Annotated in this window: 121 protein-coding genes, 2 tRNA genes and 4 pseudogenes (2 of these 127 only partly in view); 48 read left to right on the forward strand and 79 right to left on the reverse strand. The window is 27.9% G+C overall.

From position 1 onward, the window contains the following. A protein-coding gene (locus CMOL_RS04625; protein WP_239819905.1) for a YhdP family protein crosses the window boundary here: on the reverse strand, window positions 1-1,055 show its 5' end (the start). 1,492 nt of this gene lie to the left of the window's left edge; only the first 1,055 of its 2,547 coding nucleotides appear in the window; its start codon is at window positions 1,053-1,055; its stop codon lies off the left edge, out of view. Here CMOL_RS04625 and mltG point away from each other — a divergent pair. From mltG to CMOL_RS04650, 5 genes are read left to right on the forward strand one after another with little or no spacing between them, the layout of a single operon-like run. Further along, window positions 970-1,971 (forward strand): endolytic transglycosylase MltG, encoded by a 1,002-nt coding sequence (gene mltG / locus CMOL_RS04630; RefSeq protein WP_239819906.1) that lies wholly within the window; start codon window positions 970-972, stop codon window positions 1,969-1,971. The genes CMOL_RS04625 and mltG overlap by 86 nt on opposite strands. A gap of 60 nt (window positions 1,972-2,031) precedes the next feature. Beyond that, complete coding sequence (gene flgB / locus CMOL_RS04635) at window positions 2,032-2,463, forward strand: flagellar basal body rod protein FlgB (protein WP_200281873.1); 432 nt, start codon at window positions 2,032-2,034, stop codon at window positions 2,461-2,463. A 9-nt stretch (window positions 2,464-2,472) separates the two neighbouring features. Next, complete coding sequence (gene flgC, locus CMOL_RS04640) at window positions 2,473-2,967, forward strand: flagellar basal body rod protein FlgC (protein WP_137623555.1); 495 nt, start codon at window positions 2,473-2,475, stop codon at window positions 2,965-2,967. Between the two features lie 6 nt (window positions 2,968-2,973). Further along, complete coding sequence (fliE, locus tag CMOL_RS04645; RefSeq protein ID WP_200281870.1) at window positions 2,974-3,273, forward strand: flagellar hook-basal body complex protein FliE; 300 nt, start codon at window positions 2,974-2,976, stop codon at window positions 3,271-3,273. A 6-nt stretch (window positions 3,274-3,279) separates the two neighbouring features. Next, complete coding sequence (locus CMOL_RS04650; RefSeq protein ID WP_200281867.1) at window positions 3,280-5,085, forward strand: peptidoglycan D,D-transpeptidase FtsI family protein; 1,806 nt, start codon at window positions 3,280-3,282, stop codon at window positions 5,083-5,085. Here the strand turns inward: CMOL_RS04650 and CMOL_RS04655 are convergent. From CMOL_RS04655 to CMOL_RS04700, 10 genes are all read right to left on the reverse strand, one after another. Next, window positions 5,082-5,510: a hypothetical protein gene (locus CMOL_RS04655; protein WP_200281865.1), complete on the reverse strand. Its 429-nt coding sequence runs from the start codon at window positions 5,508-5,510 to the stop codon at window positions 5,082-5,084. The genes CMOL_RS04650 and CMOL_RS04655 overlap by 4 nt on opposite strands. 8 nt (window positions 5,511-5,518) lie before the next feature. Further along, a complete protein-coding gene (locus tag CMOL_RS04660; protein WP_200281862.1) occupies window positions 5,519-5,827 on the reverse strand; it encodes a rhodanese-like domain-containing protein in 309 nt (102 codons plus the stop codon). Next, on the reverse strand, window positions 5,824-7,653 hold the full coding sequence (gene htpG / locus CMOL_RS04665) for a molecular chaperone HtpG (protein WP_239819907.1): 1,830 nt from the start codon (window positions 7,651-7,653) through the stop codon (window positions 5,824-5,826). Before htpG ends, CMOL_RS04660 begins: the two co-directional genes overlap by 4 nt. Window positions 7,654-7,715: 62 nt before the next feature. Beyond that, window positions 7,716-8,084: a fluoride efflux transporter CrcB gene (gene crcB / locus CMOL_RS04670; RefSeq protein ID WP_239819908.1), complete on the reverse strand. Its 369-nt coding sequence runs from the start codon at window positions 8,082-8,084 to the stop codon at window positions 7,716-7,718. Then, the gene (locus CMOL_RS04675) at window positions 8,072-8,773 is read right to left on the reverse strand and encodes a lysophospholipid acyltransferase family protein (RefSeq protein WP_239819909.1); all 702 of its coding nucleotides are present in this window, start codon (window positions 8,771-8,773) and stop codon (window positions 8,072-8,074) included. The genes crcB and CMOL_RS04675 overlap by 13 nt, the downstream gene beginning before the upstream one ends. Further along, a complete protein-coding gene (locus tag CMOL_RS04680; protein ID WP_239819910.1) occupies window positions 8,751-9,947 on the reverse strand; it encodes an SH3 domain-containing protein in 1,197 nt (398 codons plus the stop codon). Before CMOL_RS04680 ends, CMOL_RS04675 begins: the two co-directional genes overlap by 23 nt. Further along, a complete protein-coding gene (purQ, locus tag CMOL_RS04685; RefSeq protein ID WP_239819911.1) occupies window positions 9,944-10,588 on the reverse strand; it encodes a phosphoribosylformylglycinamidine synthase I in 645 nt (214 codons plus the stop codon). The genes CMOL_RS04680 and purQ overlap by 4 nt, the downstream gene beginning before the upstream one ends. Next, window positions 10,585-10,833, reverse strand: coding sequence for a phosphoribosylformylglycinamidine synthase subunit PurS (purS, locus tag CMOL_RS04690; protein WP_239819912.1), 249 nt, complete (start codon window positions 10,831-10,833; stop codon window positions 10,585-10,587). Before purS ends, purQ begins: the two co-directional genes overlap by 4 nt. 9 nt (window positions 10,834-10,842) lie before the next feature. Next, the gene (purC, locus tag CMOL_RS04695; protein ID WP_200281850.1) at window positions 10,843-11,553 is read right to left on the reverse strand and encodes a phosphoribosylaminoimidazolesuccinocarboxamide synthase; all 711 of its coding nucleotides are present in this window, start codon (window positions 11,551-11,553) and stop codon (window positions 10,843-10,845) included. Then, window positions 11,550-12,866, reverse strand: coding sequence for a S41 family peptidase (locus tag CMOL_RS04700; RefSeq protein ID WP_425599707.1), 1,317 nt, complete (start codon window positions 12,864-12,866; stop codon window positions 11,550-11,552). Before CMOL_RS04700 ends, purC begins: the two co-directional genes overlap by 4 nt. A 160-nt stretch (window positions 12,867-13,026) precedes the next feature. On the opposite strand from CMOL_RS04700, the gene CMOL_RS04705 reads away from it, so the two are divergent. From CMOL_RS04705 to CMOL_RS04720, 4 genes and pseudogenes are all read left to right on the forward strand, one after another. Beyond that, window positions 13,027-13,314 carry a metal-sensing transcriptional repressor gene (locus CMOL_RS04705; protein ID WP_200281844.1) on the forward strand — a complete coding sequence of 96 codons (288 nt, stop codon included), beginning with the start codon at window positions 13,027-13,029 and terminating at the stop codon, window positions 13,312-13,314. A gap of 125 nt (window positions 13,315-13,439) precedes the next feature. Continuing rightward, window positions 13,440-16,019: an ATP-dependent Clp protease ATP-binding subunit gene (locus tag CMOL_RS04710; RefSeq protein ID WP_239819914.1), complete on the forward strand. Its 2,580-nt coding sequence runs from the start codon at window positions 13,440-13,442 to the stop codon at window positions 16,017-16,019. Window positions 16,020-16,136: 117 nt separating this feature from the next. Further along, window positions 16,137-17,870, forward strand: a complete 1,734-nt coding sequence (locus tag CMOL_RS04715; RefSeq protein ID WP_239819915.1) for a site-specific DNA-methyltransferase — start codon at window positions 16,137-16,139, stop codon at window positions 17,868-17,870. Then, a pseudogene (locus CMOL_RS04720) lies at window positions 17,863-20,413 on the forward strand (DEAD/DEAH box helicase family protein). Before CMOL_RS04715 ends, CMOL_RS04720 begins: the two are co-directional and overlap by 8 nt. Before the next feature lie 18 nt (window positions 20,414-20,431). Here the strand turns inward: CMOL_RS04720 and CMOL_RS04725 are convergent. Genes CMOL_RS04725 through alaS form a run of 3 tightly spaced genes read right to left on the reverse strand, consistent with a single transcriptional unit; the run spans window position 20,432 to window position 25,430 of the window. Next, the gene (locus tag CMOL_RS04725; protein ID WP_239819916.1) at window positions 20,432-22,354 is read right to left on the reverse strand and encodes a penicillin-binding protein 1A; all 1,923 of its coding nucleotides are present in this window, start codon (window positions 22,352-22,354) and stop codon (window positions 20,432-20,434) included. After that, window positions 22,351-22,902 carry a septum formation inhibitor Maf gene (gene maf, locus CMOL_RS04730; RefSeq protein WP_239819917.1) on the reverse strand — a complete coding sequence of 184 codons (552 nt, stop codon included), beginning with the start codon at window positions 22,900-22,902 and terminating at the stop codon, window positions 22,351-22,353. The genes CMOL_RS04725 and maf overlap by 4 nt, the downstream gene beginning before the upstream one ends. Continuing rightward, window positions 22,896-25,430, reverse strand: coding sequence for an alanine--tRNA ligase (gene alaS / locus CMOL_RS04735; RefSeq protein ID WP_239819918.1), 2,535 nt, complete (start codon window positions 25,428-25,430; stop codon window positions 22,896-22,898). Before alaS ends, maf begins: the two co-directional genes overlap by 7 nt. A gap of 114 nt (window positions 25,431-25,544) precedes the next feature. Here alaS and CMOL_RS04740 point away from each other — a divergent pair, with 114 nt between their 5' ends. Genes CMOL_RS04740 through hemH form a run of 3 tightly spaced genes read left to right on the forward strand, consistent with a single transcriptional unit; the run spans window position 25,545 to window position 28,385 of the window. Further along, window positions 25,545-26,618 carry a DegT/DnrJ/EryC1/StrS family aminotransferase gene (locus CMOL_RS04740; protein ID WP_200281816.1) on the forward strand — a complete coding sequence of 358 codons (1,074 nt, stop codon included), beginning with the start codon at window positions 25,545-25,547 and terminating at the stop codon, window positions 26,616-26,618. Between the two features lie 4 nt (window positions 26,619-26,622). Further along, entirely contained in the window at window positions 26,623-27,483 is an 861-nt protein-coding gene (locus tag CMOL_RS04745; protein ID WP_239819919.1) for a Gfo/Idh/MocA family protein, read from the forward strand. After that, window positions 27,480-28,385 (forward strand): ferrochelatase, encoded by a 906-nt coding sequence (hemH, locus tag CMOL_RS04750; RefSeq protein WP_239819920.1) that lies wholly within the window; start codon window positions 27,480-27,482, stop codon window positions 28,383-28,385. The genes CMOL_RS04745 and hemH overlap by 4 nt, the downstream gene beginning before the upstream one ends. Here the strand turns inward: hemH and mnmH are convergent. From mnmH to CMOL_RS04790, 8 genes are all read right to left on the reverse strand, one after another. After that, window positions 28,375-29,379, reverse strand: a complete 1,005-nt coding sequence (gene mnmH / locus CMOL_RS04755) for a tRNA 2-selenouridine(34) synthase MnmH (protein ID WP_239820756.1) — start codon at window positions 29,377-29,379, stop codon at window positions 28,375-28,377. The genes hemH and mnmH overlap by 11 nt on opposite strands. Then, complete coding sequence (locus CMOL_RS04760) at window positions 29,369-29,854, reverse strand: HIT family protein (protein WP_239819921.1); 486 nt, start codon at window positions 29,852-29,854, stop codon at window positions 29,369-29,371. Before CMOL_RS04760 ends, mnmH begins: the two co-directional genes overlap by 11 nt. Window positions 29,855-29,864: 10 nt before the next feature. Next, on the reverse strand, window positions 29,865-30,575 hold the full coding sequence (locus CMOL_RS04765; RefSeq protein WP_239819922.1) for an indole-3-glycerol phosphate synthase TrpC: 711 nt from the start codon (window positions 30,573-30,575) through the stop codon (window positions 29,865-29,867). Next, a complete protein-coding gene (locus tag CMOL_RS04770; protein WP_239819923.1) occupies window positions 30,560-31,837 on the reverse strand; it encodes a tetratricopeptide repeat protein in 1,278 nt (425 codons plus the stop codon). Before CMOL_RS04770 ends, CMOL_RS04765 begins: the two co-directional genes overlap by 16 nt. After that, window positions 31,810-32,184, reverse strand: a complete 375-nt coding sequence (locus CMOL_RS04775) for a YkgJ family cysteine cluster protein (protein ID WP_200281801.1) — start codon at window positions 32,182-32,184, stop codon at window positions 31,810-31,812. The genes CMOL_RS04770 and CMOL_RS04775 overlap by 28 nt, the downstream gene beginning before the upstream one ends. Then, window positions 32,174-32,878 carry a tRNA1(Val) (adenine(37)-N6)-methyltransferase gene (locus tag CMOL_RS04780; protein WP_239819924.1) on the reverse strand — a complete coding sequence of 235 codons (705 nt, stop codon included), beginning with the start codon at window positions 32,876-32,878 and terminating at the stop codon, window positions 32,174-32,176. The genes CMOL_RS04775 and CMOL_RS04780 overlap by 11 nt, the downstream gene beginning before the upstream one ends. Before the next feature lie 2 nt (window positions 32,879-32,880). Further along, window positions 32,881-33,024 (reverse strand): hypothetical protein, encoded by a 144-nt coding sequence (locus CMOL_RS04785; protein ID WP_200281797.1) that lies wholly within the window; start codon window positions 33,022-33,024, stop codon window positions 32,881-32,883. A gap of 91 nt (window positions 33,025-33,115) precedes the next feature. Then, window positions 33,116-33,191: transfer RNA gene (locus tag CMOL_RS04790), tRNA-Phe, on the reverse strand. Between the two features lie 160 nt (window positions 33,192-33,351). Between CMOL_RS04790 and CMOL_RS04795 the strand changes: the two genes are divergently transcribed. Together CMOL_RS04795 and CMOL_RS04800 are read left to right on the forward strand one after the other, a co-directional pair. Then, window positions 33,352-34,695 carry a TrkH family potassium uptake protein gene (locus tag CMOL_RS04795; RefSeq protein WP_239820757.1) on the forward strand — a complete coding sequence of 448 codons (1,344 nt, stop codon included), beginning with the start codon at window positions 33,352-33,354 and terminating at the stop codon, window positions 34,693-34,695. Between the two features lie 11 nt (window positions 34,696-34,706). Beyond that, the gene (locus CMOL_RS04800; protein ID WP_200281792.1) at window positions 34,707-35,357 is read left to right on the forward strand and encodes a potassium channel family protein; all 651 of its coding nucleotides are present in this window, start codon (window positions 34,707-34,709) and stop codon (window positions 35,355-35,357) included. Here CMOL_RS04800 and CMOL_RS04805 read toward each other — a convergent pair. The 4 genes from CMOL_RS04805 to gltX are packed head-to-tail and all read right to left on the reverse strand — an operon-like array spanning window position 35,354 to window position 39,277. Then, a complete protein-coding gene (locus tag CMOL_RS04805) occupies window positions 35,354-36,025 on the reverse strand; it encodes an MqnA/MqnD/SBP family protein (protein WP_239819925.1) in 672 nt (223 codons plus the stop codon). The genes CMOL_RS04800 and CMOL_RS04805 overlap by 4 nt on opposite strands. 2 nt (window positions 36,026-36,027) lie before the next feature. Then, on the reverse strand, window positions 36,028-36,657 hold the full coding sequence (upp, locus tag CMOL_RS04810; RefSeq protein ID WP_239819926.1) for a uracil phosphoribosyltransferase: 630 nt from the start codon (window positions 36,655-36,657) through the stop codon (window positions 36,028-36,030). Next, window positions 36,654-37,889, reverse strand: coding sequence for a malic enzyme-like NAD(P)-binding protein (locus CMOL_RS04815; protein ID WP_239819927.1), 1,236 nt, complete (start codon window positions 37,887-37,889; stop codon window positions 36,654-36,656). Before CMOL_RS04815 ends, upp begins: the two co-directional genes overlap by 4 nt. Then, window positions 37,886-39,277, reverse strand: coding sequence for a glutamate--tRNA ligase (gene gltX / locus CMOL_RS04820; RefSeq protein WP_200281787.1), 1,392 nt, complete (start codon window positions 39,275-39,277; stop codon window positions 37,886-37,888). The genes CMOL_RS04815 and gltX overlap by 4 nt, the downstream gene beginning before the upstream one ends. A gap of 64 nt (window positions 39,278-39,341) precedes the next feature. On the opposite strand from gltX, the gene CMOL_RS04825 reads away from it, so the two are divergent. Next, window positions 39,342-40,157, forward strand: a complete 816-nt coding sequence (locus CMOL_RS04825) for a peptidylprolyl isomerase (RefSeq protein WP_239819928.1) — start codon at window positions 39,342-39,344, stop codon at window positions 40,155-40,157. A 28-nt stretch (window positions 40,158-40,185) separates the two neighbouring features. Here the strand turns inward: CMOL_RS04825 and CMOL_RS04830 are convergent, their stop codons facing one another. After that, window positions 40,186-41,517, reverse strand: a complete 1,332-nt coding sequence (locus tag CMOL_RS04830) for an acetyl-CoA carboxylase biotin carboxylase subunit (protein ID WP_239819929.1) — start codon at window positions 41,515-41,517, stop codon at window positions 40,186-40,188. Between the two features lie 2 nt (window positions 41,518-41,519). Then, entirely contained in the window at window positions 41,520-41,972 is a 453-nt protein-coding gene (gene accB / locus CMOL_RS04835; RefSeq protein WP_200281782.1) for an acetyl-CoA carboxylase biotin carboxyl carrier protein, read from the reverse strand. A gap of 142 nt (window positions 41,973-42,114) precedes the next feature. Between accB and dcd the strand changes: the two genes are divergently transcribed. From dcd to CMOL_RS04870, 7 genes are all read left to right on the forward strand, one after another. After that, window positions 42,115-42,675: a dCTP deaminase gene (dcd, locus tag CMOL_RS04840; protein WP_200281780.1), complete on the forward strand. Its 561-nt coding sequence runs from the start codon at window positions 42,115-42,117 to the stop codon at window positions 42,673-42,675. A gap of 77 nt (window positions 42,676-42,752) precedes the next feature. Further along, window positions 42,753-43,757 carry a UDP-N-acetylglucosamine 4,6-dehydratase (inverting) gene (gene pseB / locus CMOL_RS04845; protein WP_239819930.1) on the forward strand — a complete coding sequence of 335 codons (1,005 nt, stop codon included), beginning with the start codon at window positions 42,753-42,755 and terminating at the stop codon, window positions 43,755-43,757. Next, on the forward strand, window positions 43,757-44,887 hold the full coding sequence (pseC, locus tag CMOL_RS04850; protein WP_239819931.1) for a UDP-4-amino-4,6-dideoxy-N-acetyl-beta-L-altrosamine transaminase: 1,131 nt from the start codon (window positions 43,757-43,759) through the stop codon (window positions 44,885-44,887). The genes pseB and pseC overlap by 1 nt, the downstream gene beginning before the upstream one ends. Further along, the gene (locus tag CMOL_RS04855) at window positions 44,880-46,190 is read left to right on the forward strand and encodes a DUF4910 domain-containing protein (protein ID WP_239819932.1); all 1,311 of its coding nucleotides are present in this window, start codon (window positions 44,880-44,882) and stop codon (window positions 46,188-46,190) included. The genes pseC and CMOL_RS04855 overlap by 8 nt, the downstream gene beginning before the upstream one ends. Continuing rightward, entirely contained in the window at window positions 46,187-46,966 is a 780-nt protein-coding gene (locus CMOL_RS04860) for an AAC(3) family N-acetyltransferase (RefSeq protein WP_239819933.1), read from the forward strand. The genes CMOL_RS04855 and CMOL_RS04860 overlap by 4 nt, the downstream gene beginning before the upstream one ends. Before the next feature lie 125 nt (window positions 46,967-47,091). Next, window positions 47,092-48,600, forward strand: coding sequence for an AMP-binding protein (locus CMOL_RS04865; RefSeq protein ID WP_239819934.1), 1,509 nt, complete (start codon window positions 47,092-47,094; stop codon window positions 48,598-48,600). 87 nt (window positions 48,601-48,687) lie between these two features. Further along, window positions 48,688-48,915: an acyl carrier protein gene (locus tag CMOL_RS04870; protein ID WP_239819935.1), complete on the forward strand. Its 228-nt coding sequence runs from the start codon at window positions 48,688-48,690 to the stop codon at window positions 48,913-48,915. Between the two features lie 19 nt (window positions 48,916-48,934). Here CMOL_RS04870 and CMOL_RS04875 read toward each other — a convergent pair whose 3' ends face one another. Together CMOL_RS04875 and CMOL_RS04880 are read right to left on the reverse strand one after the other, a co-directional pair. Continuing rightward, on the reverse strand, window positions 48,935-49,978 hold the full coding sequence (locus tag CMOL_RS04875) for an acyl carrier protein (protein ID WP_239819936.1): 1,044 nt from the start codon (window positions 49,976-49,978) through the stop codon (window positions 48,935-48,937). Window positions 49,979-50,028: 50 nt separating this feature from the next. Further along, window positions 50,029-51,243, reverse strand: a complete 1,215-nt coding sequence (locus CMOL_RS04880) for a DUF2920 family protein (RefSeq protein WP_239819937.1) — start codon at window positions 51,241-51,243, stop codon at window positions 50,029-50,031. Between the two features lie 79 nt (window positions 51,244-51,322). Between CMOL_RS04880 and pseF the strand changes: the two genes are divergently transcribed. From pseF to pseH (CMOL_RS04900), 4 genes are read left to right on the forward strand one after another with little or no spacing between them, the layout of a single operon-like run. After that, a complete protein-coding gene (gene pseF / locus CMOL_RS04885) occupies window positions 51,323-52,021 on the forward strand; it encodes a pseudaminic acid cytidylyltransferase (protein WP_239819938.1) in 699 nt (232 codons plus the stop codon). Beyond that, window positions 52,005-52,829, forward strand: a complete 825-nt coding sequence (gene pseG, locus CMOL_RS04890) for a UDP-2,4-diacetamido-2,4,6-trideoxy-beta-L-altropyranose hydrolase (RefSeq protein WP_200283149.1) — start codon at window positions 52,005-52,007, stop codon at window positions 52,827-52,829. Before pseF ends, pseG begins: the two co-directional genes overlap by 17 nt. Continuing rightward, entirely contained in the window at window positions 52,826-53,371 is a 546-nt protein-coding gene (pseH, locus tag CMOL_RS04895; protein WP_239819939.1) for a UDP-4-amino-4,6-dideoxy-N-acetyl-beta-L-altrosamine N-acetyltransferase, read from the forward strand. Before pseG ends, pseH (CMOL_RS04895) begins: the two co-directional genes overlap by 4 nt. After that, the gene (gene pseH, locus CMOL_RS04900) at window positions 53,368-53,970 is read left to right on the forward strand and encodes a UDP-4-amino-4,6-dideoxy-N-acetyl-beta-L-altrosamine N-acetyltransferase (RefSeq protein ID WP_239819940.1); all 603 of its coding nucleotides are present in this window, start codon (window positions 53,368-53,370) and stop codon (window positions 53,968-53,970) included. Before pseH (CMOL_RS04895) ends, pseH (CMOL_RS04900) begins: the two co-directional genes overlap by 4 nt. Here the strand turns inward: pseH (CMOL_RS04900) and CMOL_RS04905 are convergent. Genes CMOL_RS04905 through pseA form a run of 3 tightly spaced genes read right to left on the reverse strand, consistent with a single transcriptional unit; the run spans window position 53,939 to window position 56,422 of the window. Beyond that, a complete protein-coding gene (locus CMOL_RS04905; RefSeq protein WP_239819941.1) occupies window positions 53,939-54,685 on the reverse strand; it encodes a HisA/HisF-related TIM barrel protein in 747 nt (248 codons plus the stop codon). The two genes, pseH (CMOL_RS04900) and CMOL_RS04905, sit on opposite strands and share 32 nt — an antisense overlap. 1 nt (window position 54,686) lies before the next feature. Beyond that, complete coding sequence (gene hisH / locus CMOL_RS04910) at window positions 54,687-55,289, reverse strand: imidazole glycerol phosphate synthase subunit HisH (RefSeq protein ID WP_239819942.1); 603 nt, start codon at window positions 55,287-55,289, stop codon at window positions 54,687-54,689. Next, window positions 55,286-56,422 (reverse strand): pseudaminic acid biosynthesis protein PseA, encoded by a 1,137-nt coding sequence (gene pseA, locus CMOL_RS04915; protein ID WP_239819943.1) that lies wholly within the window; start codon window positions 56,420-56,422, stop codon window positions 55,286-55,288. Before pseA ends, hisH begins: the two co-directional genes overlap by 4 nt. Before the next feature lie 148 nt (window positions 56,423-56,570). Here pseA and pseI point away from each other — a divergent pair, with 148 nt between their 5' ends. Genes pseI through CMOL_RS04935 form a run of 4 tightly spaced genes read left to right on the forward strand, consistent with a single transcriptional unit; the run spans window position 56,571 to window position 63,345 of the window. Further along, a complete protein-coding gene (gene pseI, locus CMOL_RS04920) occupies window positions 56,571-57,602 on the forward strand; it encodes a pseudaminic acid synthase (protein ID WP_239819944.1) in 1,032 nt (343 codons plus the stop codon). 15 nt (window positions 57,603-57,617) lie between these two features. Further along, entirely contained in the window at window positions 57,618-59,483 is a 1,866-nt protein-coding gene (locus CMOL_RS04925) for a motility associated factor glycosyltransferase family protein (protein ID WP_239819945.1), read from the forward strand. A gap of 9 nt (window positions 59,484-59,492) precedes the next feature. Further along, window positions 59,493-61,454, forward strand: a complete 1,962-nt coding sequence (locus CMOL_RS04930; protein WP_239819946.1) for a motility associated factor glycosyltransferase family protein — start codon at window positions 59,493-59,495, stop codon at window positions 61,452-61,454. After that, window positions 61,444-63,345, forward strand: a complete 1,902-nt coding sequence (locus tag CMOL_RS04935; protein WP_239819947.1) for a motility associated factor glycosyltransferase family protein — start codon at window positions 61,444-61,446, stop codon at window positions 63,343-63,345. The genes CMOL_RS04930 and CMOL_RS04935 overlap by 11 nt, the downstream gene beginning before the upstream one ends. Window positions 63,346-63,365: 20 nt before the next feature. Here the strand turns inward: CMOL_RS04935 and CMOL_RS04940 are convergent, their stop codons facing one another. From CMOL_RS04940 to CMOL_RS04990, 11 genes and pseudogenes are all read right to left on the reverse strand, one after another. Further along, on the reverse strand, window positions 63,366-65,099 hold the full coding sequence (locus CMOL_RS04940; protein ID WP_239819948.1) for a flagellin A: 1,734 nt from the start codon (window positions 65,097-65,099) through the stop codon (window positions 63,366-63,368). 128 nt (window positions 65,100-65,227) lie between these two features. Beyond that, window positions 65,228-66,961, reverse strand: coding sequence for a flagellin A (locus tag CMOL_RS04945; protein WP_239819949.1), 1,734 nt, complete (start codon window positions 66,959-66,961; stop codon window positions 65,228-65,230). A 106-nt stretch (window positions 66,962-67,067) separates the two neighbouring features. Beyond that, entirely contained in the window at window positions 67,068-68,888 is a 1,821-nt protein-coding gene (locus tag CMOL_RS04950) for a motility associated factor glycosyltransferase family protein (protein WP_239819950.1), read from the reverse strand. Next, window positions 68,885-70,137 (reverse strand): annotated as a pseudogene (locus tag CMOL_RS04955) (DUF2920 family protein). The gene CMOL_RS04950 and the pseudogene CMOL_RS04955 overlap by 4 nt, the downstream one beginning before the upstream one ends. Continuing rightward, entirely contained in the window at window positions 70,127-70,642 is a 516-nt protein-coding gene (locus CMOL_RS04960; protein ID WP_239819951.1) for a prepilin-type N-terminal cleavage/methylation domain-containing protein, read from the reverse strand. The pseudogene CMOL_RS04955 and the gene CMOL_RS04960 overlap by 11 nt, the downstream one beginning before the upstream one ends. 3 nt (window positions 70,643-70,645) lie before the next feature. Continuing rightward, the gene (gene tsaD / locus CMOL_RS04965; protein WP_239819952.1) at window positions 70,646-71,653 is read right to left on the reverse strand and encodes a tRNA (adenosine(37)-N6)-threonylcarbamoyltransferase complex transferase subunit TsaD; all 1,008 of its coding nucleotides are present in this window, start codon (window positions 71,651-71,653) and stop codon (window positions 70,646-70,648) included. Continuing rightward, entirely contained in the window at window positions 71,650-73,038 is a 1,389-nt protein-coding gene (gene pgp1 / locus CMOL_RS04970; RefSeq protein WP_239819953.1) for a peptidoglycan D,L-carboxypeptidase Pgp1, read from the reverse strand. The genes tsaD and pgp1 overlap by 4 nt, the downstream gene beginning before the upstream one ends. Continuing rightward, complete coding sequence (dxr, locus tag CMOL_RS04975) at window positions 73,038-74,111, reverse strand: 1-deoxy-D-xylulose-5-phosphate reductoisomerase (RefSeq protein ID WP_239819954.1); 1,074 nt, start codon at window positions 74,109-74,111, stop codon at window positions 73,038-73,040. Before dxr ends, pgp1 begins: the two co-directional genes overlap by 1 nt. Continuing rightward, window positions 74,108-74,833: a phosphatidate cytidylyltransferase gene (locus CMOL_RS04980; protein WP_239819955.1), complete on the reverse strand. Its 726-nt coding sequence runs from the start codon at window positions 74,831-74,833 to the stop codon at window positions 74,108-74,110. The genes dxr and CMOL_RS04980 overlap by 4 nt, the downstream gene beginning before the upstream one ends. A 10-nt stretch (window positions 74,834-74,843) precedes the next feature. Further along, entirely contained in the window at window positions 74,844-75,182 is a 339-nt protein-coding gene (locus tag CMOL_RS04985) for a hypothetical protein (RefSeq protein WP_200280646.1), read from the reverse strand. A 2-nt stretch (window positions 75,183-75,184) separates the two neighbouring features. Then, window positions 75,185-76,492 (reverse strand): NFACT RNA binding domain-containing protein, encoded by a 1,308-nt coding sequence (locus CMOL_RS04990; protein WP_239819956.1) that lies wholly within the window; start codon window positions 76,490-76,492, stop codon window positions 75,185-75,187. A gap of 62 nt (window positions 76,493-76,554) precedes the next feature. On the opposite strand from CMOL_RS04990, the gene CMOL_RS04995 reads away from it, so the two are divergent. Continuing rightward, window positions 76,555-77,130: a molybdenum cofactor guanylyltransferase gene (locus tag CMOL_RS04995; RefSeq protein WP_239819957.1), complete on the forward strand. Its 576-nt coding sequence runs from the start codon at window positions 76,555-76,557 to the stop codon at window positions 77,128-77,130. After that, window positions 77,127-78,125 carry a phospholipase A gene (locus CMOL_RS05000; protein WP_239819958.1) on the forward strand — a complete coding sequence of 333 codons (999 nt, stop codon included), beginning with the start codon at window positions 77,127-77,129 and terminating at the stop codon, window positions 78,123-78,125. The genes CMOL_RS04995 and CMOL_RS05000 overlap by 4 nt, the downstream gene beginning before the upstream one ends. 1 nt (window position 78,126) lies before the next feature. Here CMOL_RS05000 and CMOL_RS05005 read toward each other — a convergent pair. The 4 genes from CMOL_RS05005 to nrfH all read right to left on the reverse strand — a co-directional run bounded on the left by CMOL_RS05005 (window position 78,127) and on the right by nrfH (window position 81,264). Continuing rightward, window positions 78,127-78,216 (reverse strand) — tRNA-Ser (locus CMOL_RS05005). 59 nt (window positions 78,217-78,275) lie between these two features. Next, the gene (locus CMOL_RS05010; protein ID WP_239819959.1) at window positions 78,276-78,830 is read right to left on the reverse strand and encodes a hypothetical protein; all 555 of its coding nucleotides are present in this window, start codon (window positions 78,828-78,830) and stop codon (window positions 78,276-78,278) included. A 94-nt stretch (window positions 78,831-78,924) separates the two neighbouring features. Continuing rightward, window positions 78,925-80,757, reverse strand: a complete 1,833-nt coding sequence (locus tag CMOL_RS05015) for an ammonia-forming cytochrome c nitrite reductase subunit c552 (RefSeq protein WP_239819960.1) — start codon at window positions 80,755-80,757, stop codon at window positions 78,925-78,927. 15 nt (window positions 80,758-80,772) lie between these two features. After that, window positions 80,773-81,264, reverse strand: a complete 492-nt coding sequence (gene nrfH, locus CMOL_RS05020) for a cytochrome c nitrite reductase small subunit (protein ID WP_239819961.1) — start codon at window positions 81,262-81,264, stop codon at window positions 80,773-80,775. A 270-nt stretch (window positions 81,265-81,534) separates the two neighbouring features. Here nrfH and CMOL_RS05025 point away from each other — a divergent pair, with 270 nt between their 5' ends. After that, the gene (locus tag CMOL_RS05025) at window positions 81,535-83,619 is read left to right on the forward strand and encodes an RNA degradosome polyphosphate kinase (RefSeq protein WP_239819962.1); all 2,085 of its coding nucleotides are present in this window, start codon (window positions 81,535-81,537) and stop codon (window positions 83,617-83,619) included. A gap of 100 nt (window positions 83,620-83,719) precedes the next feature. On the opposite strand, the gene CMOL_RS05030 is transcribed toward CMOL_RS05025, so the two are convergent. The 14 genes and pseudogenes from CMOL_RS05030 to CMOL_RS05095 all read right to left on the reverse strand — a co-directional run. Further along, window positions 83,720-85,429, reverse strand: coding sequence for a hypothetical protein (locus CMOL_RS05030; protein ID WP_239819963.1), 1,710 nt, complete (start codon window positions 85,427-85,429; stop codon window positions 83,720-83,722). Continuing rightward, the gene (locus CMOL_RS05035; protein ID WP_337200238.1) at window positions 85,419-85,913 is read right to left on the reverse strand and encodes a hypothetical protein; all 495 of its coding nucleotides are present in this window, start codon (window positions 85,911-85,913) and stop codon (window positions 85,419-85,421) included. The genes CMOL_RS05030 and CMOL_RS05035 overlap by 11 nt, the downstream gene beginning before the upstream one ends. After that, window positions 85,906-86,124: an Rz1-like lysis system protein LysC gene (locus CMOL_RS05040; protein ID WP_239819965.1), complete on the reverse strand. Its 219-nt coding sequence runs from the start codon at window positions 86,122-86,124 to the stop codon at window positions 85,906-85,908. The genes CMOL_RS05035 and CMOL_RS05040 overlap by 8 nt, the downstream gene beginning before the upstream one ends. Then, the gene (locus tag CMOL_RS05045; RefSeq protein WP_239819966.1) at window positions 86,021-86,440 is read right to left on the reverse strand and encodes a hypothetical protein; all 420 of its coding nucleotides are present in this window, start codon (window positions 86,438-86,440) and stop codon (window positions 86,021-86,023) included. The genes CMOL_RS05040 and CMOL_RS05045 overlap by 104 nt, the downstream gene beginning before the upstream one ends. Window positions 86,441-86,481: 41 nt before the next feature. After that, window positions 86,482-86,871 (reverse strand): D-Ala-D-Ala carboxypeptidase family metallohydrolase, encoded by a 390-nt coding sequence (locus CMOL_RS05050; protein WP_239819967.1) that lies wholly within the window; start codon window positions 86,869-86,871, stop codon window positions 86,482-86,484. A 3-nt stretch (window positions 86,872-86,874) separates the two neighbouring features. After that, complete coding sequence (locus tag CMOL_RS05055) at window positions 86,875-87,252, reverse strand: DUF1353 domain-containing protein (protein WP_239819968.1); 378 nt, start codon at window positions 87,250-87,252, stop codon at window positions 86,875-86,877. Further along, on the reverse strand, window positions 87,249-87,638 hold the full coding sequence (locus CMOL_RS05060; RefSeq protein WP_133401921.1) for a hypothetical protein: 390 nt from the start codon (window positions 87,636-87,638) through the stop codon (window positions 87,249-87,251). Before CMOL_RS05060 ends, CMOL_RS05055 begins: the two co-directional genes overlap by 4 nt. Further along, window positions 87,635-87,865, reverse strand: a complete 231-nt coding sequence (locus CMOL_RS05065; protein WP_239819969.1) for a hypothetical protein — start codon at window positions 87,863-87,865, stop codon at window positions 87,635-87,637. Before CMOL_RS05065 ends, CMOL_RS05060 begins: the two co-directional genes overlap by 4 nt. Before the next feature lie 2 nt (window positions 87,866-87,867). Then, window positions 87,868-88,503, reverse strand: a complete 636-nt coding sequence (locus tag CMOL_RS05070; protein WP_239819970.1) for a hypothetical protein — start codon at window positions 88,501-88,503, stop codon at window positions 87,868-87,870. A 22-nt stretch (window positions 88,504-88,525) separates the two neighbouring features. Further along, window positions 88,526-89,647 carry an ATP synthase subunit B family protein gene (locus CMOL_RS05075; protein WP_239819971.1) on the reverse strand — a complete coding sequence of 374 codons (1,122 nt, stop codon included), beginning with the start codon at window positions 89,645-89,647 and terminating at the stop codon, window positions 88,526-88,528. A 2-nt stretch (window positions 89,648-89,649) separates the two neighbouring features. Continuing rightward, entirely contained in the window at window positions 89,650-91,428 is a 1,779-nt protein-coding gene (locus tag CMOL_RS05080; RefSeq protein WP_239819972.1) for a hypothetical protein, read from the reverse strand. Then, a complete protein-coding gene (locus CMOL_RS05085; protein WP_239820758.1) occupies window positions 91,425-91,619 on the reverse strand; it encodes a hypothetical protein in 195 nt (64 codons plus the stop codon). Before CMOL_RS05085 ends, CMOL_RS05080 begins: the two co-directional genes overlap by 4 nt. Continuing rightward, window positions 91,600-92,004: a hypothetical protein gene (locus tag CMOL_RS05090; protein WP_239819973.1), complete on the reverse strand. Its 405-nt coding sequence runs from the start codon at window positions 92,002-92,004 to the stop codon at window positions 91,600-91,602. The genes CMOL_RS05085 and CMOL_RS05090 overlap by 20 nt, the downstream gene beginning before the upstream one ends. A gap of 140 nt (window positions 92,005-92,144) precedes the next feature. After that, window positions 92,145-93,128, reverse strand: a pseudogene (locus CMOL_RS05095) (SU10 major capsid protein); the annotation flags it as partial. A gap of 193 nt (window positions 93,129-93,321) precedes the next feature. Between CMOL_RS05095 and CMOL_RS05100 the strand changes: the two are divergent. Both CMOL_RS05100 and CMOL_RS05105 read left to right on the forward strand, forming a co-directional pair. After that, window positions 93,322-93,525 carry a hypothetical protein gene (locus CMOL_RS05100; protein WP_239819975.1) on the forward strand — a complete coding sequence of 68 codons (204 nt, stop codon included), beginning with the start codon at window positions 93,322-93,324 and terminating at the stop codon, window positions 93,523-93,525. Between the two features lie 134 nt (window positions 93,526-93,659). After that, window positions 93,660-94,370 carry a hypothetical protein gene (locus CMOL_RS05105; protein ID WP_239819976.1) on the forward strand — a complete coding sequence of 237 codons (711 nt, stop codon included), beginning with the start codon at window positions 93,660-93,662 and terminating at the stop codon, window positions 94,368-94,370. A gap of 89 nt (window positions 94,371-94,459) precedes the next feature. Here CMOL_RS05105 and CMOL_RS07885 read toward each other — a convergent pair whose 3' ends face one another. The 13 genes and pseudogenes from CMOL_RS07885 to CMOL_RS05170 all read right to left on the reverse strand — a co-directional run bounded on the left by CMOL_RS07885 (window position 94,460) and on the right by CMOL_RS05170 (window position 106,599). After that, on the reverse strand, window positions 94,460-95,854 hold the full coding sequence (locus CMOL_RS07885; protein ID WP_425599708.1) for a putative barnase/colicin E5 family endoribonuclease: 1,395 nt from the start codon (window positions 95,852-95,854) through the stop codon (window positions 94,460-94,462). Between the two features lie 98 nt (window positions 95,855-95,952). Further along, a pseudogene (locus tag CMOL_RS05115) lies at window positions 95,953-98,557 on the reverse strand (hypothetical protein); the annotation flags it as partial. Window positions 98,558-98,569: 12 nt separating this feature from the next. Further along, window positions 98,570-99,592 carry a hypothetical protein gene (locus tag CMOL_RS05120; protein ID WP_239819977.1) on the reverse strand — a complete coding sequence of 341 codons (1,023 nt, stop codon included), beginning with the start codon at window positions 99,590-99,592 and terminating at the stop codon, window positions 98,570-98,572. Between the two features lie 267 nt (window positions 99,593-99,859). Next, window positions 99,860-100,240, reverse strand: a complete 381-nt coding sequence (locus tag CMOL_RS05125; RefSeq protein ID WP_239819978.1) for a hypothetical protein — start codon at window positions 100,238-100,240, stop codon at window positions 99,860-99,862. A gap of 8 nt (window positions 100,241-100,248) precedes the next feature. Then, window positions 100,249-100,878: a hypothetical protein gene (locus tag CMOL_RS05130; RefSeq protein WP_345772470.1), complete on the reverse strand. Its 630-nt coding sequence runs from the start codon at window positions 100,876-100,878 to the stop codon at window positions 100,249-100,251. Beyond that, a complete protein-coding gene (locus CMOL_RS05135) occupies window positions 100,868-101,071 on the reverse strand; it encodes a hypothetical protein (protein ID WP_239819980.1) in 204 nt (67 codons plus the stop codon). Before CMOL_RS05135 ends, CMOL_RS05130 begins: the two co-directional genes overlap by 11 nt. A 3-nt stretch (window positions 101,072-101,074) precedes the next feature. Continuing rightward, entirely contained in the window at window positions 101,075-102,616 is a 1,542-nt protein-coding gene (locus CMOL_RS05140; protein ID WP_239819981.1) for a portal protein, read from the reverse strand. After that, the gene (locus CMOL_RS05145; protein WP_239820760.1) at window positions 102,591-102,866 is read right to left on the reverse strand and encodes a hypothetical protein; all 276 of its coding nucleotides are present in this window, start codon (window positions 102,864-102,866) and stop codon (window positions 102,591-102,593) included. Before CMOL_RS05145 ends, CMOL_RS05140 begins: the two co-directional genes overlap by 26 nt. Further along, entirely contained in the window at window positions 102,856-104,148 is a 1,293-nt protein-coding gene (locus tag CMOL_RS05150; protein WP_239819982.1) for a hypothetical protein, read from the reverse strand. The genes CMOL_RS05145 and CMOL_RS05150 overlap by 11 nt, the downstream gene beginning before the upstream one ends. Further along, on the reverse strand, window positions 104,145-104,531 hold the full coding sequence (locus CMOL_RS05155; protein ID WP_239819983.1) for a DNA-packaging protein: 387 nt from the start codon (window positions 104,529-104,531) through the stop codon (window positions 104,145-104,147). The genes CMOL_RS05150 and CMOL_RS05155 overlap by 4 nt, the downstream gene beginning before the upstream one ends. Beyond that, window positions 104,531-104,911 carry a RusA family crossover junction endodeoxyribonuclease gene (locus CMOL_RS05160; RefSeq protein ID WP_239819984.1) on the reverse strand — a complete coding sequence of 127 codons (381 nt, stop codon included), beginning with the start codon at window positions 104,909-104,911 and terminating at the stop codon, window positions 104,531-104,533. The genes CMOL_RS05155 and CMOL_RS05160 overlap by 1 nt, the downstream gene beginning before the upstream one ends. A gap of 17 nt (window positions 104,912-104,928) precedes the next feature. Then, a complete protein-coding gene (locus tag CMOL_RS05165) occupies window positions 104,929-105,582 on the reverse strand; it encodes a hypothetical protein (RefSeq protein WP_239819985.1) in 654 nt (217 codons plus the stop codon). A gap of 9 nt (window positions 105,583-105,591) precedes the next feature. Continuing rightward, window positions 105,592-106,599, reverse strand: coding sequence for a hypothetical protein (locus CMOL_RS05170; RefSeq protein ID WP_239819986.1), 1,008 nt, complete (start codon window positions 106,597-106,599; stop codon window positions 105,592-105,594). A gap of 162 nt (window positions 106,600-106,761) precedes the next feature. Here CMOL_RS05170 and CMOL_RS05175 point away from each other — a divergent pair, with 162 nt between their 5' ends. After that, entirely contained in the window at window positions 106,762-106,911 is a 150-nt protein-coding gene (locus CMOL_RS05175) for a hypothetical protein (protein WP_239819987.1), read from the forward strand. Here the strand turns inward: CMOL_RS05175 and CMOL_RS05180 are convergent. Both CMOL_RS05180 and CMOL_RS05185 read right to left on the reverse strand, forming a co-directional pair. After that, the gene (locus tag CMOL_RS05180) at window positions 106,908-107,096 is read right to left on the reverse strand and encodes a hypothetical protein (RefSeq protein WP_239819988.1); all 189 of its coding nucleotides are present in this window, start codon (window positions 107,094-107,096) and stop codon (window positions 106,908-106,910) included. The two genes, CMOL_RS05175 and CMOL_RS05180, sit on opposite strands and share 4 nt — an antisense overlap. After that, complete coding sequence (locus CMOL_RS05185; protein ID WP_239819989.1) at window positions 107,083-107,298, reverse strand: hypothetical protein; 216 nt, start codon at window positions 107,296-107,298, stop codon at window positions 107,083-107,085. The genes CMOL_RS05180 and CMOL_RS05185 overlap by 14 nt, the downstream gene beginning before the upstream one ends. Window positions 107,299-107,436: 138 nt before the next feature. On the opposite strand from CMOL_RS05185, the gene CMOL_RS05190 reads away from it, so the two are divergent. From CMOL_RS05190 to CMOL_RS05220, 7 genes are all read left to right on the forward strand, one after another. Then, entirely contained in the window at window positions 107,437-108,174 is a 738-nt protein-coding gene (locus CMOL_RS05190) for a S24 family peptidase (RefSeq protein ID WP_239819990.1), read from the forward strand. Window positions 108,175-108,188: 14 nt separating this feature from the next. Next, on the forward strand, window positions 108,189-108,941 hold the full coding sequence (locus tag CMOL_RS05195) for a hypothetical protein (RefSeq protein WP_239819991.1): 753 nt from the start codon (window positions 108,189-108,191) through the stop codon (window positions 108,939-108,941). 302 nt (window positions 108,942-109,243) lie between these two features. After that, complete coding sequence (locus tag CMOL_RS05200; protein ID WP_239819992.1) at window positions 109,244-109,624, forward strand: hypothetical protein; 381 nt, start codon at window positions 109,244-109,246, stop codon at window positions 109,622-109,624. After that, on the forward strand, window positions 109,621-110,244 hold the full coding sequence (locus tag CMOL_RS05205; protein WP_239819993.1) for a hypothetical protein: 624 nt from the start codon (window positions 109,621-109,623) through the stop codon (window positions 110,242-110,244). The genes CMOL_RS05200 and CMOL_RS05205 overlap by 4 nt, the downstream gene beginning before the upstream one ends. A 15-nt stretch (window positions 110,245-110,259) precedes the next feature. Then, a complete protein-coding gene (locus CMOL_RS05210; RefSeq protein ID WP_239819994.1) occupies window positions 110,260-110,694 on the forward strand; it encodes a protein-export chaperone SecB in 435 nt (144 codons plus the stop codon). Beyond that, a complete protein-coding gene (locus CMOL_RS05215; protein ID WP_239819995.1) occupies window positions 110,694-111,344 on the forward strand; it encodes a DNA/RNA non-specific endonuclease in 651 nt (216 codons plus the stop codon). Before CMOL_RS05210 ends, CMOL_RS05215 begins: the two co-directional genes overlap by 1 nt. Then, window positions 111,334-112,167, forward strand: a complete 834-nt coding sequence (locus tag CMOL_RS05220) for a hypothetical protein (protein WP_239819996.1) — start codon at window positions 111,334-111,336, stop codon at window positions 112,165-112,167. Before CMOL_RS05215 ends, CMOL_RS05220 begins: the two co-directional genes overlap by 11 nt. Here the strand turns inward: CMOL_RS05220 and CMOL_RS05225 are convergent, their stop codons facing one another. Next, window positions 112,168-112,959: an SEL1-like repeat protein gene (locus CMOL_RS05225; protein WP_239819997.1), complete on the reverse strand. Its 792-nt coding sequence runs from the start codon at window positions 112,957-112,959 to the stop codon at window positions 112,168-112,170. It abuts the gene before it with no gap. 18 nt (window positions 112,960-112,977) lie between these two features. Next, window positions 112,978-113,115, reverse strand: a complete 138-nt coding sequence (locus CMOL_RS05230) for a hypothetical protein (protein ID WP_239819998.1) — start codon at window positions 113,113-113,115, stop codon at window positions 112,978-112,980. A gap of 477 nt (window positions 113,116-113,592) precedes the next feature. On the opposite strand from CMOL_RS05230, the gene CMOL_RS05235 reads away from it, so the two are divergent. The 5 genes from CMOL_RS05235 to CMOL_RS05255 form a co-directional block, all read left to right on the forward strand. Beyond that, complete coding sequence (locus tag CMOL_RS05235) at window positions 113,593-113,877, forward strand: hypothetical protein (protein ID WP_239819999.1); 285 nt, start codon at window positions 113,593-113,595, stop codon at window positions 113,875-113,877. A gap of 368 nt (window positions 113,878-114,245) precedes the next feature. Beyond that, complete coding sequence (locus tag CMOL_RS05240; RefSeq protein ID WP_239820000.1) at window positions 114,246-114,485, forward strand: hypothetical protein; 240 nt, start codon at window positions 114,246-114,248, stop codon at window positions 114,483-114,485. Beyond that, complete coding sequence (locus tag CMOL_RS05245) at window positions 114,476-114,730, forward strand: hypothetical protein (RefSeq protein WP_239820001.1); 255 nt, start codon at window positions 114,476-114,478, stop codon at window positions 114,728-114,730. The genes CMOL_RS05240 and CMOL_RS05245 overlap by 10 nt, the downstream gene beginning before the upstream one ends. Next, window positions 114,727-114,951, forward strand: coding sequence for a helix-turn-helix domain-containing protein (locus CMOL_RS05250; RefSeq protein WP_239820002.1), 225 nt, complete (start codon window positions 114,727-114,729; stop codon window positions 114,949-114,951). Before CMOL_RS05245 ends, CMOL_RS05250 begins: the two co-directional genes overlap by 4 nt. A gap of 2 nt (window positions 114,952-114,953) precedes the next feature. Beyond that, window positions 114,954-115,343: the beginning of a lambda exonuclease family protein gene (locus CMOL_RS05255; RefSeq protein WP_239820003.1), read on the forward strand. Its footprint extends 465 nt past the window's final position; 390 of the gene's 855 nt are visible here — the first part of the coding sequence; the start codon lies at window positions 114,954-114,956; the stop codon falls past the right edge of the window.

Below are 115,343 nucleotides of genomic sequence, written 5' to 3' on the forward strand. Positions count from 1 at the left end.
TTAATGGTTCCGCTTTTTTGATAAAAAGGCAAGTTAAGATGATAATTTTGCAAAGCTTTTTCAAGCTTTTCATCTAATTTCAAATTATCTGATTTTATTCGCAAATAAATTCCAGCTTTTTCTTCGTTGAAAATATCATATAAATAAACTTTACTTTGACTTAAATCTGCTCCATCATAAGAAGCCTTATTAAATTGCAAATCCAACTTTTGCTGACTTAAATTTAAATCAACTCTTGGAATTTCAATAGCATCCATATTATTTTCTAAACGAACTTTGACTTTATCAATATATCCTGAAGCACTTATATTATCAAAATAATAATTATTTTGTTTAAAATCTATAAAACCTTGTAAAAAATCTAAATGATAAAATTCTCCAACAACATTTTTAAATATCCACTGATCTAAGGTTTCATTTAAAACAAAATCTCTTCTGATTATAGTTGCTATATTTTGTATATTTATTGCATTAAGATCACTAATTTGATAAAGTAATTTATTATCTTTATAACTTATTGTACTTTTAAAAGTTAAATTATCACTATTTGCATTTAAATTTAAATTATAAAAATTACTTTTTATTTTTATTTCAAAAAAACCGTTTAAATTTAAATTGTATTTTTTTAGCTTTAAAGAATTAATTGTTCCTGATAAATTGCCATTATTTACAGTAAAGGAAGCTTTTAAAAAAAGATCATTACTGTCTATAAAATAATCACCATCTTTAAATAAAATTTTTAATTTTTGATTTTTAAAATATAAATTTCCAATATTTACTTCTTCAACAAAATTATATAAATATTTTAAATTTTTCATCATTTTTAATAAAGTTTTAGAATCAAAATTAGAATTATTTTCTGAAGTATCATTAAAATTTAAAGCAATATTTTTTGCTCGAAAAATAAGTTTTTTATCTAATTTAATATATAATTGCTGAATTTTTAAAAAATCAAATTGGATGCTAGAAATGAATATTCCATTTTTTAATACTAAAAACATAACCGAAAACAACACAAATAATATTACTAATATATATAATATTTTCTTTTTCATACGTAACTTCTTATTGATATTTATCATGGGAATTTGTTATTATTTAATTCAACCCTTAAAAAGCGATTCTGTCATTTTTATACCAAAAGGCTCTATTGCTCAGATTATATCATATCTTAAAGAAAAAAAATATGAAATGAACACTATTGATAAATATATTTTATTTTTTTTAGGGCATCCGCAATCTGGATGGATTGATCTGGGAATGCAAAAATTAAATAGAATAGATTTTTTATACAAATTAACCGTAGCTAAAGCTGCACTTGAAACAATTACATTAATTCCTGGGGAAACAAGTATTGTTTTTTTAGATCAAGTCTCCAAAAAATTAGACCTTAATAAAGAAACACTTTTATCCGAGTTTCAAAAACAATCTCCCTATCCTGAAGGAGTTTTTTTACCAGAAACCTATGAAATTCCAAAAGGAATTTCAGAAAGCTTATTAATACAAAATTTACTTGCTATTTCTGAGAAATCAAATCAAATCACTTCTAAAAAAATTTTTGGAGAATATAATCGTAAAAAATGGCATCAATATATTATAGTAGCCTCAGTGATTCAAAAAGAAGCTGCCAATGAATCAGAAATGCCTATAGTTGCAAGCGTGATTTACAATCGCCTTAAAAAAGGTATGAAGTTACAAATGGATGGAACTTTAAACTATGGTATTTATTCTCATGAAAAAATTACACCTCAAAGAATCCGACAAGATAAAACATTTTATAATACATATAAATTTGAAGGTTTACCAAAAGAAGCAGTTTGTAATGTTTCTTTGGCTGCAATTCGTGCAGCTATTTTTCCAGCAAAAACGGATTATTTATATTTTGTACGCGATAAAAAAACTGGAGTTCATATTTTTACAAACAATTTAAATGATCATAACAAAGCTATTAACTCGCAAAAAAATAGATAAAAATTTAAAGTTGGAACAATATTTGCTTATAAAGTTTTAAAATAATAAAAAGGATAAAAAATGATCGACCCATTCAAATCAAAAGAACTTGTTACCAGTGCTTTAGCAGGTAGAAATCTTAGAAATCAATTGATTAATGCTAATCTTGCAAATGTCGATACTCCTTTTTATAAATCAAGAGATATAGAATTTGAAACTGCTTTAGTGCATCGTGCTAATGAAATTTTTAAAAAAAATGATGATAAAGAATTAAAATTAGCTGTAACAGAAAAAGGTCATCAAGAACCTTGGAAATTTCCAGATCCTAATAAATCAACCATTTATTTAAGAGATGGTCATTTAGCAAGAAATGATGGCAATACAGTAGATTTAGATGTTGAAACTACAGAAATGAGCAAAAATACAGTTATGATTACAGCTCTTGATGGGGTTTTAAGAAAACAAAGTAGTATATTTAGCTCCATACTTGATGCAAGTTCTAAATTAAGTTAAAGGTAAATTATGGCATACTTAAGTGATTTTGATATTAGCGGATATGGTTTAAGCGCTCAACGTTTTAGAATGAATGTTATTAGCTCCAATATAGCTAATGCAAATACAACTAGAACAGCAGAAGGCGGACCTTATAGAAGACGCGAAGTGATCTTTAAGGCAACAGATTTTGATAAACTTTTGAATGAACAAATCAGCAAGGATAATAATTTTTTAAAATATGAAAATCCTTTAAACGATCCAGATTCTCCAGAAGAAGCTAAACCGGCTATTCAAAGTGTAGTTGTGGATAAAGTTGTAAGAGATGATAAAGATTTTAGAATGAAATATGATCCAAGTAATCCTGATGCAAATGCTGAAGGTTATGTGGCTTATCCTAATATTAATCCTGTAATTGAAATGGCTGATTTGATTGAAGCAACAAGAGCTTATCAAGCTAACGTCAGTGCTTTTACAAGTGCAAAAACTATTGCACAAAGTGCAATTGATTTATTAAGAGGATAATAGAGAATGAATAACATTAATGATTTAAGATTAAATAATATTTCAAAAACAAATTCAAACCAAAATATACAGCAAAATAATATTGGTGACGAATTTGCTAAAATGCTCAAAAATGAAATTGATGATTTAAATAAAGCCCAAAAAACTGGTGAAGCTGCTATGACAGATATTGCCACAGGGCAAGTTAAAGATTTACATCAAGCTGCCATTGCTATTACCAAAGCTGAAAGCAGTATGAAATTTATGCTAGAGGTTAGAAATAAAGCTATCAGTGCTTACAAAGAAATTACAAGAACTCAAATTTAAATTTCTATGCAAGAAAATAAAAAAAATCGTGTTTCAAAAGTAGCTTTTGCTTATTGCATGGCGCTTTTGTTTATGATTATTTTTTTAAGCTCAACCTTTATACTTACTTCCAAACGTCATATTCCAAATACTGAAAAAGATCAATATTCTTTAGCTTTGCGTGGTAATATTATTACAAAAGATAATTTTACAATTACAACTTCAAAACAAATTTATCGTGCTGAGATTGATTTAAGAAGTATTGATAAGGATAAGTTTGATCTTTTTTTAAAACTTTTTCAAATTTATAGTGGATTTAGTGATAAAGAAATCTCAGATATTAAAAAAAGAATACAAAATCAAAAAAGACGCTCTTATAATTTCATTCTTTCTCAAAATTTAGATTCCAAACAAGCTAATTATCTTAAAGATCTTGCAAAAAAATTATATATACAAGGATTTTTCAAAGCATTTACCAATAATTCTGGCAAAGTTGAAACCAGAGGTTTAAATATTATTGAACATGAAGAAGACAGAATTTATATGTCGCATGATGCACTTACTCCTGCTATAGGTTATACAAAAGTTGTACTAGATCCAGAAAGTGGAATTTTAAAAAATATTGGTGTTAAAGGTTTGGAAAAATATTATGATCAATGCTTAAGTCCTTTACAAAATGAAAAAATTCAAGGATTAAAAGATATCGGTGGAAATATTATTTTAAATTTAAAATCATTACAACAAAAAAAAATTAATGGTTGCGATCTATATCTCAATGTTTCTTTAAAGCTTCAAAAAAGTATTGAAAAAGCCATTGATGAACGCAATGAAGATTTAAAAGCTAACGAAATTATTGTAGGTGTTATGGATAGTAAAACTGGGAAAATTTTAGCTCTAGCAAGCTCAAGACGCTATGATCCTGAAAATCGTAGCAAGGATTTATCAGTATTAAATGCTAGTGCGATTGAATACGGCTATGAAGCAGGTTCTGTAATTAAACCCTTTATTTTTATAACTGCGCTAAGACTTGGTAAAATAACCCTTGATGAAATTATTGATACTTATGGTGGATCTTATAAATTAGGACGATTTACTATTAGAGACGATCACAGAATGGATAAAATGACCGCTGAAGAAGTTATAAGATATTCTTCAAATATAGGAATGATTCAAATTGCACAAAGACTCAGCAATTTGGAAATTATCACAGGTTTAAGAACTTTTAATTTTGGAGATAAAAGCGGCATTGATCTTCCTTATGAACAAAAAGGAGAAATTCCTAACCCTAAGCATCTAAGAGAAATAGAAAAATCTGTATTAAGTTATGGATATGGACTTAAAACTACTTTTATGCAATTATTAGCCGCCTATAATGTTTTTAATAATAATGGAATTTATGTTACTCCACGTTTAGCTGAAAAATATTATCAAGATGGGCATTTTGTTAGCCTAGATAATGATATAAAAAAAGAAGCCATTTTAAATCCACAATCGGCTCAACTCATGCAAAGAATATTAATTGATGTTATTGAAAAAGGAACTGGAAGAAAGGCTTTTACAAAAGGAGTTACCTTAGGAGGTAAAACAGGAACAGCTAGAATTGCTGAAAGACAAGGATATACCTCAAACCGCTATAATGCTTCTTTTTTTGGATTTGCTAATGATGCCACACACGCTTATACTGTGGGAGTTTTGGTAAGAAATCCTACCAAACCTTATAGCTATTATGCTGCCCAAAGTGCTTTGCCAATGTTTAAAGATGTAGTTAATATTTTAATCAATGAAGATTTTTTAAAACCCGTGTCTGATAATAATCAAACAAGTAAAAACTAATCATTTTGCTCAGATTTTAGTCTCTGAAATTCCTGCATTAAAGATTCTCTTAAATTTTCTGCTTCTTCTTCTCCATTTTCCAAAAAATGAATCAAAATATTTTCTAATTTCTTTAAAAATTCAAAAAGCTCATTTTCCCAAATATTATTATTCTTATTACTCAAATTCATTGTTTGAATAAAAGTAAGTTCTCTACTTAGATCGCTAAGTTTTTCTAAAAATTGTTCCCTATTATTTTGATTTTTTAAATTGTGTTCTTTAAAGGCTCTAATTTTATCATTAATCACTTCGCAAAATTCTGGATAAATATCCATTTTTATCGGTTCTAATAATATCTTATTATCAACATTTAAAACTATTTTTTTTACAGCAAAATAAAGAAACAAAAATGATAAAGCAGCTATTAATAAATATATTTCTAACATTAATTTCCTTAAAGCGCTAACATTCCACCATCTAAATTCACACTATCTAAGCCAAGTTTATCTTTTACATACTGCGCAGCTAACATACTTCTATGACCACTACGACAAATAAAAGCTATTTTTTTATCGGATTTTTTTTTAGCTTGAAATTCTTGCAAGAAATTTTCATTTAAAAATCCCTTATGGTCATAAAATGAAATACATTCAGCATTAGGCAATACACCTTCTTCCCATTCCAAAGGAGTGCGAACATCAAAAATTTGATATTCGCTTAAGTCTTGTTTTGTCCAAACATTAGCTGAAATATTTTCTATCATGAAAAAGCCTTTGTAATGATTTTGGCCAAACTTGTATTAAATTCAGAAGCATTTTCAATTCCCATACCTTCACTAAGTTTAGCCATATTTAATACCAAAATTGCAATATCACTATAGAATATTTCATTATTTTTAAGTCCAGAAAAAATTGCATGTTTTGGATTGATTTCTAAGATAGGTTTTATATTTTGCTCCTGTCCCATTTGCTTTAAAAGCTGCTGCATAGCAAAATCAGGTTTATTTTTATCAAAAACGATACAACTTGGACTATCTTTTAAACGACTAGTTAGTCTTACATCTTCAACCTCATCTTTTAAAAGTTCTTTAAATTTAGCTACAAGTGGAGCATATTCTTTTTTTTCTTCATCGCTTAATTCATTTTTATCTTCAACTTGATTAATAGCTACGAATTTCAATCCCTCATATTCTCCAAACATAGGGGTAACCAAAGAATCAATCTCATCATCCATTAGAAGTACTTCTATATTTTTTTGCTTATATTCTTCCAATAAAGGTGAATTTCTAAGTAAGCTTTCATTATTTCCTGTGATATAAAAAATTTCTTTTTGATCTTTTTGTAAATCATTTTTATATTCTTCCAAAGAACGTAAATTTTCGCCTTTGGTGCTTTTATAAAACATGAGTTTTAATAAATTTTCCTTTTCTGTTCCAAAACCATAAAGTCCTTCTTTTAAAACTTTTCCAAAAGTTTTAAAAAAATCTAAATATTTGTCTTTGTCCTTATTTTTTAATTTTTCAAGCTCACTAAGTATTTTTTTAACACTTGCTTCTTTTACTGCTTTTAAGATTTGATTTTCTTGTAAAATTTCACGACTTACATTTAATGGTAAATCTTCAACATCAATAATCCCTCTAACAAAACGTAAATAAGTTGGCAAAAGCTCTTTGTCATCATCGCTGATAAAAACACGTTTTACATAAAGTTTAAGTCCGCTTTGATAATCCACTCTAAAAAGATCAAAAGGAGCATTTTTTGGAATAAAAAATAAAGAATTATATTCTAATTTTCCTTCACTTTTAGTATGAAGATACAATATAGGCTTATTAGAATCATGAAAATTTTGTTCATAAAATTTTTCATAATCTTCGGTTTTAAGGCTTGTTTTTTGCATTCTCCAAAGAGCATTAGCTTTATTAATTTGAGAAATTTTTACTTCAGTTTTTCCTTCTGCTTCGCCTTCTTTAGCAGGAATATATTCTTCTTTTTCCATAAAGATTGGAAATTGTATATGATTTGAATATTTTTCTATAATACTTTCAATTTTATAAGAATTAGCAAATTCATCATCTTTTAAATAAAGTGTGATTTTAGTTCCTTGCTCTTCTTTTTGAGCATCTTCAATTTCATAACCATTTGCATCAGAAGTCCAAAGATAAGCTTTATCATCTAAAGCTTTTTTGCTTAAAACTTCGATTTTATTTGCGACCATAAAAGCAGAATAAAATCCAACACCAAATTGTCCTATAAGCTGAGAATCTTTTTTAGCATCACCACTTAAATTCTCTAAAAAACTTTTTGTACCACTTTTTGCAATGGTGCCTAGATTATTAATCAAATCTTCTTTATTCATACCTATACCATTATCACTGATGGTTAAAGTTTTTTTATCCTTATCTATTGTAATTTCTATTTTAGGATCAAATTTTAAGCTTTTATAAGAATCATCGCTGACACTTAAAAAATTCAATTTATCTAAAGCATCGCTAGCATTAGAGATAAGTTCTCTTAAAAAAATTTCCTTATTTGAATATAAAGAATGAATCATCAATTGTAAAAGTTGATTAACTTCAGTTTGAAATTGCATTTTTTCTCCTTTGTATTTTTCAAATACGTTATTTTAGCAAAAAATACATAATTCTAAAAAATTTATTTAAAAATTACAAAACCAAGCCAAACAGCTAATAAACATAAAATCACATTAAAAATAATATTAAGAAAGAGATGAAAATAACTTCCACTTTGCAAAAATGTTAAATTTTCGTAAGAAAAAGTAGAAAAAGTTGTAAAAGCTCCTAGAAATCCCGTATTGATAAAATTTTTAAGCAATGGTGATAAACCTTTATTTTGAGCATAAGAAAAACAAATTCCTATAGCAAACGAACCTAAAATATTTACAAAAAGAGTGCCAAAACCAATAGAATATGGAAAAAATTTATTAATAAAATTAATACTTAACATTCTAAATATAGAACCTAAAAAGCCACCTAATCCTACAATTAAAATTATATTGAACATTGTTTCATTCTTTCTTGTTCTAGCACTTCTTGCATTTTTTTTCTAGTATTCTCAAGCCATCTTTCATCACTCGTATCTACCAAATCCATACAAATAATCTTTAAAATTCCACCATTTACATTAAAACTTTTCGTATCTAAAATTTTAGCAGAATCCACAATTAAAATAGGTTGAACTTTTAAATTTAATTTTTCAGTTAAAACTTTAGCTCCACTTTGAAACTTAAGCATTTTTTCTGTTTTTGAACGTGTTCCTTCAGGAAAAATTGCTAAAACTCTATTTTCATTTAATCTTTCTTTAGCCTCTTTTAATACACGTACCAAATCTCTTGGATTTTTTCTATCAATACAAAGTAATTTTGGTTTTTTTATAGTAATTTTAAAAAGTGGAATTTCGCCTAATTCTTTTTTTGCAACCCAACATAAATTTTTAGGATACAATCCTTCTAAAGCAATAATATCTAAAGCGCTTTGATGATTCATTAAAATCATATTTGCATTAGGATTAAACTTACCAACAAGATCTGTTTTATAAAAAATAGTAAATTTTTGAAATTTAGCCCAAATTCTACGAATTTTCCATAAGATATTTTGAGATTTTACAAAACAAAAACAACACACCACAATTAAAATACTAAAAATAAAAAAAAACCAAAAATATAAAGCTTTAATTTTTTTGCAAATCTTCACGAAGTACCCATCCTATTTTTCCATTTTCAAGAACTACTTTAATATAGTTTAATCTTTTTCCCAAAATTTTAACTTTTTCTTTAGAATGAGCTGTATAGAAAAAAGTTGAAGGCTCTGTTGGCAAAATTCTTACCCTTGAACCTGATTTTAAAATACCATTTTTTATACTTGTATCTATAAAAAAACTCAGTATAAAACATGCTATTGCTAAAGTCAAAATAATGTAATTTTTTCTCCATACAAATACAAGTGCAAAAACAAATGTAAAAAACCAAAGCACATATTGCTTATAAATATTAAAATCTTTATTAGTGGGATTTAAATCACTTTGAGTGCTGATTTCATCATCGCTGATAACAAGTCTAAAACTCATATTTTCAAGACTCTTAGTATTTTTATTAAAATAAGAAAAATCAAAATGAGTTTTAGATGATGGAAACAAAGCATAATAAAAACCAGTAGAAGCATTAAAATCACCTTTTAAGTTTTCTACTCCTTGTTTTTTAACACCATTGATATAAAAGCTCTTAAGATTTGTATTTGTAGCATTTAATTCAAGCATAACAATAATATTACTATTATCAAAATTTTTAGTTTTTATCTTTTTAACTTCTAAAGAACTTGCTACCAAGTGTGAAAAATGATTATCACTTGGCGTAATTTCATATCTAATTGGATTTAAATTTAAAGTAGATTGCTGAAAAACTTCTCCATTTCTGAGTAATTGAATCGAAATTTGTTCTAAAGAAGCATTAGAGGTTTTAGCCTCAAACCATAAAGTTGTTATATATTCACCCTGTATATTTTCCCATTTCGCACTAGGATTTAAAAAAAGCAAATCATCATTTTTTTTAAAATTAATTTTAAAATCAAAATTGGTATTTTCAGTTGTTTTTGCATGAATAGTAATTGGAAAAACCTCTCCAACATAAACCTTATGTGGATACTCATCATTAGTAAGTACCAAAGAACTTTGAGGGATAAAAGGATCTTCAATATTGCTCGTATCTATATCATTATTTTCATCGCTTGGAGCAATATTTTGGTAAATTTTTTGATCTTCTTTAGGTAACTTTTCTAGCTCTTTTTGTACTTTTTGGACATCAAAAACAGAAATTTCTTTTTGAGCAAAAAGGCTACAAGAAATTAAAAATATAAAAAATAATATTTTCACATAAAACCTTCAAGCATTTTTAAGCCCACTTCATTACCCAAAACACTATCACAAGCTCTTTCAGGATGTGGCATAAGACCAAAAATCTTTTTATTTTCATCGCAAATTCCAGCAATATCACAAAGAGAACCATTAGGATTTTGTTGATATTTTAACGTGATTAAATCTTTATCTTCTAATTCTTTTAAAATATTCTCTTTTGCATAGTAATTTCCTTCCCCATGTGCAATAGGTAAATTTACAATATCACCTTTTTGAAAATTTCTTAAAAAGACATTTTGATTTGAAACTACTTTTAAATCTTGATTTTTTGAAATAAAGCTTAATTTTTCATTATGTTTCATTGCACCTTTTAAAAGACCACTTTCTAAAAGAATTTGAAATCCATTGCAAATTCCTAAAATATAGCCCCCTTTTTTAGCATGCTCAAAAACACCTTGCATTGCAGGAGCAAGCTTAGCAATTGCGGCACATCTTAGATAATCTCCATAAGAAAATCCTCCAGGCAAAACAACTAAATCAGCTTTAAATTCTTTTTGCTCATGCCAAATAATTTCAGTTTTAGCGCCAAGTTTATTAAATGCATATTCTGTATCAAATTCGCAATTTGTTCCAGGAAATCGAATAATTGCTACTTTCATAATTTCTCGCTTGTGCTCAGTTCATAATCTTCAATCACATTATTAACCAATAGCTCTTCGCACATTTTAGCAATACGCTCTTTAGCCCTTATTTCATCTTTTTCATCTAAATCAAGTATGAGTTGTTTAGCCATTCTTACTTCTTTAACTTCATTAAAATTTAAAGAATGTAAAGCTTTTTCAATAGCTTTACCTTGAGGATCTAAAACTCCATTTTTTAAAAAAATATTTATTACTATTTTCATCAATATGCCTTAATTTAAAATTCTTTTTAAAACTTCTTCATAAGCTACTTTTACATTGCCCAAATCTTGACGAAATCTATCTTTATCTAGTTTTTCATTACTAAATTTATCCCAAAATCTACAACTATCTGGACTTATTTCATCAGCTAAAACAAGTTCATTATCTTTAGTTAAGCCTAATTCTATTTTAAAATCAATAAGTCTTAAATTTTTAGAATCAAAAAATGGAGTTAAAATAGAATTGATCTTTTTGGCAATATTCTTAATCTCTTGAATTTGGGTTTCATCTTGAACCAAATTTAAAATTAAACAATGATCATCATTGATAAAAGGATCTCCTAAAGCATCATCTTTTAAGCAAAATTCAACCAAAGCAAAAGGTAAAACTTTGCCATCTTCTAAACCTAATCTTTTTACAATAGAGCCTGTGGCAACATTACGTACTATTACTTCTATAGGAATAATTTTACATTTTTTTACTAGTTGTTCAGTATCACTAATACGATCAACTAAATGGGTTTTAATACCATTTTTTTCAAGCAAATGAAAAATTTCTGTACTAATTTTACAATTTAAAGCCCCTTTGCCGCTTTCATTTCCCTTTTTTTCAGCATTAAAAGCTGTTAAATCATCCTTAAATTCACTGATCAATAAATTTTCATCATCTGTTTTAAAAAGTTTTTTTCCTTTTCCTTCATACATTAAATCTTTTTTTGTCATAATGCACCCTCCTTAATATTTAAAATTTTCACCGCATCAATGGCAGATTTTAATTGCGCATCTTCATAAATTTGTTTTAATGTAATGATATTTTTATCATTTTTCTCTTCTTTTTTCTCTTCTTTTTTATCATTAGTTTTTTGAAGTTCATTCTCTAAATGCTGTTTTAATTCGCTTTCTTTTAAATTAAACCCTTCCTCTTGAGCACTCACCTTTCCAGGAAAAACTTCAATATCTGGTTTTACCCCTATGGCTTGAATGGTACGACCACTTGGTAAATAATATCTTGCTATAGTCAATCTTAATGCTTCAGTTTTATTAATAGGAATTATTTGCTGAACGCTACCTTTTCCAAAAGTATTTTCACCAACAATTACGGCTCTTTTTAAATCTTGCAAAGCCCCACTAACAATCTCACTTGCACTTGCGCTACCACCATTAACAAGCACTACCAAAGGAGCATTGGAAATTTTATTTTTTGCCTCTGCTTTATATTCTTGATTTTCGCTGGCTATACGTCCTTTTTGAGAAACAATCACACCCTTATCGACAAATAAATTAACAAGCCCTATAGCTTGACTTAAAAGTCCGCCTGGATTATTTCTAAGATCTAAAATAACTCCTTTAGCATTAGGATATTTTTTAAGTTCCTTACTTGCCAAATCAACTACATTTTTATCAAAATTAGTTACTCTTAAATACAAAATATTTTCTTTTTGTATCAATTTTGCATAAACACTTTCAACTTTTATAATATCTCTCATAAGAGTCACATCAAAAGGTTTAGTAGAACCTTTTCTAAAAATAGTTAAAGTAATTTCAGTTTTTGGCTTGCCACGCATTTTTTCTACGGCATCATTTAAATTCATACCCAAGGTTGCTTCATTATTTATTTTTAAGATTATATCTCCTGATTTTATTCCCGCCTTGTCTGCAGGAGTTCCTTCCATAGGAGAAACAACAGTTAAAGCACCATCTTTCATGCCTACTGTAATTCCAAGTCCACCAAATTCACCATTAGTTTGGATTTTCATATCATTAAAATCTTTCTCATTCATGAAAGAAGAATGTGCATCAAGATTGCTCAATAATCCAGATAAAGACTTGTCTACTAAATCGCTTATATTTTCATCATCAACATAATATTGTTCAACTATAGCTAAAGTTTTTGTAAGCTTATCTAAAGCTTGTAAACGTTGTTCTATTTTTTTATTATCATCATTTTTAGCGTGTAAATTTCCAACAAAAAAAATACAAAAAGCCAAAGAGCTTATAAAACCTACCAAAGCGGCTAAAGATCGTTTTATTTTCAAGTGTAACTCCATTAAGATTTTTTTCTAAATTTTAATAAAAAATGCTTAAGAAATTGTAAATTAAGCATAATAAAATTTATATTGCATTTTCTTTTATTTTTTATGTTAGAATGATTCTAAATTTTTACTTTAAAAAATCAAAGGATTTTTAGGAAAATAAATGCAAAATACAAAAAAACATCAACATTCTCAAAAACATATTAAAGCAATCAGCAATAGACTTAGTCGCACAATTGGACATTTAGAAGCAGTTAAAAACATGGTAAAAAGAGATGAGGATTGTAGTAAAATTTTAATACAACTTGCCGCTATTAAAGCAGCTGTTAACAATACCGCAAAAGCTGTTTTAAAAGAACATCTAGCTCATTGTATCCATCATACATGTTCTAAAGAAAATAAACAAAGCATAGAAGATCTTAATAAAGCTATTGATATGTTTGTAAAATAAACTTTTGATCATATATTTACAAAAATAAACTTAGATATATTTATAAAATAATATAAAATAACTTGACATTATATGACTAAAGTTATATAATATAATCCATATAAATTAATAAAAAAGGAATGAATATGGCAAATATACAAGATTACTTAACAGACTCTATGCTTTCAAATGTTGAAAGTGCAGCATCTTTGGCAATATATTCTAAAAATAATGAAATTGTTCCTTTGCATCTTTTTTGGGCTTTGTGTGTTGATAGCTCAAGTTTACTTAATCAAATACTTAATAAGTTAAATATTTCCAAAGAAGCCTTAGAACTTGAAATTAAAAGTAAAATATCCAAATTACCAACAAGTTCAAATGTAAGCAAAGAAACCATCAGATTTTCAAACGAATTTATTAATTCTTTAGAAATGGCCAAAGGCTTAATGAGTGCGAATGGGGATAGCTATTTATCTGTAGATACTTGGCTGATTAGTGAAAGCGAAAAAGATCCAATTAAAGAAATTTTATCCAAATTTCTCGATCGTAAAGAATTTCAAAAAGAATTACAAAAATTAAGAGCAGGAAGAAAGGTTGATAGCAAAACAAGTGATGAAACTTTAGATAGTTTAAATAAATTTGGTATTGATCTTACTCAAAAAGCAATCCAAGGAGAATTAGATCCAGTTATCGGAAGAGAAGAAGAAATAGAAAGACTAATGCAAATTCTAATTCGTAAAACTAAAAATAATCCTATTTTACTAGGAGAACCTGGAGTTGGAAAAACTGCAATTGTTGAAGCTTTAGCACAAAGAATAATTAAAAAAGATGTGCCAACTTCTTTGCAAAATAAAAAAGTTATTGCACTTGATATGAGTGCTTTAATAGCAGGAGCAAAATACCGTGGTGAATTTGAAGATCGTTTAAAAGCAGTAGTCAATGAAGTGATTAAAAATAAAAATATCATTTTATTTATAGATGAAATTCACACTATAGTAGGAGCTGGAGCAAGTGAAGGAAGTATGGATGCTGCTAATATCTTAAAACCTGCTTTAGCTAGAGGTGAACTTCATACCATAGGTGCGACCACTTTAAAAGAATATCGTAAATATTTTGAAAAAGACGCTGCCCTACAACGTCGTTTTCAACCTGTCAATGTTCCTGAACCTAGCATCAATGAAGCTCTAGCCATGTTAAGAGGCATTAAAGAAAAATTAGAAATTCATCATAATGTAACGATAAATGATAGTGCCTTAGTAGCAGCTGCTAAGCTTTCAAAACGTTATATAGCGGATCGTTTTTTACCTGATAAAGCTATTGATTTAATCGATGAGGCTGCTGCTGAACTTAAAATGCAAATTGAAAGTGAACCTAGTTCTTTAAGAAAAGTAAGAAAAGATATTGAAACCTTAGAAGTTGAAAATGAAGCTTTAAAAATGGAAGATGACAAAAAAAATGAAAAAAGAATAGAAGAAATTATTAAAGAATTAGCAAATTTAAAAGAAAAACAAAATGCTTTAAATTCACAATTTGAAAATGAAAAAGGCGTTTTTAATGAAATCAGTGCCAAGAAAAAAGAAATTGATCTTTTAAAAAATGAAGCTAATTTAGCTAAAAATAAAGGAGAATTTCAAAAAGCTGCTGAATTGGAATATGGAAAAATTCCAAGCCTTGAAAAAGAGGTGCAAAATTTAGAAGAAAAATGGAAAAAGATGAGCGAAAATGGTGTTTTGCTTAAAAATCAAGTAGATGAAGATTTAGTCGCTGGAATTTTAAGCAAATGGACGGGTATTAGTGTGCAAAAAATGCTTACTTCTGAAAAACAAAAATTCTTAGAAGTGGAAAAGCACTTAAAAGAAAGTGTTATAGGGCAAGATAAAGCTTTAAATGCTCTAGCAAGAGCCATTAAACGCAATAAAGCAGGACTTAATGCAGATAATAAACCTATAGGAAGTTTTTTATTTTTAGGTCCAACTGGAGTAGGAAAAACTCAATCAGCTAAAGCCTTGGCAAAATTTTTATTTGATGATGAAAAAGCTATGATACGCTTTGACATGAGCGAATTCATGGAAAAACATAGCGTTTCAAGACTTTTAGGAGCACCTCCAGGGTACATAGGACATGAAGAAGGTGGGGAGCTAACCGAAGCGGTACGCAGAAAACCTTATAGCGTTCTTTTATTTGACGAAGTTGAAAAAGCTCATAAAGATGTTTTCAATATACTTTTAGGAATTTTAGACGATGGAAGAGCAACAGATAGTAAGGGAGTGACAGTAGATTTTAAAAATACTATTATTATTTTAACTTCTAATATTGCTTCAAATGCAATAATGTCACTAAATGGTGAAGAAAAAGAAAATGCAATTAAAAGCGAATTAAAAAATTTCTTTAAACCTGAATTTTTAAATCGTTTAGATGATATCATCACCTTTAATCCTTTAGGACAAGATGAGGCTTATGAAATAGTTAAACTTTTATTTAAAGATTTGCAAAATAGTTTGTCAAGTAAAGGAATAAAAGCAAATTTAAGCGAAAATGGAGCGCTTTTGATCGCAAAAAATGGCTTTGATCCTGATTTTGGAGCTAGACCATTAAAAAGAGCTATTTATGATATGATAGAGGATAAATTAAGCGATATGATCTTAGCTGATGAACTTAACGAAAATGATAATATTTTAATCGATGCTGAAAATGATGAAATCGTAATCAAAAAAATACAAAATTGAAAGTAGAAATTTCTACTTTCAAAATTTATTTATAATATTCATTATCTCAATATTTTTATATAATTTCTAAGCACCATTGATATATAATTAATTATAAAAAATTACTTAGGAATAAAAATGCCAAAAAATAAATTATTGCAAGATTTAGAAGAGTATTTTGAAACTTTAGGACAAGTTAGAAATTTAGCACAAAATTATGATGAAAAATTATTTAATTATCTTTTAGAAGAGAGTAAATATAAAGAAGAATTTAAAAATAGATTTTTTATTTTTAATAAAAAAGCCTTGATTTTTAAAATAAATGAATTTTTAATATTTTTAGATCTTAAAAATTTAAGTGGTAGTTTTACAAGTTATGCTAACAAAATAGGACTTGCAAATAAAACAAAATCTTTTTTAAAAACAAATAATGAAGTAGTATTAAATTTTGCTTTTAAAGATGGTGTTATAAAAGGCGGACAAAGCAAAGATGATGAAATTCAAAATGAAATATTTTTTAATGAAATATTAGCTCGCGATGAAATAGATGCTTTATTTTCTCCAAAAGCCTTGCAAAATTTTAAACTAATAGGCGAAAATAAAAATCTACAAGAATATTTAAAAGATAATCCAAATTTACTTATAAAAGGCAATAATTTATTAGCATTACATTCTTTAAAAAAGCTTTATGCAAATAAAGTAAAATTAATCTACATTGATCCACCTTATAATACAGGTAGTGATAGTTTTAATTATAATGATAAATTTAATCATTCTACTTGGCTTACTTTTATGAAAAATCGTTTAGAAATTGCTAGAGAATTTTTAAGTGATGATGGTGTGATCTTTGTGCAATGTGATGATAATGAACAAGCTTATTTAAAAGTGCTTATGGATGAAATTTTTGGAAGAGAGAATTTTGTTAGACAAATTATTTGGAGAATAGGCTGGGTTAGTGGATTTAAATCAACAGCAACTATAGTGCGAAATCACGATACTATTCTTATATATTCTAAAAAACGAGATGTGTTAAAATTAAAAAAAATATATTTATCGCGAGATAACTATCAAGAGCGATTTAATGATGAATCGATAAAAGCAATAAAGAATAAATTAGAACAATATCAACTTAATAAACAAGTTATTAATGATTTTATTGATTACTTATTGAAAGTAGGATTACCGGAACAATATCCACTTGAAAGTACTTGGAATTGTAGTATATATGATAAATTAAATAGTATCGCAATAGTTTCATTTAGTGGAGAAAAAATTTCAAAATTATTAAATACAAATGAATTTTATGGACAAAAATCTGAAGCCTTGCTTCAAAGAATAATTGAAATTTCTACAAATGAAAACGATATAGTAATGGACTTTTTTGCAGGAAGTGGTACCACTTTAGCCGTTGCTCATAAAATGAAACGCAAATGGATAGGCATAGAGCAAATGGATTATATAAAAGACATTACAAAAGAAAGACTTAAAAAAGTCGTAGAAGGCGAGCAAGGTGGTATCAGCAAAACAGTAAATTGGCAAGGTGGTGGAAATTTTGTTTATGCTGAGCTTATGCCACTTAATACAATTTATAAAGAAAAAATACAAAATTTAAATGATGAAAAAGAATTAGATAACATTTATCAAGAGTTAAAAACTAAAGCTTTTTTAGATTATAGAGTAGATATACAAGACATTTTAAAAGATAAAGATTTTAAAGAATTAAGCTTAGAAGATAAAAAGCAAATTTTAAATTTAGCATTAGATTCTAATATGGATTATGTTTTATATGGTGATATAAAAGATAAAGATTATGATATATCTAAAGAAACAATAAAACTTAATGAAATATTTTATGGTGATGAAAATGTTTAGCAAAAAACTACACGAGCTTTTACAGGAAGAATTTGGAAAAAGAGGTATAGAACAAATAGAAATTCCTTTTTATGTAAAAGATAATTTATCAAAAGAATTAAGAATTTATCAAGAAAAAGCTCTAAAGTATTATTATGCAAATTTTGATAGTATAAAACAAAGACATTTAATGTTTAATATGGCAACAGGAAGTGGAAAAACTCTTATAATGGCGGCTTTAATGCTAGATTGCTATAAAAAAGGTTATAAAGATTTTATATTTTTTGTAAATTCTACTTCTATTTTAGAAAAAACTAAAGCAAATTTTGCCAAAAAATATTCAAATAAATATCTTTTTAAAGAAAATATAAATATAGATTCTAAAAATATAGAAATTAATATCATTAATAATCTTTTTGAAAGCAAAGATAATTGTATAAATATATATTTTACTACCATACAAGCTTTATTTTCTCTTTTTAAAAATGAAAGGGAAAATTCTTTAAGTTTTGAAGATTTAAAAAATAAAAAGCTTGTGTTTTTAGCCGATGAAGCTCATCATCTAAATAGTGATACTAAAAATAAAAATGAAAATGAACTTAAAGAAGGTTGGGAAGCTATTATAAAAAGAGCTTATGAAAGCAATAACGAAAATTTATTGTTTGAATTTAGTGCTACTATTCCGCAAGAATTTAATGTATTAGAAAAATATCAAGATAAAATTATTTATGAATATACCTTAAAAGAATTTTGCAAAGATAAATACTCTAAACGCATATTTTTAGTTAAATATGACAATGATGAGTTAGAATATAGATTTTTAGGAGCTGTGCTTTGTAGTCTTTATAGAGAGTTGTTAGCTCAAAAATATAATATAGTTTTAAAACCTGTTATTTTATTTAAAAGCGAATCTATAAAAGAATCTATGCAAAATCAAGAAAAATTTATAGAATTTATAGATAATTTAGAAAACTTACAAATAGAAAATTTTTATAAAAATATAAACAAGGAAAGTGAACTTTTAAATATAAAGTTTAGAATTTTTTAAAAAAGAATATAAAGATTCTTATGTAAATATTATTGTAAATTTTTTAAAAAATAATTTTAAAACACTTTATATACTAAATACAAATGATGATAAAGAGCTCGAAAAAGATCAAATTTTACTTAATAATTTAGAAGATAAAAATAATCAAATAAGAGTTATTTTTTGCGTAGATAAGCTGAATGAAGGATGGGATGTTTTAAACCTTTTTGATATAGTTAGACTTGGAAATAAAAAAACAAGCAAGGCTATAACCACTAAAGAAGCACAACTTATAGGAAGAGGTGCTAGGTATTATCCTTTTAAAAGTGATTTGCTTTGTTTTGATGATGAGTTTAAATTTAGAAGAAAATTTGACAATGACTTAGATAATGAATTAAATGCATTAGAAAGATTAAGTTATCACACTAGAAATGATGTAGAATTTATTAAAAATCTTAACGAAAGTATGAATAAAGAAGGATTGTTGTTTGAAGAAGAAAAAAAGCGTGTGGATTTGATAGTAAATGAAAAAATAAAAGAAATTGTTGAAAATAACGAAATTTATTATGCTAATAATAAAAGAATCAAAAAGCGTGATCTAAAAAATTTTAGCATTACAAGAATGGAGATGGAACAAAAAATAAAAGGTTTGCAAATTCCTTATTTTTCAAATTCTATAAAAGAAAGTGAAGAAAAATTTGAAGAAATCAAGGAAGAATACGATTTTCAAAAACTTTCAAAATTAGACAGTATAGATAATAAATATTTTTTAAAAGCGATGAATATATTAGGACTTGATTTTAAAAATATAAATGAAAATTTTAATTTTGAAAGTAAAAAAGATTTTATAGAAAATTGTTTAAAAGATATATATGTGTGTTTTTCAAAAAAACAAAAATTTAATCAAGAAAATAATCTTGAAATAGCTAAATATGTTTTAGAAAATTTCAAATCATTAAAACAAAGCATAAAACAAGAATACGAAGTAAGTGAGTTTCAAACACATAAATTTAATATAGGTAGTAAAGCAGTATTTAAAAATAATGATAAATTTGAAGAAATGAATTTCGAATGGCTTTATCATAAAACTTTTTGTTTTGATAGTAATTTAGAAAAAGAATTTCTAAATTTTATAGAAAAGAAAAAAGATGAGATAAATAAAGTGTTTTCTAAATGGTTTATTATAAGAAATGAAGGCTTTGAAGAATTTAAAATTTATGATAATAGAAAAGATAAAGCTACTTACGCAATGGGGTTTGAACCTGACTTTATTTTCTTTGGCAAGAAAAGTAAAGATGATGATAATTTTTTAAGTATACAATGTTTTATAGAGGCAAAAGGAGGGCATTTAGCTGGTGCAAAAGATATTTGGAAAGAAGAATTTTTAGAAACTTTAAAAGGAAAAATAATATCCACTAAAGATTATAAAAAATTAACCCTTCAGTCTTTACCATTTTTTATAAACAAAGAATTTAAAATGAATGATAAATTTATTAATAGTTTTGATGAATTTTTACACAAAGATAAAAATTCATAAGGTATTAATTCTTATTTTCTAAAACAAAATCTCATTTTCATTTAAATTTATACTATTTCTTGGTAAAGGTGATTTATCTGTATAATAAGCACTTTTACCTTTGTAAGTTCCTTGATAAACTCCGTTTGGAATACTAAATTTTCTTGTCGTATTTGGAAATTTCTCTATATATTGAGTTAAAAAGTCCTTAAATACCGGTGCTGCAGTTCTAGCTCCGCTTTCTGTATAACGCATTGGTTTATTATTGTCATTTCCATACCAAATCAATGCTTCAATTTCTGGAGTTATTCCACAAAACCAAGCATCAATATTTTTATTTGTCGTTCCAGTTTTTCCAGCTATATCTATACCTTTAATCTTAGCATTACGACCTGTTCCATTTTCTACAACATTTTTCATCATATCAAGCACCAAAAAGCTTTGCTCTGGATTACTCACTCTGTGTTCACTAGACTCAAATTTTATAATCACCTTACCATCTTTATCTTGAACTTGTCTGATAATTTGAGGTTCTTTTATTACTCCATAATTTCCGAACATAGTATAAAATTTAGAATATTCCAAAGGAGAAATTCCAAAACTTCCTAAGACTATAGATAAGTTAGGTGGAATATCTTTAAAACCAAATTCCATTAATTTAGAATAAAGAACATCAAGCCCAATATCAAGTGCGAGATTAATCGTAGCAAGATTTCTCGATCGCGTTAAAGCCTCTTTAAGAGTAATCAAACCCAAAAATCTTCCTCCATCATTTTTAGGTTTCCAAATCTTATCGCCACCTGAAAAAATTCTAGAAATATCAGCAATTTCACTCATGGGAGAATAACCTAGATTAATTGCTACTTGATACACAAAAGGTTTAAAGGAACTACCTGGCTGGCGCATGCTTTGAGTAGCACGATTATAATTGCTTTTTTCATAATCCACTCCACCAACAAGTGCCAAAACATCACCACTTTGATGATTGACAACAACCATAGCACCATTTAAGGTGCTTAAATTTGCATCCTTATCGCGTTTAACAATTTCATCATAGCCAAATTTTAAAGCGTTTTTTGCCATTTCTTGAACGTCTAAATCAATATTTAAAGTGATCTTATAGCCACCTGTTCTTAAATCCTTAATACTAGAACTAAGTTGTTTCATTACTTCATCAACAACATAAGGAGCAGCATTTTGAGTTAAAGTATCATTATAAATTTTAGGTACTTCTTTCATAGCACTATCATAATCGCTTTTAGAAATCCAGCCCAAACTATACATTCTCGTTAAAACATTATTTGCGCGTGAAATAGAAAGATCTAAATGTTTGGTTGGATCATAACTACTTGGTGCCTTAGGGATACCTACTAACATTGCAATTTCTTTAAGACTTAATTCGCTTAAATTTTTATGAAAATAACCTTGTGCAGCAGTTTTTACACCATAATATCCATGTCCAAAAAAGATAAAATTTAAATATCTTTCTAAAATTTGCTCTTTTGTAAGTAAAGTTTCAATTTTATAAGCAAGTAAAGCTTCTCTAATTTTTCTTGTAATGGTTTTTTCTGGAGTTAATTCTGTGTTTTTTATAAGTTGTTGAGTAAGAGTAGAAGCACCTTCTACAGGCTTTCCAGCATTTTTTATTATCTTTAATCCTGCTCTAAAAATAGCATCAATATTAACACCATTGTGCTCAAAAAAACTTGTATCTTCAATTGCCACCAAAGCTTCAATAAGACGCGGAGGCAACTCATCATACTTTGCATAAAAGCGGTGTTGTTCAAAAATATTGGCTACTAATTTTCCATTTCGATCAAAAATTTGTGTTGTAAGGGGTGGTTTGTACTCTTTAAAGGTATAATCTTGAGTATCTACGCTAGTAAAAAGATACCCAACGTAAATAACACCTGCAATCATTAATAAACCAAAAAATGAAAAAATATATCTTAAAATTTTCATAAATAAGCCTTTAAAGTTTGAGTATCAAGCCCCAAAGCTGTACTTGATTTTCCTATTTGTTTTAATATAAATTTCCCATGAAAACCTTCATGCATAATACAACCTGCTTTACCTTGATAAAGACCATTTTCAACATAATCGCTTAAAGCATTTTTATCAAATTTTTTAAAATAAAGCGTTGTCTTAGAAAGAGAAAAAACTCTTTTTTGAGCACTAACCAATAAAAAGGCACTCAAAATACTTGCACTTTTACCATCTTGTAAAGCAAGCATCTCATAAGCTTCATTTTTATCGTTTGCCTTGGTTAAAATTTTATTTCCTATACAAACAATGCTATCGGCAAAAAGTATAGTTTCATTTAAAAAATCTTTTTCAAAAATGGCAAGAAATTGTTTTTCTTTTTCAAGGACAACATTTTGAACATATAAATTTGCTGGAATATTTTTATTTAAATTTTCATCATAATCAAAAGCAATTTGCTTAAATTCGATATTTTCTTCTCGGAGTAATTTTGCTCTTGAAGAAGAGCTTGAAGCAAGAATTAGCATTGAATTGCTTTTTCTATATGTTCTAAACTTTGCTTTAAAGCTTCTTCAAGTTTAGCAATATCTTTACCTCCTGCTGTAGCAAAATCATCTCTTCCACCACCATTGCCGCCTAAAATTTGTGCCGCTTCTTTAACCAAAACTCCAGCTTTTAAAGGAGCGTCTTTTACTCCAGCAGCTAGAAGAATTTTATCCTCTTTTACCTGAGCAAGTAAAACTACAGCTTTGCTAAATTTATTTTTAAAATCATCAATCATAACTTTAATATCACCATTTTGTATACTTTCAACACAAATTTGTATTCCATTGATATTTTTTGATTTCAGCTCTATTTTGTTTGAATTTTTTAACTCTTCTTTTAGGGCAATAATTTCATTTTTAAGTTTTTTTATCCCATTTAAAATATCATTATTTTTCAATTCTTCTTTGATTTTATTAATTTCATCGAGTTGATTTTTTACAAATTTTAAAGCTGCTTTAGATACAACTGCTTCTATACGTCTTATACCTGCACTTACACCGCTTTCCTTAACAATATAAAAACTGCCAATTTGTGCCGTATTTAAAACGTGGGTTCCACCGCAAAGCTCTTTACTCTCTCCTAATGTCAATACGCGAACTTTATCTTGATATTTTTCATTAAATAAAGCTATAGCACCACTTTTTTTTGCTTGCTCTAAAGACATAATCTCAAGTATAGCATCGCTTGAAAGTATAATCATTTCATTGACTTTTCTTTCAATGCATTCTAATTCTTCTTTGCTTAAAGCCTTAGGGTGAGTAAAATCAAATCTTAATTTATTAAATTCCACTAAAGAACCTGCTTGAGAAACATGGTTGCCTAAAATTTCTCTTAAAGCATGATGTAAAAGATGAGTTGCCGAGTGATGACGTGCAATTTGCTCTCTTTTTTCAAAATCAATTTTTGCTTTTACCATATCATTGATTTTTAATTCTTTAGTGGTATTTACAAAACTAAGATTAAGTCCAAAGAATTTTTGAGTATCTAAAACTTCACAATCATCTAAAAATCCTATATCAGCACTTTGCCCTCCACTCGTTGCATAAAAAGGAGTTTTTTCAAGCATTACCCAACCTTTACCCTTAAGAGATGAAATTTCTTTAAAATCTTCATTCAAGAGTGCAAGAATTTTGGTTTTACATTCTATATTTTCATAACCAATAAATTCATTTTCTCCAAATTTTTCAAGTAAAATTTTAAAATCACCACTCGCGTTTTTACTACCACTACCCTTCCAAGAAGCTTTAGCACGTTCTTTTTGCTCTTGCATTAAAGCTTCGAATTTTTCTTCATCTACTTTAAGATTTTTTTCTCTAAGCATATCTTGAGTAAGATCAAGTGGAAAACCATAAGTATCATAAAGCTTAAAAGCAACCTCGCCACTAAAAATTTCTTGAGTATTTTTAAGTTCTTCATTAAAAATTTCAATTCCATTTTCTATAGTACTTAAAAATCTTTCCTCTTCAAGTCGAATTTGTTCTTTAATGAATTCTTTTTTTTCATTTAAATAAGTATAATGATTTCCCATTAAATGACAAACTATATCGACTAATTTATACATAAAAGGTTTTTTAAATCCTAATAAATAGCCATGTCTTAAAGCACGACGCAAAATTCGTCGCAAAACATAACCTCTTCCTTCTTTATCAAAAGTCGTCCCCTGTGCAAGCAAAAATACACTAGAACGTATATGATCAGCAATTACTCTAAAACTTGCGCCACTCTCATATATATATTTTGTGTTGCAAAGTTTGGAAATTTCATCAATAATTGGCATAAATAAAGAACTATCAAAATTACTAAATTTTCCTTCTTTGATAGCCATAACCCTTTCAAGACCCATTCCAGTATCTATACTTGGCTTTGGCAAAGGACTTAAAGTTCCATCAGCACTTCTTTCATACTGCATAAAAACAAGATTCCAAATTTCTAAAAATCTATCTCCATCTCCACCCATATAATCTTCATCACTATTAAAATATTCAGCACCTTGATCATAAAAAATTTCACTACAAGGACCACAAGGGCCTGTATCTCCCATTTGCCAAAAATTATCTTTATCTCCAAATTTATAAATTCGTTCTTTTTCTATATATTTTTGCCAAATTTCAAAGGCTTCATTATCATCTTGATGAACAGTTACATAAAGTTTATCTTTAGGAAGTTTTAAAATTTCAGTTACGAATTCCCAAGCATAAGAAATTGCTTGTTCTTTAAAATAATCTCCAAAACTAAAATTTCCAAGCATTTCAAAAAAAGTATGATGGCGCGCTGTATAGCCTACATTATCCAAATCATTATGTTTTCCACCTGCTCTAATGCAAGTTTGACAACTTGTTTTTCTTGGAGGATTAGGACGCGGAATTTCTCCGGTAAAAATACTTTTAAAAGGCACCATACCTGCATTAGTAAAAAGTAAAGTTGCATCATCTGGAACCAAAGGACTTGAAGGAGTAATCTCATGTCCTTTGGAAGCAAAAAAATCTAAATAAGCTTTTCTAATATCCATAAAGACTTCCTAAAAGAATTTTATAAAATCATATAATACCAAAATTACTTTAAATTAAGTAAAACTAAACTACAATAAATGTTTTAAAAACTCTTTAAAATACAAAAGGTATATATGAATTTTATTAATCTTAATGCACAATATTTAGCCTATAAAGATGAAATTGACGCTGAAATTCAAAATGTTTTGCAAAGTTCTTCTTTTATAGGAGGTTTAAAACTAAATGAATTTGAAAAGAATTTAGCTAATTTTGTAGGCATTAAACATGCTATAGGATGTTCAAGTGGAACTAGTGCTTTATATTTAGCCTTAAGAGCTTTAGATATTAAAGAAGGTGATGAAGTGATCGTTCCTGATTTTACCTTTATCGCAACGGCTGAGGCTGTGGCATTAGTAGGCGCAAAACCTATTTTTGTAGATATTAATCTTAATAATTATAATCTTGATTTTAAAGCAGTAGAGCAAGCCATCACATCTAAAACAAAAGCGGTTATTGCTGTGAGTATGTTTGGACAAATGAGTGATTTAAAAAAATTAAATGAAATGCTAAAAAATAAAAATATCACTCTTATTGAAGATGGAGCACAAAGTTTTGGAGCAAGTTTTAAAAGGGAAAAATCTTGTTCAATTGCACCTATTTCTTGCACTAGTTTTTTTCCATCTAAACCTTTGGGTGCTTATGGAGATGGAGGGGCTATTTTTTGCCACGATGATGCTTTAGCACAAAAAATAAGAATTTTACTTAATCACGGACAAACAGAGCGTTATAAACATGAATTTATAGGTATAAACGCGCGTCTTGATACCCTTCAAGCGGCTATTTTAAATGTAAAATTAAAATTTCTTGAGCAAGAAATTGAAAAAAGACAGATTTTAGCTAAAATCTATAATGAAAATTTAAAAAACTGCGTGATTCCAAAAATCGACAATGATGCCAAAAGTGTTTATGCACAATATAGTATTTTAGTAGAAAATAGAGCACGCATTTTGCAAAAATTTGAAAAAGCTAATATACCTTATGCGATTCATTATCCAACCCCTCTTCATAAGCAACCTTGTTTTAAAGAGGCAAATCATTTAGAAATTAAAAATTCTAGCTATGCAAGTGAGCATATCCTATCTTTACCTTTTTCGGCTTTTTTAGAAGAAAGGGAACAAGAGCAAGTTATTGATCTTTTTAAGGATTAAATAAATGAAAATTGGAATAATAGGCCTTGGAAAAATGGGTCAAAATCATCTTAATGAGCTTAATAAAAATTCTCATTTTAAAATCAATGCTCTATTTGATCTTTATCAAAATTCAAACTTAAGCCAATTTGATAATATTTTTTTCAACAACTTAGATGAATTTGTGAAACAAAATAATGATATTATTATCATTGCAACCCCAACAAATTCACATTTAGATATTGCAAAAAAAGTTTTAAATTCCGCAAAAGCCTTGCTCATCGAAAAACCTTTAGCCTTAGACTTAGCACAAATTGAAGAATTAAAGCAAATAGCACAAAATAAAAAAATAGCTGTGGGATTTTGCGAACGTTTCAATCCTGCTGTTTTAGCCTTAAAACAAAATTTAAAGGATGCAAAAATTATTAGTATAAATATACAAAGATTTTCACTCTATCCGCAAAGAATTAACGATGTTGGAATTTTGCATGATTTAGCTGTGCATGATCTTGATTTAATTCGCTTTTTAAGCCAAAAAAATATTACAAAAACAAAAATTATAAAACGTTTTATTCAAGATACAAACAGAGAAAGCGAAAGTATTCTAGCTTGTGAGCTTGAAGAAGTTATAGCCTCTTTACATCAAAGTTGGAATTGTTCTTCAAAGCTTAGAAAAATTCATCTTATAACAGAAAAACATTTTTTTGAAGCTAATTTAATTGATTTTAAATTATTTAAAGATGGCAAAGAAATTCCAGTAGAGAAAAATTCTCCTTTATTTAGCGAACATCAAGCTTTACTAAATTTAATTAATGATAAAGAACATTTCTTAGCAAATATTGATGATGCTTATGAAGTGCAAAAAATTTTAGAGGAAGAAAAGTGAAATTAGTTTTATTTTTAAATATGGGTGGAGCCACTAATTTAAAAGATTGTAAAACTTTTCTAAAAAATATGTTTAATGATCCTTACATTTTAGGAATTAAAAATAGATTTTTAAGACAATTTGTAGCTTGGATGATAACATTATCACGTACTAAAGCTATGCAACAAAACTATATTAAAATGGGCGGAAAATCTCCTTTAAATGAAATCACATATAAATTGTGTTATCAATTAAATTCTTTACAAAAAGAATTTAAATTTGATTTTATAAATTTATATGTTCCTCCTTATGCTAATGAAGTTTTAAAAAAATATTCTTTAAATTCAAAAGATGAAATTATTCTTTATCCGCTTTATCCTCACCACTCTTGCACCACAGTAACTTCTTCACTTGATGTTTTACAAAGAGAAATTGAAAAATTAAATATCACAAGTAAAATTAAAATAATGGATATTTTTTACAAAAATACAATTTACAATCAAATGATTATTTCTCATATCTTAGATAAAAAAAATCATTTTAATGCTAAAACTCTTATTTTTTCAGCTCATTCTTTGCCGGTTTCTCTTATAAAAAAAGGGGATTTATATGAAAAACATATCAACGAACATGTTCAAATTTTAAAAGAAAAGCTTAAAAATCATTTTGAAGAAATCATTCTATCTTATCAATCTAAATTAGGGCCTATAAAATGGCTAGAACCTAGCACAAGTGATATTTTATCAAAACTTAAAAATAAAGCTTTAATTTATCCTATATCTTTTTGTATTGATTGCTCTGAAACTATATTTGAATTAGGTATAGAATATAAAGATTTAGCTTCGCAAGATTATGCATTGATTTCTTGCCCAAATCATAGTGATGAATTTATTGATTTTATTTTAAAATCTCTTAAAAATTAATCTTATGTTTGGCTTTTAAAAAAGCCAAAAGCTCCTCTTTAGCTTTTGAAATATCATTAGTATCAAGTTTAAAGTCTATTTTTTCTGGTTGTTTGTAAGTTTTATCATAATATTTTAAAAGCATTTCTATAAGCTTCTTCCACTCTTGTTTTTCATAATTTTGCAATAAATCTTGTTTAAAATTAACACTAATATAAGGAGATATCTTTTGAACACATTCTTTAAATTTTAAAGGAGTCATTTTATTTTTATAGAACTTTTCAATTCTTTTAATACGATTTTCCAAAGAACAAAAACAATAAATTTTAAAAGCATGTTGCATACTCTCATAAAGCTTTAAAGGTAAGATTATTTCCCCAATTTTTCGACTCTCACTTTCGATAAAAATAAAATCTCTAATCCTATTAAGCTCATCAAAAAGTAAAGATTCAAAAGCTTTTTGAGTAGGTTGTTTGCCTAAAATATTTCCAAAAGAAGAACCTAAATGATTTGCCATTTTTTCTAAATGAATAGCATGAGGGAGAGATTCTAAAAGCTCGCTTTTTCCACTTCCTGTATTTCCGCAAAGCGAAAATAATTTTAATTTTAAAACTTGATTAAAAAAATTCAGTACAAAAGCTCTGTAAGATTTAAAACCTCCTCTTAAACGCACCACCCTATAACCTAATTCGCTTAAAATGACAGCTATAGATTTAGAACGTAATCCGCCCCTAGCGCAATAAATTCCAACTTTAGATCCTATGCGAAATTTTTGGGTGATAATAGGAATGTGGTAAGCCATATTAGCACAAATATAACTTGCACCTTTTGCTTTGGCTAAAGCTTGATTTTGCTTATAAAGTATCCCTATTTTTTTATGCTCATCATCATTTAAAGCGTAAAAATTTAAAGCTCCTTGAAGATGAGAGTGGCTAAACTCTTTTGGGCTTCTTGTATCGATTAAAAAATCAAACTTTTCTTGATTAAAATTTTCAAATTCTAATTCACTTAACATTGTTAAAAGCATTGACTAGTTTATAATACACATCTTTTAAATCCGTACCACAAACTCTAGTTTCCCCTATAGTTGTAATAAAATTAGTATCTCCAAACCAACGAGGCACTAAATGATAATGGCAATGCATTGCAATACCTGCTCCTGCATCTTTACTTAAATTCATCCCAATATTAACACCACTTGCATGAAGTTCGTTTTTTAAGATTTTAACACCTTCTCGCACCCAATAACTCATTTCTTGCCAAATCTTATCATCTAAATTTTCTATATGCTCTTCATGTAAATAAGGTATAATCATAAAATGTCCAGCAGAATAAGGATAACGATTCATTACGGCAAAACAATACTTAGCTCTAAAAATAACACCTAACTTTTCATCGCTATCTATTTTATTGGCACAATCGCAAAAAGGACACTGACTCTTTTCTTTCTCGAAATATTCACTTCTCCAAGGCGCGTATAGATATTGCATTAATTTTCCTTTAATAATTTGTATAATTTACTAAAAAAGCATCTATCCCTAATTTTTGTAAATACTGTAAATTCTCTCCATCATTTACGCTAGCAATAATAATTTTAGAATTTGGAATTTGTCCTATGAGTTTTTCACATAATTGCGTATAATTAGTGAAATTTTTATCAATATTACAAATACTTATAAGATCAGCTCCAGCTAAAATAGCCTTACTTAGATCTTCTTTATCGCAAATTTCAACCAAAGCTTCAAGCCCTAAATGTCTTGCAAATTCAACCAATTTTTTAAGTTCTTTAGTGCTTAGCATTTTAGCGATCAATAAAATAAAATCTCCACCATAAACTAAAGTTTCTAAAATTTGATATTCATCGATGATAAAATCTTCTCTTAATAAAGGAATTTGAGTATAGCGACGTATCATGCTTAAATTTTCAAGCACGCCATTAAAATACGGCCACGTAGATATAGAAAGAGCAACAGCTCCTTTTTTTTCACTCTCTAAAGCTAAGGATAAATTTTGATTTAAATCCTCTTTGATTTGAGGGATTAATTTAATCTCGTAATTTATTCTTTTTAAAGCTTTATGTACATCTTTTGGAAAAAATGGATTTGAAGCTAAAGATCGACCTAACATATCATAAGGTAACTTTTTTTTTCTCTCTTCAAGTTCTTTTTGAATTTTTTTATAAATTTCATCTGATTTTACAGCTTTAAACATTTTTTTATTGCCTTTATATGAGCTTTACTTTCTTTAGAATTTGAAAAATCTTTATTTTTAAAAGTTTTTTGCAAAATTTCCCATGCTTTAGAACAATCTCCAAGCTTATAATATCCCCAAGCTAAAGAATCCAAATAATACAAATTCTGAGGATCTTTTTTTAAAGCAAGTTCAACAAATTTAATCCCTTTTTTCACATCTAAATTATAATCAATCAATAAATATCCATAATAATTTAAATATAAATCATTTGAATTTTCATCAATTGCTTTTTCAAATTTTTCTCTTACAGCTTGTATAGTTTTAGGAGTAATTTTTTTCTTTAAATTTGCATCTTCAAATTCAAAAACTGCAGCACGTAAAAGATATTCTTTATTACGAGTACGTTGATAAATTTGCATACTTAAATCTTTAGCTTGATTATAATATTTTAATTTTTGATATAAATATAATTTAATATCATCATCTAAATTATATTCTAAAGCTATATTTAAAGCTTGTTTAATTTTATTTTCAGAATTAAGTAATTCAACTGCAGATAAAATAAAATTTTTACTTTTAGTAATTTCATAAAGTTGAAGATAAACCTCAACTAAAGCTTTAAAATCTTTTTCATCATTGTAAATTTTTGCAAGTAAAATACAAGTTTTTAAAGTACATCCATTCACTTTTCTAGAATTTTCTAACAAATCTTTAATACTAGCTGTATTATTTAAAATTGCATAAACGCTTACAAGCTTCAATAAAACTTCTTCATTTAAGGCATAATCATAAGCCATATGATAATATTTTGCAGCATTTTTAAGATCATTTTGTTTAACCAAAATATCACCATATAATTCTAAATTTCTTGGATCATGTTCTGCTTTTTTTAAAAGCTCTTTAACTAACTTTTTAGCATTTTTAAGCTCGTGCGAGTTAAGTTCGTAAAGAGCGCTAAGACGCTTAAGATTATCATTTTGATTTAAATAAGGCTTAGCTATTTCATTGATCTCTTTTTTTTGATCAAGATCATTTACCAAAGTGATTAAAAAAGCATTTTCTAAAAAATGCGTATTATTATAATCTTTAAAAAGCTTTAAAAACTCATCTCTAGCTTCTTTATTTTGATGGAAATATTCATAATTATAAGCTTTCATCACTCTCAAGTCAAATTCATTACTTTTAAATTTGTTATAATCAGGATAAACAACAACGGTTTTAGGGCTAGCACAGGCGCTAAATAAAATAATAATTAAGATAAATAAGTAATTCCTATACATTCTTTTTTTAATTCCTCTTTATGTGTTTTAAAATATTCCCAAAAAGGAAAAGTGCGACATTGCATCGGACGATAGTCATAAATTGAACAATTCCTATTTATTGGATCAAAAAAAATACACGCAAAGCCACCTTCAAATTCAATCTCTTTAAAACTCATTTTAAAACCAACTTTTCTAAGATACTTTAAAGCAAATTCTTCTTCATTTAAACCTAAATATTCTCTTAATTTTTTAAGCTCTTCTTTGCTTGCAAAAATATTACCACTATCTCCTATACAACACTTTCCGCCACATTTTTGACATGCATTTTCATCAAAACAATAAGAAAAATCTTTTTTAAAAATCATAACTTTCCAATATAAATCTAGAGTGAATTACTTGCATTTTTTGACTTAAATTTCCATTTTCGTATACAAAAAACGGAGGCAATACTTCACAAAAAGATTTTACGCTTTTTCTAGCCTCGATTAAAACAAGTCTTGCTTTGTCATTTTTGTCAGTATGCACAAAACAAATTTTAGTCATTTTTAGCTTTTTCTTTTCTAAAGCTAAGCAAATTTTATCAAGCGCTAAAACTTCATAACAAAAATACAGAATACCCCTTGGCTTAAGCATAGAATTTGCCTTAAAAATAAATTCATCTAAAGGCAAATAGGATTGAAATTTACTGATAGTTTTATGTAAATTTTGACTCTTGTAAGCTTCTTGTCTATAAAAAGGAGGGTTAGATATTATAAAATCAAATTTTTTTTGAGTACTAAATTTTAAAAAATCATCGCAAAAGACCTCAGCTTCTATATGATTGGATTTTAAGTTTTGTTTGATAAGTTGTATATTTTTTTCTTGGATATCAATCATTGATAGTTTGATTTTTTCATTAAATTTTTTAAGTAAAATACCTAAAATCCCACATCCAGAACCAACATCTAATAATTCATTTTTTATCCCACATTCTAAAATAAAATCAGCTAAAATCAAAGAATCGCTATTATAGCGATAGCCTTCTTTTAATTGTGCCAATAAAATACTTTCTTGCTTCATTTTTAATGAGTAGGAATTTTAATACGTTTTGTAGAATTTTCTTGACTTATATTTTGTTCTTTTTTAATATTATTCTTAGCAAAATCTAAAAAATTTTCTGCTAGAAGATTTAAATTTAAAAAGAAAATAAGAAACAATAATCTCATTAATAAACCTTGTAATTTTATTTTCCTAAAATCATACACTAGAAATTTAAAATTTATGCTAAAAATTAAAGAAAGATTTATAAAAAAAGAATGGTGGTTAGAGGCAGAATCGAACTGCCGACACGCAGATTTTCAGTCTGCTGCTCTACCGACTGAGCTATCCAACCAGTAAAAACATTTTTCGCTTTTTTAAAGCTGAAGTTTTAAAAAATGTAATTTTATCTTTTTTTCTTTAATTTAAGTTTAAATATAGAATTAAAAATTTATTTGCCTTAAAGTTTTTATCAGATAAAATTCCTGCTTTAAAATTTTAAAATGAGGGTTTTTTTGAAACAATTTGGACTAGATAGACGGACTTTTAAAATTTTATTAGTTGGTTACATCATTATTGCTTTAATCGGAGCTGTCTTTTTGCATTCAAATTGGGCTCATACGACTCCTATTACCTTTCTTGACGCCTTTTTTACAAGTACATCAGCGATCAGTATGACTGGATTGGTTGTAAAAAATACTGCTGTAGATTTTACATTTCTTGGACAAATTATTTTACTAATACTAATTCAAATTGGCGGTTTAGGATATATGAGTATAGGCTTTTTTGTATATTTACTCATACGAAAAAAAGTGGGGTTTAGTGGTAGAAATTTACTAAAAGAATCTCTATTTTATCCGAGCATGGATGGACTTTTTAAATTTTTTAAAAAAGTTTTACTTTTTATTTTTATTATAGAATTAGCAGGTGCTTTACTTTTAACCATGCGATTTGCTCTTGATATGGATTTTAAAAAAGCTCTTTGGTTTGGAATTTTCCATTCCATTAGTGCTTTTAATAATGCTGGTTTTAGTATTTTTAAACATGGAATTTCTACTTATAAAAATGATATTGCGATTAATTTAATCATTACCACTCTTATTATCATTGGTGGTCTTGGATATTTTGTTTTAGTGGAACTTTATTTTTTTCAAAAAAAACGTTTGTCTAATCTTAGCTTGCATACAAAAGTTGTTGTTTTATCAACTATTATTCTAATTCTTTCTTCAACTGTGATTATTCTTGCTTTGGAATACTCCAACCCTAAAACAATGGGAAATTTTTCTTTATTTGATAAAATTTTAAGTTCATACTTTACTGCAATCAATTACCGCACAGCAGGTTTTAACACCTTAAACATTAATCATTTAAATGATGCTAGTTTGTTTTTTGGATCTTTATTTATGGTTATAGGAGGAGCACCTGGAGGAACAGCTGGAGGAATGAAAATTACTACAGTTATCACGCTTTTACTCTATGCGTATTGGAGTATTAGAGATGGCAGAGTAAGAATATTTGGACACGAAATTTCTCAAGAGACTATATCAAGAGCTTTTGTTATAGCAATAGGATCAGCAGTTTATATTATAGTTGCTGTTATTTTGCTTTCTTTATTAGAATCTCATTTTAATTTTCTTCCTTTATTATTTGAAACCTCTTCGGCATTTGCAACCGTTGGAATTTCAGTTGGCAATGGGGAAACACTTTCTCTTTGTGCTTCATTTACCAATCCAAGCAAAATTATTATTATTATTATGATGCTTAGCGGAAGGATTGGAGTTTTTGCATTTTTACTCTCCGTCTTTAAGCAAGATAAGGCAATACATATTAGATTTCCTGAAGGAAAAATCAATCTATAAAAGGCAAAATTATGAAAAATAATAGTTATGGAATTATTGGTCTTGGGAAATTTGGATCAGTTGTTGCAGAAGAATTAATCTCTGCAGGAAATACAGTAATTGTTGCTGATAAAGATGAGGAAGCTTTAAAAAATATATCTAATCCAGCAAGTTATGCTTATATACTTGATTCTACAAATGTAACAGCTTTAAAAGAAGCTGGGTTTCATGATGTTGAGGTGGTGATTGTAAGCATTGGAGACAATGTAGAAAAATCAATTCTCACCTTAATGGCTCTTAAAGATATAGGAGTTAATAATATCATTGCAAAGGCTACCTCAAATATTCATGGACAAATTCTATCTAAATTAGGTGCTACAAAAGTCATTTATCCTGAAAAAGAAAGTGCGAAAAGATTAGTTAAAGAATTTCTTGTTAGAGAAAGTGAATTTGAAGTATTTGATTTATCAGCAAATACTATTCGAGCGATTAAAATCAATGTAGATGAAAAATTAGCTGGAAATTCGCTCAAACATATCGCACAAAATATGAGGGTAATTGCCTATAAAAAACTAAATAATGACTGGGAAATATTGCCTGATTTTGAAACAACGGTAGCTTATAGCGGAGATGTGATTATATTATTAGGAACGGTTAAAGAATTAAGAAATTTTGAATATTAAATTTCTTTTTTAAATTTAACCGCATCATTAAAACGTTTTAAGGCTTTTTTTTCCTTATGAGTTATATTATAATAAATAATCTCGCTTAAATAATATTTAATATCTTTAGCTGATATTTCTTTTTTTTGAGCGTATTTTTGAAGTATGTATTGTGGGATTTTAATTCTTTCTCTAGCAAATTTTTTTAAAATTTTAGAAAAATAAATCTTTTTTTGTATACATGAGAAACGCGCAAAAACAAAAGGCAAATTAGTTTTTTTATACCATAAATTACACAAATCTACATAAGCATTAGGATCTTTTATATAAAGTTTTAAAGCTTTATCACCTATAATAACCTTACCTTTTAAACCTAAAACTTGAGATAAAGCATTTGATGTAGCTGAGCTAGGATCTTTGGCTTTGGATGAATTTTTTTCAACCAAGACACTTAAAACTTTTTTATTAGCACAAATTCCAACATCCAAATTTTTATATTTTTTTCTAACACTTTCAATACTCGAAGTCATAGCGCCATCAACTCTACGATAAAATAATTCTTTATTAAAATAACTTGGTTCGCCTTTTTTATAAAAAAGTGTTGCTTTAAAGCCATTAGGCAAAGGATATTTTTTAAGATAAGTACTTAAAGGTAACAAATTAATATAATCAAATTTACCAAAAATCATGATCAATCTAGAGTATTAAAAACTCTATCTCCTGCATCTCCAAGTCCTGGAACTATATAACCTTTTTCATTTAACTCTTCATCAATAGCAGCTGTATAAATTTCAATATCTTGATGTACTTTTCTAAAATTTTCAATCCCTTGTGGTGTAGCAAGTATTGAAATAAATTTAATTTTTTTCATACCTTTTGATTTCAAAAAATTACAAGCCTCTATCGCCGTTCCTCCAGTAGCAAACATAGGATCTATAACAATAGCTACGCGTTTAGCTGCATCTTGTGGAATTTTTTCAAAATAAAAATCTGCTTTAAGAGTTTCTTCGTTTCTTGAAAAGCCTAAAAAACCCACACTGGCATCAGGAATTAATCTAAAAACACTATCAAGCATACCTAATGCGGCTCTTAAAATAGGACAGATCATAATTTTTTCATTCAGCTTTTTTACTTTGGCTTTTGAAACAGGAGTTTGAATTTGAACTTCTTTCAAATTCAAATCTTTAGTTGCTTCAAAAAGTAAAAAAGTTGAAATTTCATCAATTAACATTCTAAATTGAAAAGGTTTTGTAAATTGATCACGTAAAAGACCTAGTTTATGTTGTATTAAAGGATGATTTGCACAAAAAACTTTATTCATTTTAAGCTTTCAAAATAAGCTTTCTCATCAAATTCTTTAATCAAAGCTACCCCATCTTTAACAGCTGCTGCTGCTACTGCGGTACTTACTGCTGCTCTTACTCTTTCATCAAAAGGTTTTGGAATAACATAATCTCTGCCAAATTCTAAAAAGTCAATTTCATAAGCTTTTTTAACTGCATCACTTACGGGCAATTTTGCCAAATCAGCCAAAGCCCTTGCTGCAGCTATTTTCATATTTTCAGTGATTTTAGTTGCTCTTACATCTAAAGCGCCTCTAAAGATAAAAGGAAAACCTAAAACATTATTGATTTGATTAGGATAGTCACTTCTTCCAGTACCTACAATTGCATCTTTTCTAAGCCTTGAAACATCTTCTGGCATAACTTCTGGAATAGGATTTGCTAAGGCAAAAATAACAGGATCTTTAGCCATAGATAAAATCATCTCATCATCAAGAATTTTTGGAGCACTAAGTCCTAAAAATACATCCGCCCCCTTTAAAGCATCTTTTAATGTTTTTTCTTTAGAATCTAGAGCAAACTCAAGTTTTTGTGGAGTTAAATCAATTCTATCTTTACTAACTACTCCCTTACTATCCACTAAAACAATATGCTCAACTCCTAAATTTCTATACATTTTAGCACTAGCAATTCCAGCAGCTCCTGCTCCACTAACAACTACTTTAATATCTTTAAATTTTTTTCCACTAATTTCCATCGCATTCATAAGCCCTGCAGTGGATATAATCGCTGTTCCATGCTGATCATCATGCATAACAGGAATTCCAAGATCTTGCAAAGCTGCTTCAATTTCAAAACATTTTGGCGCTGCAATATCTTCTAAGTTAATTCCACCAACTGTTGGAGCCAAAGCTTTACAAAATGTAACAATTTCATCAACACTATGAGCATTAATCTCTATATCATAAGCATTAACATTAGCAAATTTTTTAAACAAGCAAGCCTTACCTTCCATAACTGGCTTAGAAGCTTGCGCTCCAATATTTCCAAGTCCTAAAACAGCAGAACCATCACTCACAATAGCTACTAAATTTGCTTTATTTGTATAAAGATATGCTAATTCTTTATCTTTAGCAATTTCCAAACAAGGCTCAGCTACGCCTGGGCTATAAGCTAGAGATAAATCATGACTTGTATCCATTGGTTTTAAAGGGGTGATACTAACTTTACCACCCAAATGATATCTTAAGGCTTCTTCTCTTAAATTCATTTTATCATCCTTTTTAAAAAAATTTCCATTCTTTTTTTGCACTCCTCAACTCCTAAAAACTCTAAAACCTCAAAAATACTAGGGCTTACAGCCGTACCAGTTAAAGCAATACGTATAGGCTGAGCAAGTTCTTTTAATTTTACATCATTTTTTTGTAAGAATTCATTAGTAAAACTTTCAAAATCACTTGCAAAGCTTTGATTGCCTAATTCATTTGCATATTTTTTTAATAAAGAAAGATTTTTTTCATTCACAAATTTATTAACAGCTTGTTCATCGTAACTTTTAGGCGATTCTATAATACTTTTAGCTCCATTAATGATTTCAAGTAAAGTTTTAGCACGCTCTCTTAATAAATCAAGCAAAAATTCTGCTTTTTCATAAACTAATAAATCAAATCCAAGTTCTTTAAGTTGATGATTTATCTCTTCAAAAGGTAAAGTTTTAATATAATGTGCATTAAGCCATTCTAACTTTTTAAAATTATAACAAGATGCACTTTTATTAATATGATTTGGATCAAAAAGTTTTTTTAAATCTTCAAGTGAAAAAATTTCATCATCTCCATGACTCCAACCTAAACGTACAAGAAAATTAAGTAAGGCTTGAGGCAAAATTCCCATAGCTTTATATTCCATAACATCAGTGGCTCCGTGACGTTTTGAAAGTTTTTTTCCATCTTCTCCATGAATCATAGCTACGTGATAAAATTTTGGAATTTTAAAACCTAAAGCTTCATAAAGAATGATTTGTTTTGGGGTATTAGAAAGATGATCATCTCCGCGGATAACATCGCTAACACCCATTAAAGCATCATCAATTACAACTGTAAAATTATAAGTAGGTGTTCCATCGCTTCTTGCAATAATAAAATCATCTAAAATATCTTCAACTTTAAATTTAACCTCACCTTTTACACCATCCATAAAAAAAATTTCTCCACTTTGAGGTGCCTTAATACGGACAACAGGCTTTATATCTTGAGGTGGTATGCCTTTAAATTCTCTATATCTCCCATCATATTTTGGACGCTCTTTGGCGGCTTCTTGTTTGGCACGCAATTCTTCTAATTCTTCTTTACTCATATAACAATAATAAGCCTTGCCTTCATCTAAGAGCTTTTGAATATATTTCTTATAAATTTCAAAACGTTCAGATTGGTAAGTTACTTCTCCATCATAGTCAAGTCCACACCAATTAAAAGCTTCTATAATAGCTTTAGTTGCTTCTTTAGAATTTCTTTTAAGATCAGTATCTTCAATACGGAGTAAAAATTTACCTTTATTTTTTCTAGCATATAAATAACTATAAAGTGCCGTTCTTAATCCTCCTATATGAAGATATCCTGTAGGACTTGGTGCAAAACGAGTTACAAGTTTTTCTTCCATTTTTTGCCTTTTCTTAAATTTTTATTGATATAATGCGATATTTACACTTAAATAAAGGTTTGAAATGAAAAAAATTTTATTAAGTTTTTGTTTTTTTGCAAATTTAACAAGTGCGAATACGATCGATGCTATTGCTATAGTTGTCGATAAAGAACCTATTACAACTTACGATATTAATGAAAAAATGGAAAAGCTACACCTTTCTAAAAATGAAGCTTTACAAGTTTTAATCAATGAAAAAATGGAAAAATCTCAAATGAAAAAATTTGGGATTTTTACAAGCGAATTAGAGCTTGATAATGCTATTGATAAAATGCTCTCTCAAAATAATATTACACTTGATATGCTTAAAGCTGATCTAAAAACTAAAGGGCAAACTTATGAACAATTTAGAGAAAATTTTAAAAAAGATTTAGAAAAAAGAAAATTATATGATCAAATAGCTAATACAGCTAAAATAGATTATAGCGATATAGGTGCTAAAAAATTTTTTGAACAGCATCAAGATAAATTTAGTATTTTTACAGAAATTGCTGTAAAAATTTATACTTCTCAAAATATAAATTTTTTAGAATCTTTAAAAATCAATAAAAAAACTATGCTTAAAGCTGAAAATGCTATTCTTACTCCAGAAAATGCAGATCCTAGACTTTTAAGCCTTTTATCTCAAGTTTCTATAGGTGACTTTTCTCCAATTTTAAATTCTAAAAATGGGTATCAAATTTATAAAGTAGAAAATAAAGGTGGTATACAAACTCCAGATTTTGAACAAATTAAAAATGATGTTTTAAACGCTTATGTTGGCGAACAAAGACAAAATTATATCCAAGATTATTTTGATAAATTGCGTTCAAAAATAAATATAGAATATTTAAGATAACCAAATTTAGGATAAAACCTAAATTTGATTAATGTCTAGAAAGATAATTTGTATCGTAATTGTTTTTAATAAAATCTTCATTATCCATCATAGCAAGATGAAAATCTTTAGTTGTCTTAATACCTCCGACAATAAGTTCATTTAAAGCTACTTTCATCTTAGAAATAGCTTTATTACGATCTTCTGCCCAAACCACAAGTTTTCCTATCATAGAATCATAATAAGGTGGTACAGAATAATCCTGATAACAATGACTTTCCATTCTAACATTACGACCGGCTGGAGCAATATATTTTGTAATCTTACCTGGACAAGGTAAAAAGGTTTGAGAATCTTCAGCTGTGATTCTACATTCTATGGAATGGCCTTTTAACAAAATATCTTCTTGAGAAGGTAAAGCTTGGCCTTCTGCAACTTTAATCATTTGCTCAATAATATCAATACCACTAACCATTTCACTCACACAATGTTCAACTTGCAAGCGTGTATTCATTTCTATAAAATAAAAATCTAAATTTTTATCTACTAAAAACTCAAAAGTTCCAGCACCTTCATAACCGATAGCCTTAGCCGCTTTAACTGCGGTTTCATGAAGTTTTGTACGTGTTTTTTCATCTAGTAAAATCGCTGGAGATTCTTCGATTAATTTTTGATGACGTCTTTGCATAGAGCAATCTCTTTCACCTATATGAATCACATTTCCAAAACTATCCCCAATCACTTGCACTTCTATATGACGTGGATTTTGTATATATTTTTCCATATACATAGTACCATCTCCAAAAGCTGTCACTGCTTCGCTTTCAGCAGACCAATAAGCTTTTTCAAGATCTTTTTCATTTTCAACAACTCTCATTCCACGACCACCACCGCCAGCTGCTGCTTTTAAAATTACAGGATAACCAATTTCTTTAGCAAGTTTTTTAGCTGCTTCAGCACCTGCTAAAGCCCCATCACTTCCTGGAATTACCGGTACACCAGCTCTTTGCATTACTTGTTTTGCTTTACTTTTATCACTCATTAAATTCATAGCTTCTACAGAAGGACCTATAAATTTAATATTGTGTTTGGTACAAATTTCAACAAAGTTTTGATTTTCACTTAAAAAACCATAACCTGGAAAAATAGCATCTGCTTCAGCAATCTCAGCCGCAGTAATAATAGCTGGAATATTTAAATAGCTTTCAGAACTTCTTGCTTTTCCTATGCAAATACTCGCATCAGCATATTTTAAATACAAAGCATCCTTATCTGCTTCAGAATACACACAAATCGCTTTTTTGCCCATTTCTTTAATGGTTCTTAAAGCTCTTAAAGCTATCTCTCCTCTATTGGCTATTAAAACGCTTTTAATTTCCATAATTATAATTTCTCCACTGTAAATAAAGGCATACCAAATTCTACAGGCTGTCCATCAGCAACTAAAATTTCTACAATTTTACAATCAAATTCAGCTTCAATTTCATTCATAATCTTCATAGCTTCTATAATAGCAATTGCATCTCCTTTTTTTACAGTGCTACCTACCTTTACAAATGGAGCAGCACCTGGGCTTGGAGCTTGATAAAATGTACCTACCATAGGGCTGTTAATAGTTGGATTATTAGATTTTGTATGATTAGAATGTGTTTCATTTACAACATTAACATTAATAGGTTGTGGTGCCGGTGTTGTAGGACAAACCGGAGCTGGAATATCACAGCACATATCCCTTTCAAGTTCAATTTCAAAACCATCTTGTTCTTTAATCTTAATTTTACTAATATTAGCTTCTGCAAATAAATTGACTAATTCTTTAATCTCTTCTTTTGTCATTAATTTCTCCTGATTTTAAGAACTTAATCTAGTATTATATTGAAAAACTTAAAATTTAACTTTAAAAAAACAAAAAATTCCTAAAAATATAAAAAAATAAGCTATAATCTCTTATTGTAAAGAATTTAATTTAAGGTTAAATATGGGTTTAAAAGCGGATAATTGGATCAGAAAAATGGCACTTAAGCACAAAATGATTGAACCGTTTTGTGAAGCAAATATAGGTAAGGGGGTTGTAAGCTACGGACTTTCAAGTTATGGATATGATATACGTGTAGGGCGTGAATTTAAAATTTTTACCAATGTTAATTCTACGGTAGTTGATCCTAAAAATTTTTTAGAACAAAATGTAGTTGACTTTATAGGCGATGAATGTATCGTTCCTGCAAATTCTTTTGCACTCGCAAGAACGATAGAGTATTTTAGAATGCCTGATGATGTTTTAGCCATTTGTCTTGGTAAAAGCACCTATGCAAGATGTGGAATTATAGTCAATGTAACTCCATTTGAGCCTGGATTTGAGGGGCACATCACTATAGAAATTTCAAACACTACCCCTTTACCTGCTAAAATTTATGCTAATGAAGGTATAGCTCAAGTTTTATTTTTGCAAGGCGATGAAAGATGTGATACTACTTATCGCGATAAACAAGGCAAATATCAAGCTCAAACAGGCATAACTTTGCCTAGAATTTTAAAATAAATTTTTATGGAACATTTATTGCTTAAAATTCTTACAAAAAATATCATTGAAAATAAAATATTTATAAAGGAGGATAAATGTTTAATGGTAAAAATATTCTTATAACAGGTGGAACAGGAAGCTTTGGAAAGACTTATACTAAAATTTTACTCCAAAATTACAAGCCAAATAAAATCATTATTTTTTCAAGGGATGAATTAAAACAATTTGAAATGGCAATTTCATTTAATCACCCTTGTATGCGATATTTTATAGGAGATGTAAGGGATAAAGAAAGATTAAATTATGCTATGAATGATGTTGATTATGTTATTCATGCAGCGGCTATGAAGCATGTTCCCGTGGCTGAATATAATCCTATGGAGTGTATAAAAACAAATATTAATGGTGCACAAAATGTGATCGATGCTTGTTTAGAAAATAATGTTGAAAAATGCATCGCACTTTCCACAGATAAAGCGTGTAATCCGGTCAATTTATATGGTGCAACTAAACTTGCAAGCGATAAACTTTTTGTTGCAGCTAACAATATCGCTGGAAATAAAAATACAAAATTTAGTGTCGCTAGATATGGAAATGTAGTGGGTTCAAGAGGTTCTGTTGTCCCATTTTTTAAAAAACTGATTAAAGAAGGTACTAAAGAGCTTCCTATTACAGATGAAAGAATGACAAGATTTTGGATTAGCCTTGAAGATGGGGTTAAATTTGTTTTAAGTAATTTTGAAATCATGCATGGAGGAGAAGTTTTTGTTCCAAAAATTCCATCGATGAAAATTACAGATTTAGCTCATGCCTTAGCACCAAATTTAAAAACAAAAATCATTGGTATTAGACCAGGGGAAAAGTTACATGAAACAATGATTTCAAGTGATGATAGTCATTTAACTTATGAATTTAACACTTATTATGTAATTAGCCCAAGTATCCAATTTACAAATATAAAGAGCGATTTTAGCATCAATGCTAAAGGCGAAAAGGGACAAAAAGTTAAAGATGGTTTTTCTTATAGCTCAGACAATAATCAAGAATGGGTGAGCGAAAAAGATCTTTTAGATATTATCGATCATACGGAATTTGAATAATGCTTACTTATTCTCATCAAAATATCGATCAGAGTGATATTGAAGCTATTGTCGATGCTTTAAAGGGAGAAATTTTAACCGGTGGAAAAAAAGTTGAAGATTTTGAACAAGCTTTGTGTGAATATATAGATGTAAAATATGCTTGTGTTTTAAATTCAGCTACCTCAGCTTTACATTTAGCCTATAGTGCTTTAAATGTCAAAAATAAAACTATACTCACCACGCCTCTTACTTTCGCAGCAACAGCTAATGCGGCTTTAATGGCTGGTGCAAGAGTTGAATTTATTGATATTAAAAGTGATGGCAATATCGATGAAAAAAAAATAGAACAAAGGTTAAAGGCAAAAAGCGAAGATATAGGGGCAATTTGTGTTGTTGATTATGCTGGTAATAGTGTAGAAATGGATGAAATTTATAAACTTTGCAAAGACTACAATATCCCTTTAATCGATGATGCAAGTCATGCTTTAGGGGCTTATTATAAAAATGAAAAAGTGGGAAAAAAAGCAGATTTAAGCATTTTTTCTTTTCATCCAGTAAAACCTATTACCACCTTTGAAGGCGGTGCAGTCATTAGTAATAATGAGGAACTTATAAAAAAAATTAAACTTTTAAGAAGTCATGGGATATCAAAAAAAAGACTTTGGGATAGCGATATGCTTGAACTTGGCTATAATTATCGCTTAAGTGATGTTGCTTGTGCTTTAGGGATTAATCAACTTAAAAAATTAGATAGAAATTTGGAAAAACGAGAAGAAATTGCCCAATTTTACGATAAAGAATTTGAAAAAAATCCTTATTTTTCCATTATTAAAATTAAAAATTATAAAAAAAGCTCTAGGCATTTATATCCTATCTTGCTTTTTCCTGAATTTTATTGCCAAAAAGAAGATATTTTTCAAGCTTTATTGGATAAAGGTATTGGCGTACAGGTACATTACAAGCCAACATATGAATTTAGCTTTTATAAAAAACTTTTAGGACAAATAAGACTTGAAAATGCAGATAATTTTTATAAAGCAGAGCTTAGCATCCCCTGTCATCAAGAAATGAATTTGCAAGATGCTAAATTTGTAAAAGATACTCTATTTGATATACTTGAAAAAATTAAAAAGGGATATTGTGGATAGTCTTGATTTTAGAAGTCTTAATTTTGAAAATACTGGAAAGGCAATGTATGAACTTGCTAAAGAACTTTTTCCAATCTGTAGAAGTATAACAGGACAAGGCTTTAGAGATAGTTTATATATTTTAGATAATGCTCTGGCGGGGGGGGGTAATTTACAAATTCACTCTATTAAAAGTGGAACTAAAGTTTTTGACTGGATAGTTCCGCCTGAATGGTATATAAAAGATGCTTTTATTATCACTCCAAATGGAGAAAAAATTTGTGATTTTAAAAAACATAATCTGCATGTTATAAACTATAGTGAAGGCATTGACAAAGAAATAGAACTTGATGAATTGCAAAATCATCTTTATTCCCTTGAAGAAGAACCTGATGCTATTCCTTATGTAACAAGTTATTATAAAAAGCGTTGGGGATTTTGTATCACACACAATGAAAGAAAAAAATTAAAACAAGGAAAATACCGCGTTTTTATCGATGCTAAGCATGATGAAAATGGGGTTTTAAATTACGCAGATTTTATTATACCTAGTACAAAAAATTCCAAGGAAGAAATTTTAATCTCTACTTATCTTTGTCATCCATCAATGGCAAATAATGAATTAAGTGGACCAATAGTGGCCATTTATCTTGCTAAATGGCTTTTAAATTTAAAAGAAAGAAAATACAATTATCGTTTTGTTATTATCCCCGAAACGATAGGCTCTATAGTCTATCTTAGCAAACATTTAAAACACTTGCAAAAATACCTTAAAGCGGGTTTTGCACTTACATGTTTAGGCGATGATAATGCTTACTCACTTATACACACACCTAAAGAAAACTCACTAAGCGATAAAGTAGCTTTGCATACACTTAAAATTAAGGAAAATTTTAAAGAATATAGTTTTTTATATCGTGGATCTGATGAGAGACAATACAATGCTCCGCTTGTAAATTTGGGTGTTGTTGGGATATGCAGATCAAAATATTTAGAATATCAAGAATATCACACTTCTAAAGATGATTTAAGTTTCATTAGCCCTAAAGGTTTAATGGGTGGACTTGGAAGCATGCAAGAAATAATTTTAAATTTGGAAATTAATGAAATTTATAAAAATACTATTTTTTGCGAACCAAATCTTGGAAAAAGAGGGCTTTATCATACACTTAGCACGGCTAATGATATACCCTTGGCTTGTAATTTTCTAGCCTATTGTGATGGAAAAAATGACATCATCGACATAGCTGAAATTTTAAATATGCAAGCTTATGAATTTCAAGATTTATTAAAAAAAATATTGGAGTTTAAATTAATCAAATGAAATATATTTTAGAATACAATTGTAAAAAATATTCTGATATTGATTTAATAGAAACTTTTTATCAGCTAGGTATAAAAAATGGTGATATTCTATGCGTGCATGTCCAACTTTTCAAATTTGGAAAGCCTTTACTCCCTAGAAATGAATTTTTACAAACAATATTAGAGTGCTTCTTTGAAGCCATTGGTAAAGATGGTACTTTAATTATGCCTACTTTTACCTACAATTTTTGCAAAAATAAAATTTACAATAAACAAGAGTCAAAAAGCGAAGTTGGAATTTTAACAGAATATTTTAGAAAATTAAAAAATGTCCAAAGAACAAACGATCCAATATTTTCTTTTGCCATAAAAGGATCTAATCAAAAAATATTCTTAAAAAATACAACAAGTTGCTTTGGTAAAAATAGTGTTTATGATATTTTAGTTAAAAAAAATGGAAAATATATGATATTTGGATCAAATGAAGGTCATGCTTTAGTTCACTATGTAGAAGAAAAAAATAAAACTTTTTGCAGATATTTTAAAAATTTTAAAGGTCTTATAGTAGATAAACATAACAAGAAAAATATAAATATAAATTATTATGTTAGAGATTTAAAACTATCATACGCATGTGATATTTATAAAATTAGAAATATAGTTAATAAAATAAAAAGCTACTCAAAAAAAGAATTCGCCGGCGATACTATTGAAATTTATAATTCTAAAGAATATGTTCAAGCTATAAATCAAAAACTTACAAACGATAAATTAGCTATATATAAAAAATTTTAGACAAATTTTAGACAATTTGATTAATATTTATATTAAAAAAATTAATAATATTTAAATACAATTATGATTAAATAATTTAAAAAATTTATTTTTCTAATTGTCAATTTAAAAAATAAAGGAAAATCATGCTCACCCACATCTACAACTTTCTAGAAAAAAGTGTTGAAAATTTTAGTGAAAAAATAGCCTTTGTTGAACCTTTTACCAAAGAAAGAAAAGAAATCACTTATAAAGAATTTGATCTTTATTCTAAAAAAGTTGCCAGTGAAATTCTAAGAAAGTTAAATAATGATACTTTACCTTTACAAAAAGCCATTCTTATTATCTTACCTAAAGGCATTGATTGTTTGATTTCTTTTTTTGGTGTAGCTTTAAGTGGAAACTTTTATACACTCTTAGATGAAAAAAGTCCCAAAGAAAGAATAGAAAAAGTTATAGAAGTTTTAAAACCAAAACTTCTAATCACTTCTAAAGATTTAAATTTAGATTTAAATTTACCTACTTTATATACACAAGATTTTAAAAGTTTTAATACAGATGAAAATTTAATCACTAAAGCCAAAGAAAAACACATTGACACTAATTTACTTTATGTACTTTTTACAAGTGGAAGTACAGGAATTCCTAAAGGAGTAAGTATAGCTCATAAGAGTGTGATTGATTATACGTTTTGGGTATGTGAAACTTTTGATTTTGATGAGAATGAAATTTTAGCTAATCAAGCTCCATTTTATTTTGATAATAGTGTTTTAGATATTTTTTCAAGTGTAAAAGTGGGCGCAACTTTACATATCATCCCTAATCATATCTTTACTTTTCCTGCTAAAGTATTACAATGCTTAGAACAAGAAAAAGTAAGTACGATATTTTGGGTGCCTTCAGTATTGATTTATTTTGCAAATACAGAAGCTTTAGATAATTTTTCTTCTAAACATCTCAAAAAAATACTCTTTTGTGGTGAAATCATGCCCAATAAGCAACTTAATATCTGGAGAAAACATTTACCTCAAAGTTTATTTGCTAATCTTTATGGTCCTACTGAAATCACTGATGTTTGCACCTACTACATCATCAACCGTCCTTTTAAAGATGATGAACTCTTACCAATTGGTAAAGCTTGTAAAAATACAGAACTTCTAGTCTTTGATGAAAATATGAATTATATAAGTACTAAAGAAATAGGTAAAAAAGGAGAATTATATATAAGAGGAACTTCTTTATCCTTAGGATATTACAATGACAAAGAAAAAACAAATAAAGCTTTTATACAAAATCCTTTACATGATAATTATTTAGACTTACTCTATAAGACAGGAGATATTGTTGCTTATAATGGATTTGAAGAATTGTTATGCTATGGAAGAGCTGATAATCAGATTAAATACATGGGTCATAGAATAGAACTAGGAGAAATAGAAAATATTATTAATTCCCATGATAAAGTAAGAAACTCTGCTTGTGTTTTTAAAGAAGAGATTATTTGTTTTTATGAGAGTAAAGAAGAAATTGATTTTAGAATATTTTTAAAAGATAAATTACCTCTTTATATGATACCTAAACATTTTAAAAGAATTGATAGTTTTAAACTCAATCAAAATGGTAAGATTGATAGGGGTTATTTAAATGAAATTTGAAAATATTTAATGGCCTTTAAAACCAAAAATTTGACTTAATTTTAAATTTAAGTGATAATACGATTTTAAAAATTACAAAGGAATAAAATGCAAAACGTTAAACAATTTTTTATCAATATAGAAAGAACCGATATTGATGAAAGCATGACGAATTTGGTTAGCGAAGATTTTATTGATAGTATTGATATCATGGCTTTAGTAGCTGAAATAGAAAAATATTACAAAAAACCTTTAAAAGCTGAATTTATAACTCCTGAAAATTTTGAAAGCTTTGAAAATATTCAAAAAATGCTAGAACTTGCTATGAAAGATTAAGATAAGTCAAAAACTTATCTTAATATTCTTTTAAAGATTGAATGATTTTGTTTTTAGAGATGATAATTTGAGCTATAAAATCGACAATATTATCCCAGTCTTCTTTTTTAACATCTTTTAAAGTATAGTTTTCTTTATACTCATCCCAATTTATAGGAGCGAAAAGAGACTTTTTGTGTGGAAAATACTTTTGTCTTACCCATTCAAGAGAAGGGGTAAAATAATCTACATAAGCTTTAGCTATATCTTTTTGAACCGCAAATTTCAATCTTTTTTCTTGCGTACCTTCAAATTTTCTTCTTGCCATAAAAAGTAAAGAATTTAAATTATCTTGTTGTAAATCTTTTTTATTAAGTCTAGACATAAGCTCCATTCCTAAGAGATTAAAACTTTCATTTTTGGTCTGTTTTAAAATAAAACTCTCATCCCATTCGAGCCCCAAATGATAAACAAAATCTTTAAGTAAAGTTCCTCCAACATAATCTTCTCTCAAAAGTCTTACAATTAAATTTTCTCCTCCAAAAACTTCTGAATGAGTTTTACAAATCCATTCATAATCAAAAATATACTTTCTAGGATGATTATAAGGTGCAAAATCAGCAGAATAATACCCCATATTATTTTTATGATCTTGAGAGCAATGCGAATTTAAATATCCTAAAATATCTCTAAAATATACAATTATATAAATCTTTTTAAATCCCAACTCTCTCATAACTCTTTCTAAAATTTCAACATGTCTTTTAGTAGAAAAATCCCAAACTATGCCTTCAGCTGAAAAAATAAATTTCTTATCCTTATGTAATGCACTTTCAATTTTAAAATTCTCTATAGTTCTTAATAATCTTTCATTGCTTAAATCTTCTAAAATATTTCGGCTTAATTTTTCTTTTTTAACCAATTCCAAAACTATATCTACTAAAGCCCAGTGCCTATTTGCCACCCTAAGACTTTTTGGATAAATATAACCTTTTTCTAAAAGTTTTTCTTCATTTTGCATCAAAAAACCTTGTTTTTCTTGATTTCCTGTATTTGTAGTACCTATATGTAGATATGCTGTCATTATCTTCCTTTTAAAATTTAATTATAAAATTTTACCAAATTTTTTATAATTTAAATAATTTCAAGTTTAAATTTATCACCTTCATCTTTAAATTTAAAAACCTTGTTTTTGCACGGATAAGAAATAGAATTTTCTCTCATGGGAGATTTTCTATCTTTTAATTTTTCAAGCATTAAAGGAAGTTCTTTCCTAAACAAAGCTTTATCTGTCATTCTCATACCATGTTCTAAGCTTTTAATCATTTTACCATCGATATCTTTTTCATCTTGGATTAAATGCAAAGTTGCATCAAGATTAAGTTGTTTAAAACATTTATAAAGTTCTATTTTGTCTTTAGCGGGAGTCGCAAGATCTTTGATACTATGGTAAGAAACATAAATAATATTTGGATTAACATTAGCCCCAAGGATAAGATGAGAAGAATTTAAAATCGCTCTCATTATATAATTTTCATCTTTAAAATAATAAGGAGAATTAGGATCTTTTCTTGTCCAATAGGTTTTGATATTACATCCTATAATTGTATTTGGATCATTAAAAGTATAATCAAATCTTAACAATTCCTTGCCTATTAATCCTTCAATTACAGGTAAAGCTCCACCCGAATTATCAATCACTCCATCCACATACCAAGGAGCAATTTTTGCTATAAGTAAAGATAAGTATCCACCATATGACCCCCCGCCGTAGATCTTTGGTAAATTTTCAAATTGTGGATAATTTTTAACAATATCTTTTAAAGCATTGATATGATCAATAGCAGCCATAATGCCATAGTTTTGATATTCATCATTGGGTGGGACAAAAGTTGAAGTAAAACAAGCTTTATAATCTTGAGGGATTTGATGATTTGATTTAAAATTTGATATTGTTTGATTTAAAATTTGATAATAGTTATCTGCATTGTGAATATTTAAATCATATGCATTTATACCAATAGCCTCTAAAGCTTTTTTTAAATTTTGCAAATCATCCTCTATAAACATTGTTGTAGCGCTATACTTTTCCTCATTTGATCTTCTTTGGCAAAAACAATGATAAAAAACATTTACTACAACTACATCAAATTTTTTAGCGATATATTCTCTATCAAAATCTAAAAAAGAAATATTAGCATTAGCTCCATATCCACCAATTACAAAAACTATAGCTTTCATTTGTTTTTCATCATCATAAGTCATACGATATTCTAGTTTTGAAGTTCTTTTAATATTAAGTTCTACATCATCACAAGAAGAAATTTCATAAGTTTTATTAATAAGCATTGATAACCTTTTCATATTTTAAAGATGATTATACTTAAAATTTGGTAAAATAAAACAAAAAATATAAAAAGTAGAAAACATGAAAAATCTTTGCATCATACCTGCGCGTGGTGGTTCAAAAAGAATTCCTAGAAAAAATATTGTAGATTTTTTAGGAAAACCTTTAATTTCTTATAGTATAGAAAATGCTTTAAATTCTCAAATTTTTAATGAAGTTATAGTTTCAAGCGATGATGAAGAAATCATCGAAGTTGCTTTAAAATTTGGCGCTAAAATTCCTTTTAAAAGATCCACTCAACTAAGCGATGATTATGCTTCAAGTACCGCTGTAATACAAGATGCGATACAAATTTTACAAAAACAAGGACAAAATTATAATCATGTTTGTTGTCTTTATGCCACAGCTCCGCTCATTAGCGCTGATATTTTAAAACAAGCCTTTGAAAATTTTATACAAAATAAAAGCCAATTCCTATTTAGCGCTTGTGAATTTGATTATCCCATACAAAGAGCTTTTTATTTGGATGAAAAAAGACAAGTTTATATGTTTGATGAAAAGCATTACCAAAGCTGCTCCCAAGATCTAACTAAAGCTTATCATGATGCCGGGGCTTTTTATTTTGGCACCAGCAAAGCTTGGCTCGAAAATGATTTTATGTTTAGACCTTACTCAAGTGTATTTTTACTCCCAAGAAATTTAGTTTGTGATATCGATACACCTCAAGATTTAGAATTTGCAAAGATACTTTATAAGGTAAATCATGAAAGTTTTATTTAGAAGCGACAGTTCGACTCAAATAGGATTTGGGCATATTAAACGAGATCTTGTCTTAGCAAAACAATACGAAGATGTAAGCTTTGCTTGTTTACCCTTAGAGGGCTCTTTGATCGATGAAATTCCTTATCCTGTTTTTGAATTACAAAGTGCTAGCATTTATGAACTTATCCACCTTATAAAAGAGCATAAATTTGATTTACTTGTAATTGATCATTATGAAATTAAAGCTGATGATGAAAAATTGATCAAACTTGAAACGGGAATTAAAATTTTAAGCTTTGATGATACTATAAATCCTCATCATTGCGATATTTTACTTAATGTCAATGCCTGTGCAAAAGCTAGTGATTATGAAGGTTTAGTTCCTTTTAAGTGTGAGCTTAGATGCGGATTTTCCTATGCTTTAATTAGAGATGAGTTTTATATTGAAGCTAAAGAAAAAAGAGATAAAATATGGGATTTTTTTATTTGCATGGGTGGAACAGATATTAAAAATATTTCTTTAAGTATTGCAAATGAACTTTCAAGCAATAAAAAAATAGCTATCGCTACAAGTTCTTCAAATAAAAATCTTAAAAAACTTAAAAATTTAGTCAAGGAAAATCCAAATATTAAGCTTTTTATCGATTATGATAATATTGCTAGACTTATGAATGAAAGCGAAAAACTTATTATTAGCGCAAGTTCTTTGGTTAATGAAGCATTGCTTTTAAAAGCTAAATTTAAAGCAATTTGCTATATAGAAAATCAAAGACCAACCGCTGATTGGCTTGCAAAAAAAGGTTATGAAGTGGAGTATAGACTTTGATCAAATTAAAAAATTTTACCGAACTTAATGAGCAAGAAGTTATATTGGTTTGGCAATGGAGAAATAATAAAAAAGTTAATAAATTTATGCACACTAAAAACTTTAGCATCAAAGAACATAAATATTTTATTGATAATTTAAAACAAGATGAAACTAAAAAATATTTTTTAGTATTTGAAGATAACAAAGCTATAGGTGTGATTGATTTTGTTAATATCAAAAAAGAAAGTTGTTATTTTGGACTTTATGCCAAACCAGACTTAAGAGGAGTGGGACAAATTTTAATGAATGAAGTCAAAAAATACGCTTTTGAAATTTTAAAGATAAAAATTTTAAAAGCACATGTCTTAAAAGATAATGAAAAAGCTTTAAAACTTTATTTCAAAAATGATTTTCAAATTGAAAAGGAGGTTGAAAATATGTTTAATATATATCTATACAACATCAATGAACAAAAAATACAAGAACCCTACAGTCATCCTCTGGGGGGGGGGGTAAAAATAAATTTCTGCCTATCTTTTGATCAAGGATGGGCAATATGAAAACTTTAATTATAAAACAAAGAAATCTTATTTTTGACAAAAATGAAGAAATCATAGAACATATTATATTAGAAAATAAAAATATTGTTTTAAAAACTGAAAAAAATTTTTTTATACTTGAAAACTATATCAACTTAGATGAAAATAAAAAAGAAAAAATCAGATCTTATCGTAATCATCCAAAAATTAAAAAATATCTTTATAATACTCATTATATTTCAAAATTAGAACATGAAAAATTTATCAAAATTTTAAAACAAAATAATCAAAAACAATATTTTTGCATTAATTACAATGATCAAATTCTAGGAAGTATTAATTTCAAAGAAAAAAATAACTCCACAATTGAATTTGGATTTTACTCCAACCCATTTTTAAATATTCTAGGATTGGGTAGAATTTTAGAAGAAATAAGCATTTATTATTCTTTTTCAATTTTTAAAAAAAAAGAAATGATTTTAGAAATATTTTCTGAAAATCAAAAAGTTATAAATTTACATAAAAAATTTGGTTTTCAAGTTACCTCAAAAAAAATATTCCAAGATAAAGAAATTTTTTTTATGAGTCTTAAAAATTCCTTACAGCAAAACCTTCCTTAGTTAATTCTTCTTTAATGTCCTTTGGAGTGTATTGGGAAAAATGAAATATATAGGCTCCAGCTAAAGCATCAGCACCCATATTTAAAGCTTTGATAGCATCACTTGGCTTTCCTAATCCCCCATTAATAATAAGAGGAATTTTAAGTTTATTTTTAAATAAGCTTAAAAGCTCCAAATCATACCCTTGCGCCCTTCCCTCAAAATCCACAGAAGTAAGTAAAATTTCACCAGCACCTAAACTTTCATACTTTAAAGCAAGCTCCAAAGGATTGATATCTAATAATTCTCCTTTATTATAAACACAAAAGCGATCTTCTTTTCTTTTAACATCGATAGAACAAACTATACATTGTGCCCCAAAACGATTTGCTGCCTTAACAATAAATTCAGAATCCTCTAAAGCTTTAGAATTAATAGCAATTTTATCTGCCCCAAGATTTAAAATTTTTTGTATATCATCAAGAGTTTTAATACCACCTCCTATTGTTAAAGGCATAAAACATTCTTTAGCAAGATCTTCTATACTTTCAAAATCAATTTGTTTATTTTTAGAAGCATCAATGTCTAAAATAATAAGTTCATCAACATTACGCGCATTATAAATTCTTACCGTTGAAGTAAGATGGCCGATGGTGCGAAAATCTTTAAATTCTATACTTTTAACCAATTGTGCATTTTTAAGTAAAACACAAGGTATAATTCTAGTTTTTAACATTTTAAAGCCTTGAGAAATTTTCTAAAAGTCTAAGGCCTAAAATTTGACTTTTTTCAGGGTGAAATTGAACACCAAAAATATTATCTTTTTGGATACTAGCTGTAAATTTATGACCATAATGAGCCTTTGCGCTGATAAATTTTTCATCGCATTTTACATAGAAAGAGTGCACAAAATAAAAATCATTTAATGAAGAAATACCTTTATATAAAGGCTCTTGTTTTAAAATTTCTAAATCATTCCATCCCATATGAGGAATTTTTAAATTAGTTCTTTCAAATTCAACTACCTCCCCCTCTAAAAAACCAAGTCCATTACAAATTCCACCTTCATAACCTTTTTCTAAAAAAAGTTGCATACCTAAACAAATTCCTAAAATGGGCTTTTTTATCTGTAAAACTTCTTCTTTTAAAGGCTCTATAAAATCTATCTTCTTTAAATATGTCATCGCATCTTTAAAAGATCCAACCCCTGGCAATATAAGTTTTTTAGCCTTAGAAAAATCTTCTTTTTTACGTATTAAAAAATTTTCAATACCTATTTTTTCAAGAGCTTTTAAAACAGAATTTAAATTTCCAGCTCCATAATCAATCACACCTATCATTTTAAAATATACTCTTCTTTTCTAATCAAGGAACCATCATAATCTTTTAAAAATCTACCTTTTTCATCGCGTTTAAAAATCTTTTTATTGGTAAAAGAATCAACGATTTTTTGAAATTCTTCTTCACTAAAGCCACTAAATTCTAAATATTTTTTAATAGCCTTTGTTGGAACCCTACCATCATATTTATTGACTAATTTCACCCCTTGCTCTCGATTAATATAACCTAAACGAATATCTAAACATGCATTATCAGTTGCCCTTCCAAAACCATATTTACAGTATTTTAGATAATCATGCACATGATTAGAATAACAATCCAAATTTTCGAAATTTTCATAAGTAGTTTCAACAGGACGATCTGTAGTAGAAAATCCATGTTCTTTAGATACTTTAAGGTTTATCTTATAATCCCATTTAAAATAATATCCCAAAAACAGCCCTGTTAAACCAACTCTTTGTATCTCTTCATCACTTGGATATGTGTAAAAATAAAGATCTTTCTCGGTTAATCCTTGCACTCCAATCATATCTGATACCCTATTTCCCAAGAGTCCGCCAAATTCTTCAAGCCAAGTTCTATCGAGTGTATTTCTTGTTTTACTGCTTGCAGGACCACCATATTCAATTTGTGGACTTTCGCCCCAAATCATTAAAGGTATATTAAAATTTACAGCCGTTCTCACAACAGTTGTAAAAATTCCTAAATGGTTTTGCCACTCAGTATCACCTGTTCTCTGAAATCCCTCTCTTGCTAAAATTTTATAAACTTTAGGATTTCTTTTTATATGAATTAAATCAACACCAAGTTTATTTAAATTCTTTAAATTTCTTCGTCCTATTTTAGTAGGAACACTAGGTTCAAAACAAACACATAAAGGATTAAGTCCGAGTTCTAACATTTTTATAGTTTGAAAATGTGAATCTTTACCTCCACTAACTCCTATAACACAATCATAAATAGGATGTTTTTTATATTTTTTAATGAGTTCTAAAAATTCTTTTTCTCTTTCTTGCCAATTAATTTCTTGATTTTTGCTTTCTTGAGAACGACAAGCATCACAAATTCCTTCTTCATCAAAATGTAAATCAGGTTTAGTATCTGGCATCACACATTTTTTACAAAATTTCATCATTTTCCTTAGTTTTTAATTCAATAAAATAAAAATCGTCTAAATATTATTTTTTTTAATAGTATCTTTAAAGATTTTTAATGTAATTAAAAAAATATATTATATTTGTATAATATAATATAAAAAATATAATTATAACGAGGATTTAATGCAAATAGGAAATTTTAACACAGATCAAAAAGTATTTATCATAGCAGAATTAAGTGCTAATCATGCCGGAAGTCTAGAACTTGCACTAAAAAGCATTAAAGCCGCTAAAGAAGCAGGCGCTGATGCGATAAAAATTCAAACTTATACACCCGATAGCCTCACTCTTAATAGCAACAAAGAAGATTTTATCATCAAAGGTGGACTTTGGGATAAACGCAAACTTTATGAACTTTATGAAAGTGCAAAAACACCTTATGAATGGCATGAACAAATTTTTAAAACCGCTAAAGATGAAAATATACTTTGTTTTTCAAGTCCTTTTTCTAAAAAAGATGTTGATTTTTTGAAAAAATTTAATCCTATAGCATATAAAATCGCTTCTTTTGAAGCTAACGATGAAGAATTAATCCGCTATATAGCTAAAGAAAACAAGACTACTATTGTCTCTACAGGTATTGCAAGTGAAGAAGAGCTTTTTAGAATTTGTGAAATTTTTAAAGAAGAACAAAATTCACAATTGATATTTTTAAAATGCACCTCTGCCTATCCTGCAAAAATTAGCGATATGAATTTAAAAGCTATTTTAAGTTTAAAAGAAAAATTTCGCGTTGAAGTGGGATTAAGTGATCATAGTTTTGGACATTTAGCTCCGGTTATAGCTGTGGCACTTGGAGCTAGAGTGATCGAAAAGCATTTTATGCTTGATAAAAATTTAAAAAGTGAAGATTCTCAATTTAGTCTTGACTTTAATGAATTTAAAGCTATGGTTCAAGCTGTAAGAGAAGCAGAAAGCGCTTTAGGGGATGGCTCCTTAGAACTTAATGAAAAAACTTTAAAAAATCGCACTTTTGCAAGAAGTTTATACGCAAGCAAAGATATCAAAAAAGGCGAAATTTTCAGCGAAGAAAATGTAAAATCCGTGCGCCCTTCTTTTGGACTTCATCCAAAATTTTATAAAGAAATTTTAGGCAAAAAAGCTACAAAAGATATCGAATTTGGCGAAGCTTTAAAAGAAGAGTATTTTAAATAAAAGGCAAAATAATTTATGGATAAAGAACTTTTTTTAAAAAATACTCAAGCACTTTTTGAAGTAGATCAAATTCTTGCATACAAATTAAGATCTTTGCAAAAATTAGAAAATTTTCGATTAGAAAAAAACGAACAAGGGATTAATTTTATCGCTAATTCTGAAGAAAAAATTTATGAAAATCCCAAAAAAGATCTTGTAAAAAATTTAGATTTTTACAAAACTCAACATTCTAAATATCCTGTTTTATTTTTTTATGGTTTTGGAAATGGAGAACTATATAAAATTTTATGCGAAAATAAAAATCATAAACATATTATTGTTTTTGAAGATGAGCTTGAAATTTTAGCCCTAGCTTTTTATTTTATTGATTTTACCAAAGAGTTAAAAAGCGAAAAACTTATACTTTTTCATACTCCAAGCATCACCACTGCGCAGCTTATGGCTCTTTTTATGTATGAAAATATTCAAAAAAGTGTTAAAATTTTTAATCTTTTCATCCATAGTGATTTTTATCTTAAATTTTATGCCGACCAAATTCAAGAACTCAATCAAAAACTAATAGAAAATATCCGTTTTATAGTCTTAGCTAAAGGCAATGATCCGCATGATTCTATCATAGGTATAAAACATATGATCAATAATCTTCCCAAACTTTTAAACCATGGAGTTTTTCAAAATTTTTTAAAAGAAAGAAAACAAAAAATAAAAAACGCTATCATCGTTTCAACGGGTCCTAGTCTTATCAAACAACTACCTTTGCTTAAAAAATACTCTAGCAAAGCTACTATTTTTTGTGCTGATAGTGCTTATCCTATACTTGCAAAATATGATATTAAGCCTGATTATGTTTGTATGCTAGAAAGAGATGATATAGTATCTAAATGCTTTGATAATGATTTTAAAGAATTTGATCAAGGAATTTTATTTATCATAAGCTCTGTGGTACATCAAGAAGTTATTGATTTTCTTGAAAAGAACTCTAGAAAATATATGCTAGTACATCGTCCTTTGCATTTTGCAGTATCTTTAAATCTTAAAGAATTTGGTTATATTGGGGTTGGAGCGAGTGTTGCAAATATGGCTTATGAATTAGCTGCAAGTTTAAGACATGAAAATATCATTTTAATAGGTCAAGATCTTGCCTATGCCAAAGATGGAAGTTCACATCCAAAGGAACATATTTTTGGAAATGAAGGAGAAAAAGTACGTGGAGAAATTTATACTGTAGCTTATGGAGGAGAAACGCAAGTAAGAACTCAGCTTACTTGGAATTTATTTCGTCAGGCTTTTGAAAAAGATATTTTTTGGGCAAAAGAAAAACTACAAATCAATACTTATAATTGCACTGAAGGTGGAGCTAGGATAGAAGGAGCTATAGAAAAACCTTTTAAAGAGCTTTGTGAAATTTTACTTAAAGAAGATCTAAAAAAACCTTTTGATCTGCCTAAAATTTTAGAAAAAAATGAAATTAAAAATAAATTTTTACAAACTCAAAAACTTCTTATTAAAAATGTTAAACAAAGTGAAGAATTTATAAAAAAATGCAACAATGAGCTTAAAAAACTTGATTTTGAGCTCAATAAATTAGAACTTAATTTATCAACCTTGGAAAAAATCAAAAAAAATCTTTTAAAATTTTTTAGCGAATTTAAAAAACTAAAACTATTTAATGAGCTTATTCAAGCTATATATTATCACAATGAATGCGAAATTTTACGCTATGAAGTTTTAAATGAAATCGATCAAAATAAAAATATTAAAGAATTTTTAATCAATCAAAAAGCGTGGTGGCTACAAAGTTTAGAATATCTAAATACTCAAAATAAAATCATCAAAGAGGCTTTAGAAAAATTTAAAAATGACGATATTTTAGTAAAATAAAGGAGGCTTATGAATTTCAATAAAAATCAAACCATACTTTTTAATAAAAATCTAAATTCACTAAACAATCCTACCTTAAAAGAAAAACTAAAAGAATTATCAATCACTCATTATGAGCTTATTTTGGGCAAAGATAGCTTAGATATCAATCTAAAAGATACTAAAAATCATACTTTTCTTTATCAAGATGTGATAAAAGAGCTTGATATTATGTTAAAAACCTATAATGAAAAATATCTTTTATATCCTGTACTTTATTTTTATGGTTTTGGAAATGGAATTTTATTTAAAGCACTTTTAAAAAATAAATATCATAAACATTTAGTTATTTTTGAAAAAGAATTAGAAATCATTAAAATTATGTTTCACCTTTTAGATTTTTCACAAGAATTAAAAGAAAATAGACTTTTAATTCTTGATGTTAATTCTTTAGAATTTCAAGATTATTATGATTTGTGCTCAACTAGTCCTTTTTTTGAATTTTCTAGAACTTATTTTTTAGAACTTAGTAGTGATTATTATGAAAAAGATCAAGAAGATATTTTAAATTTAAATAATAATCTTATAGATAAATTTAAAAATGCTATACTTTTAAAAGGAAATAATTCTAAAGATATTTTACAAGGCATACAACAACTTATTTATAATCTTCCAACCATGCTAACTCATCCTCCTTATCAAAATTTACTCAAACAAAGAGAAAGTCTTAGTGATACAGCTATTATAGTTTCTACTGGACCCAGTCTTACTAAGCAATTAGATACTCTTAAACAATATGCTAATAAAGCAACTATTATATCTGCTGATTCTTCTTATCCTATCTTAGCAAAGCATGATATTAAGCCTGATTATGTTTTATCTTTGGAAAGAATTTTATTAACCTCTGAATTTTTTAATAATGATTTTAAAGAATTTGATAAAGATATAATTTTTATCACAACTCATTTAACTCATCCACAAACCATAAAAAATTTAAAACGTAACAATAGAAATTTTATGTTGGCTTACAGAGGTTCTGAAATTGCAAAATATTTAAAAATTTTTAAATATGGAGAACTATCTGAAGGACATAGCGTAGCCAATGTAGCTTATGGTTTAGCTGTATTTTTAAGACATAAAAATATCATTTTTATAGGGCAGGATTTAGCTTATGGCGAAGATGGTTTTTCTCATACAAAAGACTATCAAAATCTTGACAAGCATGAGGGGCATTATCAAAGAGATTTTGGAAATTTTAGAGCCTTAGCTTATGGAGGAAAAGGTTTTGTAGAAAGTTCATTTATTTGGAATTTATTTAGGTCATTTTTAGAAAAAAGAATTCATGAAGCAAATCAACTAGAACTTTGCACCACCTATAACTGCACCGAAGGTGGAGCTAGGATAGAAGGAACTATAGAAAAACCTTTTAAGGAAGTTTGTGAAACTTTACTTAAAGAAGATCTAAAAAAACCTTTTCCTAAAGTAGAAGCTTTAAGCAAAGATAAGCAAGATGAATTATTATTAAAAAGCTATTATAAAATTTATAAAAGTATAAAACACTGTCAAGATTTTTCACAAGAACTTTTAAAAGCTTATAATCATATCTTAGAAAGTTTTTCCAATCTTAATTTGATTTCAAATTTAAATGAAGGTAAAGAAATACTTGATTATCTCATACAAGAAATTGATAAAATCAAAACTAAACTTGAAGATGGAAAAAATATGCTAGATCTTTATGAAATCTTAGGTCCTCTTTTAACTCAATTTGAACTTAATTTAGCAAGAATTTATATTTTAAATCCAAAAACCTTAGAAGATTCTTATAATAAATCTTTATTATGGGTTAAAGAACATATAGAATTTTTTAATATGGTTTATGAACATATTAAAGCACAAGAAAAAGCTTTAATAGAAAATATTACTCCTTTAGAAAATGAACTCAAAAAAAGAAATTTAGAAAAATATATGAGGAAGATAAACAATGCAAAATGAAATTTTTGATAAAAATTTAAAAGCCATGAATGGCGATGAATATAATGAAATCAAAGAAGAATTAAAAAAAATAAAAGAATTAAGATATTTTTCTTATTCACTTGGCAAAGATAAACTAGATATTAATATCATCCAAAAAAGAAATTTAAAAACAATTTATAAAAATCCTTTAAAAGAATTAGAAGAAAAAATTGAATTTTTTAAAGAATATCAAAGATATCCTGCTTTATTTTTTTACGGTTTAGGAAATGGAATTTTATATAAAGCCTTACTTCAAAATGAAAATCATAAAAGAATTATTGTTTTTGAAAAAGAAATAGAAATTATTTTTATAACTCTTAATTTGATTGATTTTAGTGAGGAATTAAGAAAAGGGAAATTAATCTTAATCCATACTATAGAAATGACTTATACTAAAGCTGATACCATTTTTTCTTTAAGTTCAATTAATAAATTTTTTAGAATTTACAATTTACATTTACATTCTAATTTTTATAAAAATTATGAAGAAGATATGTTAAAAGTGAATACTTTAAATTCTAAAGCTATTAGAAATATCAGTCTTAGAAGAGGAAATGATCCAAAAGATGCAATGCAAGGCATAGAACAATTTGTAAGAAATATCCCTAAAATGATCAATCATCCAAGTTATAAAACCTTGCTTCAAAAAAGAAAAAATACCAAAGATGAAAATGTGGCCATCATAGTTTCTACAGGCCCTAGTCTTGAAAAACAACTTCCTTTGCTTAAAAAATACGCTAGTAAAGCTACTATTTTTTGTGCTGATAGTGCTTATGCTATATTGGCAAAGCATGATATAAAGCCTGATTATGTTTGCATGATGGAAAGAGATCACTATACAGCAGAATGTTTTAATAACGACTTTAAAGAATTTGATCAAGATATTACTTTTGTTGTAACTTCTTTGGTTCATAAAAATACCATTGCTTATCTTGAAAAAAATAAAAGAAAATATATCCTAGTTACCAGACCTTTATCTTTTGCCACTTCGATAGAGCTGGATGAATTTGGATATATGAGCTGTGGAATGAGCGTAGCTCATATGAATTATGAATTAGCCATAAATTTAAATTTTAAAAATATTATTCTCATAGGACAGGATCTTGCTTACGCAAAAGATGGAAGTTCGCACTCTAAAGGCTTTTTATATAAAGATTTTCACGAAGGGCATCATGAAAGAGATTTTGATAAATACACTGCTATAGCTTATGGAGGAGAAGGGATAGTCCAAAGTTCTGAAGTTTGGACCATATTTAGAGAAATATTTGAAAATTTTATAGCTACAAATAATCAAAAAAAAATAAAAACTTACAATGCCACCGAAGGTGGAGCTAGGATAGAAGGAGCCATAGAAAAATCTTTTAAAGAGCTTTGCAAAACCTTGCTTAAAAAAGATCTAAAAAAGCCTTTTGCTAAAATTCCTAAACTTTTAAAAAATCAAAGAGATGAGTTAATGTTAGATGCTTATAAAAAGATCAAAAAGCAAATGAGCTTAACTCAAACTTTTTTAAAAGAATGTAAAAAAGTTAAAAATCAATTGGCATCGTTAAAAAGAGGAAAAACTAAACTTACTCTAGAACAAATTAATAAAAATTTAGATAAATTTAAAACTCGTTTAGATTCTAAGCGTTATGGTTTTTTACTTGAAATTTTAGGACCAACACTATATCACGAAGAAAGTTTATTAGCTCCTTTATATTTTCAAAGTTTTCAAAACGAAAGTGAAAGACAAAATAAACTTTTTGCTTGGCTTTATGCTCATGAATCTTTAATCGAAAGCATTTTTGAACTTGTAGATACTCAAAATATCATCTTAAAAAAAGCTATCATACCTTTACAAGATGAACTTGAAAAAAGAAAACTTCTATAATGAGGATAAAAAATCCTCATTTATTGTAAAAGCTTTAAGACGTTTTGTTGAACTGCATTAGCCTGACTCATCGCGTAAGATCCACTTTGAGCTAGGATATTATACTTTGAAAAATTTGCACTTTCAGCTGCAAAATCTACATCTCTGATGGTTGATTCGGCTGCTTTTACATTAACTTGGGTTACTGTGATGTTGTTGATCGTAACTTGAAGTTGATTTTGAACTGAACCTATATCAGCTCTGATTTGATCAAGATTTGTCGTAGCAGTCTCTACTATATCCATCACAGCCATAGCACCTTTAAGTGTCGTTACACCAGCATTTTTATAAGTCACTCCAGCAGCATTTGCATCTGAAGTTTTTAAAGTAGCAAACTGAGAATTTCCAGAACCTTCAGAAAAACCTGAACCTTTAGATACCAAATAAACATTATTTGTAGACATAGCAGAAATAACGACAACACCAGATTGTAAACCTACTGACATATTTTTTCCACTACCTTCAGAAAAACCTGAACCAGCTGAAAAACCAGAACCTTCTGAACTCATGAAAGCACTTAACGAACTATAACCAACGATGATTTGTTTTCCACCACCAGCATAAGAGTTAAATCCCATAGCATCAGCTGTATTAGCATCGATTTGTCCTTTAGATTCTCTTAAAGATACTGAAGTTTGAGAAATGATATCAGTTTTTCCCATACCTACTGCACTTAAATTAGTTCCACTTATATTGATATCTCTACCATCGTTTTTAACTAAAGATAATCTTCCATAATTTTCTTTTTGATTAGCTAAAATTCCAGATCCAACGCCTATATCTCCTGTAATTTTTATACCTCTACCATCTCTTGAAGTAAGAACTAATTTACCATTTTCATCCCTAGAAGCTTCAACCCCTGTAGTATCTTTAACTGAATTAATAGCGGAAACTAATTGACCATTTTCATCTCCATCTTTATAATTAATCTTGCCTATAATAACTCCATTAATAGCAAAGTCTTCTGAAGTAGAACCTGCTTTTATTTCATAAGACCCTATAGTTTTTACATCAAAAGTTGCTCTAACTCCTGTTTTATCAGAACTTCTATTGATCTCTTCAGCCAAAGCCCCAAGACCAGTTCCTACTGAAGTTGAAATCACCACACTTTGAAATTTAAAGTCTTCTACTCCATTATAATTTTTTATAACCATACTTACAACACCAGAACTTACACTTTGAGAACCAGTTTCAAATCTAGTTACACCGATCTTTGAAGACTGAGTAGGACCAATACTAGCTTTTATAGTTTGATTTGAGCTTGAACCAATTTGAAATTCTTGATTGGTAAAATTTCCACTTAAAAGTTGTTTGCCATTAAAAGCTGTAGTATTAGCGATATTATCAAGTTCTTCCATCAAGCGGTTAATATCTGCTTGAAGCATAGTTCTTGTTTTTAAGCTTTGACCATCTTGAGCTGCTTGAGTTGCTTTAGTTTTAATAGTATCTAAAATTTTAAGCTGCTCATCCATCGCTTTATCTGCAGTTTGTAATATACCTATAGCATCATTACCATTGTTGATTGCTTGACCCAAAGTTGCCGCTTGTGAACGCAAAGAATCTGCAATAGCCATCCCTGAAGCATCATCTGCTGCTGAGTTAATCCTAAGACCGGAACTAAGTCTACTTAAAGACTTATCAAGTTCATTAGCATTAACCACCGAATTCGCATGTGCGTTCAACGCACCTATATTGGTGTTTATTCTAAAACCCATTTTAAATCCTTTCAAAATATTGCATCAAAAGGATATAAGCAATAAGTGTTCCAATTTTTTATTTGTGAGAAAAATGAAGTATTTTATTTTAAAAAATCTAAGCCTAATTTTAGGCTTAGATCGGATTTCTATTGAAGCAGTCTTAACACATTTTGTTGGCTTGCATTAGCTTGAGCCATAGCATAAGATCCACTTTGAGCTAGGATATTTGCTTTAGAGTAGTTTGCGCTTTCACTTGCAAAATCCACATCTCTGATTTGAGATTCGGCTGATTTTACATTAACTTGGGTTACTGTGATGTTGTTGATCGTTGATGTGATTTGATTTTGTACTGAACCTATATCAGCTCTGATTTGATCAAGATTGTTAATCGCAGTTTCAGCGATATCCATCACAGCCATAGCGCCTTTAAGTGTGGTTACGCCCGAAGTTTCACTTGCAACCCCTGCATTATTTCCAGCTGAAGTTTTTAAAGTAGCAAACTGAGAATTTCCAGAACCTTCAGAAAAACCTGAACCTTTAGATACCAAATAAACATTATTTGTAGACATAGCAGAAATAACGACAACACCAGATTGTAAACCTACTGACATATTTTTTCCACTACCTTCAGAAAAACCTGAACCAGCTGAAAAACCAGAACCTTCTGAACTCATGAAAGCACTTAACGAACTATAACCAACGATGATTTGTTTTCCACCACCAGCATAAGAGTTAAATCCCATAGCATCAGCTGTATTAGCATCGATTTGTCCTTTAGATTCTCTTAAAGATACTGAAGTTTGAGAAATGATATCAGTTTTTCCCATACCTATAGCACTAAGATTAGTTCCATCGATAGCGATATCTCTACCATCGTTTTTAACTAAAGATAATCTTCCATAATTTTCTTTTTGACTATTTAATATACCAGAACCTTGACCAATACTTCCTTCAATTTTTATACCTCTACCATCAGCAGAAGTTAATACTAAACGACCATTTTCATCTTGAGAAGCTTGAACTCCGGTAGTATCTTTAACTGCATTGATAGCAGAAACTAAAGAACCATTTTTATCTCCATCTTGATAACTTACTTTACCAATATTAACACCATTAATAGTAAAATCAGTTCCAGTTTCACCCGCTTTAATAGCAAAAGCTCCTGTAGTTTTCACATCAAAACTTGCTCTAACACCTGTTTTATCAGCGCTTTTATTGATCTCTTCAGCCAAAGCCCCAAGACCAGTTCCTACTGAAGTTGAAATCACAACATCTTGAAATTTAAAATCTTCAATACCATTGTAATTTTTTATAGTAAGTCCAACTACACCAGAACTTACACTTTGAGAACCAGTTTCAAATCTAGTTACACCGATTTTTGAAGACTGAGTTGCTCCTATACTAGCTTTTACAGTTTGATTTGAGCTTGAACCAATTTGAAATTCTTGATTGGTAAAGCTGCCACTTAAAAGTTGTTTACCATTAAATGAAGTAGTATTAGCGATATTATCAAGTTCTTCCATCAAGCGGTTAATATCTGCTTGAAGCATAGTTCTTGTTTTAGCACTTTGACCATCTTGAGCTGCTTGAGTTGCTTTAGTTTTAATAGTATCTAAAATTTTAAGCTGCTCATCCATCGCTTTATCTGCAGTTTGTAAGATACCTAAAGCATCATTACCATTAGATATAGCTTGACCTAAAGTATTAGCTTGAGAGCGAAGTGAATCTGCGATCGCCATCCCTGAAGCATCATCTGCTGCTGAGTTGATTCTAAGACCTGAACTAAGTCTTGCAAGAGATTGATCTAAGCTTTTAGCATTTAGATCAGAGTTTGCTTTAGCATTAAGTGCTGCTACGTTTGTATTTATACGAAATCCCATTTTAAATCCTTTTAAATAAATTCAAGCTCATCCATGAACTTGTTAAATGCTATATCGTTTATGCAAAAAAAAACTTTATACTATTTTTTAAAATTTTGATATAAAATTAAATAATTTTTTCCAAACTTCCTTTTATTGTAATTAATTTTTCAATTAACAAAATAAGCCAATTTTTATAAACTTTGATCATTAATAGCAAATATTTTTCTTCTTCTTGAATTTTTAAAGTAATAATTTGACTTAATTCAAAACCTCTTTTAAAAAAAATTCCTCTAAAAATTCCCTCTTTAAAAATTTCATTTTTTTCTAAAACAAAATTAAAATTTTCTATATTTTTATAAATATTTGATAAAAAATTCAAAGGCAATTTATTTTCATTTAATAAAATTTTTTCCAAAGCATTATATAAAATCTTAGCATCTTCTAAAGTTTGATTAACAATATGCAAATCTTGTTTTAAATTTTCTATAACTTTTTTCAAAAATTTGTCACTTCTATTTGAAGTTAATTTTTTTGGAATTTCTAATATTTTTTTCTTTTGATTGGCAAATTTTAAACAACATTCTTTAAAACTAAGCTCTTTTGTAAAGGCTATCCTAGCTCCGCCTTCAGTAGCATTATAAAAATTAGCTTGGGTGTTATTAGCAAATAAAAATTCTAATTTTTTTCTATAATCATCCCATCCGATATGAGTAAAAACTTCTTTAACTCCGCCATAAGCTAAAGTTTTTAAACTGGGAATATTTAATGCAAGATCAGCATCTTTTCCTAAGATAAAATCACTAAAATGAGAATTACCTTTATCATTGTAAGCTAAATCTTGACCTATTATTATAATATTTTTAAATCCTAAAGCTAAAGCTAAAGTATAGCACATATGACCCACATGTGTTCCAACTTCTAAATAACCAAAATCAAAAAGATTTAATTTTTCATAAGTTATATCTCCATTTAAAACTATAGCAAAATTGATATTTTTTAAAAAATTAACAACACTTGGATGAGTGCTTTGAGCCAATATAAATAAAGTTTTCTCTAATTTATTGATATCAATATCTTTGAAAAATTCAATTGGATATTCTTCTAAATCTAAATTTAAAATATAATCAGGAATTATATCATTTTTATAAAGCAAAGGAAAAGCTCCATCAGCACAAAAAATCACAAAATTTTCTTGGTATTTTTTTAAAAGCGGAATTTGCTTTTCAAGACTAGGTCCAGCACAAACCACTATGCAATTTTCAAATTGATTTTTTCTTTCTTGGATAATTCTTTGAAAAGGAATGCTTTTTAATATTAAGGGGATATTTTGTATAAAATTATCATAACATATTAAAGGTATTTTAGAACTAGGATCTAAATTTCTAATAATAAAATTAATGGTTTCGTAGATCTTATCATTTATTTGAGAAATTTCATCTATAAAATATTTTTGATAATAAGAGTTCATAAATATTTCATAAAGACTTAAATATTCAAACATATCCCTTTGACCAAAAAGTATGCTTAGTTGCATATTTACTTTTTCCTCATTGATATCCACAAGATAAATTTTGCCATTACTTAGTTCTTCACTAAGATCAATCACGCTTAAAGCTAAAATAAAAAGCTCTATTTCGCTTTCAAAAATAAAAATATGTTTATAAAAAGAAATTAAACTTTTAAGCAATAAAGCATTTCCTATACCATAAATACAAACAAAAGGATATCTTAAAGTTTTTTCCAAAATTGCATTTTTAAAATAGTCAATTTCTTGGTTTACATCATTATACATAAAAACTTGATTTTTTAAATCAAAAATATTTAAATTTTTATCTAAAGAAAAACGAGTACATTTTTGATTTTCTAAAAAATTATTGAGTTTTAAGGCTAAAGGTTCATTTGTTCCGCTAGCTAAAGCTTGGATATTTTTTTCTAATATATTCATTTATTTCCTTTAATCTCCAAAAATATCTTATCCTCTTTTTGAGTAAAGCTATAAAGTAAATCTTCACAAGGATAACTTATGCTTTTATCTTTATACTCTTTTTTAGGATTATTTTTAATCTTTTCAAGCATAATAGGAAGTTCTTTTTTTATAAGTGTTTTTATAGACATTCCCATACCATGATCCAAACTTTTTATAAATTTTCCATCAATTTGACTTTGGTCTTTAATCATATAAAGTTTTGCATCAAAATAATATTTTTGAAAAATACCATAAAGCTCTATTTTATCTTCTGGTGGAGCTATCCTTCTATCATAAAAAGAATGATAACTCACATAATAAGGTTTTGGATAAGCTGATTGGATTTGAAGATGATTTGGTTCTAATATATTGCGAATCATGCGTCTTGCTGGAGAAAAAAATAAGGCGAAGAGCTATTGCTCGTCCAAAAAGTTTTACTAGAACAACGTACGCATATATGATCAAAGAATTTAAATGTATCAAATTCAGAATACTGCATAAAATCAATCTCTTTTCCAAATCCAACTAATTTCCAAAGAAATTTAGCATAACTAGAATTATCAATCACACCATTTATAAGCCATGGAGCAATTTTTGCAGCCAAATGAGATAAATATCCTCCATGAGAACTACCGATCATAATCACAGGAATACCCCACCCCATGGTATCAAAAGGAGCATTTTTCTTTAAATAAAGGGCTACATTTATAAGATCTTGAGCTTGCATAATGCCAAAATTTTGATATTCATTTTTTGCAGGTTGTAAACTAACATGAAGATTCAAAAAATAATCCAATCTAAATTTACCCTCTTTTTTTCCTTTTATCAAAGCTTGATTGATAAAGTGAAAAATTTCACTCATTTGATCATAATTTTGAATTTTATCTACACTATAGGGAAGTTTTATGCCTGCAGCTTGAGTAGTAGTATCTAAAATAAGTTTATCAATCTCATCTAAATAAAAAGTTGATCCAGTTTGAGGACGATTTCCTATACAATGATAATTTACACTAACCACAGCTACATTTAAATCACTTGCTATTGTTTGTGCCAAATGCTCACGATAATTATCATCAGCATCGCCACCTAGCCCTGGGGTAATAAAAACTAAAGCTTCTAACTTTTTTTCATCATCAAAACAAAGTTTAAACTCAAGTTTAGATTCTCTTTTTATATCAAGTTCAACATCATCACAAGAATCAATCTCGTAAATTCTATTAATTTGCATCATTGACCCCTATTAAAGTATAAGTTTTTGAGGCAAGGTTTTTAAAATGTTCATTTTTACTCAAAGATACACAAGCTTTACTTTTAGAGGTACTTGTAAAATCAATGTTTTCCAAATCAGAACTAGAGCCATTTTCTATAACTTTTTTGCTAGTTTCATTACTTGAAATTCCCATCAAAATAAAATCTGATTTATTAACAAATACAAGTTTTAAACACTGTTCATCATCACCTACGCGAAAATTTGCTTCTTTTATTCCGCTAAAATCTTTTAAATCAATATTTTCAACCCCGCTAACATTACTCATGGATTTTATAGTACTTAAGGCATCATTTTTTAAAGCATAAATACTGATATCATTAATCAAAGTTTTTAAATTATTCAAAGATTTACTTATTTCTGCTTCATCTTTGCTTGAGCTTAATTTAGGCAAGGCAATAGCTGCTAAAATTCCTAAAATAATAATCACAAAAACAAGTTCTAAAATCGTAAAAGCTTTTTTCATTATCTACATCCTTAAAAAATTTTGACTCCTAGGGCTAAGAATTTCTTGATCTATTTTCACAAATTCAGATCTTTCATAAGCATCCACTGCAGCTCTAGCTATCATTAAAGCATTATCAGAACAATAATTTAAAGGAGCTAGTTTTAATTTTATATGATATTTTTCACACAAGCTCTGCAAACGAGAACGTAAATTTAAATTCGCACTAGCACCCCCAACAATACCAAATTCTTTAAAAGAATATTGTTTAAAAATCTTCTCTAATTTATCTATAATATGTTCGCAAGCAGCCTCTTCAAAGCCATAAGCAATTTCTGCTTTTATATTTTCATCCAAATTTTCATACTTTAAAATTTCTAAACGCACTGCATTTTTAAGCCCTGAAAAACTATAAACTAACTCTTTAGAATGTTTTAGAGGAATGCTAAATTTTATATTTTTATTTTTAGCATTTTTGGCTAAATTCTCTATAATTACTCCTCCTGGATAAGGCAAATTCATCATTTTAGCCACTTTGTCAAAACTCTCTCCAAAACTATCATCACTTGTATTGGCTAAAATTTGAATTTCTTTTTTATTATTGATATAAAGCACCATAGTATGCCCACCACTTACAAGCAAAATTCCCATATTAAAAATAGCCTTTTCCTCTAAAAAAAGACTATAAATATGACCTTTAAGATGATTGATCGCAATTAGGGGTAAATTTAAACCTGAAGCCAAAGTTTTAGCCATGGTTATACCACCAAGCAAGGATACGCTAAGCCCTGGTTCATTTGTCACTGCTATGGCACAAAGCTGATTAAAATAAGATTTACATTGTTCTAAAATACTTGGTAATGCTGCGCTATGAAGTCTAGCCGCAAGTTCTGGAACTACTCCCCCATAAACACTATGCTCAAGTTCTTGAGATATTTTTTTATAAAAAATACATTTTAAATTATCTTTATTAATAATAGCAATAGAACTATCATCACATGAACTTTCTATCGCTAAAATTAAATTTTTCATTCAAATTCCACTAAAATAGAGCCGATAAATTTATCTTTAGTTTTTGCAGACTTTAAGATACTTGGATCTAAATTTTTTGTTTTTTTAATCAATTTTGCATCAATGGTATTTTCTAAAAGTTGTTGTAAATTCGCCCATCTTAATTCATAAAATTCTACACGATAAATTTTACCCGCCATATCCAAAGAATAAGCTTGCTGCATATCTTTTTTATGTATAAAAATATTACTCTCATCTTTACCATGATCAAAACCTATAATATTAACGCGTACTCCTTTGATACTAGGAATTAAAAAATTTTCTTTGACCTTTACTTTGGTACCAAAATGCACGATAAGATCTTTTTGATCTACTTTTATAGCTACCTCATCAAAAGGATCACTAAATTCTAAATACTCAGGATAAATTCTTGTTTGGAAACGATTGCCATACTGAACAAAAAAAGAAGAACCATCAGCAATAACAGCTGTAAGCTCATTGCTTGTATTATAATTTAACTCTTTATTTACCGGAAAAGGTAAATATTTGATCGTTTTTCTTGGATTTTTTAAAGAAAGCAAAATTCTATCATCAAAAAGCTTTACCTCAAGCTCACGATTTATCGCTTCTTTTACACCTTCTGGAGTTAATTCAAAATCTCTTGTAAATTCTATACCTGCTGTTTTTAAGTAATTTTCAATCGCTAAAAGATGATAATACGCTCTTAAATTAACAGGTAAATTCTTACTTGCCTCATTGGCAAAAGCTGCTTTATGATGAGATATAACAAAATAAGTAAGAGCTTTAAGCATTTCTGTGTCGCCTAATTCTTGTGTTTTGGTATTTTTCAGATGATAAGCATGCTTAGGATCAGCCAAAGAAGAATTGACGCTATTAACAGTTTGCGTTGCTATATTTTCAAGATCAGGATATTTACTTGCATTAATTTCACTTGTATCAATTACGCTAGAATTTCCCCACCTTTTAGGATTTTGCAAAGCATCAACATAGGTAGGCTTATAAAATCCCCATCCATCATGAAGATTGATCACCATACTCACTTCAGGTAATAAAATAAGCTCTTTAATACGCTCGATCGTTTTATAATCAGGATCCTTTGGACTAATGCTTGCAAATTTTCGGTTTAAATCGCCATTATTCCCACGAGAACGCTTAATAATACTATCAAAAGCTAAATTAGGTGCTACTATAATTTTTCCCTTGGTAATATTATAATCACTCAAAAGCAAACTTGCAGCATGAAAACCGCCAGGCTCATCGCCTTGAATCCCACCAAAAATTAAAACCGTATTATTATCATCTAAGCTTTTTCCATTTTCTCCTACACTAAATTCTAAAGCAAAAATATTTGTATATAAAAACAATACAACTAAAAAAAATCTCATTAAATACCTTTTAAATATTTCCTTGTTTTATCATCATATTCAAAAACTTCTTCAATACTTGAAATTTTAGGAATTCCAAAATGATCAATAGCCTTAAAAATAGTTTTTGAAATATCTAAAAAACTAGATTTATAATTTAAAAAATTTTCTACTCCAACCTCATTAGCCGCATTAATAATAACACCTAAATTAGGTTCTTTTAAAAATAAATCTTTAAGTTTATAGACAGGATATTTTCTTGTACTTATTTCATGAAATTTTAAACTAGAAAGTTTAACAAAATCAACTGGTTCTAAAATTTTTTCTTCATGAGAAGAAAAAATAGCTTCTGAAATAGCAAGTTTCATATCGGCTCTTGAAAAATATGCCGTAGTAGCACCATTTTTAAATTCACACATTGCATGAACAATTGATTTTGGCTCTATTAAAGCATCGATATTTTTAAAATCATACAAATGATATGCTTCTATAATCTCAAAAAGCTTATTTACCATAGTAGCACTATCTATAGTTATCTTAGACCCCATCGTCCAATTAGGATGTTTTAAGGCATCTTTAGGAGTGGCATTTTTTAAATCTTTAATTTTACTCTTATAAAAAGCTCCACCACTAGCTGTTATATAAAGTTTTTTTATATTTTTTTTATCTTTAAGTAAAAAATTTAAAGCTGAATGCTCACTATCAACAGGGATAATTTTAGCCCCTTTTAAAAAATTTCCTGCTACAACTAAGCTTTCTTTATTAGCGAGGGCGATTTTTTTACCTAATTCTTTTGCTTTAATCGTACTTTTTAATCCTGCAAATCCCACTACAGCATTAAGTAAAAAATCATCTTCACAATTTTGCAAAATCTCTTCTAAACCAGCTTGACCTATAAAAACCTTATCATGCTTTACTAAATGTCTATCTTTAGCATTTTTAATAGCAACAAATTGAGGCTTAAAAATTTGAATTTGCTCATTTAAAAGTTTAATATTTTCTCCGCATGCAAGAGCTGAAATTTTGATATTTTTTAAAACGGCAAGCTTAAGGGCATTTACCCCTATGCTTCCAGTACTTCCAAAAATAATCATAAAAAGCTAACCATAACAAAAGCAGCAATAATCACTGCATCAATCCTATCAAGTAAACCACCATGTCCTGGGATAAGATCTCCACTATCTTTTACTCCCGCTTCTCTTTTAAAATAGCTTTCTAGCAAATCTCCTATAACTGCCATAAAAGCTGAAAAGAAAGAACAAAACAAAGAAAGCCAAAAACCATAGACAAAAATTCCTATTAAGCTTCCAAATATACTAGCAAAAATAAGTCCACCTATAACACCTTCTAAGGTTTTATTAGGACTTGTAGGAGAAAAGGGGGTTTTTCCAATAAGTTTTCCTATAAAATACGCAGCACTATCACAACTTGCAACAATTAAAATCAACCAAAATAAAGCAAACATCCCATGAGTCAAATATATTTGCCAAAGTGCTAAAATAGGTAAACTAGGATATAGATAAATCAGAACAGGTTTTAAATTTGACTTTTTGTATACTTGATATCCTAAAATTAAAAGTGTGGCTAAAATTCCTAAAAACAAAGGTTTTAACATCATAGTGCCCAAAATAAAAGCTAAGACTAAAGGTATAATACTTATTTTTTCTAAATTAAAAAGTTTTTTTGCTTCATTAAAAGCCAAAAATAACAAAATTCCAAAAATAATAAAATTAATAAAAAATTGATCGATTAAAGCAATGATAATCACTGCTGCAACCATCAATAAACCCCAAATAATCCTAGTTGAATTAAACATTTTTTATCCTTTAAATACTCATATCGATATGGTGAATACTTTGCATATCGTTAAAATTTGCTTTTTCTTCATTTTCTTCGTTAGCTTCTTCTTTATCATTTTTTTCTAATTCTTGTTTATGTTTTTTCTTTTTTTCTTCTTGTTCTGCTTTCTCTTTGATCTCTTCTTTTATATCATGAGTTTCATTGACTTTTTCAAGCTTATCAATCACCTTTTCTTCTTCTTTAGTTGCTGCCATATTAAAAGCAGCAGTAACTCCTTCTTTCGCAAGCTCATTACTCGCTTGAGTTGCTGGATAGGCCATATTTTGGTTGATAAAATTCATATTTCCTAAAGGGCTTACAGGCATATTTAATCCTTTATAATATTAATACTTTTAAAATTAACATAATTTACAAATGCTTTTTGCTGAACCTTGACAAAATTTCTTAAAGTATAATCGACCCAATAAGAACCTTTTTTTAACTTTGAAAAACTCACGCAAAGTTTTGCGGCAAATTCTATCACATCTTCACTAATACTTCTCTTGTTTGAAACAATAATCACATGAGAACTTGGAACATCTCTTACATGAAACCATAAATCATCCTTTTTTGTATTTTTTAATAAAATTTCATTTCCTTTTTCATTTTTTCCCACACAAATTTTAAATTCTTGAATATAAAAATAAGCTATATGATCGCTTTCTTTATTTTCATTACTTTTTCTATTGCTTTTTTTTGGTAATAAAATTTCAAGCTCAAATTCATCTTTTGCTTGTCTTAGTAATTCTTTTAAATTTAAAGCAAAATTTAACTTTTGCTTTAAATTATCCCTTTGTATATTTAAATTTCTAGCTCTTTGTTCTAACTTTTTAGCATTTTTATAAAATAAATTAGCACTATCTTTAGGGCTTATTTCGAGTTTAAAATGTATTTTTTTATCTTCAAAATCATTGAGTTCAAATTCTCTTTCATAATCTTTTAAAATACTTAAATTTGCAAATAAAATATCTGCTTTTTTTCTATATTCTAAAGCTTTTTCGATTAATAAATCTTCTTGTTCTAAAGATTTTAAAATTTCATTTAAATTTTGTATTTTTTTATCAATTTGCGCAAGCTTTGAAATCTTAATTTGATGAATTTTATTTTGACTAATAGATTTAAATTTATTAGCAAAATAGAGATTAAAATCAACAATTTTTTCATAATGATCATCCATTTTATAAGGTTTTAATAGTTCCAAAACAATATTGGGCTTTACAATACGATAACTTTTGTCAATATGTCTTAAAGCCTCGATAATCATTTCATTTGCATCTGTAATAATCACGTTAGTATTTTTACCTGTAAATTCAAAATAAATTTTATTTTCATAGCTTTTATAGGACTTATTTGTAAAGGTATGAAAACATAAAATACGATTATCTTGCAATACTTTTACATCTTTTAATAAAGCATTGCTAAAATATTTTTTAAGCATAAAATCAAAAGGAGCATGGTAATTTTTAGCGTTTAATTTAGCGGTATAAATTGCACTATCCATTCGACTCAAATCAAAAATAAATTTTTGTCTATCAAGGCTAAGTTCTAAAACATTATCATTGATACGTTTTATAAAATCAACTTTTTTAAAATTGCTAAAAAAATCTTTTAATTGCAAAAGTTCTGTATATTTCATAAAAAAAATTATAAGATATTTTAGCGAATTTATGGTAGAGTTTTTAAAAAAGGAATAAAAATTTGAAACTTAAAGAATTAAATTGTGTGATTTTGTGTGGCGGAAAATCAAGTCGTATGGGTGAAGATAAAAGTAAATTAAAAATCAAGAATGAAACTTTAAGTGAATTTCAAGTCAAAAAAATGTCGCATTTTTTTAAAAAAGTTTATATAAGCGCTAAAGAAGATAAATTTAACAAGCAATTTTCTCTTATAAAAGATGATCCAAAATTTCAATTTTATTCCCCTATGCTCGCACTATATTCTATATTTTCTTATTTTAAGGATGAATTTGTTTTTATTTTAAGTGTAGATAGTCCCAATATTAGCAAAAATGAAATTTTAAAACTCTATTCCTTTTTAAAAGGAGATTATCGCATTGTTATAGCTAAAACAAAATCTTATAAACACCCTTTATGTGGGTTTTACCATAGCTCTTTAAAAAATTTATGTGAAGAATATTTAAAAAAAAATGAACATAAAATAGGATTTTTGTTTTCTCAAGTTAAGACTAAATTTGTAGAATTTGAAAATGAAAATGCCTTTTTAAATTTAAATTTTTATCAAGAGTATGAAAAATTCAAAAGTGAGTTTAAATGAAAAAAATAATTTTATTTTTCTTGATCTATAATCTAGCTTGGGCTGAAAATTTTGAAGAAGCCATGGAATTTGAAAAAAAAGGTGATTATAAAAAAGCTATGCAAATTTATAAAAATTTACTTTTAAAAGCTCAAAATCAAATGCAAAATCAATCTTTTACTGATGAAAAGTCTGAAAAAATTAAGGTTTCAAATACTCAAACTTTTAAAAATAATCCACAAAAAAAGGAAGATTTTTCTAAACTTGCCTTAGCAAATTATCTTGATGAAAATACAGGTTTTAATCCTCTTGGTATTACAGCTTATAAAATGAATTATTTCTTACCTTTTGCTTATAGTTTTGGATCGCTTGGAAATGATAGTCGCAAAATGGAGACAAAATTTCAACTTAGTATTAAAAAAAGATTATTTGAAAATTTATTTGGACTTGATGAAAAATACTATATAGGTTATACTCAAACTTCTTGGTGGCAAAATTATAAACATTCCTCCCCTTTTAGAGAAACCAATTATCAACCTGAATTTTTTGTAGATTTTCCCCTTTATCTTAAAGATTATCCATTTTTTAATAATCTTCGTTTAGGTGTATTGCATGAAAGTAATGGCAAAGGCGATGAAAATTTAGAATCTCGCTCATGGAATAGAATCTATGCTTCAACTGCTATTTTTTATAAACGCTTTTTATTTGTTCCTAGGATATGGTATAGAATTCCTGAAGAAAGAAAAGATGATGATAATCCCGACATTACACATTATTTAGGAAACTTTGATTTAAATTTAGGATATTTAGGCAAAGATTATTTTGCTAATATAATGCTAAGAAATAATCTTAATTTTCATCGTAATAAAGGCGCTATCCAAGTTGATATAGGATATGATATTTTTAATAATGGAATTTATTGGTATTTACAGTATTTTAATGGCTATGGAGAAAGCTTAATTGATTACAATAAAAAACTGCAAAGACTTTCTACTGGATTTTTAATATCTTATTAAGTGGCGGACAGAGAGGGATTTGAACCCTCGAGACCCGTTAAGATCTGCACCCTTAGCAGGGGTGTGGTTTCAGCCACTCACCCATCTGTCCTTAAAAATAAAAGTAAGATTATATAGTAATTTAAATAATACTTAGCTTAAAATAAAAATTTAAAGACTCATATAAGCTAAAATAAAAGTAATTAAAAATCCCAACGACAAAACAAATAATTGTCTTTTTCTATCTTTCTTATTTGCAAAAAATGTGATTATAAGACCTGAAATATAAAGTAAAAATAAAGTAACTCCAAATCCAATACTCAGTATAGAAAAATACCATAAGCCTTTATCTTTATGCAGCATAATCATATCGCCCAATAAAGATCTAGTATTAAGAGTAATAAGATATTCGTTTTCATTAATGGGTGCTATATTGGCACTATAATGGACTGTACCTATAGTTATTCCCTTATTTTTACTTTTTATAGGCTCAATATTTGATGGAAGTTTTAATTTATTTTCTATAAGATATTCTATTAAAGCCTCCCTTTCTTTGCCTTTTTGTATATATTGATTTAATTTATAAGTTTGCACTTTCAAACCAACATTTTGATTAAAACCTAAAATATAAGTAATTCCTGAAATTGCAAATATCAAAGCGCAAGGCAAGAAAAACAAACTAAGATAAATATGAATTTGTCTAAATATTTTATTTTTGCGAATCATTTTTTTCCAATTTTTAGTTATTTTTGAGAAATTATAAGAAAATAACGTGAATTAAATGTGAAAAAGTACAAATCCCAAAACTAGGATTTGTAAATTATTTTTTATCTATGAATTTATAATTATAAGGAGAAAGATTTTTATCTTCTTTTAACAGTTCTTCTGGAGGATTAATATTAACATCTTTTTCATTCTCATAATAACGCTCTCCTGCTTTATGAGCATTAACATCAACTTTATAATAAAGCTCACCTGGATTTAATTTCTGAATATCTTCAAAACCTAAATTTGAAATTTGAAAATCTTTTATGTTATTTGCATTTGCAATTTCCAAAAGCTTAGCTTGTCCCATTCTTGCCATATCTATAGCTTGAAAAATAATTCTCGAAGCTTCACGTGGATTATGAAAACCTGTTGAATTTTCAGCATTAACAAAATCAACTCTCATTTGAGATTTCCTATGAAGCTCTAAAATATCTTTTAATTCTGCACTGATTTTAGTTTCATCTGGTTTATTATCAATTTGAAATTGCTCCATAGTACCTAATTTTTCACGTAATTTTTTAATATCCATTATAAAGCTTACCAAAGCATATTCAGCTGTTCTTTGCTCTGAAGCAACTATATTTTGTATATCTTTAACTTGATCTCTTAACTCATTTTCACTTTGTTTATGACAAGCTTTACAAGCTGAATTAATATCTCTTAAAGGAGAAGTGATATTGTGCTGAGAAATCTTCTTAGCACCTTCTCTTATATAAGGCATATGGCAATCTGCACAAGTTACACCATTTAAAGCGTGCACGCCACCACTATAAAGTTCGCTTTCAGGGTGTTGAATTTTAATAATTGGCGCCCCTGTAAGTTTGTGTATAAAATCTGCACCAAATATCGTACGAATTTTATCATAGTACTCATCAAACATTTCAATTCTAAATGGCTGCCCTTTTTTCCAATCATCCCAAGGAAAAGTAAGAATAATACCATTAGTTTGTATTTCTTTTGCTTTATTACCATCTCTCCAAAATTCATACTCATCGTAAGTTTTTTGAGTGCCATCCCACCATTTTTTAGAACTATCATCAGCAATACTTTCCCCCATTACTTTAACTTTTTCTCCAGTTGGTTTAAAATAATATTCCACATGACATTGAGAACAAACTAAAGTTCTCATTTCTTCTCTACTTGCTTTTATACCTTGAATAGAATCTTTTTCATAACCTCTTGCTACTAAAGCATTAATAGCAGCTTGGCGGGTTATTCTTAAACTCATATCGCTTGGATTATGGCAATCTGCACAAGTTACACCCATTCTTTTTCCGCCATGTGCTCCAGCATGCTGTGGTGAATTTTCTATAATACCATTAGCCGCAGGAATATTTTTCATCATCGTCCAATAATTTGTAGAATTAAATGCGACAAAGTCTTCTTTAGCAACGTTTTTAATCAACCACGGAGTCCATCCACTATGACAATTCATACAAGCTGTAGGCTGTCCTTTAAAAGCTTTAAATCCATGGGCATTTAAAAAATCTTTATTATTTCTTGCAGTTTTCATTTGATCAATTTGAACCCAAAAATGACCTCTTTCTTCATTAGCATCAATACTAAAAGGATAACCTGCCCACAATATAGTTAATTGAGGAAAACGAATCAATTTAGAATAAGCTAAGTTGCCACCAAATTCAGTAGCTTGCGGCTTTTCTTTTTCAACCTTTAAATACATATCAAGCTGCTCAGGAAAAACCTTACCCCATCTCTCATAATTAGGATCATCATCACTTAACAAAGAAGGATCAGCGCTTATAGCAATTGTATTTTTATTTGCTTCATCTTTCTTTTTTTGTTCAATATCATTATTAAGCCATAAAACACCCAAAATAAGTAAAACAAGAATAATAATACCTAAGCGTAAAATATTTTTTTTCATGACATAATCTCCTTATTAAATTCCATGTTTATGACCCACGTCTTTATGGCAAGAAATACATTTTAAAGAATCATGTGCGTGGGGATTAGTAGTTGCATTAATTGCTGTTTGTGCAAAGTCTGCATGACAATAGATGCAATTTTGCTGTATAATTTCTCGACTTTTATTGTTTGCACTTAAATTTGTAGGAAGTTCATCGAGTTTAAAGGTAAAAGCATAAGCATGGCCTAATCCACTTTGTGCTTTAGCAATCCATTTGGCAAAAAATTCATGAGGTAAATGACAATCCACACAGGTTGCTCTAGGTTCACCTTTAAACTTTTTAGAGTGTGGTCCTTGCATATATTCATTATAAACTTCATTCATAATATGGCAGTTATTGCAAGATTCACTCGCACTACTCAAATAAGATGTGCCTTTTGCATTGTAAAAAGTATAAAAGCCGATAATAAAAAATATAAAAAGCAAAACAAGAAAAATATTAAATAAACTTAAAGTTTTTTTCAACCCTATACTCCTTAGAAAAGTATTTAAATTAAAAAATAACTTGAAATGCTAACGTAAATATTGTTAATAAATATTTAAATATATTTATATTTAATTAATTAAATTATTTTTTATTTTTTATATATTATATTATTTTAGAAATATATTTAATTAATTTAACCATTTAAAATAAAAATCAAAGTTTATTTTATAAGGTCTAAATTTTGTAAATTTGATAAAAAATCGTTGATTTTCAAATGTTAAAATTAAAATAAAAAAAGGAAATTTTCTATGCAAACAACTCCTGATATGTTTTTAAATAGAGAACTTTCATGGTTACGCTTTAATTCAAGAGTTTTAAATCAATGCACAAAATCAATGCCTTTGCTAGAAAGACTTAAATTTATCGCTATATATTGCACTAATTTGGATGAATTTTATATGATACGTGTTGCTGGACTTAAGCAATTATTTTCTGCAGGTGTAAATACAAGTAGTAGCGATGAAATGACTCCTTTAGAGCAACTTAAAGCCATACGTAAATATTTGCATGAAGAAAAAGAATTATTAGAAGAATATTTCAAAGAAATCACTCAAGAGCTTGAAAAAGAAAATTTATTTATTAAGCAATACGATCATTTAGATGAAAATTTAAAGCAAAAATGTGATGAATATTTTTTCTCAAATATATTTCCTGTAATTGTCCCTATAGCTGTTGATGCAACTCATCCATTTCCGCATTTAAATAATCTATCTTTTTCTTTAGCGGTTAAAATTTGTGACAAATCACATCCTGAGCTTATTAAATTTGGAATGGTAAGAATTTCAAGAGTATTACCTCGTTTTTATGAAGTAGTTTCAAATATTTATGTGCCTATTGAAAGTATCGTTCATCAACACATTGAAGAAATTTTTCCTGGCTACAAGCTATTAGCTTCAGCGGCATTTAGAGTAACAAGAAATGCGGATATGGTTATTGAAGAAGAAGAAGCAGATGATTTTATGATGATACTTGAGCAAGGTTTAAAACTAAGAAGAAAAGGTGCTTTTGTTAGACTTCAAATTCAAAAAGATGCAGATGAACAAATAGTTGAATTTTTAAGCACTCATATGAAAATTTTTCACAAAGATGTTTATGAATATTCTACCTTGTTAAATCTTCCTAGAATTTGGCAAATCGTAGGAAATAAAACTTTTACTCATCTTTTAAGTCCCCTTTATACACCAAAAACCTTACCGCCTTTTGATGAAAATTTATCTATCTTTAATGCAATTGATAAAGAAGATATTTTAATCATTCAACCTTATGAAAGTTTTGATCCTGTGTATAAATTTATAAAAGAAGCAAGTCAAGATCCTGAAGTTATTTCTATAAGAATGACACTTTATAGAGTTGAAAAGAATTCAAACATCGTTCAAGCTTTAATTGATGCTGCTAGTGAAGGAAAACAAGTTACAGTTATGGTAGAGTTAAAAGCTCGTTTTGACGAAGAAAATAATTTGCACTGGGCAAAAGCTTTAGAGAATGCAGGTGCACATGTTATTTATGGAATTAGAGGCTTTAAAGTACATGCTAAAGTTTCTCAAGTGATACGCAAACAAGGAGAAAAACTTAAATTTTATATCCATTTAAGCACGGGAAATTATAATGCAAGCAGTGCAAAATTATATACAGATATGAGTTATTTTACTAATAAAGCTGAAATTGCTCAAGATGTAACAAGTTTTTTTCATATTTTATCTGGCTTTAACAAAAATCGTCGTCTTAAAACTCTTTCTATGAGTCCTAATCAAATCAAAGAAAAAATTCTAGAAATGATCCGCATAGAAACCACTAAAGGTGGCGAAGGTGTTATCATCGCTAAAATGAATTCTCTTGTAGATAGTCATATTATAAAAGCTCTTTATGAAGCAAGTTTGCAAGGAGTTCAAATCGATCTTATCGTAAGAGGCATTTGCTGTTTAAAACCCAATCAAGAATATAGTAAAAATATACGCGTAAGAAGCATAATAGGAAAATATCTAGAACACGCGAGAATATTTTATTTTAAACATAGTGAACCTAATTATTTTATATCAAGTGCGGATTGGATGCCAAGAAATTTAGAGCGTCGTTTAGAACTTATGACTCCAATTTTTGATGAAAGAAATAAAGCTAAATTGGCAGAATTTTTACGTTTGCAACTTAGTGATAATACCCTAGCTTATGAATTACAAAGCGATGGAGAATATATTAAAGTTGAGCAAAATGATAAAATTATAGATTCTCAACAAACCTTAGAAGATTATGTTAATAAAATATATCAAACTTTGAAAAAAGATACAGATCAAGCTAAAGCAACACAATTAGCATCAAAATTATTTAAGGAAAATTAATGGTGGAAGCGAGGGGAATTGAATTATCCTTTAAAAATATTAAAAAATAATGCTTAGAATATTTTAATTTTTATTTTGGCTACAAAATGGCTACAGAAAATTAAAATATAAAAATAGGCTGATTAGTCTTTTTTATTTCTTGATTTAGTAAATCTTGTGTTTCAAAATTATACCATATCGTAGGATTAATCATATCCTTTGCAATTTCTACAGCTTCGCTACCACTTCCGAAAATATCTTCTTTATTATCATTGCTTTGCTCGTTAATTACATTAGGATTATCTGCAGTTATATTTTGAACCAGATCTAATATCTTACTTGCTCCACTCAATGTGTTTTCTAAAACATTCAATATTGCCTCAAAGCTTGTCATTTCTTTTGCTGCTTGTGCTGTAGTTTTTGTAAAGTTAGCAGCTAAATTCCAGCTATTATTTGCCCATGTTCCTATAAAATTAACAATATCCCAAACAACACTTAAAATGCTAAAAATTTTATTTCCACTTAAAGAACCTATCGCTAATCCAATACTAACACTTAAAGTTATTCCCATAGCAACACTCTCACTAATACCAAGAAGACCACTAAGCCAAACCCCTTGCCCACCTATCCACCAAGTAGCGACAGCCAAAACAATACTAACAATAGGTGCTAAAAATGACAAAATGCCTTTATTTGATTTTTCATATACATAAAGATAATAAAAATTATCCCATAATGCAAACCATCTATCCCTTCTGCCATAAGGCAAGTTAGAACCTTTCCTATATAAAGGATATATACTAGGACTTATTAAAGTTTCTTTTTTTCCAAAGTTTTTATCCAAAGTTCCAAATGCTATATATGGCTCCTTATAACAGATTAAATTAAAATCTTTATTGATACATAAAGGCGAACCATATTTAAAATTATAATGATTTTTTATTATATTAAAGACAGATAAAAATGGTATTGTCTCATTGACTAAAGCATAATAAGACCCATCACTTTCTCTTGCTTTATCAATTTTTTTATAAGTCTGATAATAAATTTCTACTTTTTGCGTTTTGCAAATATGATTATTTAGATTTTTAAAATCATTGTAAAATTTTTCTATATCAACACATAATTTATTGCGAGAAACTAAACCATTTGTTATTTTTTTCCATTCTGCTTTTACCTCTGGAATATTAAAATCATCCACACTAGGATAAACAAATTGCCCATTTTTATTAAATATTTTCAAAAAAATAACTATATCTGAATTGTTAATCAATTCCTCGTATTGAACATTTTCCAATGCTTTGTTTAAAAACTTTTTGAAATTAATATTTTTATCGATATAATAAAAATTTGGATATCTAAGTGCATCTTTTTTATCAAAAAGCAAAATCAAATCTTCAGGAAAACCAAAATAATAATTGATCTTATTTAAAGTATAATTTGGCTTTATTTCACAGATATCATGATAAATCCCATTTTTATCACTCGGATCTCCTTGATAAGGCTTATACGGATCTTGTCCTACAAAAAATTGATTTAACCCTAAATCATTGTAATTATTTTTATTATAAGGGGCTGTGCTTGGGCTTTTTATATTATATTTTTTGACAATATATGAATTTTTATATAATGGGTGATTGACATTTTTTATTATAGCTCTGCCTTTGCGGATAAGTTGTTTATGCAAAAGTTCTACATACTTATTTACACCAATCATTGCATAAGTAAACCATTGTTTATAAACTTCTTTTGTATCCAACTCTCCTATATTAGCAGGATATGCAGGTTTTAGAGTAAAATTACCCATCAACCTTTTTTCATTAATTAGCATTGCTTTCTATATTTTCTATTTTTTCTTTTACAAGTCTTACAATTTCTTCTGGTATATCAAGTCCGCCTGTGCAGTATCCAAACTGAAGACTTTGCGCAACTTTGGCTGCTTCAATTCTTAGGTTATCATCAATTTGCGCCGTTTGCCTTTGTATTAATTTTGGTTTTGCGAGTTCTGTTTGAGTTTGTGCTTTTAAAAGAGCAACTCTTTCAATATTTAATTCATTTTCATCGCCCTGCAAAATCATAGATAAAGCCGTATTTTGACTTTGTGCTACTATGGTTTGTCCTACACTGACCAAAGCTTGTGCTAAGCTTTGAAATTGCTGGTCATTTCTGATAATATTTTTATCATTGAAATCCTCTAAAAGCTTTTTAAATTCACCAAAAGGAGATTTTTCAGATAAACTCATTTCTAAAACTTGAGGATAAATTGCTTTAAAAGCTTCAAGTCTTTTATTGTAATCAACTTTTGCATCACTCATCATTTAGTTCCTTAATCTTATTTATTTGTATCTCACATTGCTTGTATTTATAAAAAAGTAAAGAATAAGCATTTATAATATCAAGTTCATTTTTTACTTGTGGTTTTTCAAGAGGACTCAGGGTTAATAGCTCTTTTGGAATTTTCACTTTTTGAATTTGTATTTTGCTTACCACTTGTTGCGTTGTCGTCCCACAACCCATCAACGACATTATTAAAAAGCTTAGTAAGATTATTTTCATTGCTTTTGTAAATGTATTTTTTGACATATTCCACCCTTTCTTTAACTTCATTTTTTTGATTATTGCTTTCATTTAAGGCTTTTAGTTCTAGCTCGTGTCTTTGGGTAAGTTCTTTAATTTTTGCTTGATTATTTTTATTAATTTCTAAAGCCAAAGCTAGATCGTTTTGACTTTTTTCTAATTTTGATTTAGTGTTATCAAGTCTTAGATATAAATAACTAGATAAAATAGCCATTAAAACTAAAGCTATATAAAGTTTTATATTGTCAAATAAAAAGTTAAACATTTAATTTTAGAAAGTTAAACTTTCCAACTCCTTTCTAAAAATTATGGATAAGTCCATCTGGCTTTTTTGCCTCTAGTGTCAATATGCACAAAACCACCAAAAGGATTTTCAAAATTATTTTTTATAGCAATTCCAAAAGGTTTATCGCCATATTTTTCTAAAACGTATTGATACACATCTTCAGTTTTAACACCTTCAACTATAAAATCAGCCGCACTGCCGATGGTGTGTTGGCTTTTAGCAGCTCCACATACTTTTGTATTGTGTTCTTTACAGCGATAACCACTGTTTATAATAATAGGAGCATTGTAATGCTCTCTTATTTCACAAAGCACATCAACTAATTCATCACTTGGAACGCCTTTTGGTAATTCGCATTTGCCACATTTGCACTTAAATTCGTCTTCTTTAAAGTATTTATTTTTTTTCATTAGTTAGCTCCTTGTTGTTGATTTAAATATGCATTTTAAAAAGTGAAAAGTGTTACAGGCATGGTAAAAAACAAAGCTTTTAAATTTAGAACATCCAAGCAATAGCATTGCTTCTTTTAAAGCAAGATCAGCAAGTTTGTAATCCTTTCTTGAATTTGCTTTTTCGCATAGGTAATCGTGTATCACACAAGCACTAAAATACTCACTTTTATAAGGCGGAAATAAAGACCAAAAAAGACGTGGGATACTTGCACCATCGGTTTTAAAACCTTTTGGAATAAGTCCTTTAAAACTTGGTAATACGAAAACATAATCCAAAACTACTTCAAACCTGTCTTTATCATAAGGTTTTACACATACTCTTTTTAGCTCTGTTTTCATACCTTTTCCCTTGCCATTTTTCTTAATTCCTTGTTTTCATAATGTCTAATTTCATATTTAAGCTCATCTATATTTTTATTTAAATCATCAAGTTTGCTTCCGATGATTTTAGAATGCAAATCAATTAATTTATTGGAACTTTCAAGCTGTTGTCTAGAATTTTCAAGTTGAGATTCTGAAATTTTATTATTGATCTGCATTTCTTTTAAAATATTTCCCTGAATTTCATTATTTCTTTTTTGAGAATGCTTAATTTCTGTAAAAATATTTTGCGTTCTATCTACTCTCTCAAATAATTTATAAGAGACATAAAAAGCACCTGCACTAACAAAGGTTAATAAGGTTACAATCCCACCTTTTTCCAAAGCAGAAACATATTCCATCATTTTTTTAAACTCCTAATTTCAAGTTTTAGCTCATCCAAAATTTCTTTAAAAGAGTCAAGTTTTTCAAGCATCTTCTCTTTATCTTTTGCACAATCCTCCATACGCCCCTTAAAAAGTCTATAATTAATTACTAGACTTAATAAAAAAATGACAAATAAAGAACCAAAAGGCGTAAGAGTTTCAACATCTCTGGCAAAATTAGTCAGCATGGTAGAATTAAAATCCATTATCAATCACTCCAAACTATACTTTCCAATTCTTCTAAAGTTTTAGCCTGTTCTATCTTGTCTTGCAAACCTTGTCGCTTTCCTATAAGCCCACCAATTGCTTGTCTATACAAAGTAGCCTTTAGGATAGCTTTATCGCATAAGTCTTTTAAATTCATACCTCTTGAAATTGAAATTGCTTTCATAGTGGGGCACACATTGTCATCAGAATAACCATTTTTTTTATATTCTAAACTTTCTCTTTCTTGTGTTTCAAATGTTAGCATTTCTGTTACTGGTATATATTCTTTTTGCACTTGACTAATAGAAATTTCATAAGACTGATTTATTTTAATTAACTTTAAATTTTTCATTTCAATTAACAACTCATTATCTTGCAATACTATTGGTAAATATTGTTTAAGCAATTCCAACTCATTATTAGCTAAACAATATTCTTTAACAAAGTTAGTTCCTGCTTGTATCTCTTCAGGTGTAATGTTATCAATATATATTGTATTATTTTGATTAGATTTATCTATATCAATTTTTAAATTTCTAGTTAATAAAGCTAATTCAGTTTTAGTTTCAATAGCCCATTTTATAACATTAATATTTAATTTTCCTTGGTCTGATAAAGTTTTTTTTGCTATTAACATATTTAATATCCTTTATAAAAATTTATAAATCCGTTGATATATAACCTGAACTAGTCCATTGTCTAGGTGTTTGTGAATATTTATTTGTATATGTGCCATTCATAGTTATATTTGGATTATCTACAACACCTCCACCATCTACTTGTATGCCATTTTTATAAGTTCCACTAATTTCATTACCTGTTTGCCACCATACAGAACCGATTTGTCCGTTTGTTGCTGCTCTTATAGCTACACCATTTATTTTATTATTACTTTTAAATTTTACATTCTTACCAAACTGACACTTTCCATTACCTACGCTTAGATCAAAAAAAAGTTCATTCTCTGAAAAATTATTTACGATATTAACTGTGTCAAGAACTAAGAGACCTTCTGTTAATGTTATAGCACTATAACCATTTGCATTTATATTTAAATTATATAAATCAACAAAAGAGCTAATATATATTGCCGAGTTATTTATTGATTTAGATGTTATAGTTAAATCATGTATTGAAACTCTACTTAGTGTTTTAATACCCCAAAATCCCCAATTTTTATTATTTAAATCTATAATAAGCTCATCCGATATACCATTTTCACCTTTTATTTCTATGAAAACATTAGGTATATTAATAATTATAGGTTTATTAATAATATAACCATTTTTAATTTTTAAAATTGCATAAAACTTTCCATTTACACTACAATATTTAGATATTTCATCTAAAGCTTTATCTATATCATCAAAATTACCTCCATTGCCCACTATCCATTCTAAATTTTGAGTTAAAAGCTTAGCTTTTAAATTAAGTTCTGTTTCTAATTTTGCTATTTTTTCGCCTTGTTCTGTTTTAGCCTCTTCGATTTTAGTTAAAGCTTCGGTCTTTTTATTTGTTAGCTCTGTAATTGAAGCATTTTTGCTTTCATCAATATTGCTTAATGCTGTATCTTGTAGATTTGTAATTTCGGTTATGGCTGTATCTTTAACACCTTTTACTTCTTGTAAAGCTTCTTCCTTTTTGCTATCTAAAGCTTCAATTATTTGTGCGTTTTTAGCATTTAAGACATCTAAAGCACCCTCGTATTTGCCTCTTAATTCTTGTAAATTTAAAGACGCTGTATTTAAATCATTTGCAATTTGCTCTAAATTATCTGCCATTTTTACTCCTTATAACTTAATTTAATAATCTCTTTATCTATTAAAACTTTTTCCAATGAAAATAAATGAGAATAGATTCCCCCTAAATTATTTTGAATGAGCTTTTCAAAAATTTGTGTATTTTCCTGTGTTTTTTGCTCTATAGCTTCAATGCTTTGTTGGCTAGTATTTTCTATTTCTTCGACACTTTGCGTTTTGCTGTTTTCTATGTCTTTAATACCTTGCGTTGTGGCATTTTCTATAGCCTCTACTTTGCCATCAAACACACTTTCTTTTTCTTTGGTGTAATCATTTATTTTTTGTATAGCCGCTTCACCCTCATCAAAAACCGCTTTTATTTTTTGCGTTGCATTGGTGTTGAAATCATTTGTTTTTTCTTGAAATTCAGTTTTAAAATTTTGAGTTAATGTTTCCAGTAATACTTTTGCATCAATAATTGTTTTTTCTATGGCATTTTTTTGAGCTAAAATTCCACTTGTTTCATCTGTAATTTGATCTGCAACTTTTTGCATTTCTTTTAAAATATTTTCTTTTTGCTCTTGAATATAAGTCTCAATCAAAGCTTTATCATTGGCAAGTTCAACTCTAGCAACTTCTAAAAGCCTTCCTAGATCTTCATTTGCAATTTTTGCTCTTTCTAAGAAATTTGTTAAAGCAGAATCAACAGTATTTTTTGAATTTTCATATAAGGTTTGTATTTGCTCTTTTAAAAGTTCAATTTGACTTATTTTTGTATCAATATTAGTTTTAATCTCATTAGATTTTAAATCGAGATCTGATTTTAATCTTTCATTATAGCTTTTCAGATCAACTTTTAAATTATCTATTTGATTTTTAAAATCTTTAACGATCTGTGTGTAACTTGCCATATCATTAGCAAATTCCCTAGAAGCCTCAACAGCTTCATTTAAATCATTTATCATTGTTTTTGATTCATTGATTAAATCTATAGCCTTTTGTATATCTTCATATTTCCCTACTATTTCATCTTCTAATTTTTCACAACGCTTTAAAATTTCTATCATGTTTTGATTTAAACGTTGATTTTCAAAAAGAATAGTATTGATTTTATTTTTGATTGAAGATTCAGCTTTGCATACGATTTCACAAACTTCAGCTTTTACATTTTTAAAATCATTACTGATTGCTATAATTTCATTTTTAGTAGCTGTAATATTTGAAACTAGATTATTGACAAGATTTATCGAATCGTGCAAATCTTCTTTAATATCTTGTGCGCGTTCTAATTCTTCTAAGATTTGTTCTTTTAAATTGATACAAAGCTTTAGATATTCTTTAACAAGATTTTTATTTTTTTCTACATCCAAAAGACCTGCTTCAAAATCTTGTGCTACGCTATAATAATTTTTAAGCTCATTTTGTATAGCTTCAAACTTTTGATTAAACTCTAAAAGTTTGGGATATTTTTCATTTGCAGAACTTAAAATCTCATTTATTTTGTTTTGAATTTTATTAATTTCACTATAAATTTCTTTAATCTCGTTTGATTTCTTTTCAATATTAGCACTTATTGTTTCTATTTTAGAGCTTTCATTTTCTACAAAATCAGCATTGTAAGATATCTCATTACCTTGTTTTACGATAATATTTTTAAGTTCTAATATTTTGTTATAAAAATCATTAACTTGTTCTTTAAGCCCTACTATCTCTTCAATACGAGTATTATCAAGTGCATTAGCTACTAATGAAATTCTCTCTAAAACTTGATTGATAATTGCAAGTTTTTCCTTGCCTGTTTTTAATGCATTTAAGCTTGTCACAACTCATCCTTAAAAAAATCACTATCTTTTATTCTTTTTTCACAAAAAAATAATAAATCATCCATAGCCAAAAGCCATTTCTTATCATCTAAATACGCTATAAAATCAGCACTATCTATACTTTGCAAATAATCTTTATAATTTAAAGCTCGGTTAAATGTTTTTGTAAAATCACAACCATTCTCTCTCATCATCAAGCTCCTTACCATCATTTGCAATATATTCATTAATGATATTATTGCAAAGCATTAAAAAATCTTTCTCTTCGCATCTTGATGCTAAATAACAAACATAATTAACCACAGCAAAAGCAAGACTTTCATCTATCATTAAATGTTCGCTTTCATTGCTAAAATCTGGCTCATCTGGAATGATAATAAAATGATTATTTCTCACCTGTCTAAAAATTCTTTGATCTTCTTCCACATTTCTCAAAAGAACGCTAGGTTCACATTTAGAACAGATGTAATAAAAGCTTTCCATAAAGTAAGCTTTTAGCACATCATCATCTTCTATCATTTTATAAGAGTTTTTGACCTTAGCAATGACTAAATTTTTAGCATCAACACATCGCATTATTTGTTTTCAGTTTGTTTTTTGCCTCTACCTTTGGTGGAGTTTTGTTTGTTAATAAGATCTTCTAAATCTTTATTGTCCGAATTTAAAATCTCAGTTGTTTTGCTAATCATTGCTTGACATTTTGAAAGGCCTGTTTTAGAACTTAAACCTACACCTATAGCAAAAGCGTCTGCATTTCTTACTTCTAAAGTGCTTTGAGTATAAATTCTTTTTGCTTGTGCTGTGATATCCGTTGGAACTTCTTCTATTTTAGTAGGAATATAAAGTCCATGTTTCATAAATTCAAAATCACCTGCGATTAAAACATCTCCTAAACCATATTCAGGACTTAATAAACGATGCATGTGAAAATTAATGGTTCCAAAATCAGTTTCAAAACTAATAACTCTACCAACTAATTTAGTCTCATCTTTTAAAATCCTTGTAGCAAGTTTGTTAATAGCTGGTTTTAATTCAGCACCCAAAAATACATCTTTAGGAGTTACTCCACTATCCCAAATGGTTTGTAAGATTTGATTGAGTTTATCCTCTGTTAATTCGGTTGCAGTACCACTCCAATCACCTGCCTCATCAAAAGCCAAAACATTTCCACGTCTTTTGTTTTCAAAGTTTTCTTTATCTTTAGCCACAAAATAAAAAATACCTGCCATTTCTCCGCTTGTGTTTGCTCCTGCTTGAACATAGCTTTTAAAAACTGATTTTTTAACGTCTGTTTCACGACCTAAACCAAGCAAAGCATACTCTATATCTCTTTTATGCTCTATGGTTTTTTTACCGATCTGATACTCCATTTCGTTTCCGCCGTATTGCTTAGCTTTTAATAGTGCGTCTGAAACCATAGCTTCTGAAATAAAAATTTGTGTTGCATTGGAGGTTTTTTGAGTTGTATTTTTAGTTTCACCTACAAATTTAGAAAGCTCTAAATTTGCATTCTTTTTTGGCTTTTCAAAAGTATCAGTAATCCAAGAATGCAAAAGAGGACTTGTAACATTTGAAGTTCCGATTTTATTTAAAATAGGAGTATCTGTTGCTCCAACTTTAATAATCTTTTCATAAACTGATTGTTTTAATTTAACGTTTTCTGTAGCTGGTGCTGTATGCCCAAATGAAGGTAATGCCATTTTAAAAAATTCTCCTTAACTTAGTTTTAGAGAATTTTAAAAAAATGACTATTTCAAAACTAGTGTGTTTTGAAAAATAGATATTTTTTAAAAAAAATCTTGTAAAAATCTTGTAAAAATAAGTATAAATTAACTATAAAAAAGTATAATTTTTGCATTTTAATTGTAAAATATAATCCATAAGGAACTAAAAATGGCAGATTTCTTTCTCCATATTGATGATAAAGAATTGCGTGATTTTTATCAAAAACTAAAAAATAGCAATATTAATGTAGTGGAAGGTTCAAGTAGTTATGGCAAAGGAGATATTAGCAATCCATTTTATCTTAAAGATTTAACACATAGAAAAGCTAGCAAGAAAAAAATAGAAGAACTTGCAAAAAGATATGGAATATAAGGTTTTTCGTGAATACCAAAGCATCTCAGTCAATAATTAGTGGTTTTTTTAAAATTTATGATGTTTTTATCCAAATAGATTTGAAAACTTCGCTTTCATATGGGAGAAATTATGATATTATAAAAAAACTATTTATGTTTTTTGCAAATGATTTAATTCTTAATCCTGAAAATTATGAAGAAGCATATAAAAAACTGCGAGAAGAAATTTTAAATTACTTCGCACTGATTGAAGAATATTTGAACATAACCGCACAAAGAAGTTCCGTTGTTAGTATAAATAGTGCATTAATATCTTCTCTTTCAAAATATAAAAAAATTTTTAGCGATTTTTTACATTCAATTGCAATGTTTATAAAATTTCGAAATAAAATCCAAATAAAAGGCCGAAGTATAATAGCTAAAAATAATATTGTAGAAAGATTAAACTATTATTTTAATTTTCAAGATATTCAAGCCGTAGAACAAATAGTAGAAAAAATAGAATTTCAAAATGATAGCAATATACCAAAACAAGTGTTAACGGAATTTCATAATTTTATGTCCCATGTTTGCACCGCCTACTCTTTATCTAATGAAGATAAAAACACTGATGTTTTTTCAAAAAATATTGAACGAGCAATAAATCATATTAAACGGGGAACACTCGATTGTTATAAAATTATCATAAAAGATTTTTTTATATTGATGAAAAATAATAAAGAAGAATATTTAATGATCCCAAAAGATGAATATAAGCTATTTAATATAAGAATTAATGAATATCAAAGTCTTGGGAAAGAGGACATGGAGGTAATTGAAAACTATAAAAAATATGCTGCCTTTATTTTAAATAAAATAACTTAAATACGAATTAATATAACTATGTAAATAGTTAAAAGGGAGATAATCATCCCTTTTGTAAAATCACTAGTGTATGCTGTCTTAGTGATTTTCTATTTCTTTTCAAAAGCAGTTACTATCCACTGATTTCCCACGCTTTTATTAAATCCTTTATTAACCCATAAAATATAATCTTTGAAAACTATATTGAAAGATTTTTCTCTATTTTCTCGTTGTATTATATCTCCTTTCTCAACAATCTCAGGTATTATATTTAAATCTAAATCAGGATGCTTATCGATAATATGAGATAAGCCATAACCTTTATGTTTTATTTTATCTGTTACCTCTCCCCAAACCAAATCAATATCACCTAATTCTTTTCTATAGAAAGCACCTGCAACTTGTCCTTGTTTTTCTAGTATAAGTTTTTCTATAGCTCTTGATCCATCATGGTAATACTCTGCGTAATTAACCCCAAATTCTTTTATAGGTTTAATATTTAGCTTTTCCTCAATTTGCTTTCTTATACGTTCTGGAATATCATGTTTAATTCCTTTGAGAGTGTCTTTTTTGGCATTGATTATAAATTGTCGTGTTAAGTTGTAATGAACAGGATCTAAATCCATTTCATCTAAGTAATCTAAATTAAAATTTTTATTTTCACCCAAATAATCATCATACCTTTGCAAAGCATCATCATTTGTAATAATTTTTTTTAACTTTTTGGTTTTTATACTTTCATTAAAATCTGGCAACTCATAAGAATGTTTTATACCTGATTTTTCAAGCTCATTATAAGCATCTTTAATATCTTTTATTGCTTTTGTAGTATGATATTTTGTTAGATATTTTTCAAAACCTTTATAATCTCCCATTTTGAAACGATATTGCAATTTTCTAAAATCAGCTTTAAAATTAGGACTATTAACATCTAGCTTAGTTTTAAAAAAATCTTGAAAAAAATCTTTATAGCCAAAAATAGCCCATTCTAACCTTTTTGCTGTCTCTTTAAAAGGTTTATGCTTATAAATTTGATCTAATTCTTTTTTAAAACCACTTTCAAGAGTATTGTTTTTTATATGTTCTAAAACAATTTCATGTTTATCTTTAATCCTTTTGTATTTTTCTAAAGGAGTTTCTTTTAAGCTTTCTTTAGGTTTAGCTTGGGTAGAATTAGGATTATTACCCTTTGAAAGTGCATTAGCACCATTCGCCGTTGGCTCTGCGTCTTTTGGCAATACGGGCTGTGTAGAGTATGGCGACTCTACCAAAGGGCTTTTACCATCTCTTTTTATGATTCTTTCATTTTCTTTATCAGCATTCCTAGATTTAGTGATATGTCTAACTTCTCCGCTATCTTTATTTATGCCGAGTTTTCCTAGTTTATTATCATTTAATCTTTTTGCTATTAAAGCTATATCCATTCTGTTATTTTTATAAAAAAATGTAGGATTTTCTTTAATTTCTTTTATGAGTTTAAATACATCACTAGGTTTTTTAAACATCTCTTTATGTTTGTTAGCTAAATATTCTAAGTCAGCTATAATCTCATCATTTGTAAGCTTTGCCAAATTTCTAACATTTGGAGAAACGCTTATTTTTACATTTAAATCGCTCTTTGCATACTTAGGATTAGGTTTATCCATGAAGAAGTTGTCGCCTTTGATAACACCTTCTTTTATTAGTGCATCTTTTAATATTTTATTTTGTTCTTTATCTACTTTAATATAATTATCCAAAGCATCTTTAAAAATTCTACTTTGTTCTTGATCTGCTATTTTTATGTTTCTAAGATTGGATATAACTTCTTTATTGGTTTTAGCAAGCTTTAAAGCATCTAGTATTTGATTTCTTAATGCTTGTTCTTTAGCACTTTTCATAAAAGGTGCTAAAGCGTGTAATCTAGCGAAAATACCACTTATTAATATTCTATCAAAAACACCCTGTATTGTTGTAGCCATTGAAGAGTTTGTCTTTCTACCGCTACTCGCTAAAGCTGTCATTATTAAATCTCTATTATTGCGATATATCAAAGCGTATGTATTAATAACACCTTTAACATCTTTTAATTTTTTGCTTGAAAATTCAACATCTTTTAAGTCCTTTGATAAACCTACAAAATCATACCCTATGCCTTCAATCCTATATTTTTCTAATAAAGCATTCATTGTATGAGTTTCATTAGCCAATCTTTCTTGTTCATTCATTCCTTTAAAAGCATTTTCTAAATTCTTATCTTCATTGATATTTCTAAGCCCTTTAACCAATCTATCAGCAAGTCCCTCTTTTGATTCTTGAGCCTTCATCATACCCAAATAACTTTCTTTAAAATTTTGTTTTAAAGCAAAATTTTTATTTGCATTATCTAGGATTTCTTTTGCTAATGCCTTGTCACTAGCATTTCTTATCAACGCATCGTCTAAAATTTCTTTTACTATTCCATAAGCTTGTTTTGTGTTGTATGTTTTATTTCCCGTGTTTAATTGCTTGTTTATAGCTGTTCTTAATCCAAAGATTTGCTCCGCACTTACTTCTTTTCCTTTTATTTCATCTAAATAGCTTTGTATGTTATTTTTTACATCTTGCTCTAAAAAATTATTATTTTTAAAATTTTCAAGCTTTGCTATATCTTCACTGGTTAATACTATTTTTCCATTATTAAGCTTATCTAATTTACTTATAGCATCGCCATACTCTTGATTTATTCTACTCTCATAAGCGTGATTATCTTTTTGCCAAGCCTTATAATCAAACTCACCATTTAAACCTGTTTTATTTTTAAATACTTCATCTTGCCCTTTAATCATATTTAAAAAAGAAATACTAGCATCCTTATCAGCTTTTAAAACATCATCTAAAAAACTTCCGATTTCGGGATACGCTTGAGCTGCTTTTAATAAGAATTCTCTTCTTTGTGTAGTAGGAACTCCTTGTAAGGCACTAGAGATATTTTTCAAAATAGCACTTGTTCTTTTTGCACCATCTTGTATAAATTGTGGATTATTTTTGTTGAGACCTTGCTCTACTATATTTCTTAAGATTTCAATCGTCGGTTTTCCATTTTCTAAATATATTGGATTTTCTTTCGCTATGAGCTCATCTATTTGTTTTTTATTCTCTATATTTTTTGTAAGATTATTAAAAATTGTTTCTGCATTTTGCAATCCACCATCTGTAAATTTTCCTACAAAAGGAATATCCTTTTCTCCTATTTTATCAATGAATCTGTTTCCTAAATTACCTCCTTTTACAGCCATTCCATCTATCATATCTTTACCAGCTTGTGCTCCTGTTTTAACACTGTTTATTAAATCACCAACGCTTTTATATGTTTTTCCTATTCCCTTTATAGCTGATCCAACTACAGCACCTGCTAAGGCATCTTCTGCGGCTGCACTTCCAAACCTTTTAGCATAGTCCATATAACTTGCTTCAATTCCTGTATTGTTACTTTGCGAATGAAGATCAGATACAGCACCGCTACCAGCACCAACTGCAGATGGTGCGAAATAATTTAAGGCTTTTTTGGCTATTGTTTGTCCTGCTGTTTTTGCTAAACTTCCAACATATCCACCAGCTACAGAAAATGCTAACTCGTTTTTAGTGCTAGCAAGTGTATTTCTAAAGCTAGGAGTAAAATCAATTTCTTTTCCATTTTTATCAACGCCTATATATTTATAGTCTCCATTATTTATTTCTAAAAATGGCTCATACCCTAGTTTTTTTATTTCATCGTATGCGATTTGAAAAATTTGCTTTTGCTCTTCATTACTAGGACTAGTAAAAATTCTAGGTATCATTCCACCTGATACTTGATTTGTGGCATCTTCTATTTTTTGCCTTGCACCTTCTTCTCCACTTGTAACTCTTGGAGAAAGATAATCCAATCCTTCGATTATAATTCTTTTTGGGTCTATAAGATTATTAAAATCTTCTAGTCCCTTATTTATCTTACTCCATACTCCTTGTTCTTGTGGCTCATTTTGACTTACTTGTGGTGCTTGATACATACTCATAGGCTTACCATCTAAAGCTAATTCTTCTTGCGAATTAAAATTGTTTTGTTGTTGATTATTTTGAATAAATTGATTGTATTTATTTTGTAAAAAAATATCATCAATATCTATATAAGTTTTTCCTTCTGGTATATCTATATTCATATCAAAAAGTTGCATTGTTTTTGCACCTTGTGGAATTTGTATTGTCATCTTTTATCCTTATTATCTAAATGTAATCATATTGTTTTGTTGTAAAAAATCTTGGGTTAATTGCTGTTGCGGTTGTTGTGATAGAATCTTATTTAATGGCACTCTTTGCCCTTGAGAAACTAAAATATTTCCACCATTTATAAAATCTTTTATCATAGCCTTTTCATTTTCTAGCTTTTTATACATATTGCTATAATATTTTTCTATATTATCTCTATCTTTTAAATACCTTTCTGTTTTCCAAATATCCATATATTCTTTTTTTAAGGCATCATTTTTTACTCTATATAGTATTTCTACTGCTTTTTCAATATCATGTTTAGCATACTTATCAAAGAAGTAAAAACTATCTGTTTTAACCAATTCTTCTAATCTATGCCTATCTTCATTGCTCATCCTGCCACTTGTGATATTAACTAGTGCCAAATTTATTTCAGCTTTTAGCTTATCTGCGAATTCTTGTTTTAAGTTTTTACTATTGTTAAAAGGAGTATTTCTTAATTTTTGACTTATGGTATCTCCAAATCCATAAATATCATTTAAATTTATATTTTGCGTTTTAGCGGTTTTTGCAAAATTATATAAATCCCCGCCATTACTTTCTTTGCTAAAAACATCTTTCATTGTTTGTAGTTCAGTTAAATTGCCATTAGCATCTATGCTAAAGCCTGAATTATTATTTGTTTTATTAGTAACTATATTACTATTTTTACCGGTTAAATAATCTAAATATTTTTGATTATAATCTTTATCTTCTTTATATTTAGCCCAGTTTAAAGCATTGTCTTGGGCTTGTTTTTGTCTTTCGAAGTCAAATCTTTGCAAAGCTAAAGTATTATTAAATTCATCTTGTTTTGCCCGATAATCAATTTGTTGTTGTCTTAATTCTTGCTCTTGCTGAAACTGATTTGCTTTAACTTTATCATTATAATTTTTACTCATAATATCATGTAAAACACCGCCGACTTTTCCCGCATTTTGTATAACCATTGTATCGGGATTAAAAACTACTCTTTGTGGATTGTAAAATGCCATTTTATTTCCTTTATTTAAGTTGTTCAAATAAAGGATTTAAGGAAGTTAATGTATAATTTCAAAGGGTGTGGTGCCAAGGGTCGCCACCCTTAGCACTAATTTACCACCTAGAAAGGCGGTGAAGATAAGATGCTACAAATCTTAATAGTTATTATACTACTTTGTGTTATTGTTGTCAATGCAAATTAACAACCAATAAGCAAAGCCCCCTATAAAATGGGGGTTAAGATTTACCCTTTAAAATAAACTCCTTAAATCCAACTATACTCAACTTGCCCAAACATTCTGAAGCTTATTCTCTATATTTGCCCTACGTCTTAATTCTTCATTGCTCAAATATTTATTAAAATCAAAAGCTTGTTTTTGTAAATCAAAATTCTTTTTTGCCATTTTTTGCTGATTATAAGCACCATATAAAGCACCAGCACCGCCTAAAATATTACTTAGCTTATCAAAATTGGTTATTTTATTTGTATTATTTTCTTTAAATAACCAATCCCCAAAATTCCCCAAAGCATTTTTAGCAGTATTCAAAAAACCTCCACTGTTACTCGCTAAATTTGGCACAAAACCGCTAGTTTTAATCAACCTATCAGCAAAAGTATCTCCTAAAGGTGTTCCACCTTTTAAAGCTGTTAAAAAATCCATTTTAACTCCTATATAAAACTCATAAGCTCTTTGCCTAAATCAATAGGACTTACCTCTTCGCCTTTTTTTATCTTCTCGTCAAAATCACTTGTTTTTATATTATTACCACCACCTATCAGATCATCTGCTTTTTTAATATTGGAGGTTTTATTGACTAAATTTAAAAGCGTTTTCCAGCTTTCTAAATCTCCATTTGCCAAACCGCTTAACTTACTAGCTAATTCTCCCATAGATTTTAAATCTATATCAGGATACGATTTTCTTAACTCATTCTCTACTTGTGTATATTTAGCAATAAGTGCCTCTTTTTCCTCTTTTTCTTTTTGCTTTTGTTCTAATTCTTCTAGTTTTTTAAGTTTATCATCAATCCCATCAAGTCCAAGCTCTTTTAAGTATTCAATTCTTTGTCGCTCTTGTTCGCTTGGTTCCTTTTTTGGATTTTTTAAAGCTTCAAGCTCACTCATTAAAGCATTTAATTTGCTTTCATTCTCGTTTTTATAAGTTTCAAACATTGCCTTATAATCAGGTTCATTTCCTGCATTCTGATCAGGTTCTACGCTTCCTTCTTTTATAGGTTCATTAGCTCCTTCATCATCCGAAATCGCATCCATTAAATCTTTTAAAGCATCATTCTCCATCGCTATCATCCTTTATTTGTAAAATTAAAATATCTAAAAAAGCCATAGTGTCTAAAGCTTTTAACCTCTTCTCATCGTCATTATTGTTTTTTGCCGTATAAAAACATTCTTTATATTTTGCTTTTATAAATTTGATTAGTTTTTTCCCTCCTTTTGTATTTATTAAATCACTTTGTATTTCAATATTTAGCATTTTTTATCCTTGTATAGATTGATGATCTTCTTGTTGTATATTTTGTTCATTATTTTCAAAAGAAAATAAAGTATTAACGTTTTTTACACCCAAAATTGGTAATAATTCTTTTGTAAGCTCTTTGTTTGCCTTTATAATTCCATAAGCAGAATTAGCATCGCCTATACTCATATACATTTGATAAAGTTGTGCAAAAACTTGCATACTTGCTTGTATTCCAGCACGGCGAACTTCTTTATTCATAGCTCCTGTTCCAGTTTGAATTTTAAATCTAAAGCTAGGTATATCTTCTCTTTGATATCCTTTAAAAAAACTGTCCTCTCCGTATTTAAAAATAAGCATTGCAAATCTATCAAACAAAGGCTCAATAAATGTTTCATTATATTGTCTTATATAATCAGCACTTCTTCTTCCACCCTCTTGTGCTTTAATGCTAATTTCTGTAGCAGTTTCATTATTTGCAGTTTGTGCTCCATTATTTTGAGGACTTATTCCTGTTACTTCTGTAAGTTCAGCTTCTAAAATCTGCAAATTCATTCCAGCACTACTTACATTTGGTGGCGGCAAGATCTGAACTGCTCTAGGATCATCGCTATAAATTGGTTTTCCTAGAGTTTCTATATCTTCACGACTTATACCCATAGATTTAGGAATGATTATTTTAGGGTTAATATGAGATCTAACAGAATCTATAAAAAGGTTTCTTGTTATGTTAATTTCATCTTGCAATGGAATAGCTGAAGACATAATAGGTTCTCCATAAGCACTTACATAATCTTCATTGTCTATTTTTTTAAGTTGCGGCAGCATCGAACCCCATATAAAAGGTTGTCCATCTTGTAGAGGTATCTCATTTCTTAATAAAGTATTTTCAAATAAAGTAGAAACCACCCAATTATTATCATCTTTTCTTTCATAAATATCATAAAGCTTGACTTTTTTATACTTGTCATTTTCCTCAAAATATTGCCCTATTTCTACATTTTTATAAAATCCTAATTTTTGTCTTTCTATGATCTGATTGTAAGTTAAATAAATTTCATTGACTATATATCCTACATCATCACTATCTAAAGCATTTGGATCAAAGTAGATATTATCAATCCCTACTCTTTCAATACGTGGCATTCCCTTATGCCAAGTTACCTTTGCTATTGATGTTCCCACAAGCAATACATCCAAAAAAAGCGGTTGAAATATTTTAAACATATTAATTTTTCCTGTATAAAAATCGATAGCATTCTGCCAAAGCTCTATAATAGCATCATCGCTATTGATATAAGTTTCTATATCAGCCATTCTTTCACTACTAAAATAAACATCATTTAGGCTAGTTATGAGATACTTTACCTTTGCATTGATCTTAGGAATATAAATGTTTGATTTATTTCTTTTTTTAAGTTTTTGCGTGATTTTACTTTCAAGCAAGTATGCACTTTGAAGTTCTTTAAAATGCGATTTATATTTTTCGTATCCATTTTTACTTTCACTGATTAATTGAGTTAAGAAAGATACTCTCTCATCTATAGTTTTTTTTATTTTCATTTATTATCCTCCATAAGGTTGCTTTACTTAAATTAGTAATTTTTAAAATATCTTTTTCATTGACTCCTTGCTTAATCAAAAATTCTGCAAATTCTCTTTTGTATTGTTTTTTTGATATATTTAATCCAGATACTAAATTTAAAAAATCATTAGCTAAAATTGATTTAATAGCCTTATCACTTAAATTTGTAAGCTTTTTTATCTTATTTGCGTCAATAGCTTCATAAATCATTAAAAACTCACCAGCCATCATAGCTCCAATCTTCATTTGCATCATTTCTTGTATATAATTTTTCAAAAAAAGTTAAAGCCACAGCATCGCTAACATCAGGGCTTTTGCCGTAATTTTTCTTTAATTGGTCTTTTGAGACTATTTTTAATAAACCCTTATCGTTGTATTCATATTCAATCATACGCATGTCTTTTTTAAGCTCTTCATCTCTAATAATTTGCATATGTTTCAAATTATTTGCAAAAGTAAAATACATTTGAGCTCTTTTATTAAGATATTCATTGCTAGTTGCAGAATTTGCAGAATTTGCTTCAAAAACAGGTAGTCCGTAGTTTTGTAATACATCATAAACTCCAACGCCTAAGCCGCAAGTATCTATAAAAATCCCTTTTGGTTTTATCTCACTTTGGTTGTATTCTGCTAGTATTCTATTTGCAAGCTCCATAGTCCCAAGTTGTGAGTATTTTTTAATCTCATCAATCACAAAACCTTTTCTTTTAGCTAAAACACTTTTATCATCTCCATATCTTGCAACATCAAGTCCCCAGATATTTTCACCTTGCATTTTTTCAATACTAAATGAATTAGCACTCATAGCATTCTCAATCTCGCTTAATGAAAAAAGTTCAGCGTTGGAACTATCAATAAACTCGCCATAAATCTCCTGCTTTACAACTTCACTACCTTCGCCACCTACTTCCTCAATAAGCTCTTTGATCTGTTCTTGTTTTAAAAATGGATTATCATAACTTGAGAATTGAAAATGTTTCCAATTCTTATCGCTCAATTCTTTTTTACATAGCTCGTAAAATAGATTTTTACCTTTAGGCACTCCGCCTATAATAGCTCTTGAATTTGGATTATCTAAGAGCATAGGGCGTATAGCGTTATACCAAAGATACTCTCCCTTACTGCCTTTTAAAATAATCCCTGCCTCATTTAGAATAACCAAGTCATAACCAAATCCTTCAATATTTTCACTTCTTTCAGCACTTCTCATATGAAGCACAGCTTTATTAATGATTAACTTCTTATCTTGCACACTCCAAGAATAAAAATCTTTTGGAAGTTTTTTAAGTTCAGGAGTAAAATACAACTCATAATAATTTTGTAGGTTTGCTTGTATAGTATCCACCCATAATATATTGTTTCCCATAAGTAAATTTTCTATTACATATTTAGCACATCCTCTTGTAAATCCAAGTCTCCTGCCTTTTGCAACAGTAACAAAACGTGGATTTTTTTCATCAAATACTTTAAGTTGTGCAGGTGTATAAGAAAAATCAAGTCTCAAATTCATTTTACTTCAGATCTTATAATTTCGATTTTTTGCACATTGTCACTAACTACTTCTTGCTTATCCACGTAGCCATGCTGATTTTTAAGCAAGAACATGCTAACACTTGGAGTATAGGTGCCAATTAGAGAATGATTAACGATATCCATCTCACAGCGTTGTTTTGCATGAGCAACAATTTCTCCAAAGTCTTTGTCTTTTTCCCAATCGCTTAAAGTTTGCATTGAAATTCCTAAATATACCGCCAACCCTACTTTTGTTTTAGGCGCAAAAATAATACTTTCTTTGGTTTCTTTTAGCACTTTTTTTTCATTAAAATATTCATCAATTTTTGAAATCAATTCTTCTTTGGTTAAGCTCTTGCCATTAGTCATCATTCTTGCCATTACGCCACCTTTTCTTTAAAATCAAGCTCTTTAATTTCCAAGTCTAAAAAAGACTTTTTAAAGGTAATAATTTCATAATTTCCTTTTAAAACGTTCTTATCATTTTCAAATAAAGCATCTAGCACGCCTTTTACGATATTATCTGCATCTCCATGCTTTTTATTATTAAAACCGATTTTTAAAGAAAACTCGTAATTCTTTTTCCTATCAAAAGCTTTAAAAGAACTTATATTGTTTTGCTTTCTAAATTCCCATTTTAATAACTCTTTAAAATCTTGATATTTTTTATATTCCATATCCATCCATTTAGCCCTTTGTGTAGTCCTTTTATAAGGGACTGGGTTATTTGTAAGATTGATTTTTAAAACATACTTTTCCATTTCAACCTTTCTTAAAACTAGCTTACATTTTTATAAGTCATATTGACTTTTATTTTTTCTTCAAATTTTGTTCGATTCTCTTCAAATGCTTCTTTTTCTTTCTTTTTAAAATTATTATAATCATCTTCATAACTTAAGGGCTTATATCTTCGTATAATCTTATAAGAAGAATTTGCACATATATCAACCCCTATACGATTTTGATTTTTAAATATAAAATCTATCAAAGCGTGTTTAAATTCATTATTCTTTAGTGGATCTCCATCTTCATAAGTCAGTTCTCCAAAACTATTTATACAAACCAACATATTGATAGATTTTGCCGATTTTTTATAGGCATTGCCTTGTGTATCATAACAATAATACGAGTATATAAAATCATCCTCAAGTAATCTAAAAAATGGGCAATTTTTATATTTGCTTTTTAGCCAATATAAAAAGCTTTCTTTATCCTCAAAGCGTTTTTTAAATTCAAATTCTGCTTTCTTGCAAACTATTCTTAATTTTTCATAGGTCGTTCCAACGATTTTTTCTTTTTCAAGTGTTTCAAAATAATAATCCAAAAAAGAATGTATATCTTTTGCCTCTTTTAAATATCTTCCAACTATATCAGTTGCTTGTGCTTTGTTAATTTCTAACAAATCCATTAAAACTTGTATTTTTTCTTGCATTGTTTCCCCTTAAAAGCATCCGATGAGTTTTGTCTCGTTTTTATGCTCATTTTTCATTCCATAATATTTCATTAGACTATCAACTACAGCAGGATTGGCTTCTTTGTTTCTATTAAATCGCTGTGTTTTTCTAGCTTCATTTTCTTTAGCATATTTCATCCAAGTATAAAGACTTCCAGCAACACTTGACATTCTTTTTCCATTTCTTTTCCATTCTCTAGCGTCCCAATAGCCTATAAAATCATTAGCCAACTCTTCGCCAAAACTTGTTCCATTTTTCTCATTAAATGCTTTAATTTGTCCCATGAGTTCATTAACATTTGGAGCTTTAAACTCTTTTTTTGCCATTTTTTCAAAATCCTTTTTATTAAAATTAACAAAACTTGTCACAAAAAAGGCGTTTTCGTTAGAAACGCTTTCTTTCTTTTCTTGATTATTTTCTAATTTTTCTAAATTCTCTTTTTTTATAAATTCTTTATTATTAATATTTATATTATTTATAAATTTATTATCACGCGTGTGTGTGCGTGTTTCTATATATAGGGAATTTTCATTTTTTGTTTTTTCAGTGGTTAAATTTCTGTCGATTGATGAAACGTTATTTTGAAGAGCTTTACTTAACTTTTCATTGCTGCTTTTAAGCAAAGTTAAAGATTTGTTAAAATGTCTTTTAGTTTGAAAATTTTCATCTTTTAAAATCCACTCATAAAAATTTAAAGAACCATTTCTTACTTTTTTAATTTCAAGAAGATTAAGCTCTACAAGTTCTCTTTTTGCAATCCTAAGTCTATTAAGGCTTATTCTTTGATTATTTTTTACCTTTATAAACTCCCTCAAATAGATCTCGCTTACAATCGTTTTTTCACTAAGTTTGCCTAACTGAATATATAAAGCTAAAGCATCAACACTTAAGCCACCAAAAGCTATAGTATTTGATATTTTCAAATATCCTTTTCTTTGCTTTAAAGTTTTTTTGAGACAAGCCACTTCAAAACTTGCTTTAAAATTAGGTATCATTTATTCACCTTTTGTAATTTTTTAAAATATTTTCCAAATTAATAAATAAACTAAAAAGCCTATTAAAAATCCTGCTATAAAAGCCATTTTTAAACCTTAATCCGCTTTAAAAAGTCCTTTGCTATAATTATTTTGCACCAAATTAAGAAAGGACTTATCAAAATGGACGAGAAAAATTTAAACTTATTAAAGAATATTCCTTATCTCATGAAAAAAATCGAAGAGTTAGAAAGCAGGATAAAAAAGCTAGAGCAAACTCAACAGCCACAATGCTATTCTACTCAAACTCCCGACCAAATAGGAAAAATCTAAGTCTTATCAAGGCTTAGAATATCTTTTTTACCTAGTTCTCTATAGTATTTTTCAAACTTCAAAATATCAGTAATCTTATCAACAAGGAGCTCATCAATACTATCAAATCCCTCTTTACTTGCCATACTTTGCAAAAGCTCAAAATACTCATCAGGCATTTTAATTTTTAGTTCAATTGTTTTCATTCTCTATCCTTTCGCTTTCTCCCAAAAATTGAAGCAATTTATTTCTATTCTTTTTGCCCCAAATATTCGGCGGTATTTGATATTTTTCCCAAAGCTCACCAGCAATCTGAACTTTTATTCCTATACGAGAGCTTAAAATGCTACTTACACCATCTTTGCTGTAATAATTAAATAATATTTTTTTAAGTTCTTTCCTAGTCATAAATTACATTCTCGATAATATTTTTTAAAAATGTAGCATAACTACTATAAAAATAAGTTTAATTTTGTGTAATTATACTACATAAAATTTTAAAAAAATCCGATGTATAATTACTACAATAAAAAAAGGAATTAAGCAATGATAGAAAAAGCGGAAAAAACATTTTATAAACTTGATAAAGAATTTTTGGCTCAAGTTTTAAAAGAAAAAAAGATAAGTAGATCAAAATTTGCTCAAATGCTTTCAGAGAATGGTTATGAAATTACATTAGATGGTATTGCATATTGGTATAGAAATGAAAAAAATCAACCTGAAAATTATGAAAATATTATTATTATGGCAAAAGTTTTAGGAGTTCCAGTTTCCAAACTTGCTCCTATAAATAATAATATAAAAAATTACATAAAACAAGAAAACCAAGTTGAATTCAGATACTTTTCTGATATTTACGCAAGTGCAGGATTTGGAACATCTTCTCAAAATGAAGAATTTAAAATTATTTCAGTTAATGAAAATTTTTTAAAAGAAATTTTAGATATACCTATAAAAAAGACTTATGATATTATAAAAATCTACGGTGAGAGTATGGAACCTATTTTACTAAACGGAGATTTTGTAATAGTTGATAGAAATAAAAATACACTTGCCGCTATATCAAATGCCGATATTGTTATTTTTAGAAAAGGCGATGATCTATTTTGTAAAAAAATTAAAAAACAACCGTTTGAAGACTTTATATTTTTAGTTTCAGAAAATAAAAAATACGAAGATAGAAAAGTAGATAATGTAGAATTTGAAAAATGTGAAATTTTAGGCACAGTGGTTTCAAAAATGACAATTGAAACTTTTAAAAATTTCATAGAGGTGGTGGGGTGAATTTAAATAAAATAATGAACTATTTAAAAAATCCTTTTATATTGTCATATATTGCAGGAATTTTTGTTCTTATTTTAAGCGTTAAAATTAATAACTTAATTATAGCTATTATGGGATATATTCTATTGATTATTCCAGCATTTATAGATTTATATCAAATTATTAAAAGAATTAATATTGCTAAAATATATAACTTATTAGTTTTTTTTGGATTATATTGTATAGCTGAATTTTTTTCGAGAGATATAATTTATAATAAAGTAGATTATACTCCAGATAGTTATAGTTATGCTATTAATATTTTTAATATTATAATTATTATTCCAATAATAATTATATGTATAATGTTTGCTTTGTTGCTATTGTTTATAGCATCTTTTTTATTGGCAATACTAAAAGAGATGTTTAAAACTTTATTTTTTACAAATCTTGATTTTTTAGTTCAAAAAATTTTTAACTTTATAATAAAAACAACCCATTTTAAAAATAAAGTTCATATCTGTTTCTTTATATTTTTTGGAGTTGCGGTTATTTTACAGTGTTTGAGCTTTTCTACGCTCGGTTATTTTTATGTATTTAATTTTACTTCTAATATTATCCATATGACTTCGTATTATCAAAATAATACAATATGTTCAAAAGTTTCACCTAATGCTTATATACATTTACTAGGAGATAATAAAGTTTCAATATCACCATTTAATGAAAAATTTGTATTTCATTTGGACAAAAATAGAGATAAATTTATAACTAGAGATTGTAATTAAGTAAGTATAGCGGTTTATATTTTCTAATGCCAAAATATTTTTAAATCAAATTGAAAAGATGTAAAAAAATTAAATAAAATTATTAAAAAAATAAAACTAATTAAAATTTTAACAAAAAATTCGATATACTTTTTATCAATATAAAATTTATCAATTAGTTAAATTTGTTTAAATGAGTGTTGATTTTTAAAAAATAGAAAATCAATTTGTTTTTTTTGATGAATATACAAGGTTAAATGTTAAAATCAAATCCTGTAATTTTTAGAGATGACAATCAAATATAATTTTATAGAGTTTGTAGGATGGATACAAAAAGAAAAAAAACAAATCAATGGGAAGAAATAGGTATTAAAGATTTTAATGATGTTTTATATGCAGAAGAATTAAAATATAATAAAATAAACGAAATTTATGAATTACCAAATCATGAAATATGCACAAAAAAGGAAAATAGTAAAAGCCGTTTTAAATTAGAAATAGATCAAATAGTGATTGAAAGTGATAAAATAAAGATAAAAGAGATTGATATGAAAAAAATAGGATATGAATATTTCATTCTTTATAAACCTATTTTAGAACAAAAAGAAAGACTTATTTACGTTTATAAAGATAGTAATGATACAATGTATATCCCAATAGAAAATAGAAATTATTTTATAAAGGAAGAAATAAAAAAACAATGAAAAATATTCTTAAATTACTTAATAAAAGAGAACAAAAGATATTTTTAGAAAATAAAAATCTTATTAGTAAGCTTTGGAAAATTATCCCAGAATCAAACAAGCGACCAATGGAAGCAAACGATATTATCAATATACTTAAAAATGAAAATTTACCATTGAATATTAAATCTATTTCTAAGAAATTTAATATCATCTTGAAAAAAAACATGAGATTAAAAAAATATAATTCAAAATCAAAGTTTGATGGTAATCAAATAATAATAGAATATAAAGATGAAAAAGAAATACCGGAACAAATAGGACATATATTTCAAAATTTCTTAAGTGGTATTTACTTCCAATATCCGCCAAAATACAATTTAAAAACAATTGATTTTTATGAAAAAAAGGCTAAAAATTTTGCAAAATGCTTAAACTTGTTAATTCCAAGATACGAAATAATGAATAGTTTAAGAAAACATTTTGAAATAATAGATAGTTTTAAAAAGCATTTTGAAATAATAGATAGTTTTAAGAAAAAAATGCATTTAGCCAAGAATGAGCAATATTTATCAATTAATAAAATACAAAATGAAAATGAAGAATCTAAAATTACCTATGGTTTTAGCAAAGCAGCTTGAATATAAGGAGTTACAATGAGAGAAATAGAATCTGGCATATTTAAAATTTTATCAATAGAAATGAAAAAATTTAATTTTGAACAAAATAAAGTGACCAAAATAAATATAGATAATGTTAAAAGCATTCAATGTAAAAACAAGATAGGCGCTATTGCAAAAAAACAGGATAGTAAAGAAAAAGATCAATTTTTGATTCAATTGGATTTTGATATTCAAGCACATATTGCTAATAACGATGTCTATAATATATCGACTTCCATACTATCGCTGATTGAATTTGAAAATAAAAATAAAGAAAATGAATTGTTTTTAAATAATGCTGTGGCAATAATGTTTTCATATTTGAGACCAATGATAGCACAAATCACAATGTTATCTGGCTTTCCTCCTTATCATCTACAACCTGTTAGTTTTGAACAATTCAAAGTGGATATTATAAATAATAATTAATGAAAAAACTTACAATCTTATCCTTACTAGCAACTCTAGCCTTAGCTAATTATATACAATATAAACCGAGCGAAGAGTTTGCTAAGTATTTTACGACACAAAGTTGCTCACAAGTTTTAGATAAATTCTATTATCTAAATTGTTATGATTATGGTTATAAAGGGACAAAAGCAGTAGCTTATAGATTAGAAGCTGATAATCTAAAAGGTAAACAAATTAAAAAACGTCCTCGTTTTGAAGATGATACCAATATTCCTAAAAAATACCGCACTACTTGGAGCGATTATAAAAACAGTGGTTATGATAGAGGACATACTCTTTCTAATGCTTCGATGAGAAAAACAACTCAAGCACAAAGAAGCACTTTTTTAATGAGCAATATCACTCCACAAAATCCACAAATCAATCAAAGAGTTTGGAACAAGATTGAAAAAAGAGAAAGACAAGTAGCTTTAAAGCTTGGGAGTTTAGAAGTTTTGAATTTGGTTAATTATGATAGTAATCCACAAAGAATGAAAAACAATATAGCTATTCCAAGCTCTTATATTAAAATCTTAAAAGGTGATAATTTTAAAGAATGTTATCAAGTGCCAAATCATGAAGTAGAAAATGAGAGTATAAAAAGTTACAAGGTTGATTGTGATAAATAATGATTTTTCTTATGAAAAAATTATAACACAATTAAATAAATGTGCTGAAGCAAAATTAAAAAAAGAATTATCAAACTATAATTCAAAAGATTATTTTGCGGAATATCTCAAAGAAATATATTTTTCTATACCACCTAAACCTAGAAAAGTATTTATATCAAAAGAGATTAAAGAACGAACTCTAAATAAAAAAATACGGAAAACAATTAACAAAATAGAATACAAATTAAAGAAAGGAGAAGATGTTAATCCTTTTCTTAGTAAAAGATTAAATAATAATGATAAAATGTTTTCTTCTTTTGGAATTCATCATTTTCATCTAGGAGAATATCTTAAAAATAAACAAGAATATGATAGAACTGGGGACTTATTGTATTGTTTTTTACCGTATTACAACAATGATTCAATATATTTTATAGACGTATTACCCCATAAACAATGGTGTAATCAAGAACTATTTGATATTATACAGAAAAATTGGCCTGATGTTATAGATCATATAAAATCTCCATTGAAAAATGATATTTTATATACAAATGAGAATATTAAAGATTTAAGAGATAATGGTATTAACATTATGCCTTGTCTAAAAACAGGTGAGATTATTATACCAAATTTTGGATATACAATTAATGAATATCCTACATATGTATATTTATGCAAAATAAATATAAGAAGACAAATAGAACATATTTATAAAACATACCATATTAATGTTAGCGATACAGAAATTATAGACTTTGAAATTAATAATAATTTGATATTAAAAAATATAGCTATTAAAAATAAAATATCAGGCAAAATAGATTTATATAATTTTTAATCAATACCCCATCAACCTTTTATATCCATCACAGCCAAATTGATAACCGTAATCACAAGCTAATCCATAGTATTTTTTAGCTTGTTTAAAATCAATTCTTACGCCTTGTCCATTTTCATAAAGTCCACCAACAGCTCCACAACTTTCTCTGTCTTTATATTTATCACATAAAAGCTTTAAGTTTAAAAAAGCTTGTCTTATAGTATCTGGTTTTAACAAAAATGCTGTGCTTTTTTTACAAGCACAAGGCATATCTATTTTATCGCTTTGCAATTTTCCATTATGATATAAAGGACAAAATTTGATTTTGCTAAAAGTAAAATTATTTGTTTCTGATAAAAATTCTAAAAGTTTAAGATTATTTATAGCATCTTTATTTTTAACTTCTTTAAGTCCAAAATCCAAAAGCTCACGAATTAATTCACTAACTTTACTACTTATCACAAGAGCTACTTCTCTATCATTTTTATTATCTTCTTCCATTAAAATAGTCTGTGTAAAGATTAATGCTAAAACAACGTCAGGTAAGCTTTTTAATGTATCCCACCTTTGATCTGATACAAAATTTTTATAAATATATAAACAAGCGCTTTTATTTATTTTTGTTGCTTTTTTGTTATTTTGAATTTTGCATTCTAAAAATGCTTTATCTAATAATTGATTATTTTTGGAACTATCATCAAAATTCGATAAGTATTTATTCAAATATTCAAATTCTTCAAAATCTATCATTTCGCATACATCAGCTCCAAAGCCATAAATACATATAAATAAAGCTAACAATATTCTCAATTTATCTTTCCAAATTCTCTAAAATGTTTTTAATGATTTTCTAGGTTTTTCATCTTCAACTTCAACATCTATAATCTCTTCTTCTGTGTATGACTTAGGATTGTATTTTCTAAATACAAAAAAAGGATTTTTCTCATTTGCAAAGATATACTGCAAAACCCAACCATATATATGTAAGCTTCTTAAAAATAAGATTAATAAGTTTTTGCTTATTACTGTTGCCACTATTATAGGAATGGCGGAATTAAAAATGAAGTTTTTGCATTCATTATTTCCGTAATAAATTTTCTTAATTGTATAAAATATCGCGTAAATAAAAATAAAGCAAAACGCCCAAGTGAAAACTATATCTAAAAAATCAAAAAGTTGTGCATAAGATAAATAAGAATATTGAGAATGATAATAGACATAGTAAAGAAAAGAATTAACAAATGCAATACATAATGTTATCAAAAATGATTTCATAAATAAATTCATATCTTAACCTTATTGTTTTTCTGTGCATTTATTCTTTAGAACAAAATTATACCAAAAATATTTTTTAAATAATTGTAGTAATACTACCTTTATTTAAGTATATTTTAAGTGTAGTAATACTACAATTTTATCAACAAAACAAAAAAAGGAAATGAAATGAGTTACACATCTTGTTCTTTTGATAACGCATACGATGAGTTTGAAAAAGCAAATGATTTAAGAGATAAAGAGTTGATAGAAACTGAAATAAATAGCAATGAAATTTTTATGGATATAGATATAAAATTAGAAGAATTACAAAACGAACTTTTAGCTATATCTAACGATGATGATAAAACTACAGCATTAATCGGTGCTTATAAAGACGAGTTTTTTAACGACATGCTTGATTTATTGCAAAATATAACCTCTTTTAAAAACAAATATAAAAATTTAGTCTAAAAGTTTAACAAGTCTTTTAAAAAAAGGCTTTCTTAAGCTTTTGACCACTTGGAAATTAAGCTTTAGCTATTATGTTAATAGTTTAGGATAGTGGAAGGGTTAGCAAGTTATCCACAAACTTGGCTCGTAATTATTGTTTATAGTGCTATTTTAAAAAGTTTTCTTGCACTTTAAAAACGACAGAAAACAAGGGTTTAAGAAAGTAGATTTTTTCTTAAACTCCTTAATGCTTAAATGAGGCAACGATTTTTATTTACTCACTAGACTAAATTTTATTGCAGCATGGGATACTCCTTTAAAAAACAAGATTTAAATTCATTATTTTCCTTTATTCGTTGTCTCTTTTAAGCATTAAAAAGGAGAAAACAATGAAAATATATCATTCTAAAGAAAAAGTAATTAAGATTTATTCAAAAGAAGAATATCGCAAAGAACAAGAAGAATTGAAAGAATTAAAAAATGAAATCAAAAATCTTAGGCTTAGAAATCTAAACCTTTCTAAAGATCTATCACAATCTTGCATTAGCGAAATAGAGAATTTACAAAAAATCAATGCTTTAAAAAATGAAAACTACGAACTCAAGCAAGGAGCTAAACAATGTTCTTAAAAAATAATAAAAATGAAAAAATCAAATACTTAGAAGAAGAGCTTGCGAGATTAAAAAAGCTTATCAATCTTAAAGATGTTTCAATTAATGAAATAGGCAAAAAATTAGAAGATGAAATTAAAAGCAATGCAAAGCTATCTCACTTTCGGATAAAAACGCTTGAAGCTTTGGGATTAATCGGAGTTAGAAATAACGATGAAATTGCCATAGAAATAATAAAAAAACTAAAGGAGAATACACAATGACAACTTTAACGCAAGAAGCACAAATACTTAATATTTTGCTTGAAAAAGGGAAGATAGATAACTTCTTTTGTCTAGATAAAAGAATTTCTATAAGACTTGGAGCTTATATTTATAATCTAAGAAACAAAGGTTATGTGATTGAAACACATCATAATAAAAAAACAAGAAATACAACTTACATTTTAAAAGAAAAACCAAAAACTTTAAAAAAGGCGGTATAACAATGAAATATAAAATCATAAATCTAGAACAAGGCTCTAAGGAATGGTTAGAGTTTAGAAAAGGAAAAATAGGTGCCTCTATGGTTGCATCTTGTATTGGAATAAAGGGAGCTTTTCATTCTAAAGAGGATGCTAAAAATATTATTTTAGGTAAAAAAGAAGTCTATCAAAACAAAGCTATGAAAAATGGTATAGCTTATGAAAGTTTAATTAGAGCCAAAGCAGAATTTACACATTTTACAAGCATTAAACCCGTAGTTTTGCAAAGCTCAGAAAACGAAATGTTTATTGCAAGTTTAGATGGAGTAGATGAGAATAAAGATATTTATGAATTTAAATACTCAAACAAAGAATTTGATTTTGTAAAAACAAATAATAAGCCAAGCGATAAA

It is taken from the genome of Campylobacter sp. RM10537, assembly GCF_022369435.1.
In the GTDB taxonomy this organism is placed as follows: Bacteria; Campylobacterota; Campylobacteria; order Campylobacterales; family Campylobacteraceae; genus Campylobacter_D; species Campylobacter_D molothri.

Excerpts from the sequence above, each read along its gene's own strand:
- mltG (WP_239819906.1), top strand. The coding sequence starts at position 970 with ATGAATATTCCATTTTTTAATACTAAAAACATAACCGAAAACAACACA.
- flgB (WP_200281873.1), top strand. The coding sequence starts at position 2,032 with ATGATCGACCCATTCAAATCAAAAGAACTTGTTACCAGTGCTTTAGCA.
- flgC (WP_137623555.1), top strand. The coding sequence starts at position 2,473 with ATGGCATACTTAAGTGATTTTGATATTAGCGGATATGGTTTAAGCGCT.
- fliE (WP_200281870.1), top strand. The coding sequence starts at position 2,974 with ATGAATAACATTAATGATTTAAGATTAAATAATATTTCAAAAACAAAT.
- CMOL_RS04650 (WP_200281867.1), top strand. The coding sequence starts at position 3,280 with ATGCAAGAAAATAAAAAAAATCGTGTTTCAAAAGTAGCTTTTGCTTAT.
- CMOL_RS04655 (WP_200281865.1), bottom strand. The coding sequence starts at position 5,510 with ATGTTAGAAATATATTTATTAATAGCTGCTTTATCATTTTTGTTTCTT.
- CMOL_RS04660 (WP_200281862.1), bottom strand. The coding sequence starts at position 5,827 with ATGATAGAAAATATTTCAGCTAATGTTTGGACAAAACAAGACTTAAGC.
- htpG (WP_239819907.1), bottom strand. The coding sequence starts at position 7,653 with ATGCAATTTCAAACTGAAGTTAATCAACTTTTACAATTGATGATTCAT.
- crcB (WP_239819908.1), bottom strand. The coding sequence starts at position 8,084 with ATGTTCAATATAATTTTAATTGTAGGATTAGGTGGCTTTTTAGGTTCT.
- purQ (WP_239819911.1), bottom strand. The coding sequence starts at position 10,588 with ATGAAAGTAGCAATTATTCGATTTCCTGGAACAAATTGCGAATTTGAT.
- purS (WP_239819912.1), bottom strand. The coding sequence starts at position 10,833 with ATGAAAATAGTAATAAATATTTTTTTAAAAAATGGAGTTTTAGATCCT.
- purC (WP_200281850.1), bottom strand. The coding sequence starts at position 11,553 with ATGACAAAAAAAGATTTAATGTATGAAGGAAAAGGAAAAAAACTTTTT.
- CMOL_RS04705 (WP_200281844.1), top strand. The coding sequence starts at position 13,027 with ATGCAAAATACAAAAAAACATCAACATTCTCAAAAACATATTAAAGCA.
- CMOL_RS04710 (WP_239819914.1), top strand. The coding sequence starts at position 13,440 with ATGGCAAATATACAAGATTACTTAACAGACTCTATGCTTTCAAATGTT.
- CMOL_RS04715 (WP_239819915.1), top strand. The coding sequence starts at position 16,137 with ATGCCAAAAAATAAATTATTGCAAGATTTAGAAGAGTATTTTGAAACT.
- CMOL_RS04725 (WP_239819916.1), bottom strand. The coding sequence starts at position 22,354 with ATGAAAATTTTAAGATATATTTTTTCATTTTTTGGTTTATTAATGATT.
- maf (WP_239819917.1), bottom strand. The coding sequence starts at position 22,902 with ATGCTAATTCTTGCTTCAAGCTCTTCTTCAAGAGCAAAATTACTCCGA.
- alaS (WP_239819918.1), bottom strand. The coding sequence starts at position 25,430 with ATGGATATTAGAAAAGCTTATTTAGATTTTTTTGCTTCCAAAGGACAT.
- CMOL_RS04740 (WP_200281816.1), top strand. The coding sequence starts at position 25,545 with ATGAATTTTATTAATCTTAATGCACAATATTTAGCCTATAAAGATGAA.
- CMOL_RS04745 (WP_239819919.1), top strand. The coding sequence starts at position 26,623 with ATGAAAATTGGAATAATAGGCCTTGGAAAAATGGGTCAAAATCATCTT.
- mnmH (WP_239820756.1), bottom strand. The coding sequence starts at position 29,379 with ATGTTAAGTGAATTAGAATTTGAAAATTTTAATCAAGAAAAGTTTGAT.
- CMOL_RS04760 (WP_239819921.1), bottom strand. The coding sequence starts at position 29,854 with ATGCAATATCTATACGCGCCTTGGAGAAGTGAATATTTCGAGAAAGAA.
- CMOL_RS04765 (WP_239819922.1), bottom strand. The coding sequence starts at position 30,575 with ATGTTTAAAGCTGTAAAATCAGATGAAATTTATAAAAAAATTCAAAAA.
- CMOL_RS04770 (WP_239819923.1), bottom strand. The coding sequence starts at position 31,837 with ATGTATAGGAATTACTTATTTATCTTAATTATTATTTTATTTAGCGCC.
- CMOL_RS04775 (WP_200281801.1), bottom strand. The coding sequence starts at position 32,184 with ATGATTTTTAAAAAAGATTTTTCTTATTGTTTTGATGAAAATGCATGT.
- CMOL_RS04780 (WP_239819924.1), bottom strand. The coding sequence starts at position 32,878 with ATGAAGCAAGAAAGTATTTTATTGGCACAATTAAAAGAAGGCTATCGC.
- CMOL_RS04785 (WP_200281797.1), bottom strand. The coding sequence starts at position 33,024 with ATGAGATTATTGTTTCTTATTTTCTTTTTAAATTTAAATCTTCTAGCA.
- CMOL_RS04800 (WP_200281792.1), top strand. The coding sequence starts at position 34,707 with ATGAAAAATAATAGTTATGGAATTATTGGTCTTGGGAAATTTGGATCA.
- CMOL_RS04805 (WP_239819925.1), bottom strand. The coding sequence starts at position 36,025 with ATGATTTTTGGTAAATTTGATTATATTAATTTGTTACCTTTAAGTACT.
- upp (WP_239819926.1), bottom strand. The coding sequence starts at position 36,657 with ATGAATAAAGTTTTTTGTGCAAATCATCCTTTAATACAACATAAACTA.
- CMOL_RS04815 (WP_239819927.1), bottom strand. The coding sequence starts at position 37,889 with ATGAATTTAAGAGAAGAAGCCTTAAGATATCATTTGGGTGGTAAAGTT.
- gltX (WP_200281787.1), bottom strand. The coding sequence starts at position 39,277 with ATGGAAGAAAAACTTGTAACTCGTTTTGCACCAAGTCCTACAGGATAT.
- CMOL_RS04825 (WP_239819928.1), top strand. The coding sequence starts at position 39,342 with ATGAAAAAAATTTTATTAAGTTTTTGTTTTTTTGCAAATTTAACAAGT.
- CMOL_RS04830 (WP_239819929.1), bottom strand. The coding sequence starts at position 41,517 with ATGGAAATTAAAAGCGTTTTAATAGCCAATAGAGGAGAGATAGCTTTA.
- accB (WP_200281782.1), bottom strand. The coding sequence starts at position 41,972 with ATGACAAAAGAAGAGATTAAAGAATTAGTCAATTTATTTGCAGAAGCT.
- dcd (WP_200281780.1), top strand. The coding sequence starts at position 42,115 with ATGGGTTTAAAAGCGGATAATTGGATCAGAAAAATGGCACTTAAGCAC.
- pseB (WP_239819930.1), top strand. The coding sequence starts at position 42,753 with ATGTTTAATGGTAAAAATATTCTTATAACAGGTGGAACAGGAAGCTTT.
- pseC (WP_239819931.1), top strand. The coding sequence starts at position 43,757 with ATGCTTACTTATTCTCATCAAAATATCGATCAGAGTGATATTGAAGCT.
- CMOL_RS04860 (WP_239819933.1), top strand. The coding sequence starts at position 46,187 with ATGAAATATATTTTAGAATACAATTGTAAAAAATATTCTGATATTGAT.
- CMOL_RS04865 (WP_239819934.1), top strand. The coding sequence starts at position 47,092 with ATGCTCACCCACATCTACAACTTTCTAGAAAAAAGTGTTGAAAATTTT.
- CMOL_RS04870 (WP_239819935.1), top strand. The coding sequence starts at position 48,688 with ATGCAAAACGTTAAACAATTTTTTATCAATATAGAAAGAACCGATATT.
- CMOL_RS04875 (WP_239819936.1), bottom strand. The coding sequence starts at position 49,978 with ATGACAGCATATCTACATATAGGTACTACAAATACAGGAAATCAAGAA.
- CMOL_RS04880 (WP_239819937.1), bottom strand. The coding sequence starts at position 51,243 with ATGCTTATTAATAAAACTTATGAAATTTCTTCTTGTGATGATGTAGAA.
- pseF (WP_239819938.1), top strand. The coding sequence starts at position 51,323 with ATGAAAAATCTTTGCATCATACCTGCGCGTGGTGGTTCAAAAAGAATT.
- pseG (WP_200283149.1), top strand. The coding sequence starts at position 52,005 with ATGAAAGTTTTATTTAGAAGCGACAGTTCGACTCAAATAGGATTTGGG.
- pseH (WP_239819940.1), top strand. The coding sequence starts at position 53,368 with ATGAAAACTTTAATTATAAAACAAAGAAATCTTATTTTTGACAAAAAT.
- CMOL_RS04905 (WP_239819941.1), bottom strand. The coding sequence starts at position 54,685 with ATGTTAAAAACTAGAATTATACCTTGTGTTTTACTTAAAAATGCACAA.
- hisH (WP_239819942.1), bottom strand. The coding sequence starts at position 55,289 with ATGATAGGTGTGATTGATTATGGAGCTGGAAATTTAAATTCTGTTTTA.
- pseA (WP_239819943.1), bottom strand. The coding sequence starts at position 56,422 with ATGAAATTTTGTAAAAAATGTGTGATGCCAGATACTAAACCTGATTTA.
- pseI (WP_239819944.1), top strand. The coding sequence starts at position 56,571 with ATGCAAATAGGAAATTTTAACACAGATCAAAAAGTATTTATCATAGCA.
- CMOL_RS04925 (WP_239819945.1), top strand. The coding sequence starts at position 57,618 with ATGGATAAAGAACTTTTTTTAAAAAATACTCAAGCACTTTTTGAAGTA.
- CMOL_RS04930 (WP_239819946.1), top strand. The coding sequence starts at position 59,493 with ATGAATTTCAATAAAAATCAAACCATACTTTTTAATAAAAATCTAAAT.
- CMOL_RS04935 (WP_239819947.1), top strand. The coding sequence starts at position 61,444 with ATGCAAAATGAAATTTTTGATAAAAATTTAAAAGCCATGAATGGCGAT.
- CMOL_RS04940 (WP_239819948.1), bottom strand. The coding sequence starts at position 65,099 with ATGGGTTTTAGAATAAACACCAATATAGGTGCGTTGAACGCACATGCG.
- CMOL_RS04945 (WP_239819949.1), bottom strand. The coding sequence starts at position 66,961 with ATGGGATTTCGTATAAATACAAACGTAGCAGCACTTAATGCTAAAGCA.
- CMOL_RS04950 (WP_239819950.1), bottom strand. The coding sequence starts at position 68,888 with ATGAATATATTAGAAAAAAATATCCAAGCTTTAGCTAGCGGAACAAAT.
- CMOL_RS04960 (WP_239819951.1), bottom strand. The coding sequence starts at position 70,642 with ATGAAAAAAGCTTTTACGATTTTAGAACTTGTTTTTGTGATTATTATT.
- tsaD (WP_239819952.1), bottom strand. The coding sequence starts at position 71,653 with ATGAAAAATTTAATTTTAGCGATAGAAAGTTCATGTGATGATAGTTCT.
- pgp1 (WP_239819953.1), bottom strand. The coding sequence starts at position 73,038 with ATGAGATTTTTTTTAGTTGTATTGTTTTTATATACAAATATTTTTGCT.
- dxr (WP_239819954.1), bottom strand. The coding sequence starts at position 74,111 with ATGATTATTTTTGGAAGTACTGGAAGCATAGGGGTAAATGCCCTTAAG.
- CMOL_RS04980 (WP_239819955.1), bottom strand. The coding sequence starts at position 74,833 with ATGTTTAATTCAACTAGGATTATTTGGGGTTTATTGATGGTTGCAGCA.
- CMOL_RS04985 (WP_200280646.1), bottom strand. The coding sequence starts at position 75,182 with ATGCCTGTAAGCCCTTTAGGAAATATGAATTTTATCAACCAAAATATG.
- CMOL_RS04990 (WP_239819956.1), bottom strand. The coding sequence starts at position 76,492 with ATGAAATATACAGAACTTTTGCAATTAAAAGATTTTTTTAGCAATTTT.
- CMOL_RS05000 (WP_239819958.1), top strand. The coding sequence starts at position 77,127 with ATGAAAAAAATAATTTTATTTTTCTTGATCTATAATCTAGCTTGGGCT.
- CMOL_RS05010 (WP_239819959.1), bottom strand. The coding sequence starts at position 78,830 with ATGATTCGCAAAAATAAAATATTTAGACAAATTCATATTTATCTTAGT.
- CMOL_RS05015 (WP_239819960.1), bottom strand. The coding sequence starts at position 80,757 with ATGAAAAAAAATATTTTACGCTTAGGTATTATTATTCTTGTTTTACTT.
- CMOL_RS05025 (WP_239819962.1), top strand. The coding sequence starts at position 81,535 with ATGCAAACAACTCCTGATATGTTTTTAAATAGAGAACTTTCATGGTTA.
- CMOL_RS05030 (WP_239819963.1), bottom strand. The coding sequence starts at position 85,429 with ATGCTAATTAATGAAAAAAGGTTGATGGGTAATTTTACTCTAAAACCT.
- CMOL_RS05035 (WP_337200238.1), bottom strand. The coding sequence starts at position 85,913 with ATGAGTGATGCAAAAGTTGATTACAATAAAAGACTTGAAGCTTTTAAA.
- CMOL_RS05040 (WP_239819965.1), bottom strand. The coding sequence starts at position 86,124 with ATGTCGTTGATGGGTTGTGGGACGACAACGCAACAAGTGGTAAGCAAA.
- CMOL_RS05045 (WP_239819966.1), bottom strand. The coding sequence starts at position 86,440 with ATGTTTAACTTTTTATTTGACAATATAAAACTTTATATAGCTTTAGTT.
- CMOL_RS05050 (WP_239819967.1), bottom strand. The coding sequence starts at position 86,871 with ATGAAAAAAAATAAATACTTTAAAGAAGACGAATTTAAGTGCAAATGT.
- CMOL_RS05055 (WP_239819968.1), bottom strand. The coding sequence starts at position 87,252 with ATGAAAACAGAGCTAAAAAGAGTATGTGTAAAACCTTATGATAAAGAC.
- CMOL_RS05060 (WP_133401921.1), bottom strand. The coding sequence starts at position 87,638 with ATGATGGAATATGTTTCTGCTTTGGAAAAAGGTGGGATTGTAACCTTA.
- CMOL_RS05065 (WP_239819969.1), bottom strand. The coding sequence starts at position 87,865 with ATGGATTTTAATTCTACCATGCTGACTAATTTTGCCAGAGATGTTGAA.
- CMOL_RS05070 (WP_239819970.1), bottom strand. The coding sequence starts at position 88,503 with ATGTTAATAGCAAAAAAAACTTTATCAGACCAAGGAAAATTAAATATT.
- CMOL_RS05075 (WP_239819971.1), bottom strand. The coding sequence starts at position 89,647 with ATGGCAGATAATTTAGAGCAAATTGCAAATGATTTAAATACAGCGTCT.
- CMOL_RS05085 (WP_239820758.1), bottom strand. The coding sequence starts at position 91,619 with ATGAGAGAGAATGGTTGTGATTTTACAAAAACATTTAACCGAGCTTTA.
- CMOL_RS05090 (WP_239819973.1), bottom strand. The coding sequence starts at position 92,004 with ATGCGATGTGTTGATGCTAAAAATTTAGTCATTGCTAAGGTCAAAAAC.
- CMOL_RS05100 (WP_239819975.1), top strand. The coding sequence starts at position 93,322 with ATGGCAGATTTCTTTCTCCATATTGATGATAAAGAATTGCGTGATTTT.
- CMOL_RS05105 (WP_239819976.1), top strand. The coding sequence starts at position 93,660 with ATGTTTTTTGCAAATGATTTAATTCTTAATCCTGAAAATTATGAAGAA.
- CMOL_RS07885 (WP_425599708.1), bottom strand. The coding sequence starts at position 95,854 with ATGTTTAAAAAACCTAGTGATGTATTTAAACTCATAAAAGAAATTAAA.
- CMOL_RS05120 (WP_239819977.1), bottom strand. The coding sequence starts at position 99,592 with ATGGCATTTTACAATCCACAAAGAGTAGTTTTTAATCCCGATACAATG.
- CMOL_RS05125 (WP_239819978.1), bottom strand. The coding sequence starts at position 100,240 with ATGGATTTTTTAACAGCTTTAAAAGGTGGAACACCTTTAGGAGATACT.
- CMOL_RS05130 (WP_345772470.1), bottom strand. The coding sequence starts at position 100,878 with ATGGAGAATGATGCTTTAAAAGATTTAATGGATGCGATTTCGGATGAT.
- CMOL_RS05135 (WP_239819980.1), bottom strand. The coding sequence starts at position 101,071 with ATGCTAAATATTGAAATACAAAGTGATTTAATAAATACAAAAGGAGGG.
- CMOL_RS05140 (WP_239819981.1), bottom strand. The coding sequence starts at position 102,616 with ATGAAAATAAAAAAAACTATAGATGAGAGAGTATCTTTCTTAACTCAA.
- CMOL_RS05145 (WP_239820760.1), bottom strand. The coding sequence starts at position 102,866 with ATGGCTGGTGAGTTTTTAATGATTTATGAAGCTATTGACGCAAATAAG.
- CMOL_RS05150 (WP_239819982.1), bottom strand. The coding sequence starts at position 104,148 with ATGAATTTGAGACTTGATTTTTCTTATACACCTGCACAACTTAAAGTA.
- CMOL_RS05155 (WP_239819983.1), bottom strand. The coding sequence starts at position 104,531 with ATGGCAAGAATGATGACTAATGGCAAGAGCTTAACCAAAGAAGAATTG.
- CMOL_RS05160 (WP_239819984.1), bottom strand. The coding sequence starts at position 104,911 with ATGGAAAAGTATGTTTTAAAAATCAATCTTACAAATAACCCAGTCCCT.
- CMOL_RS05165 (WP_239819985.1), bottom strand. The coding sequence starts at position 105,582 with ATGCAAGAAAAAATACAAGTTTTAATGGATTTGTTAGAAATTAACAAA.
- CMOL_RS05170 (WP_239819986.1), bottom strand. The coding sequence starts at position 106,599 with ATGATACCTAATTTTAAAGCAAGTTTTGAAGTGGCTTGTCTCAAAAAA.
- CMOL_RS05175 (WP_239819987.1), top strand. The coding sequence starts at position 106,762 with ATGGACGAGAAAAATTTAAACTTATTAAAGAATATTCCTTATCTCATG.
- CMOL_RS05180 (WP_239819988.1), bottom strand. The coding sequence starts at position 107,096 with ATGAAAACAATTGAACTAAAAATTAAAATGCCTGATGAGTATTTTGAG.
- CMOL_RS05185 (WP_239819989.1), bottom strand. The coding sequence starts at position 107,298 with ATGACTAGGAAAGAACTTAAAAAAATATTATTTAATTATTACAGCAAA.
- CMOL_RS05190 (WP_239819990.1), top strand. The coding sequence starts at position 107,437 with ATGATAGAAAAAGCGGAAAAAACATTTTATAAACTTGATAAAGAATTT.
- CMOL_RS05195 (WP_239819991.1), top strand. The coding sequence starts at position 108,189 with ATGAACTATTTAAAAAATCCTTTTATATTGTCATATATTGCAGGAATT.
- CMOL_RS05200 (WP_239819992.1), top strand. The coding sequence starts at position 109,244 with ATGGATACAAAAAGAAAAAAAACAAATCAATGGGAAGAAATAGGTATT.
- CMOL_RS05205 (WP_239819993.1), top strand. The coding sequence starts at position 109,621 with ATGAAAAATATTCTTAAATTACTTAATAAAAGAGAACAAAAGATATTT.
- CMOL_RS05210 (WP_239819994.1), top strand. The coding sequence starts at position 110,260 with ATGAGAGAAATAGAATCTGGCATATTTAAAATTTTATCAATAGAAATG.
- CMOL_RS05215 (WP_239819995.1), top strand. The coding sequence starts at position 110,694 with ATGAAAAAACTTACAATCTTATCCTTACTAGCAACTCTAGCCTTAGCT.
- CMOL_RS05235 (WP_239819999.1), top strand. The coding sequence starts at position 113,593 with ATGAGTTACACATCTTGTTCTTTTGATAACGCATACGATGAGTTTGAA.
- CMOL_RS05240 (WP_239820000.1), top strand. The coding sequence starts at position 114,246 with ATGAAAATATATCATTCTAAAGAAAAAGTAATTAAGATTTATTCAAAA.
- CMOL_RS05245 (WP_239820001.1), top strand. The coding sequence starts at position 114,476 with ATGTTCTTAAAAAATAATAAAAATGAAAAAATCAAATACTTAGAAGAA.
- CMOL_RS05250 (WP_239820002.1), top strand. The coding sequence starts at position 114,727 with ATGACAACTTTAACGCAAGAAGCACAAATACTTAATATTTTGCTTGAA.